97 protein-coding genes and 2 pseudogenes (1 of these 99 running past the window's edge) are annotated in these 84424 nt (G+C 29.0%); 61 read left to right on the top strand and 38 right to left on the bottom strand.

What is annotated here, in order from left to right; genetic code table 11:
* Positions 1 to 159: 159 nt before the first annotated feature.
* Positions 160 to 723 (bottom strand): class I SAM-dependent methyltransferase, encoded by a 564-nt coding sequence (locus tag RSA29_RS14955; protein WP_346944592.1) that lies wholly within the window; start codon positions 721 to 723, stop codon positions 160 to 162.
* Positions 724 to 1249: 526 nt separating this feature from the next.
* On the opposite strand from RSA29_RS14955, the gene RSA29_RS14950 reads away from it, so the two are divergent.
* Positions 1250 to 1909 carry a UDP-N-acetylglucosamine pyrophosphorylase gene (locus RSA29_RS14950; protein WP_346944591.1) on the top strand — a complete coding sequence of 220 codons (660 nt, stop codon included), beginning with the start codon at positions 1250 to 1252 and terminating at the stop codon, positions 1907 to 1909.
* Positions 1910 to 2053: 144 nt separating this feature from the next.
* On the opposite strand, the gene RSA29_RS14945 is transcribed toward RSA29_RS14950, so the two are convergent.
* The 4 genes from RSA29_RS14945 to RSA29_RS14930 form a co-directional block, all read right to left on the bottom strand.
* On the bottom strand, positions 2054 to 2182 hold the full coding sequence (locus tag RSA29_RS14945) for a hypothetical protein (protein ID WP_346944590.1): 129 nt from the start codon (positions 2180 to 2182) through the stop codon (positions 2054 to 2056).
* A gap of 23 nt (positions 2183 to 2205) precedes the next feature.
* A complete protein-coding gene (locus RSA29_RS14940) occupies positions 2206 to 2328 on the bottom strand; it encodes a hypothetical protein (RefSeq protein WP_346944589.1) in 123 nt (40 codons plus the stop codon).
* A 529-nt stretch (positions 2329 to 2857) separates the two neighbouring features.
* Entirely contained in the window at positions 2858 to 5104 is a 2247-nt protein-coding gene (locus tag RSA29_RS14935) for an EAL domain-containing protein (RefSeq protein WP_346944588.1), read from the bottom strand.
* Between the two features lie 158 nt (positions 5105 to 5262).
* Positions 5263 to 7167 (bottom strand): diguanylate cyclase, encoded by a 1905-nt coding sequence (locus RSA29_RS14930; protein ID WP_346944587.1) that lies wholly within the window; start codon positions 7165 to 7167, stop codon positions 5263 to 5265.
* Between the two features lie 272 nt (positions 7168 to 7439).
* Between RSA29_RS14930 and RSA29_RS14925 the strand changes: the two genes are divergently transcribed.
* From RSA29_RS14925 to RSA29_RS14910, 4 genes are all read left to right on the top strand, one after another.
* A complete protein-coding gene (locus RSA29_RS14925) occupies positions 7440 to 8927 on the top strand; it encodes a hypothetical protein (protein WP_346944586.1) in 1488 nt (495 codons plus the stop codon).
* 477 nt (positions 8928 to 9404) lie between these two features.
* A complete protein-coding gene (locus RSA29_RS14920) occupies positions 9405 to 9947 on the top strand; it encodes a hypothetical protein (RefSeq protein ID WP_346944585.1) in 543 nt (180 codons plus the stop codon).
* Between the two features lie 124 nt (positions 9948 to 10071).
* On the top strand, positions 10072 to 10296 hold the full coding sequence (locus tag RSA29_RS14915; protein WP_332486965.1) for a DUF1659 domain-containing protein: 225 nt from the start codon (positions 10072 to 10074) through the stop codon (positions 10294 to 10296).
* 42 nt (positions 10297 to 10338) lie between these two features.
* On the top strand, positions 10339 to 10557 hold the full coding sequence (locus tag RSA29_RS14910; RefSeq protein WP_346944584.1) for a DUF2922 domain-containing protein: 219 nt from the start codon (positions 10339 to 10341) through the stop codon (positions 10555 to 10557).
* A gap of 125 nt (positions 10558 to 10682) precedes the next feature.
* On the opposite strand, the gene RSA29_RS14905 is transcribed toward RSA29_RS14910, so the two are convergent.
* Positions 10683 to 11189 carry a hypothetical protein gene (locus RSA29_RS14905; protein WP_346944583.1) on the bottom strand — a complete coding sequence of 169 codons (507 nt, stop codon included), beginning with the start codon at positions 11187 to 11189 and terminating at the stop codon, positions 10683 to 10685.
* Between the two features lie 154 nt (positions 11190 to 11343).
* Positions 11344 to 11637, bottom strand: coding sequence for a hypothetical protein (locus tag RSA29_RS14900; protein ID WP_346944582.1), 294 nt, complete (start codon positions 11635 to 11637; stop codon positions 11344 to 11346).
* A gap of 137 nt (positions 11638 to 11774) precedes the next feature.
* Here RSA29_RS14900 and RSA29_RS14895 point away from each other — a divergent pair, with 137 nt between their 5' ends.
* Positions 11775 to 12737: a WYL domain-containing protein gene (locus RSA29_RS14895; protein WP_346944581.1), complete on the top strand. Its 963-nt coding sequence runs from the start codon at positions 11775 to 11777 to the stop codon at positions 12735 to 12737.
* Between the two features lie 100 nt (positions 12738 to 12837).
* The gene (locus tag RSA29_RS14890) at positions 12838 to 13464 is read left to right on the top strand and encodes a type 1 glutamine amidotransferase family protein (protein WP_346944580.1); all 627 of its coding nucleotides are present in this window, start codon (positions 12838 to 12840) and stop codon (positions 13462 to 13464) included.
* 379 nt (positions 13465 to 13843) lie between these two features.
* Here RSA29_RS14890 and RSA29_RS14885 read toward each other — a convergent pair whose 3' ends face one another.
* Both RSA29_RS14885 and RSA29_RS14880 read right to left on the bottom strand, forming a co-directional pair.
* The gene (locus RSA29_RS14885; RefSeq protein ID WP_346944579.1) at positions 13844 to 14365 is read right to left on the bottom strand and encodes a GNAT family protein; all 522 of its coding nucleotides are present in this window, start codon (positions 14363 to 14365) and stop codon (positions 13844 to 13846) included.
* A gap of 160 nt (positions 14366 to 14525) precedes the next feature.
* Positions 14526 to 15023, bottom strand: a complete 498-nt coding sequence (locus RSA29_RS14880; protein WP_346944578.1) for a hypothetical protein — start codon at positions 15021 to 15023, stop codon at positions 14526 to 14528.
* Between the two features lie 450 nt (positions 15024 to 15473).
* On the opposite strand from RSA29_RS14880, the gene RSA29_RS14875 reads away from it, so the two are divergent.
* The 3 genes from RSA29_RS14875 (at position 15474) to RSA29_RS14865 (ending at position 17955) form a co-directional block, all read left to right on the top strand.
* Positions 15474 to 16679, top strand: a complete 1206-nt coding sequence (locus tag RSA29_RS14875; protein WP_346944577.1) for a hypothetical protein — start codon at positions 15474 to 15476, stop codon at positions 16677 to 16679.
* A gap of 428 nt (positions 16680 to 17107) precedes the next feature.
* Complete coding sequence (locus tag RSA29_RS14870) at positions 17108 to 17590, top strand: sigma-70 family RNA polymerase sigma factor (protein WP_346944576.1); 483 nt, start codon at positions 17108 to 17110, stop codon at positions 17588 to 17590.
* Positions 17584 to 17955: a zf-HC2 domain-containing protein gene (locus RSA29_RS14865; protein ID WP_346944575.1), complete on the top strand. Its 372-nt coding sequence runs from the start codon at positions 17584 to 17586 to the stop codon at positions 17953 to 17955. Before RSA29_RS14870 ends, RSA29_RS14865 begins: the two co-directional genes overlap by 7 nt.
* A 384-nt stretch (positions 17956 to 18339) precedes the next feature.
* On the opposite strand, the gene RSA29_RS14860 is transcribed toward RSA29_RS14865, so the two are convergent.
* Positions 18340 to 19203: a hypothetical protein gene (locus tag RSA29_RS14860; protein WP_346944574.1), complete on the bottom strand. Its 864-nt coding sequence runs from the start codon at positions 19201 to 19203 to the stop codon at positions 18340 to 18342.
* Between the two features lie 363 nt (positions 19204 to 19566).
* On the opposite strand from RSA29_RS14860, the gene RSA29_RS14855 reads away from it, so the two are divergent.
* The gene (locus RSA29_RS14855) at positions 19567 to 19866 is read left to right on the top strand and encodes a hypothetical protein (protein ID WP_346944573.1); all 300 of its coding nucleotides are present in this window, start codon (positions 19567 to 19569) and stop codon (positions 19864 to 19866) included.
* Between the two features lie 29 nt (positions 19867 to 19895).
* Complete coding sequence (locus RSA29_RS14850) at positions 19896 to 20027, top strand: hypothetical protein (RefSeq protein ID WP_346944572.1); 132 nt, start codon at positions 19896 to 19898, stop codon at positions 20025 to 20027.
* Positions 20028 to 20356: 329 nt separating this feature from the next.
* Here RSA29_RS14850 and RSA29_RS14845 read toward each other — a convergent pair whose 3' ends face one another.
* Positions 20357 to 21298 (bottom strand): Rpn family recombination-promoting nuclease/putative transposase, encoded by a 942-nt coding sequence (locus RSA29_RS14845; protein WP_346944571.1) that lies wholly within the window; start codon positions 21296 to 21298, stop codon positions 20357 to 20359.
* Between the two features lie 179 nt (positions 21299 to 21477).
* On the opposite strand from RSA29_RS14845, the gene RSA29_RS14840 reads away from it, so the two are divergent.
* The 5 genes from RSA29_RS14840 (at position 21478) to RSA29_RS14820 (ending at position 24578) form a co-directional block, all read left to right on the top strand.
* Positions 21478 to 21711 carry a hypothetical protein gene (locus RSA29_RS14840; protein ID WP_346944570.1) on the top strand — a complete coding sequence of 78 codons (234 nt, stop codon included), beginning with the start codon at positions 21478 to 21480 and terminating at the stop codon, positions 21709 to 21711.
* Between the two features lie 174 nt (positions 21712 to 21885).
* Positions 21886 to 22347 (top strand): hypothetical protein, encoded by a 462-nt coding sequence (locus RSA29_RS14835; RefSeq protein WP_346944569.1) that lies wholly within the window; start codon positions 21886 to 21888, stop codon positions 22345 to 22347.
* A gap of 467 nt (positions 22348 to 22814) precedes the next feature.
* On the top strand, positions 22815 to 23582 hold the full coding sequence (locus tag RSA29_RS14830; protein WP_346944568.1) for a HipA domain-containing protein: 768 nt from the start codon (positions 22815 to 22817) through the stop codon (positions 23580 to 23582).
* On the top strand, positions 23579 to 24046 hold the full coding sequence (locus RSA29_RS14825; protein WP_346944567.1) for a hypothetical protein: 468 nt from the start codon (positions 23579 to 23581) through the stop codon (positions 24044 to 24046). Before RSA29_RS14830 ends, RSA29_RS14825 begins: the two co-directional genes overlap by 4 nt.
* 214 nt (positions 24047 to 24260) lie before the next feature.
* Positions 24261 to 24578: a PD-(D/E)XK nuclease domain-containing protein gene (locus RSA29_RS14820; RefSeq protein ID WP_346944596.1), complete on the top strand. Its 318-nt coding sequence runs from the start codon at positions 24261 to 24263 to the stop codon at positions 24576 to 24578.
* Here the strand turns inward: RSA29_RS14820 and RSA29_RS14815 are convergent.
* Positions 24543 to 24821, bottom strand: a complete 279-nt coding sequence (locus RSA29_RS14815; RefSeq protein WP_346944566.1) for a GNAT family N-acetyltransferase — start codon at positions 24819 to 24821, stop codon at positions 24543 to 24545. The two genes, RSA29_RS14820 and RSA29_RS14815, sit on opposite strands and share 36 nt — an antisense overlap.
* Before the next feature lie 51 nt (positions 24822 to 24872).
* Positions 24873 to 25463, bottom strand: coding sequence for a hypothetical protein (locus RSA29_RS14810; RefSeq protein WP_346944565.1), 591 nt, complete (start codon positions 25461 to 25463; stop codon positions 24873 to 24875).
* A gap of 358 nt (positions 25464 to 25821) precedes the next feature.
* Here RSA29_RS14810 and RSA29_RS14805 point away from each other — a divergent pair, with 358 nt between their 5' ends.
* The 3 genes from RSA29_RS14805 to RSA29_RS14795 all read left to right on the top strand — a co-directional run bounded on the left by RSA29_RS14805 (position 25822) and on the right by RSA29_RS14795 (position 27325).
* Complete coding sequence (locus tag RSA29_RS14805; RefSeq protein ID WP_346944564.1) at positions 25822 to 25992, top strand: hypothetical protein; 171 nt, start codon at positions 25822 to 25824, stop codon at positions 25990 to 25992.
* A 166-nt stretch (positions 25993 to 26158) separates the two neighbouring features.
* A complete protein-coding gene (locus RSA29_RS14800) occupies positions 26159 to 26821 on the top strand; it encodes an HAD family hydrolase (protein ID WP_346944563.1) in 663 nt (220 codons plus the stop codon).
* A 288-nt stretch (positions 26822 to 27109) separates the two neighbouring features.
* Complete coding sequence (locus RSA29_RS14795) at positions 27110 to 27325, top strand: DUF3850 domain-containing protein (protein WP_346944562.1); 216 nt, start codon at positions 27110 to 27112, stop codon at positions 27323 to 27325.
* A gap of 519 nt (positions 27326 to 27844) precedes the next feature.
* Here the strand turns inward: RSA29_RS14795 and RSA29_RS14790 are convergent.
* The 4 genes and pseudogenes from RSA29_RS14790 to RSA29_RS14775 all read right to left on the bottom strand — a co-directional run bounded on the left by RSA29_RS14790 (position 27845) and on the right by RSA29_RS14775 (position 30057).
* Positions 27845 to 28165: a hypothetical protein gene (locus RSA29_RS14790; protein WP_346944561.1), complete on the bottom strand. Its 321-nt coding sequence runs from the start codon at positions 28163 to 28165 to the stop codon at positions 27845 to 27847.
* A gap of 188 nt (positions 28166 to 28353) precedes the next feature.
* Positions 28354 to 28541, bottom strand: a pseudogene (locus tag RSA29_RS14785) (BhlA/UviB family holin-like peptide).
* An 18-nt stretch (positions 28542 to 28559) separates the two neighbouring features.
* Entirely contained in the window at positions 28560 to 29081 is a 522-nt protein-coding gene (locus RSA29_RS14780; protein WP_346944560.1) for a helix-turn-helix domain-containing protein, read from the bottom strand.
* Positions 29082 to 29535: 454 nt separating this feature from the next.
* The gene (locus RSA29_RS14775) at positions 29536 to 30057 is read right to left on the bottom strand and encodes a hypothetical protein (protein WP_346944559.1); all 522 of its coding nucleotides are present in this window, start codon (positions 30055 to 30057) and stop codon (positions 29536 to 29538) included.
* 642 nt (positions 30058 to 30699) lie between these two features.
* Between RSA29_RS14775 and RSA29_RS14770 the strand changes: the two genes are divergently transcribed.
* The 9 genes from RSA29_RS14770 to RSA29_RS14730 all read left to right on the top strand — a co-directional run bounded on the left by RSA29_RS14770 (position 30700) and on the right by RSA29_RS14730 (position 37613).
* Positions 30700 to 31524 (top strand): hypothetical protein, encoded by an 825-nt coding sequence (locus RSA29_RS14770; protein WP_346944558.1) that lies wholly within the window; start codon positions 30700 to 30702, stop codon positions 31522 to 31524.
* A gap of 136 nt (positions 31525 to 31660) precedes the next feature.
* Positions 31661 to 32275: a hypothetical protein gene (locus RSA29_RS14765; protein WP_346944557.1), complete on the top strand. Its 615-nt coding sequence runs from the start codon at positions 31661 to 31663 to the stop codon at positions 32273 to 32275.
* Entirely contained in the window at positions 32268 to 33140 is an 873-nt protein-coding gene (locus RSA29_RS14760) for a hypothetical protein (RefSeq protein WP_346944556.1), read from the top strand. The genes RSA29_RS14765 and RSA29_RS14760 overlap by 8 nt, the downstream gene beginning before the upstream one ends.
* Before the next feature lie 31 nt (positions 33141 to 33171).
* Positions 33172 to 33846 carry an ATP-binding cassette domain-containing protein gene (locus RSA29_RS14755; RefSeq protein ID WP_346944555.1) on the top strand — a complete coding sequence of 225 codons (675 nt, stop codon included), beginning with the start codon at positions 33172 to 33174 and terminating at the stop codon, positions 33844 to 33846.
* The gene (locus RSA29_RS14750; protein ID WP_346944554.1) at positions 33830 to 34384 is read left to right on the top strand and encodes a hypothetical protein; all 555 of its coding nucleotides are present in this window, start codon (positions 33830 to 33832) and stop codon (positions 34382 to 34384) included. The genes RSA29_RS14755 and RSA29_RS14750 overlap by 17 nt, the downstream gene beginning before the upstream one ends.
* Before the next feature lie 56 nt (positions 34385 to 34440).
* Entirely contained in the window at positions 34441 to 35118 is a 678-nt protein-coding gene (locus tag RSA29_RS14745; RefSeq protein ID WP_346944553.1) for a hypothetical protein, read from the top strand.
* A gap of 27 nt (positions 35119 to 35145) precedes the next feature.
* A complete protein-coding gene (locus RSA29_RS14740) occupies positions 35146 to 35826 on the top strand; it encodes a hypothetical protein (protein WP_346944552.1) in 681 nt (226 codons plus the stop codon).
* A 572-nt stretch (positions 35827 to 36398) separates the two neighbouring features.
* Positions 36399 to 36653 carry a hypothetical protein gene (locus RSA29_RS14735; protein ID WP_346944551.1) on the top strand — a complete coding sequence of 85 codons (255 nt, stop codon included), beginning with the start codon at positions 36399 to 36401 and terminating at the stop codon, positions 36651 to 36653.
* 624 nt (positions 36654 to 37277) lie between these two features.
* On the top strand, positions 37278 to 37613 hold the full coding sequence (locus RSA29_RS14730) for a hypothetical protein (protein WP_346944550.1): 336 nt from the start codon (positions 37278 to 37280) through the stop codon (positions 37611 to 37613).
* A gap of 162 nt (positions 37614 to 37775) precedes the next feature.
* On the opposite strand, the gene RSA29_RS14725 is transcribed toward RSA29_RS14730, so the two are convergent.
* The 10 genes from RSA29_RS14725 to RSA29_RS14680 form a co-directional block, all read right to left on the bottom strand.
* Positions 37776 to 38303 (bottom strand): GNAT family N-acetyltransferase, encoded by a 528-nt coding sequence (locus RSA29_RS14725; RefSeq protein ID WP_346944549.1) that lies wholly within the window; start codon positions 38301 to 38303, stop codon positions 37776 to 37778.
* A 232-nt stretch (positions 38304 to 38535) separates the two neighbouring features.
* The gene (locus tag RSA29_RS14720) at positions 38536 to 39327 is read right to left on the bottom strand and encodes a helix-turn-helix domain-containing protein (RefSeq protein WP_346944548.1); all 792 of its coding nucleotides are present in this window, start codon (positions 39325 to 39327) and stop codon (positions 38536 to 38538) included.
* A gap of 280 nt (positions 39328 to 39607) precedes the next feature.
* Positions 39608 to 40069 (bottom strand): hypothetical protein, encoded by a 462-nt coding sequence (locus RSA29_RS14715; protein WP_346944547.1) that lies wholly within the window; start codon positions 40067 to 40069, stop codon positions 39608 to 39610.
* 75 nt (positions 40070 to 40144) lie between these two features.
* On the bottom strand, positions 40145 to 40438 hold the full coding sequence (locus RSA29_RS14710) for a hypothetical protein (protein ID WP_346944546.1): 294 nt from the start codon (positions 40436 to 40438) through the stop codon (positions 40145 to 40147).
* Between the two features lie 113 nt (positions 40439 to 40551).
* Positions 40552 to 41322, bottom strand: a complete 771-nt coding sequence (locus RSA29_RS14705; protein ID WP_346944545.1) for a GNAT family N-acetyltransferase — start codon at positions 41320 to 41322, stop codon at positions 40552 to 40554.
* Between the two features lie 1054 nt (positions 41323 to 42376).
* On the bottom strand, positions 42377 to 42796 hold the full coding sequence (locus RSA29_RS14700) for a GNAT family N-acetyltransferase (protein WP_346944544.1): 420 nt from the start codon (positions 42794 to 42796) through the stop codon (positions 42377 to 42379).
* Between the two features lie 303 nt (positions 42797 to 43099).
* Positions 43100 to 44569: a hypothetical protein gene (locus tag RSA29_RS14695; protein WP_346944543.1), complete on the bottom strand. Its 1470-nt coding sequence runs from the start codon at positions 44567 to 44569 to the stop codon at positions 43100 to 43102.
* Positions 44544 to 44675, bottom strand: coding sequence for a hypothetical protein (locus RSA29_RS14690; RefSeq protein ID WP_346944542.1), 132 nt, complete (start codon positions 44673 to 44675; stop codon positions 44544 to 44546). The genes RSA29_RS14695 and RSA29_RS14690 overlap by 26 nt, the downstream gene beginning before the upstream one ends.
* Before the next feature lie 114 nt (positions 44676 to 44789).
* Positions 44790 to 45236: a GNAT family N-acetyltransferase gene (locus RSA29_RS14685; protein ID WP_346944541.1), complete on the bottom strand. Its 447-nt coding sequence runs from the start codon at positions 45234 to 45236 to the stop codon at positions 44790 to 44792.
* Positions 45237 to 45688: 452 nt separating this feature from the next.
* Positions 45689 to 46438, bottom strand: coding sequence for a DUF5694 domain-containing protein (locus tag RSA29_RS14680; protein ID WP_346944540.1), 750 nt, complete (start codon positions 46436 to 46438; stop codon positions 45689 to 45691).
* A gap of 275 nt (positions 46439 to 46713) precedes the next feature.
* Here RSA29_RS14680 and RSA29_RS14675 point away from each other — a divergent pair, with 275 nt between their 5' ends.
* Positions 46714 to 48297 (top strand): AAA family ATPase, encoded by a 1584-nt coding sequence (locus RSA29_RS14675; RefSeq protein WP_346944539.1) that lies wholly within the window; start codon positions 46714 to 46716, stop codon positions 48295 to 48297.
* Positions 48298 to 48539: 242 nt separating this feature from the next.
* Here the strand turns inward: RSA29_RS14675 and RSA29_RS14670 are convergent, their stop codons facing one another.
* The 3 genes from RSA29_RS14670 to RSA29_RS14660 all read right to left on the bottom strand — a co-directional run bounded on the left by RSA29_RS14670 (position 48540) and on the right by RSA29_RS14660 (position 50532).
* Entirely contained in the window at positions 48540 to 48962 is a 423-nt protein-coding gene (locus RSA29_RS14670; protein ID WP_346944538.1) for a VOC family protein, read from the bottom strand.
* A gap of 116 nt (positions 48963 to 49078) precedes the next feature.
* Positions 49079 to 49594, bottom strand: coding sequence for a ClbS/DfsB family four-helix bundle protein (locus RSA29_RS14665; protein WP_346944537.1), 516 nt, complete (start codon positions 49592 to 49594; stop codon positions 49079 to 49081).
* A 2-nt stretch (positions 49595 to 49596) separates the two neighbouring features.
* Complete coding sequence (locus RSA29_RS14660; RefSeq protein ID WP_346944536.1) at positions 49597 to 50532, bottom strand: YafY family protein; 936 nt, start codon at positions 50530 to 50532, stop codon at positions 49597 to 49599.
* 120 nt (positions 50533 to 50652) lie between these two features.
* Here RSA29_RS14660 and RSA29_RS14655 point away from each other — a divergent pair, with 120 nt between their 5' ends.
* Positions 50653 to 51075, top strand: a complete 423-nt coding sequence (locus tag RSA29_RS14655; RefSeq protein WP_346944535.1) for a pyridoxamine 5'-phosphate oxidase family protein — start codon at positions 50653 to 50655, stop codon at positions 51073 to 51075.
* A gap of 527 nt (positions 51076 to 51602) precedes the next feature.
* Here RSA29_RS14655 and RSA29_RS14650 read toward each other — a convergent pair.
* From RSA29_RS14650 to RSA29_RS14640, 3 genes are all read right to left on the bottom strand, one after another.
* Positions 51603 to 51755 (bottom strand): hypothetical protein, encoded by a 153-nt coding sequence (locus RSA29_RS14650; protein WP_346944534.1) that lies wholly within the window; start codon positions 51753 to 51755, stop codon positions 51603 to 51605.
* A gap of 59 nt (positions 51756 to 51814) precedes the next feature.
* Positions 51815 to 52033 carry a hypothetical protein gene (locus tag RSA29_RS14645; RefSeq protein WP_346944533.1) on the bottom strand — a complete coding sequence of 73 codons (219 nt, stop codon included), beginning with the start codon at positions 52031 to 52033 and terminating at the stop codon, positions 51815 to 51817.
* A 278-nt stretch (positions 52034 to 52311) separates the two neighbouring features.
* Entirely contained in the window at positions 52312 to 53223 is a 912-nt protein-coding gene (locus tag RSA29_RS14640) for a transglutaminase-like domain-containing protein (RefSeq protein ID WP_346944532.1), read from the bottom strand.
* Positions 53224 to 54263: 1040 nt separating this feature from the next.
* Here RSA29_RS14640 and RSA29_RS14635 point away from each other — a divergent pair.
* Both RSA29_RS14635 and RSA29_RS14630 read left to right on the top strand, forming a co-directional pair.
* Positions 54264 to 55367: a hypothetical protein gene (locus RSA29_RS14635; RefSeq protein WP_346944531.1), complete on the top strand. Its 1104-nt coding sequence runs from the start codon at positions 54264 to 54266 to the stop codon at positions 55365 to 55367.
* A 619-nt stretch (positions 55368 to 55986) separates the two neighbouring features.
* Positions 55987 to 56277, top strand: coding sequence for a hypothetical protein (locus tag RSA29_RS14630; protein ID WP_346944530.1), 291 nt, complete (start codon positions 55987 to 55989; stop codon positions 56275 to 56277).
* 85 nt (positions 56278 to 56362) lie between these two features.
* Here RSA29_RS14630 and RSA29_RS14625 read toward each other — a convergent pair whose 3' ends face one another.
* The gene (locus tag RSA29_RS14625) at positions 56363 to 56839 is read right to left on the bottom strand and encodes a hypothetical protein (RefSeq protein ID WP_346944529.1); all 477 of its coding nucleotides are present in this window, start codon (positions 56837 to 56839) and stop codon (positions 56363 to 56365) included.
* Positions 56840 to 57216: 377 nt separating this feature from the next.
* On the bottom strand, positions 57217 to 57378 hold the full coding sequence (locus RSA29_RS14620; protein WP_346944528.1) for a hypothetical protein: 162 nt from the start codon (positions 57376 to 57378) through the stop codon (positions 57217 to 57219).
* Between the two features lie 289 nt (positions 57379 to 57667).
* On the opposite strand from RSA29_RS14620, the gene RSA29_RS14615 reads away from it, so the two are divergent.
* The 27 genes and pseudogenes from RSA29_RS14615 to RSA29_RS14485 all read left to right on the top strand — a co-directional run bounded on the left by RSA29_RS14615 (position 57668) and on the right by RSA29_RS14485 (position 81666).
* Complete coding sequence (locus tag RSA29_RS14615; RefSeq protein WP_346944527.1) at positions 57668 to 58420, top strand: AAA family ATPase; 753 nt, start codon at positions 57668 to 57670, stop codon at positions 58418 to 58420.
* Complete coding sequence (locus RSA29_RS14610; protein WP_346944526.1) at positions 58413 to 59048, top strand: hypothetical protein; 636 nt, start codon at positions 58413 to 58415, stop codon at positions 59046 to 59048. Before RSA29_RS14615 ends, RSA29_RS14610 begins: the two co-directional genes overlap by 8 nt.
* Positions 59049 to 59100: 52 nt before the next feature.
* Positions 59101 to 59298 carry a hypothetical protein gene (locus RSA29_RS14605; protein WP_346944525.1) on the top strand — a complete coding sequence of 66 codons (198 nt, stop codon included), beginning with the start codon at positions 59101 to 59103 and terminating at the stop codon, positions 59296 to 59298.
* Positions 59274 to 59741 carry a hypothetical protein gene (locus tag RSA29_RS14600; RefSeq protein ID WP_346944524.1) on the top strand — a complete coding sequence of 156 codons (468 nt, stop codon included), beginning with the start codon at positions 59274 to 59276 and terminating at the stop codon, positions 59739 to 59741. The genes RSA29_RS14605 and RSA29_RS14600 overlap by 25 nt, the downstream gene beginning before the upstream one ends.
* Before the next feature lie 692 nt (positions 59742 to 60433).
* Positions 60434 to 60871 carry a hypothetical protein gene (locus RSA29_RS14595; protein ID WP_346944523.1) on the top strand — a complete coding sequence of 146 codons (438 nt, stop codon included), beginning with the start codon at positions 60434 to 60436 and terminating at the stop codon, positions 60869 to 60871.
* A gap of 89 nt (positions 60872 to 60960) precedes the next feature.
* Entirely contained in the window at positions 60961 to 61776 is an 816-nt protein-coding gene (locus RSA29_RS14590; protein WP_346944522.1) for a hypothetical protein, read from the top strand.
* The gene (locus RSA29_RS14585) at positions 61763 to 62581 is read left to right on the top strand and encodes a hypothetical protein (RefSeq protein WP_346944521.1); all 819 of its coding nucleotides are present in this window, start codon (positions 61763 to 61765) and stop codon (positions 62579 to 62581) included. The genes RSA29_RS14590 and RSA29_RS14585 overlap by 14 nt, the downstream gene beginning before the upstream one ends.
* 131 nt (positions 62582 to 62712) lie before the next feature.
* Positions 62713 to 63378 (top strand): hypothetical protein, encoded by a 666-nt coding sequence (locus RSA29_RS14580; RefSeq protein WP_346944520.1) that lies wholly within the window; start codon positions 62713 to 62715, stop codon positions 63376 to 63378.
* Positions 63379 to 63391: 13 nt separating this feature from the next.
* Positions 63392 to 64057, top strand: coding sequence for an ATP-binding cassette domain-containing protein (locus tag RSA29_RS14575; protein WP_346944519.1), 666 nt, complete (start codon positions 63392 to 63394; stop codon positions 64055 to 64057).
* Positions 64047 to 64589: a hypothetical protein gene (locus tag RSA29_RS14570; protein WP_346944518.1), complete on the top strand. Its 543-nt coding sequence runs from the start codon at positions 64047 to 64049 to the stop codon at positions 64587 to 64589. The genes RSA29_RS14575 and RSA29_RS14570 overlap by 11 nt, the downstream gene beginning before the upstream one ends.
* Positions 64586 to 65539, top strand: coding sequence for a hypothetical protein (locus RSA29_RS14565; RefSeq protein ID WP_346944517.1), 954 nt, complete (start codon positions 64586 to 64588; stop codon positions 65537 to 65539). The genes RSA29_RS14570 and RSA29_RS14565 overlap by 4 nt, the downstream gene beginning before the upstream one ends.
* A 656-nt stretch (positions 65540 to 66195) precedes the next feature.
* On the top strand, positions 66196 to 66324 hold the full coding sequence (locus RSA29_RS14560) for a hypothetical protein (protein WP_346944516.1): 129 nt from the start codon (positions 66196 to 66198) through the stop codon (positions 66322 to 66324).
* A 389-nt stretch (positions 66325 to 66713) separates the two neighbouring features.
* Positions 66714 to 67310, top strand: coding sequence for a GNAT family N-acetyltransferase (locus RSA29_RS14555; RefSeq protein WP_346944515.1), 597 nt, complete (start codon positions 66714 to 66716; stop codon positions 67308 to 67310).
* 458 nt (positions 67311 to 67768) lie between these two features.
* Positions 67769 to 68062, top strand: coding sequence for a hypothetical protein (locus tag RSA29_RS14550; protein WP_346944514.1), 294 nt, complete (start codon positions 67769 to 67771; stop codon positions 68060 to 68062).
* 1088 nt (positions 68063 to 69150) lie between these two features.
* A complete protein-coding gene (locus RSA29_RS14545) occupies positions 69151 to 70302 on the top strand; it encodes an HNH endonuclease signature motif containing protein (protein ID WP_346944513.1) in 1152 nt (383 codons plus the stop codon).
* A complete protein-coding gene (locus RSA29_RS14540) occupies positions 70268 to 70585 on the top strand; it encodes a nucleotidyltransferase domain-containing protein (RefSeq protein WP_346944512.1) in 318 nt (105 codons plus the stop codon). Before RSA29_RS14545 ends, RSA29_RS14540 begins: the two co-directional genes overlap by 35 nt.
* A gap of 210 nt (positions 70586 to 70795) precedes the next feature.
* Positions 70796 to 70969 (top strand): transposase, encoded by a 174-nt coding sequence (locus RSA29_RS14535; RefSeq protein WP_346944511.1) that lies wholly within the window; start codon positions 70796 to 70798, stop codon positions 70967 to 70969.
* A gap of 339 nt (positions 70970 to 71308) precedes the next feature.
* Complete coding sequence (locus tag RSA29_RS14530) at positions 71309 to 71830, top strand: IS3 family transposase (RefSeq protein ID WP_346944510.1); 522 nt, start codon at positions 71309 to 71311, stop codon at positions 71828 to 71830.
* A 390-nt stretch (positions 71831 to 72220) separates the two neighbouring features.
* Positions 72221 to 73285, top strand: a complete 1065-nt coding sequence (locus RSA29_RS14525; RefSeq protein ID WP_346944509.1) for a hypothetical protein — start codon at positions 72221 to 72223, stop codon at positions 73283 to 73285.
* 247 nt (positions 73286 to 73532) lie between these two features.
* Positions 73533 to 73949, top strand: a pseudogene (locus tag RSA29_RS14520) (DUF6530 family protein).
* Between the two features lie 30 nt (positions 73950 to 73979).
* Positions 73980 to 74444 (top strand): hypothetical protein, encoded by a 465-nt coding sequence (locus tag RSA29_RS14515; RefSeq protein ID WP_346944508.1) that lies wholly within the window; start codon positions 73980 to 73982, stop codon positions 74442 to 74444.
* 69 nt (positions 74445 to 74513) lie between these two features.
* A complete protein-coding gene (locus RSA29_RS14510) occupies positions 74514 to 75197 on the top strand; it encodes an HNH endonuclease signature motif containing protein (protein ID WP_346944507.1) in 684 nt (227 codons plus the stop codon).
* A gap of 431 nt (positions 75198 to 75628) precedes the next feature.
* On the top strand, positions 75629 to 76672 hold the full coding sequence (locus RSA29_RS14505) for a Fic family protein (protein WP_346944506.1): 1044 nt from the start codon (positions 75629 to 75631) through the stop codon (positions 76670 to 76672).
* An 891-nt stretch (positions 76673 to 77563) separates the two neighbouring features.
* Positions 77564 to 78115 carry a hypothetical protein gene (locus RSA29_RS14500; protein WP_346944505.1) on the top strand — a complete coding sequence of 184 codons (552 nt, stop codon included), beginning with the start codon at positions 77564 to 77566 and terminating at the stop codon, positions 78113 to 78115.
* A gap of 349 nt (positions 78116 to 78464) precedes the next feature.
* Entirely contained in the window at positions 78465 to 79721 is a 1257-nt protein-coding gene (locus RSA29_RS14495) for an MFS transporter (RefSeq protein ID WP_346944504.1), read from the top strand.
* A 916-nt stretch (positions 79722 to 80637) separates the two neighbouring features.
* Positions 80638 to 80967, top strand: a complete 330-nt coding sequence (locus tag RSA29_RS14490) for a PadR family transcriptional regulator (protein ID WP_346944503.1) — start codon at positions 80638 to 80640, stop codon at positions 80965 to 80967.
* Positions 80968 to 81666, top strand: coding sequence for a DUF1048 domain-containing protein (locus tag RSA29_RS14485; RefSeq protein WP_346944502.1), 699 nt, complete (start codon positions 80968 to 80970; stop codon positions 81664 to 81666).
* 622 nt (positions 81667 to 82288) lie between these two features.
* On the opposite strand, the gene RSA29_RS14480 is transcribed toward RSA29_RS14485, so the two are convergent.
* The 3 genes from RSA29_RS14480 to RSA29_RS14470 form a co-directional block, all read right to left on the bottom strand.
* Complete coding sequence (locus RSA29_RS14480; protein WP_346944501.1) at positions 82289 to 82537, bottom strand: hypothetical protein; 249 nt, start codon at positions 82535 to 82537, stop codon at positions 82289 to 82291.
* Positions 82538 to 82597: 60 nt separating this feature from the next.
* Positions 82598 to 83059 (bottom strand): N-acetyltransferase, encoded by a 462-nt coding sequence (locus RSA29_RS14475; RefSeq protein WP_346944500.1) that lies wholly within the window; start codon positions 83057 to 83059, stop codon positions 82598 to 82600.
* Positions 83060 to 83365: 306 nt separating this feature from the next.
* Positions 83366 to 83803: a VOC family protein gene (locus RSA29_RS14470; protein WP_346943955.1), complete on the bottom strand. Its 438-nt coding sequence runs from the start codon at positions 83801 to 83803 to the stop codon at positions 83366 to 83368.
* Between the two features lie 274 nt (positions 83804 to 84077).
* On the opposite strand from RSA29_RS14470, the gene RSA29_RS14465 reads away from it, so the two are divergent.
* Positions 84078 to 84424, top strand: the 5' end (the start) of a protein-coding gene (locus RSA29_RS14465; RefSeq protein WP_346944499.1) for an AAA-like domain-containing protein. Its footprint extends 1246 nt past the window's final position; the window shows 347 of its 1593 coding nt (coding positions 1–347); its start codon is at positions 84078 to 84080; its stop codon lies off the right edge, out of view.

The following is an 84424-nucleotide window of genomic DNA, read 5'->3' as shown; positions in this document are numbered from 1 at the left end:
CCTATAAACTAGACACTTTTTTTATATGTGTCCGGTCTATAGGTACCATTTTATTACTCTTTATCTTTATTTTCTATTTCAATAATAGTCATGATAGAGTAATTGGCTAAATCTAATAGTGTATCTATAATGCTCTCGTCTTTTACTTCCGCATCCTCTTTATACCTTCCTTGCTAATATTCCTGCTGTATGATGATAATGAGGTTCGCCGTGTCCATTGTCTAAAATATTATCTTCAAAATACTTAATTTCTTCCCAATCTTCAAATAGCATTCTTAATTCATTATTCTTAAACCCTGTTACCCATGTACCTAACTTGCTAGAATAATATGTATCATCCTGTTTTGTCTCTGCAAGTTCACATTGATGCTTAAATGCACTGTCATTAATTGTGAATACTGTAATATACATATATCCACCTTCATGAACATTATCTTTTAGCCTTTGAATAACTTGAATTGAAGCCGCTTTGGTTAAAAAATTAAGTGCTCCACCTGTAGAAAGAACTAAATCATATTTGTTGCTATCATAATAGTCAAATACTGAAATAACCTCTGTCTCAATGTTCAAACCAATACTTGCAGCATTTTTACTTAAAAGTTTTAAACCTTCTTTTGATATATCTATAGCCTTTACGCTTATTCCTTCATTAGCAAGAAATATTGAATGCCTCCCGTTACCTGCTCCTACATCAAGACCTGTTTTAATTTTATGTTCTCTCACTAGGCTTATGATTGCTTCATCCTATTTCTCTAAATACCCATAAGTATCCGAATAAATTTTATTCCAAACATTCATTTTAATATCACCCATAAATATCCCCCCACAATGTTCAATTCACCATATAATACCATTATGACCAGTTATAACATATTTTGAAAATGCGTACCGTTTAAAATATGTTATAATTGGTTTATAATGTCATAGAGTTGCCACCTATAGAAGGATTTCAGAATAATAAGTATAGATGGGGATGTGTAATTTAGTTAAACCAGATAGTTGTTTTAAAGAAAAATTTATAAATATGAGTATTGATAACATGTGATCTTTATAATACAGGTTCAAAGAAAATCATTGAAAACAATGGAGGAAAATTAGAAAATACTATAATTTCTAAATAGACAGGTAAAAAAGTTTTAAGGTACTGGATAGAATTATAGCGGTTTGAAATTTCTACATCATCAAGAGTAAATTTGAAAACTGATGAAGAATTGTATTAAATGAAGAAATAAATTAGAGGAGGATTATAATGAAAATTTCTGTAAATGAACTATTAAACATTGAAGAATTAGATGCAAGAGCCATATTTAAAGGGGTTAAGTACCCTTGGGAAGCCCTTACAAAAATCAGGAATTTCATTTTTGAATACGCAAAAAGTCTGCCAAGCGATTTTGAAAGAATAGAGGAATTTGTATGGGTTGGCAAAGGCACTACTATAGAAAAAAATGTTCTTATAAAAGGTCCAGCGATTATAGGTTATAATTGCGAAATCAGGCATTCTGCTTATATTAGAGACAATGTTATCATTGGTAATGATGTTATAGTTGGAAACTCAACTGAAATTAAAAATTCAATCCTCTTTAACAAAGTGCAGGTTCCCCATTACAATTATGTTGGTGATTCAATATTAGGGTATAAATCCCATTTGGGGGCAGGTGCAATAACATCCAATTTAAAGTCCGATGGAACATTAGTAAAAGTAAAATACGGTACAGATATTGTTGAAACTGGTTTAAGAAAATTTGGTGCAATTGTAGGCGATTTAGCGGAAGTAGGCTGTAACTCAGTTTTAAACCCAGGGACAATAATAGGAAAAGATAGTATTGTTTATCCATTAAGTTCTATAAGGGGTTATATTCCAGAGAAGAGTATTTTGAAAAATAATGGTGAAATTGTAGAAAGAAAATAAAGTCAGGGAATCAGAATATCGTATTACTTCAGAAGTGATTTTAATGTGTTTTAATTCGTATTTTCCTTGAATTGCGAAGCAAAAATACCGCATATTCACTTTTGAATAGTACGGTATTTTAATTAATTCAATATTTAATTTTATCTACATAATATTATAATATTGCGTTACTTTCTTTTCTCTATGCTGATTTTCATAACAAGAGGTAAAAACTCTTATGCCAGCAAATACTAAAAGTCCAATAGCAATTGCTATAATAATTTTCTTCTTCATAAAACCTCCTCATATATCAAATATTAATTCCATCCAGTAATTCTATGCAATTGTGCTTCAAGTCCTGGACATAAATTCAGAATTACACCTGCTAATATCATTAAAATTACTACTAAAAATATTATCTTCACTATTTTATTCTTCATTTTTCTTCTCCTATTACATTAACTTCTAACATCAAAAATTTTAAATTATACTATATAATAATTCAAATAAAACACTTTCTAAATAATTATTTTGAATTAAATACAATTACGAGTAATTATAACATATTTTATAAATACCGTACTATTCAATTTTCAAAGATCAAATATTATTAATTGTTTCGCTTTACCTACAAATTAAATCTTAAGCTATAAACTAAATTTTATATTTGCCATTTAAAATTATCCGAATTTCTGTGTTTTTATGTTTTTATGTTTTTATGTTCTTACCTCCATGTAGCCTTAGAGCCAACAAGGTTTGAGTCCTCTAGGTAAAATGCTAATTTTAGGGCTATTTTTTATTTGAAATTTGTAACACCGCTTTCTTAAATCTTATTATGCTAGATTCTTCGAACCAGTGTTACAACTTTAATTTACCTGGTCAAGGAAATTTGTAACACTTAGGTTGATTAATTTTATAAATACCTGTTTTCAAAGGGCGTGAGCCACCTAATGAGCTATGAGCCTTTTATCATGGTAATACTTTATATGTAAAGTTCTCAAAGTCTTTCAATGGCATTGGCTTTGCAAAAATATAGCCTTGTCCATAGTCACAATGTAAGCATTTTAACATTTTTAACTGTTCATCCGTTTCAACGCCTTCACAAACAGTTTTTAACCCAAGATCTCTGCATAGGCTTATTACACTTTTTAATATTTTAAAGCTTTCTGGAATAACTGTGGCATGATCTATAAACGACTTGTCCAGCTTGATGATGTCAACTTTAAAATTTTGCAAAGTGCTAAGGGATGAATATCCAGTTCCAAAATCATCAATGGAAATCCCAATACCAAGTGCTCTAATTCTTTGGACAACAGTATAAATTGTTTCATAATCATTTACTGCCGTTGATTCTGTTATTTCAAGCTCTAGAATGTTGTAATCTATGTGGTATTTTTCTACTGTAGCAATTATAAAATCAATTAAATCCGTTTGATAAAGCTCAAATTTTGAAATATTAACAGCTACGGGAACAGGCTCATAACCTCTATCTATTAATTCCGCTAAGTCACTACAAGCCTTATCAAATACGAATCTACCAACCTGCAAAATTTGTTGGGTTTTTTCTGCAATAGATATAAATGTATCAGGGCTTACAAAGCCCATTTCATGGTGTTTCCATCGTACTAATGCTTCACAGGACACTACCTTTAAGTTATCTATATCAAATTTCGGCTGATAATATATCTCCAAATCCTTATTGCTGATAGCCTTTTTTAATTCATCAGCAATATATATTTCTTTTACTGAATTTGTCCATAGGCTGTCATTATAAATAGCATAACGAGTATGTCTAAGTGATTTTACACTCTTTTTTGCTAAGCTAAGTTTGTCAAAAACATTTTCAAAGGATTCTGTATTATCTTCTGGAAAATATATTCCAATGGAGAGTATAATTTCTTTTTGTTCTGAATACTTTTCATCGATATGTTTTAGAAATTCCTCAATCTTGTTAATGGTTTCTTCTTGAGTATTATAAAAATAAAATCCACCAAATATATCTGCTTTAAACCTACATACTACTGTATCTTCTCCAAATACTTCTTTAAAAAGTTCGCATATGTATAGTAAAACTTGATTACCATATTCGTATCCCAACTCATTATTTATAGATTTAAAATTATCTATATCTAAATAAATTGAACAACAGCTTAACGGCTTACAGTATATATGATTTCGATAAAAGTTATGGAATCCATTTTCATTAAAAACGCCACATAATTTATCATAATAAGCAATTTTTTTTAATTTTTCTTTAGCTTTATTTTGAGAATATAAAATATAACCCACTATTATCATATATATAAAAGCTAAAACTATCATAAAATCAACCAATTGAGTTATTAAATTTTGAGCATGTCCAAAAGCTGTTTCATAATTTATCACACTGACAATATTAAGTTCTTCTTTACAATATGATGACACGATAGGTGAAAATATAGCAAATCGCTTAACATCACTTGGTGTATTATATACAATGCTACCTGTTTGATTCTTTTGGATACTACTTATAATTTCTTCTCGATATTCATCATCATGAACTTTCATATCCATAAATAAATTCGACTGTATTTCACCCTCATTAGAATGAATAAGTACACGGCCATCATTACCCATAATATACTGATATCCTTCACCATCAAATAGCTGCAATCGTAAGATTTCAGCTAACAAATCAAATCTATAGGCACCATACAACACATTGGTTACAACCCCATTTGTATAAACAGGAACCGAAAAAACTAGAACAAGTTGGTCTGAGCCGCTTACATCGATTAAAGGCTCACTAATGGCATTACTACCTAGAATAGATTGTTTGTAGTACCAGCTTTCAGACATATCAAATGTGATATTATCCGACGTTATGGTTTGTCCGCTTACTTGTGATAATCCTATTCTAGAAAAGTCACTTTTTTCACACCAGGATTGTAATACAACTACTTTTTCTTCATCACTTAAATTATTTAAATCTGGTGCGCTTATTGAGAAAGCCTCTAAAATTTTGAGATTATCTTTAAATTTTTGATTAATTCTAATTGACGTTTGCTTGTTAAGCTCTTTTAAATTTGATTCAGTTTCTGACAATAGTTTTTTATTTGTATTTTCAATATAAATATTGAAAAAAACGTTAAACAGCCCTAAAAATGCAACACATATAATAAGGATGATAATAGCTCTCTTTTTCATATTATTACTCCTATCCAAATCCTTCTCCATTTTTTTCTTCTTAGTATTTTACCACTGAGTTATTTACAATAATCAAAGGATAAAATTACACAAAACCTATACAATGCAAAATTAATTTCTTATTTATACTATTTTTAAATTTAAATTTTTATCCAATTCAATATGTCTGGGTAGCTTCTTCAAAAGATTCAGCGAAGAATTCCTACCCCAAAGTCATCAATTTCACTACCAAAAACTGAATATCCATTTCTACCATTTCCTTTCGCTTTATATAAGGCTTTATCAGCACTTTCATACAGGGTTTCATATGTATTGTTTTCAGAGCTTGAGAAGGCAATCCCCATACTAATAGATATATTCATTTCTTCACCATTGTCTTTATAGTAATAATTTAGTGTTTGAACCATTTCTCTCGCTTTAATCATAACTGTGGTTTCATCACTAATATTTTTCATAAATACAATAAATTCATCTCCACCAATTCTACTCAGAATATCATCTTCTCTACAAAGAGATTTTACTGTATCTGATATTTTCTTTAAAACTTTATCTCCAGAAACATGTCCAAATTTATCATTTACATTTTTAAAATAATCAATATCAAATATTATAAATGCACTTTTATATCCATTATTTGCACTGGTTTTTAAATAGTCTGTTACCATATCTTTAGCAGTTTCTCTATTATACATACCAGTTAATCCATCATGCTCAGCCTTATTTAACAATTCTAACTGATTCAATTTACGCTCATTTATATTTTCAGTATATCCGACTGCCATTATATTATCTGTATAAGTGTCTTTAAATGTTTTTAATTGCAGCTTTGTCCATACATAGGTTCCATTAGTTAATAAGCGTCGATATTCTATAGTTAAATTCAAAATTCCACTAGTAAATAGCTCTAGCAAACTACTATTTTTCAGACTATTAACAACCCCTTGCCTATCTTCTGGATGAATGGCATAACTGGAAATTTTTGAAATTATTTTATCGCAATCCATACCTAATTCAATGCCATACCCTTCAAGCCATTTAATATTTCCATGTTTAAGTATATTTTTACTAACATTAACTTTCCAAGTTAGATCTGTATCCGACTTGAGTAGTTCAGTTATTTCTTGTTCATTTTTCAATATATGAAGAGTAGTTACATCACTTACGACCCCAATAGCACGAATAGGTTTTCCATTATCTAAAATGCTAACAAGTTTTGTGCTCATTATCATTTCTTTTCCATTACTATGTGTTTGTTTTGTAATGGCTTCAGCAGTGTTCTCACCCTCATCTATTTTTCTATAACATTCTTCAAGTATACTTCTATATTCTAAATTTTCAGTCCAACTATTTATTGCCGATAAAAGAGGTTGTGTTTCCTTCAACTTTAAACCTTTATTTTCTTTAGAATTCTTATATACTGAAACTTCCTTTTTTAATACATCATACTCAAACATGGATAAGCCAAATATTTTAACTGCAACTTCATATAAGTCTTCTTTCACCATAAGTTCTCTTTCGAAGTCCTTTTGTTTTTGAATATCAAAAAAAACAGTTTGTAATTTTTTCTTGCCCTTTTCATTTTCAACGATACTTCCACGCTCTAAAACCCAAAGTAAATTCCCATCCTTTTTCTTTATTCTATATTCCATTTCATATTCATCAACATGGTTATTAGCAATTTTATATATTATACTATTGTATTTATCCCTATCCTTTTCATATACAAACTCATCACTATATTTAGATACAAATTCATCACTTGAATATCCTGTCAAGTTGCAGGCACCATCATTTACATATATTATTGGTAGTCCATCCTCTAATGAATTTACTATAACTCCACCTTGAATTTTACTTGTAATGAAATCTAGTTGATTTTTAGCTTCAGAAATTTTTTTTATTTTATCGTCTTTAGTTTTTATTACCCATACAATTAGTGCTAAAATTGCTAATTGTGACAATACCATTACTATTGCAATAATTGATTTAACTTCTTTTTCATATGAATTATTGAGTGAAATAATAACTAAATAAAATGACAATAAAGTTAATAAAATAACTAATATATGTGTTTTGTTATTTTTCTTTTTCATATTTTCAAACATTTATTTTCCCTTTCTCAAAGTACAAAATAGCATGAAATTATTTTACTCACACCAAACTTTCTTTAGATATTTAAATCCCATACGCAAATTGTATTTCAAAACATAAATTACTAATTATACGTTTAACGTTATAACATACCTAATTTTACTTTTCTTGACTTTGTGTTTTGAGTATACTATAGTAACTATAAAATGAAAATATAGTCACACCATATGTCACTTATCAATAGTGTGACATATAGTGACAAGGGAGTGTATCTATGAAACAGCATGGTATCGGATTCTTATTAGATCTATTAGAAGTTTCACCTACTCAACTTGCGCTGGCTTTAAATGTCCATAGAACTTTAATCAGCAAATGGAAAAGTGGTGTTAGAAAGGTAGATGTAAACAACGATTACTTTGAAAAATTGATTGACTATTTGATTAATCGTAATGATAATTTAGGTGTAAGTACCCTAGAAGATTTTTTCGAAACTATATATGATTCTAAAATTGATTATGTTAATTCACAAGATATTTTAAGAACCTATGTGAAAAAATTTATTATTGATAATGAAATTAATGAACGACAATTTAAAGAAAATAAGAAAGTTGATGGTTCTTTGTATACTGCACCTGTATCAATTTATGAAGGGGAGGCAGGCAAGCAGAAAGCGGTATTAAATTTACTTGATATAGCTGATCAACAAAGAACTCCAGGAGTGCTAACTTTTCTTTATTGTGGTGTTTTTGACATATTTATGGAGGATGGCAAATTTAGAACTATTTGGCTTGAAAGGATATTAAAACTACTAGATAAGGGGTTTAAATTGCAATTGATATATTCTTCTTATCGAAATGCTAAAATAGTGTTAAATTTTGCTCCTCTCATTTTTCATGATAACTGTGAAATTTTATGTTATTCTAGTCCTCCAACTTTAAACAATACATTTTCAATTCATGCACTTGATAAGAAAATGCTTATCTTTGGACTAAGACATCACTTTGAAGTTAATTCCTGTAATTACTGTTCTGTTTTCCAAGATTCTTTATCTATTAAAGCTTATAGTAACATTGTAGATAAAGTAGTCTCAAAATCAATACCTACTTTTACAACTATGAAGACATCGGCGCTTTTAACTAGAGAAAAAAAAATGAATTATTATATTAATATTGATAAATTAATGCCTACTTATAACACTGCATACTACTATAATTCTATACCAACATGTTCATTTATGAGCGATGATCTTTTTTATGAGATTTTATGTAATTCTCTGTTATCAGAAAAACAAATTCAAGTTGAGTTTAAAAGATTTAAATTAAGGAAAAAAGCATTCTTAAAAACTATTGAACTTTGTGATATAGTTCATTTTTATCCCATCAATAACTTAATGAAATTAGCAGAGCAAAAGACTATAATATATGCAAAAGAAAACTCAGTAATCTGCCCACCATTGATAGTATCACAAGAACAATTTAAAAGGCATATGCATGATTTGGCAGATGGTGTTTTAAAATATCCTAATTTCAACATATGTTTAAACTCAGATAATCTTATACCTTCAATGCCTTCTGTGTATTGTTGGTGCAAAAAAAATGAACTTATTTTCCTTTTTGATACAGAGAACCCTACAAAACATCAGTCATGTACAGATGTGTCATTTGTTAATTCTATTGCTGATTTGTTTGAACAACATTTTTTGTATACCTCTAATGAGCTTAAGTCCAAAGAGAGTGTTGCAAATATGCTAAGAAATTTATAAATGACGTAATGATTGTAAATCTTTTAAAATATACATTGAAATAGTTGCTCTAAAATAGATTTTATCAATAAATTCTGACTGGTAATTAATATCCAAAATTACAACTCTAAAAAACATATAACATAAAGGTGCAATGTGCTTTATAGCTCTAATTGCACCTTTATTGCGTTGAATTCCTTTATACTCTTAATTCCCATGGACTATATAAATTGAAAATAATTTTCACATAAGCGTATAACCCTGTATGAACTAAAACAAAAAATTAAAGATGAAATTTTTGAATATATATTAGTTGTAATTAAAAATCAAGAATTCAAAATTTAAAATTGGAGTTGAAGGATTAAAACCCTTAATTATTTTTTAAAAATTACGTAAAAAACCAACATTTCCCTAGGAGCCTTAACCCTTGTGGGCTCTAAGGCTATATGGGGCTAAGAACATAAAAACATAAAAACACGGAAAGGAGGAGAATTTAAAATGGCAAATACAAAAATTAATTTTGGAGCTATGGGTGAGGCTGAGGTGATAAATAATTATGAACTTACTCAGGAAGATTTAAAAAATTCTGAGGAAGTTGAAGAGGATCATCTTGAAGAGGAAGATGATGAAGCTGAGAAATATATGAGTATTGCTCAGCTTAAATCAAAGATGAAAAAGAACTCCAGTGATTCAAAGAATATATCAAAGATAAAAAACAAATCCAGTGATTCAAATAATAGATTAATGAACAGGGAAGATAAGCTAAGAGATAAATCAATGAATACAAAAGAGGGGCCAATAAACAAATCGATTAATATAAAAAATGGCCCGAGAAATGCTCCAATGAATAAGATAGAGGTTAATTCTCCTAGAGAAAATTCAGGTCATAGTAGATCTCCTAGTAAACTTAATAAAAAGATGGGAAGACAGGTTGCATCTATTAATTCAGCTGGCAATGAATCTTTAAGAAGAACCTATTTAATCGAGATAGCCAATATAAAGCGACTTGAAGAGATAAAGGTGTATTTGCAAATGAAGTAATTCAGTATACGGACATAGTAAATAAAGCCATAGAGCATTACTATAGCTGCATGAAGATAGGGGATGACAAAAAATAATAAAGTAGCATATATATATTTATTAAAGCAGAAAGGAGTTGATTTTAATGAGCGTAACAAATGTTTTGAACTCTAAAACTATGGCTATTTACTTTGAAGACGGGAAAAAAATAGATGGGACACCGAATATAGTTTCACAAAGGTTCTCATCAGTAAGTGGACAAGCATCCGATGCTGCTATATATAATATGGCTGTAGTAATCGGTGCTGTAAAAATTAGTGCACCTGTTGAGATTAAAAAGCTGGAAGATTACTCTTTAAACCAAGAATAGTTCAGAAAGTGATTTATCAAATTTAGAAAGGAGGTATAACCCATGGAAAGAAAATTAGTGCTTACATTTAAAGACTCTACTGAGGCAAGATTTAACTTAATTGTAACTAAGGTAAAGGATAATGTTACTTTAGCTCAGGTTAATGCAATCATGGATCTTGCTATATCATCACAAGTTTTCCAAAGTAAAAAAGGACAATTAGTTTCTAAGTTAGAAGCCGTTGTTATAGATACTACAGAAACACCATACATCCTAGCCTAATACCAAGGAGAGCTATTAATATAGCTCCCAATGAAATAAGGAGCGAAGCGACTGAGTTTACTAAGCTGACCCGTTAAAATCACGGGTCAGCTTTAGTTATTTTCTATAGTATACAAGGATATTTCTTATAAACCCATTAAATGTAGGGTTATAATTTCCTTGTACATTTCAACATATTCTGAATAAGCAGCAGAGTTATCATCCATGTACACTTTTTTGGGTCCCCAGAGTATATAGGTAGCCTGGTCAGTAAATTCATAAGTTATTTTATTATATTCGCTAATAGGTGGTGAGTTTTTTCTATCTCTTATAGTGAAAAGAATGTTAGTGTTAGAATTTTGTTCTCCATTTTCTAAATAGTAAACATCGATACAATCTTCTTTTTCTTCTACCCCAAATTTGCCAGACCAGCTTTTAGGAAAAACGATTGAATAATTTAAGGTTTTATTTTCATATAAAAAAGAATTGTCAAATAGCTTAACCATTTGCTCCTCCATAATTAAGTCATAGGTTGCAAAATTATGTTCATAATCATATTTCCCAATAAAGTGTGAGGCTGTTAATGATAAGAAGCCGATAATAATAAAGAATAGTAAATTTTTCAGTAAGTGCTTTCTATTTTCAATTGCCACGTCTTCAATAATTACCTGGGGATTAGCAGTTTTAAATAGGGATATAAACTCCTTTACATCAACAGGTAGAACTGATTTTGGGACAAGGATAAAGGCTTGTTGCCCATGGCAGATCGTTATTCCTTGTCTTAATAGTCTTATTTTATCAATGTTTTTAAGCGGAAATGGTTATGGTGGTTTCATTAAGTTTATTTAAGTTATCTTTTACTTCTTTATTACAATGAAATATTAAAGCGATACCTTCTAACAGGATAGTAATAGCTAATACGGATAAATACACTGTTCCATTGAATAGTTTATTTTTACTTAGAATTAAAAATAAAAACAAGAAAACAAATATATTAACTAATAGCAATATAAGTGAAACATAAATTAAAATTGATTTTTTAAGACGTTTTTTATAGTAGTTGCAAAACCATGGGGTTTTAACAGACTTATAAGTATACATTTAAAAACTCCTTTCTTCATGTTGACTATAATATATATTTTAACATATATTAGGTTTTAGTCACTCAAAATAGAAAGTAATGATATTATATTTCTAAACAATAAAATTTAATTATTAACTAGATTAGGGGGCGCATTATGGCAAAAAATGATAATATGCTAGCAATTTTATGGATGCTGAATTCAGGTGCAAAAATAACTGCAAAGCAAATATCCGAAAGGTTAGAAATAAACATACGATCAGTTTATCGTTATATGGATGCACTTTGTGTTAGTGGTGTGCCAATAATATCGGAGCCTGGTCATAACGGGGGATATAGTTTACTTAACAATTTTATTCAAACACCCTTGTTTTTTGATATTGAAGAGAAAAAATCACTTTTGCATGCTGCCATTTTTGCAGTGGAAGCAGGATACCCCTTTATGGAAGCTCTAAATAGTGCAACATCAAAGTTAAAGATGTATTCAAATCAAGACCAAGAAAAAGTTCTCAATCGTCATTTAGTGGGATTTGAAGTAGTGAGTCGTATTTGCGATCCAGTTATGAAACCTATATTAATGAAGCTCGAGGAAGCAGTTGCAAATGAATGCTCTGTAGAAATTGAATACTGTACAGGTTATGAAGGCCATCCTAAACACAGGGTTGTTGATCCCTATGGGATGCTTTACTGGAACAATAAATGGTACACTATTGCATTTTGCCATCTTAGGAATGAAATTCGTAACTTTAGGGTAGATAGAATAGTAAATATCATAAGCACTAAAAATAGGTTTAAGCGGCCTGAAGATTTTTCAGCACGTGAGTTTTTTACAGAAAGCTTATTATCAAATGGGGAAAGCAAAGCAGGACTTTGCACTTTAGTAATTGAAGGCAAACCTGAAGCATTAGATGACCTTTGTGCACATTGGTTTTTAGGATATCATCTTATAGAACGAACTGAATGCAGAGGGGATTTTTTAATGGACAAAGACTCAATCCTTACATATGTTCCACATATTTTACTTCCATATGGTAAATCATTAAAGGTACTTGAACCAGATAGTTTTAAAGTTGCTATGGCAGAAACTCTTAGAGATTTGATGACTCATCATCTTAACTGACTGAGTTTGTCAGTTAAGATAATATATAATAAATCAAGATGGAGTTTGAAACCATCCTGTAATATATAGTAACAATAAAATGAATGTGGAGGAATAGAAAATGAAAAATACAGTATATCTTTATGTATTTGATACAATGGCAGATTGGGAAATAGGTTATTTAAGCACTGAAATCAATTCTGGAAGATACTATAAAAAGGGATTAATGCCTCTAAAAATAGTAACTGTAGGAATTAATAAGAATCCTATTACTACAATGGGAGGTCTAGAAATATTGCCAGAAATTGAAATTAAGGAGTGTAGTATTGAAGAGACAGTTGCTTTGATTCTACCTGGTGGGAATACATGGACAGAAGCAATTCATGCTCCCATTATAAAAATGGCTGAAGAATATTTAGAGAAAGGTATTGTTGTAGGGGCAATTTGTGGTGCTACAATAAGACTTGCTATGGAAGGCGTATTGAATAAACGACCGCATACAAGCAATGACTTGGGATATCTAAAAATGGTCTGCCCAAGCTATGATGGAGAAAAATATTATAAGCAAGAATGCGCTGTAACTGATAGAAGTTTGATTACTGCCTCTGGAATAGCGCCTCTTGAATTTACTTTTCACATATTGAAAATTCTAGAGGTGTTTTCACCACAAACCTTAGATTCTTGGTACAATCTATATAAAACTCAAGATGCAAAATATTTCCTTGAGTTGATGAGCTCGATTCAATAATAGAAAACTGCTAGTGTTAACTAATGAAGAAATGTGTTAATAAGGATTTTAGTATTTTTCAGTAAAAATACCTGCAACCTAAAAACTCCATCCAATATATCTTGGATGGAGTTTTTAGCAAGCTCAAGTCCCAATGTCCTTTCGCATTACCCCTGTTGTGAAAATTCTTCCAGGGACAAGGTTTCCTTGGGACTGCAGTTTAGGAAGGGTTAATTTGCAAATTTTACATCCCAGGGTAACTTACGAAAGAACGAATTAAATGAGTTTGCTATCCTCTTTATTTGCTTTACTATCATGTTTATCCATGACGTTTGCTACCATATATTCACTGCACTATTTCTACATCTAATAACATATATACTTAATATAGCTTAAATCTTTATCTAATCTTCTTTCTCATTCGAAGAATTTTATGATTCTCGTTTGCAATTTCACCTTCACATATATGAAATGTTTCAAAATTTGCTTTTTCATATACCTTAATTGCTCTTTTGTTGAATGCTGCAACACCACATCTAACATATTCACCTTTATAGTCATACTTTTTTACTGCAAAATTAATACATTCTAAAACAAAACTTAAGCCGAGTCCTTTTCCACACAATTTTGGTTTTAAGCCCCACCCAATCCACATTTCATAAATGTCTTGTGGACTGTTTCTAACTATTCTAGGTTCAACACAATTATCATCTTCTTCTTTGAAAAAGGCTATTGTTAACTCTCCAACGAGGTTATTTTCTTCATTCAAAACTGCAAATTTTTCTTCACCCCAATTTTCTTCATCTAACAAAAGTTCCTCTTCATTTATATAATTATATATATGATATTTTTCCCCATACTTCCAATTATTAATCATTTCGTTTGCGTATTCTAAATTCATTGCAACAAATTTAAATTTCATAATATCCCTCCATGTTATTTACGGTATAGTCAAAAATTTTACAAAATATTATTTTCACGCCATTTAATTTTTTACTATTAAATTCAATTTAAGAAGCAAGCTCAAGTCCCAAGTGTATGAGGTTGCTTAAAGCACCATAACATATGCTTATTACTAAAACCTAATTTTTAAGCAATGATATTAATTTAGAGCCATCACTTAGATGTCCAGCATAAGCCCCATAATACTTAGGATATTTTATTGGTATTATGGTCATAATAAATTGAATAAAATTACAGAAAGCTGAAAATGTTAATATTGATTTTAAAAGTTCACTTTGAATTTTTTTTGTTAATGCGAATAAAATTATAGAAATAACTAATGAGAGTATAGGCCCTCCAATGGTTATTAATGCCTTTTGATTCTTTGATATATTGATATCAGACCAGGTTACTATTCCTATAAATGGATTTAATGTTCTAAGACTTATAGTTAACTTACCTATAACCAGTGATTTTATAGTATTACCTCTATCGACACCTAAACTAATATTAACTATATCTTTGCTAAATATAATAGCCGGTATAGCATGCCCTACCTCGTGCATAATAGTAGTTAACTGAAAAACTAATAACATCACCATAATATTACAAGCTATATTGAGAATGTCTATCACCATTGTATCTCTCCTCTACCATTTATTGTTATAATCTATAATGTAATCACTTATATCTATCATACTTTCATCATGTGATATTCTAGAAGACATCCTAGCCGATTTAAATTCTGATAAAATCAAACTTATTCATTAGTACAACTGCTTCATATTTAGACTGTACCATTATGTTATATTAAAAATTTTGATTTGTTAAATCTCAAATAACACCATATTGGCTACTCAGCAATTAAATACATGCAAACTATTGAAAAAAATATAGTTTTATGTAATATTAGTATATAACATACAGTTTTTTTGAAATTTGTGTCTATATTGAACATTTTTAAATTGGAACTTTTTATGAAAGGTATTTTTATGAAAAATATAATAGGATTAAAAATCAAAAATATACGGAAGTGTAAATGTCTAATTCAGGAGGATTTGATTTGTGATATCCTAAATAGGAGCACATTGAGTAAGATAGAAACAGGTAATAGACTACCATCACTTAATCAACTTATACACATATCGAAGGTATTAGAGACTCCTCTCAATGTACTTTTATGTGAAGAAAACTTTGCGAATGTGCCTTCATTAAATAATACATATCTAAAACTAAAGAAATTATATGAAAATAAAAAGTACTACAATATTATAGATGAAATTACTCCATATGACTTTATTACTACATACTATGTAGGATTAAGTTATTACAAATTAGATTTTAAAAAAGAAAGTGAGGTACTTCTATCTAAATGTGAAAATCTTTTTTCTATGTTAAGAGATGATATAAAACCTATATATGTAGAATATTTAGCTATTGCAATAACTACTTTAAGAAGATTAAAAATAACATCATTTTCTAGTATTTATAATTTAGAGTACCTTAAAAAAGCTCTGTTTTTTTTAGAAATGTATAATATGAAAAATTGCAAAACATATTTTATTATTATAAATAACATAGGTGCTTATTATTTATATACGGAAGAATATAATGCCGCAATAAATTACCTCGAAACATTTCTTGCTAATAATTTTGATATAGTAACACTAAATATACTTTCATATATTCACCTTAACTTGAACATATCATATTTTGCACTAAAGCAATATGATAAAGCAATTTTCCATATAAAAAAGGCTATATTTTTTTATGATTACATTGATAATACAACTCAGATATGCGAATGTTATTTAAATCATTTTAATGCTCTTATATATGAAAACAGAGTGGAAGAGGCCTATTCTGTAATCAATGAAGTTTTAGACAATTTTACAGAACGCGATATTATTAATGGATTTAAATGCTGTGAACTTATACTTCTTTATAACACTAACAATATAGATTTAATATTAACTAAAAAAAATTCTATTATACATAATATTTTAAGTGAAGATATTAAAATTGATTTTTACTATGTAGTTGCATATGCATACTTTAAAAAATCAAAATTTAATCATGCCTTGAAATATTATAACTATTGTATAGATTATTTGCTTACAAATAAAAGATATTTAGATGCATCGTTAGCTTATGAAAATATGTATGTCATTACTAACGATGACCAGTATAAACATAAATCTGCAGAATATAAAGTTTTAAATGACAAAGAAAAATATAACTTCATAAACTGCAATATAACCTCTCCATGTTACTTCTTATATTTAGATAAATAACAATCTCAAGTCCTAAGGTTCCTTCTACATCACCTACTTGTTTAAAATTCTTCCAAGGACAAGATTTCCATAGAACTGCAGTTTAGTATTCGAAATTACCCCTGTTGTGAAAATTCTTCCAAGGGCAAGGTTTCCTTTGAACTGCAGTTTAGGAAGGTGAAATCCCCAAATTTTACACCCAAGGGTAACTTACGAAAGATCGAAGGGAATGATTTTGCTAACTATGTGGTTTTTTTACTTGCAAAATATGTTATAACGAGTTTAGTAATAAATTTAGAGTGATAGGTAAATAGGAATTTTATAAAAAGTTTAGTTTTGAGTGCAAGAGATACTTCTCTCAGCTTTTATTTTAAAATTATTTTTACTGTGTAACGAAATACTCGTTTTTAGGATATATAAAGTAGAACTGATTGAAAGGAGGAGATGCTATGGGTGACCGAATTGAAGAGATATACAAAGAACATTCTAGGAGCGTGTACAAATTTCTGCTATCCCTGTCTCGTGACACGGATACTGCTGAAGAATTGACTCAGGAAACTTTTTATCGAGCCGTATATTCTATTGACAAATATGATGGTAGCTGTAAGATGTCAGTTTGGCTTTGTCAGATTGCTAAGCATGTCTGGTATCAGGAATTGAGGAAGCGAAAGCGACATGATACGCAGCAAATTACTGAAGATATACCCGACTCATCAACACCCGAACAATCGCTTCTGTTGACTAATGATAAGTTATCCTTGTATAAAGCAATCCATGATTTGAACGAACCAATGAGAGAAGTTGTCCATATGAGACTTTCAGGCGAGTTTACATTTTCGGAAATTGGCGAAGTTCTTGGTAAAAGTGAAAATTGGGCGAGGATTACATTTTATAGGGCAAAGCAAAAAATAATGGAGGTGATGTCATGCTGAAATGCTATATTGTCAAAGATTTATTGCCGAGTTATATCGACGAACTGCTCAGCAAAGAAACGACAGAGGAGGTTGAGCTTCATTTGAAGGAATGTGACAACTGTCAGTTAGACTATGAAAAAATGAAATCTCCCGTGAAGGCATCGTTGCCATCAACAACGGATAAGGAGGTTGATTTTTTGAAGAAAGTTAGGCGCAAGGCGTGGGGTACCTCTATCTTCATCTTTGCGGTCGGTGTATTTATTGGTGTTTTTGGCATTTACATTGGGGAAACCGATGATGCACCTGGGGCTGCACTAATTGGTATTTTCTTTATGTTGTGTCTGGTAGTGCTTGGAGTGAAAGTTGCTTGGCGTAGACGTTAATTGTAGAGGTCGAATTTATAGCAAAAGAAGGGAGGCAATATCTTTTGCAAGATAATACCTCTCTGTGTATTTGAGTACTACCAAATTAGTATTGATACTACTTAGAGTGACAAATTCCAATTTGTGGAGCAGTTGTTTATTAATATTTAAAAGATAAGGCAATAATATTAAAAGTATTATTGCCTTACCTTATAATGAATTATAGAAATAATAGCCATTTTTATTGAACTACTCCACAAAATACTTATACAGAAATTATAGCTTGTACTCCACAATAAATTCCCAATTTAGCAGTTAGATTTGATGAACAATTTAAAATTACTTCCTTGAAGTTGCATTAATCTATATTGCAAATTGGAATTTAACGCTCATAATAACTTAAGATTATTCGCCATTAAGAACCCTCTTTAGACTTGCATCTATAGCCTCGTAATCTCCAGGATATTCTATAAGCAATCTATTTGATTCCATGATAGCAGCAGATTCCGGGGTTTGTACTGATTGTTTTACTGTAGGATCATCAATAGAATTAATGTAATCTAGTTGTCTCTGCCAATCTTTTTTTATTATTATATAGTATTCATCTTCAGTTCCATCTTGTTTCGTGTCTTCTTGTATATCTGTTTTTATATTGTCACCCTCTGGTTCCTTTCCTGCTGAACTTTCAACAGAGGGATCTGTAGGTTTTATATCTTCTAAATGAAACTCATTACTAAAATCTTTTCCATTGATAGTTAAGATAATTTCTATTTTACCAGTGGCTTCTGTTTTAGGAACTTCAGCTACGTAATGAATTTGTCTTCTTTCCTGTGACTTTATTGAAGCATCTTTTTCTAAATCAGAACCATCATCACTTTCTGCTACAGAGAAACACGTATACTCATTACTGTTGATTTTTATCTTTGCAGTGAGTATGTCATCTGCCATTTTAGCTTCATTATTCAAATTTTTCACATCCATAATTACATCTATATAGATATTGCCATTACTTTTCACCTCATAGTGCGAATAGTTTCCAGTAATAGTTGAAGGCTCTATTCTTGGTGTAACTTCAAGTCCATTTAAATAATATTCACAAACTCCCTGTACTGTATTAAGTTCCACAACACTAAATATCTCATTTTTACTAGCAGTTCCAGAACTTTCTTTTGTACTATCTCCACCACAGGCTACTACAAATAGAGATATAGCAACCACTAATAATATAACGAAGAACTTCTTCATTTTAATCTCAATCAACCCCTTCATTAAATTTTATTCAATCGTATTGTAACACAATACTTCCCCACTTAAAATAATCTACCTGGAAAATCCTTAATTATTTTTTAAAAGTTAACGTAAAAAATCAACATTTCCCTAGCGGCCTTAAACCTTGTGGCTCTAAGGCTACATGGGGCTAAGAACATAAAAACATAAAAACATAAAACCACGGAAAGGAGGATAATTTTAAATGACAAATATAAAATTTAGTTTATAGTTTAAAGTCTAATTTGTAGATAAGGCGAAATTAGTATTTAAATTTGTTCTTTGAAAATTGAATAGTATAGTATTTATAAAATATGTTACAATCAATTCATAACAGTATTAAATTGTGATTAATAGGAGAGTTGTATGCAAAATAAAAAACTTGGGTTGTTACTTTACTTAAAAACAAACAATCTAAGCCCCAAATTATATGTTTTAGGTTTTTTTACTTACATTATTCCAATAATTATTATTGCATCCCTTGATTCACCTCCCACTTTTATATCTGCAAACCTTATTGTTGGTATACCAATGAGCTTATTTATATTAGGGAATTTGTTGTCATTTCTTAAAAAGGATAAAAATGATAAAAGTAGATATTTAAATATTGCCTTTGTATTAGGAATTTTTACTTCTCTTATATTAAGGTATTTAGAAAAAATCTAAAGATTGGTTAACCTCTCACTTTTAATATTGTGCGTACAAGTATATTAAGACGAAATAACAAAGATATATATGCGATAAGTGATGATGGGGCTATGTTGGTTGACAGAGAAACTAAGGAGTTTGAAATGTTTGGGAATGTAGAAAAAATCGCTATTAATTAAAGGTGGATTTTGAGAATAGTCAGTAGTCAAAGTAATACACAATCTTCTTATAACATCAAAAATGACAAAAATAATAACTTATAAAAATGCCGTATTATTCAAATGAATAAGCGGTATTTTTACATCCCCATTCAAGGATAAATACCCATAAAAAAGATTGTATACATCCCTATACATCAAAAGAGAACCGCCATCTCTGACGATTCTCTCTTATCTCATTTTATTCTCACAGCTTGTAACTGGAATAACTTACACACCAGTAATCATAGCGAAATGCCTTTGAACTTAAGTCTATTATTAAAATTTTTTAAGATTATAGCTATCAACTACTAAAGATCTTCAACCTCTGATTCAGTTAAGCCGGTTATCTCAATTATTGTTAAAATATCTATACCCTTTAATTTCATATTTTTAGCTATCTCAAGTTTTCCTTCAAGCTTACCTTCAAGTTTACCCTCAAGCTTTCCTTTTTTCTTAGCTTCTTCTTTCATGTCCTTTAACATTGTAGCATTACTTGCAACCATGGTTTCAACCTCCTCCTCCATTGCTGATAATATATTAATGGCTGTCTCTGCCATCTCTTCTTCTACTGTGTTTTTAATCCAATGCTTTATTAAAGTTTTATCCTTTTGAGTTAAATTGTTAAAAAATAAAGCTATGGCTTTTATCCTTTCTAGAAACTCACTTGGATCTATCTTCTGATCTAATAGGAATATAGCTGACGTCATATTATTATTTCTAATTAGTTCCTCTTTAGTATAGCTATTATTCACATCGAATAAATCATATTCAAAGTTTATTATACTGTCTCCAAAAAGTTCACTGCCGCTTATCATATCGGAGAATCTTACTTTTGCATCCCATTTTGAATTTCCATTATAGAGAACAATAGGAATAACCGCTGGAATTTTTATGTTCTTATCCCATTGCTTGTGATTTTCATTTTTACAATGCTCTCTAAGTAATTCACTAATATAAAAGAATAATCTAAGTGGCATTCTATAATCTACCGTAGATTGAAACTCTAGAAGCACATAAAAGATTACTTCTACTTCTCCTATTTTAGCCTTGTAAACTATATCTGATTCTTGCTCATCATAATCTGAAAGTACATAAGATTTATTAACTAAAATTAAATCCTCTACATTTAACTCCTTAGCCCAAGGTGCTTTTAACATTCCTTTTACTAAATCCAAAAACACTTCTTTGTTAGAATATAAATCCTTGTAACTCTTGTCATGAATATTATTAATATCCTTTTTAAAATTCATTAAAATACCTCTTGTTTTATCTTATCATTAGTTTGAGTATTAACTTCATGTATGTTCTTTATACTTATATTATATAATAGATGAAGTTAAATTTATACTGCAATTTAAAACCATGAATTTAGTTTAAAATTAAAAATTAGCAAGCTCAAGCCCCAATGGCCTTTCTCATTACCCATGAGGTGAAAATTCTTCCAGGGACAAGGTTTCATTGGGACTACAGTTTAGGAAGTGATGATGTTAATTTTCAAAGACATAATTATACCAGCATTTCTATCTCCGAGGAAAATATCAAAGAAATTATTCATACTTTAAATGATATCCCTGAAGTCATTGATTATAATAGATTAGAGAATGTTGTATATTCATTACAAGATTTTATTAAACTGAATATAGATAATTTATTTGTTAAATAATTTAAAAATACTGGCTACAGCAAGTAAATCTACAAAATGCCTATACCTTAGACTAGAAATCATTAACTAAATCTTTGAAACATTAAATATACAGGATTCATAGACTTCTTGTATTTAATTTCTTTTTATGGTAAATTATTGTTATACAAATTCATTTCAAAAGGAGGGTAATTTATGAAGAAACAAACTTTGGTCTATTCTTCAATTTTAGTGATTGTTATATTAATTTCTATTGTTGCTTTTTCTAAACATAATGATGAAGAAGTTCTTATCACTAAGTTTATAGAAAGTTATTTTACCAACGATGATGAAGATGTTAATTTATATGAAAATTACTTTACAAAAGAAGGCTTTGAAAACTTTAAAACAAATCGTCATTTAACATCAAGAACACCTCAGGGTAATTCAAATCATAAATTTAATACAGAAATAAAAGATTTAGATATTAAAAATGTAACTAAATCTGATTCTGATATGCATAGCTACGACATAACATTTACACTAATAAATAAAGATACAAATAAAGAGGTAATAGTAAATCATACTATTAATCTTTCCGAAGAGAACAAAAAATGGAAACTTAATTTTAATAGAATAGATCAATTAACTATACCTTTAACTTCAATATTACAGTGATTAATTATTATCAAGTAATTCCTATATTTAGCAAGCTAAAACCCCAAGGTCCTGCCACAATAACCACAGCATGAACTTACGAAGGGCGAAGTGAATGAGTATTTAAAGGTAAAGAAGTTCTTATAACACAGGCAACAACATATAAATAGATTTTTAACCCCCTTAGAGTTCATCTAAGGGGGTATTTGTATTAGATGAATATAAGCACAGAATCTTAAAGTCTAAATATAAGCCTTATGCCCATAGATTTTATGAGTAAAAAACATAAAAAATCATGAAAGTTATAGGACCTAATGGGGGAGAATAAGTATTATATGGAATTTGTTTATGGTAGAATTGAAGATATGAAATAGCAGCGAATACTTAGGCAGCTGAAAATAAATAATAAGTCAAAATAGTCTAGTAGACTGACTTATTTATTTTTTAAAGCTACCTTAAAGTATGATAATAATAAGGGAGGAAAATTAATGAGTATAGATAATTTAAGAGAAATAAGTTTAACTAGTACTTCTAAGGGTATGCTATATAAATGTATTGGAAATTCAGCAGGTAAAAAAGTATATATAAAAACGGGAACCAAGCTTAAAAATAGGTTTTCGAATTTAGAGCCTATCAGTGAGGCTATGGGTTATGAGATAATTAATAAATTCCACATTGATTGCGCCGTAAATTATATAGAAAAAATGAATATACCTAATATAGATACAGAAGTATTAGTAAGTGTTTCAGAGGATTTCTTAGAAGATGATGAAGCGCTATTAAGTATAAGAAGCATTTTAGGGAACGTTAGTAGAGAAAATCTTTATAGCACAATTACTACTATGCTTCCTAACTTCAAGGTAGATATAGATCGAATGATAGTCATGGATTTTTTAATAAATAATATAGACAGGCATTTAAGAAACTTTAGTGTTATTTCTAAAAATGGTGAAGTATCAAAGTTTTCACCTTTATATGATCACGGATTATCACTATATGCAGATATACAAGATTTTGAACTTTCTCAAGATGATAAAGAAACTTGGGAGATGATAGACGAGTGTAAACCCTTTGCGGAATCTCACTATAAACAGTTAGAGCTAATAGGGGAAGTAAATATTACCCGGGTTCCAATTGAAGAAATTTTAGAAGTTGTAAGGGGATATAAAGAGTATTTATCAGAGTATAGAATTCAGTGTATTAATCATTTATTAGAGGTCAGATACAACTATTTAGTTGAGAAGGGGATATTATGATAGATAAGTACGTTTTAATGTGTAAAGATACTCCTGTAGGTGATTTAACCTATGATACAGCAAAGAAGGAGTTTGTCTTTGAGAAATATAGTAATATTGATAATAGAAAATACCTACCTTTAGGAATGTATAGTTATATGAACTGGAACCTTGAGTATATTCCTACCAGTGATGATATTAAGTTTTGGATTCAGGAGAGAGTTGTCCCAGAAGAAAGGCAAAATATTGATGAAATATTAAAGGCAATTGGACTTATATATTATGATTCTTGGGAAATTTGCAGAAGAACTAGGGGCATGTGTATGGAGGATTATTTTTGGCTTAGTAAGGGTGAAAAGTATGAAGATGTGCATATGAGATACCTTTCAGAGCAAGGAAGAATAAAAGAAACTCCAATTCCTTTTTATGCGGAAAATTATCCACCAGAGTTTAAGATTGTTGGGGATAGGATAATTAGGAATTGAAAATTTAGGTTTTTAAATTAAAGATTTAGGTTTTTAAATTGGAGTTAGAGTTGCAAGACTAAAATTCTTAATTGATTTTTGAAAGAATGTTATACTTTATATAAATTTATTATCTAAGAATACTAAGACTACTGTGAATAATAATGGTTTAGATATGGTGGTAATTGAGATGAAAAACATAATGGCTTTGATGGATTTATAGAGAGTATGGGAAATCGTATTTCATCTCTTTGATATCTCTGGAGAAAATCCAGAAAGAGTATATCATGCATTTATATTAGGTATGCTTGTATCTCTAAATGATACTTATGAAGTAATATCAAATAGAGAGTCTGGCCTAGGGCGATATGATGTAAGCCTAATACCTAAGGATATTACAAAAATAGGATTAATTATGGAGTTTAAAAGTATAAGAGTAAATTCTAAGGATACCTTAGAAAGTGCTATGGATAAAGCTATTATACAAATAAATAAAAAGCTTTATGATACTAACGGTTTATTTCAAGTACATGTTAGTAAACTTAACTCCTGAAAAAAATCCCAATTTATTGTATAAATTTTCAGTCGAATTTCCAATAGTCACACATAATATTGTAGCTGGCGATATTTTCTTTAAGTTTGTTAAAGCTTGCTTTATCATCATTGAACCAATCCCAAAATTTCTATATATTAGTTTTACTGCCACTTCTCCAATTTCAGAAAAATTATTATCACAAAATCCGTTAATTCCAGCTATGCATGCTGCAATCAATTCATTTGTATTTTTATCAAACACAAGAGTTTAACCATCAAGAATACCGTTCTTTTGGTATATATTTAATACATATTAAGCATCTTTTATGGATTGTTCTACGGATTGTTGTCCGAAGACTTCATAATCTATACCGCCAGAATAACTTTCAAAAAACAATTTTCCTATTTGAGGAGCATCAGCAATAGTTGGTGTTTTTATTATAAAATCTTTACCCCAATCAATTTTATGAAATACTTCAGTTGGTCGAATCATAACTCTTCTTGCATGCTTTATACAATATCCTAGCTTTTTAAAATGTTCTATATCCTCAGGGATAACACCATATATTCTAATAGCATTCTCATCATCATTTCTCCATTGTAATAAAGCATCATTAAGAACACTTATAACTGTAAATCTATCATAACTATATGGTGCTTCCATAAAAAAAGAGCCCATCAAGTTATGACAAATATTAACTCCACCAATTCGTTTGTCATCCTTATATATCCAAAATAAATTATCAGTATCTATTTTATGTAGAGTTCTTTTCTCCCAACTGAATCTAAGTTCTAAATCCACGTTTGAATATATAGTTTCATGAATTCCAAACTCAAATTTATCAGCTTTTTTTAGCATAAAACCATTATTTAATATATATTTTTCAAATAACTTACTATTCAACTCTCAAAGAACAAATTCCATACTGTTTCCCTTTTCCTATAAATTAAATCTTAAACTATAAACTAAATTTTATATTTGTCATTTAAAATTATCCAGATTTCTGTGTTTTTATGTTTTTATGTTCTTAGCCCTATGTAGCCTTAGAGACCACAAGGTTTAAGGCCTCTAGGGAAATACTGTTTTTTTACATGATTTTTTAAAAAAACTAAGGATTTTAATCCTCCAACTCCAATTTTAAATTTTGAATTCTTAATTTTAAATTACAACTAGTATACATTGAAAAATTTCATATTTAATTTTTTGTTTTAGTCATATCAGGTTATACGCTTATGTGAAAATTATTTTCAATTTATATCTTATGGATAGCAACAGTAATGTACTAATATTTTTAAAGGTTGTGATACGGATACAACCTTCGAAAATATTGGAAGAAGAGATTCAAGAATTTAAAAATGAGATTATTAATATAGTCAATAAATCTAATGAAGAATTTGTAGGTAATACGAAACAACTATTGATATTTCAATAGTATGATGCTTTAAAATTATCAAGAGTTCTATACATCTATGTAAATATATAGTCAATATGGTATAATTTTTATATTAATTAAGTCGGAATTATAAAATAATGTGAATCGCTTGGAAATTGTGGACTAGATATTGTTAATATTGATTATAAATAAGGGAGTAAAGCATATGATTTTTGATACAATACTTTTTGACTTGGATGATACAATACATGATAGAAACAGGTCATTATCTAAGTTTGTAGACCTTTTTAAACTAAAATACTCTGAAGTATTGGACTATGATAGTATGGGAATCATTAAAAATATTTTTTTTGAAATTGATAAACAAGGATATAAACCAAGAGAAGAAATGTTTAAAGAATTACAAGACAGAGTTTTATGGAGATATAAACCTGACTTAAAGGAATTAATTGATTTTTGGAATCTGGAGTTCCCCAAATGTGCTGAACCCATGCCTAATTTATATAATGTTTTAGATTATTTTATAGATAGGAATATAAAAATGGGGATTATAACAAATGGGAATTCTGATTTTCAAAATACAAAAATTGATAAATTAGATTTTAGAAAGTATATGAAAACTATCATTATTTCTGAAGAAATTGATATTAGAAAGCCTGATCCTAAAATATTTCATCTTGCGTTATCTAAAATCAATTCAAAGAATGAAACTACCCTATTTGTTGGAGACAATCCTATAATTGATATAAAAGGAGCAATTGATTCTGGTTTAACATCTGTTTGGTTAAGTCATGGACAAGTATGGAATTTAAAGCAATATACACCTAAATACATTATTAATAATATATCTGAACTTATGAAAATATGAGTAAAACAGTTCATTTAACCTATTATATTAATTTAATGTAAGGTGCTATTATGTCAAAGTATAATTAAATAATTTATTCATAATACCTTATTATTCAGTAATGAATTCTACTAGTTGCAAGAATATCAAGTATACTCACAATAAGTTATAAGAAATACTCAATAAGAAATAAGGCACATAGCAAACATTTCTCGAATATTGGTATAAAAATAAAGTATTGTCCTATTTGTGGGTATAAGTTAAATGATGAATAATTCAAGGAAATGATAATGAGGGAGAGGTTTTAAAATGATACATGAATTAAAAACTGAAAGTAAATATTTCAATGCAGTATGTGAATGTAAGAAGAAATTTGAAGTAAGAAAAGATGATAGACCATTTAATGTGGAAGATACTTTAAATTTAGTTGAATATAAAGAGGGTCGTTTACAGTATGCCGAGTGTAATGTAAGTATAACTTATATTTTAGGACGTAATGAAGATGAAAAGGAATATGTACCATAGGGTTATGTACCATAGGGTTATGTGATTTTAGGGATTAAGCAATTCATAATTCAATGATAAATACCCATAAAAAAGATTGTATACGTCCCTATACATCAAAAAAGAACCGCCATCTCTGACGATTTTCTCTTATATCATTTTATTCTCACAGCTTGTAACTGGAAGAACTTACACACTAGGTATCATAGCGAAATGCCTTTGAACTTAAGTCTATTATTAAAATTTTTTAAATTTAAGGTGATTTATCAACACCGACCTTTTTTCTTTCGTAGTTCAATTGGTGGTCAAATGTCTTATGATATATATATTTCTGTACTAAATATAGCAATAGAGTATCAAGGCAAACAGCACTTTGAGCCTATTGAATACTTCAGTACATCTAAGGGGGTATTGGTATGAATTTTACACCTCATGGGTAACTTACGAAAGAGCTAAGTGAATGAGTTTGCTACTCATCATAATATTTCTTTAATAGAAACAGATAGTATTCCATTTACATATCTTTTACTTAGATTGCTATTAATTAAGATTACTATCATTATTGTTTTTAACATATTTATTAATTTTAACCCATCTATTAGGGGTCATCAAAACTGCCGCTACAAATCCACTAGAGCCTGCTGTTATAAATATTAGAGAAAGTTGATAATAAATATCATTTATATCCTTAGTTGTAGATCGTAGCAGAAATATACAAGCTAGTAGAATAAGAGGAATATTATACACTAAAATTTCTATGAAAAAGAACTTGAATTTACCACCTTTAATCTTCTTTTCATATGACTTGAGTTTTTTTAATTCTTTATTATAAATGATAACACCTCCAATAGTAATATACAAAATATAACATGTGATAAAACAAAATGTCCATAACTATATAAATTATGAACATTTTATTTTACATATTGTTTTATCTGATGTCTAACGCTTTAATATATCTTCTTATAAGTTGGAATTAAGAGCCGCCACGACCCTGGATTAGTTCGGCTAAATTGAGTGGGAGGTTTAAACCTCCTACTCAATAAGTCTCACTTTATGTCTTCTACATTCTTTTCATTTCTTCAACTATTATCAATTTATCTGTTATTTTTGATATTATATCTTGGTAAGTTTTTTCTCTTTTCTCTTGAGCTTTTAATATATATAATAGCAAGAATACACTGAGTCCTGCCCACACGCCTTGGGATAGGGCTGCTGTTAGAATTTCAGTTTCCACATCGCCACCCCCTTCATTTTAGTTCAAATATTCTTTTAAATGCTTAATTGCAACTTTGTGAATTTTACTTACTGCTTGTCTACTTATACAAAGGTCAGTTGCTATTTCTTGATCTGTATACTCATCATAATATTTCTTTAATAGTACACATTTTTGTTTTTCATTTATAACCTTTCCAACTACAAGTTCATTCAAAAACATTTCATGTTCAATATCTTTATATTCATTACAATCTACTTTAAAAGTATCAGTTAATTCAACTTCTATAATTGAGTTTGTTTTATTAAGTCTATAATATTCTCTATATAATGATTGTTGTATATAAGTCACTAGTGCTCCATCTGATGAATTGATCATATTTATTAATTTAATTCTATAGACTAGTTTTATAAAAAATATAGTTAAGTCAGTTCTTCCACATTCGTCCTTTATTTTCCAAGATAAGCTATTGATTATAGGTTCAAACTTAATTAATAGTAATTTCATACTCTCCTTATCTCCGGATTTAGCTCTTTTTATTAAGCTACATATTGATACCACTACACATTCCCCCTAAAAGCTTATTTGTATTATTAATGAGGTATATAATTACATTAAATGCAACTTGTGTAACTTAACTCTTTAATATTAATGTTACACTACACTACTAATACAAAAGGATATATGCATATGGAGATACTTATTGTAAAAAAAGCCCAATATATTTATAAAAATTATAAATATATTGCACTTTTTAAAATATGAAATTCTAATTTAGGGAACTATCCTTGAAAAGTAGGTATATTTAGTGTTAATGTATTACATAAATTCAATTATCCCGCTACACCCCTTATTGAACAATTCCTTGAATTACGAAACAAAAATACCGCATATTCATTCTGAATAATACGGCATTTAATGAACTTATATAATTTTATAATTGTTGAATGTTATAAGAAGATTGTACATATAATCTCGATTACAAATTGGAATTCATCATCGTTTCGTATTATCTTCATAGTAGTTGACTCACAGTTTCAACAGCATTTCCATTTATATCAATAAAAGTAATACTTCCAATATTTTTAGGTAATACAAATACAAAGGGTTTACTGCTATCAATTTTTATCATTTGAGTTGAATTGCCATCATTTATTTCCAGTCTTTCTACTTGCTGATTATTGAGTGAAATAAATGCCCGTTCGTTATATCCTTCAATAGAGAATTCTACAATATATCTTTCTACTTCTGCAATATTACCGCCGCCTCTAAAAAAATATCCGAATGATATCCCTAGGCGATTAACATAAATGGAAAATGTATAGTCATATTTGTCTTCTGGATAGAAAATCATAGCAGACATGGTATCGGATGTATCTTTTGCCACTTGCCAATCCTTCACGATTTTTTGAGATTTACGGGCATCACTTTCAATGGATGATTGGCTTATACCTATATCGTTGTTAAAATACAAAAAAAGAACAGAAACTAATATTACAGCAAGTACTACACCCGTCAATTTAATAATTTTTTTCACATTGTCACACCTCCTAATATAAATAACCTATAGTGAAACATTTAATACAATTCTCCATCAATTTTAAAATTTACTCTTGATAATGCAGAGATTTCAAACCCCTATAATTCTATCCAGTACCTTAAAACTTTTTTACCTGTCTATTTAGAAATTATAGTATTTTCTAATTTTCCTCCATTGCTTTCAATGATTTTCTTTGAACCTATATTATCAAGATCACATGTTATCAATACTTTTTCAAATTCAAGTTCTCTTGCTTTGTCTAATGCTAATTTTAAATTTATGTTTATTATTCTGAAATCATTCTATACGTCGTAATAATATACAACTACATTCAAATCAATTTGTCTTGTCCACATTATAACATATTTTGTAAATAACTTACTATTTAATATTCAAAGAACAAATTTTAATACTGTTTCGCTTTACCTGCAAATTAAATCTTAAACTACTTTTTCCTTAGTATTCATCTACACTTGTATTGTTGAAACTATAAATGTTTTTAAATCAACATAAATTAATACCCATAAAATACAAAATTTTATATTTAGTGAAATATATGATAATATAGTAAGTAATAGTATAAGCCTCATCGATTGAAGCTTATAAAGCGATTAATCTATTAGAATTGAAGGTGAAATTTTGAAAAATAAACTTATAAAAATTGAATTGACTAGAGCAATTAAAAGTAAAACTATGATTCTTGTACTTTCTTTAGGATTATTAATTACAGTATCACAAATTTTTACATATGTTATCCCAATATCTAATTTTAGTGAAAGGGTTGTGGCAGATAATTATCCAATGACATGTCCTACTACCGCATTTCAGGCCTGGATTGGGAATGTTAATATACTTCCACAGAGTTATATTTTTTTTGCATTATTGCCATTATTAGCAGCAATACCATTTGCAGATACCTTTTTTACTGACAGAAAGAGTGGATATATAAAAAATGTCCTTTTTAGAACAAAAAAGAAGGATTATTTTTTAGCAAAATATATAGCTACTTTCATTTCAGGTGGACTAGCTATAACAATACCATTACTTACTAATCTACTTATTACTGCTATGTTTTTACCCTCATTTGTACCTCAAGTAACTCAAAGCTTTGGAATAGGGCCAGCACATTTGTGGAGTACATTATTTTTTACCCATCCTTATTTGTACTTAATTGGATTTTTAATGATAGATTTTATTTTTAGTGGATTGATAGCTACTATTGGATTATCAGTGACCTTCTTCATTGAATATAGATTTATGGCGTTAATTACACCATTTATAGTATATATGTTTGTTTACACGGTAATAGGTTCTTTTAATTTAGTTAAATATATACCATTTTATTTTTTGCAGCCAGGATTTGAAGTGTGTAATGGATACATAGTTTTAGGAGAAATTATTGTATTATCAATTATTACATTTGGTGTATTTTTCTTCAAGGGAGTGAAAGACGATATATACTAATTTAAAACATTGGACAAAAGAGTTTTTAAGAAACATAAAATGTAACTATTTAATAATCATAGGATATATGATGATTTTAGCCATTATAATTTTATTTCATATTAGAAGTGGAGTATTTACTCATAATATTCAAAGTGTGGCAGATGCATTTATATATGTATCGGCATATTGGTTTTTTGGAATTGAAATTATGATTTTAGCAAATTTTATGCTTTTTAGCATTATTAAAGATGACTTAAGGATAAATAGTATTTTAAAACAAAAGAGTAGGACTTTATTATGGATAAAGCAGGTATATAAGATAGGCTTATTATCTATATTTTCTTCAATATGGATTTCCCTTTGCACTTATTTCTTTGGTGGATTAATGACTAGATACTTTATAAACTGGAATAGTGTCAATAGCATTTACTTTAAAATAAATAACACTGTATGTAACTCTATAAGTTTAAACTATGTAATTACAATGTTTTTATTATGTTCCTTTATCAGAATTATTCTAATATTAACTATTTCATTATTAATATATTGGATAACAAACAAGAAGATTATAAGCTGGCTATTCGTTGTAATTTTGGGATTTTTAGAAATTTCAGTGCCAGTTATATATAAAGTGATAACTGTTGATTACACAGCAATTAATAGTACCTACAGATTAATTGTCGGTTTTTCATATGGCATAGTTCTTATATTAATAGCAATAATATTAGGAGTTATTCTGGGAAAAAGAAAGGAATTTTATTATGAATAATATAAAACTTGGTGATGAGAAGAAAAAAGGAAGTTTCTTTTTACAGATTAAACATGATTTTTATAAAGGTACCATAGAGGGATGGAAAAGATATGTTGTAGCCCTATTCATATTTATATTTTTGTGTTTTGTATTTCAAATAAGAGCTGAAAAAATTATACAATTTAATAATCTTAATAAAGAAATATCCTTTTCAGATTTTATATTATTTATGTTTAGAGGAATAAATGTTATTGGTGGAAATGCAGTTGAATTACAAGATAAATTGCCTCAATGGTTTTTAGTAAATATATATTTAAGTATTATCATTGGATATTTTCCATTGAAGGATTTAAGCGAATCAGGAATTCAGGTGTTAATTAGAACTAAAGGCAGAGTTTCATGGTGGCTTGGCAAGTGTTTATGGGTCACATATAATGTTCTAATCTATTATACAATTTCTATCATTGTCATAACAGTTTTTTCACTTTTCCATGGAGGATTATCACTGGAACCATCAAAGGAGCTAAATCTGATATTATCAAACCTAGATATTTCAAAGTTTAATTTCAAAGGAATACTAATAGTTGGAATAATACTTCCAGTTATTACGTCTATTACTTTTTCATTAATACAATTATTAATTTCACTCTTTACTAATTCAATTATAAGTAACATGTTTATCATTACTGTTTTAACTCTAACACCTTTTTATTGTAATTCATTTTTTATAGGTAATTATTTAATGATATTACGTAGTAAGTTAAACATTGGAGACAGTGGAGTAAGTATAGTATATGGAATAGTTATATGTGTAGTATTATCAATCGCAACCATATTTATAGGAGCAAATAAAATTAAAAGGTATGATATTTTAGAAAAGTAATCATTAAAATGAAAAAGTAAGGAGCATGAATATGGATATAGAAGTAAGAAACTTAACAAAAAAAATTTCAGGTAATTTAATTCTTGATAATATAAATATGAAAATTAACAGTGGTAAAATATATGGCTTAAAAGGGAAAAATGGTTCAGGGAAAACTATGTTAATGCGAGCTATTTGTGGTCTTATTTTACCAACTGAAGGTGAAGTTATAATTGATGGACAAGTTCTTGGAAAGGATATTTCTTTCCCAAATAGTTTGGGAGCCTTAATTGAAAGTCCAGGTTTCATTGCTAATTATTCCGGATTTAAAAATCTTAAAATCTTATCAGAAATACAAGATAAGATAGATGACAATAAAATTAATGAAGTATTAACTATGGTTGGACTTGATCCAAAGGAAAAAAAGAAGTTTAAAAAGTATTCATTAGGTATGAAACAAAAGCTAGGAATAGCAGCTGCAATAATGGAAGAGCCTGAGATAATTATTCTAGATGAACCAACTAATGCTCTTGATGAAAGTAGTGTAATATCATTAAGAAAAATATTACAAAAATATCGAGATGCAGGAGCATTAATAATTATTTCATGTCATGATAGTGAGGAACTAGAATTTTTATCTGATGAAATTTTCTTTATGGAAAATGGAAGGTTAAAACCATATAATAAACGCCAAAAGGAAGGTGATAGTTATGAAGAAGAAAAGTAAAGTAATATTACTGACTATTATTTTTATTTTGGTTGTAATAATTGGGCTAAGGTTTAATTATATAAACAATAAATATCCTAAGGCACCTGTAGAAGCTTATAACCTAGGGGATACCATTGAATATAGAGGTATTAAAGTAAAGGTAGAAAAAGCTAAATTTATATCTGACAATGAAATAAAAAATATGAATCTAGAAGAATCTACTTTTTTTGAGAATGCTGAAAGAAAAGCTATTGTAGCAACAGTTAATTTCAAGAATACAAGCAATGAAAATCAAAGTATAGAATGTGATTTTTTTGAAGCAGAATCTATTGATTGGCATAATGGTTTAAATTATGAAATGTTTACTGTAATGAATGGAAAAGAAGCAAGCCCAAGCTTAACTTTAGCTCCAAATGAAGAAATTACATTAGACTTACCCTATGAAATGTTTGATTTTCAATATAATAGTAGTGGTTGGAAAAAAATTGAGGAAGTACAATTTAGTTTAACATTAGATATATATCCAGTAAAAAAGTGTGTTAAACTTCAGATTTAGAATATGTACTTTTATATATTCAATATTATATTAGTGTTGTGTTGGGAGATTAAAAAATGAAAGAAAAAATCGGGAAATTGATTACCCAAATTACTATAGCAGCCATGTTTATTTGCAGTGTCTATATACTTATAGTTAAAGGTATACCTCTTTCAGGAGAAAATGTTTGGAATAATGAAGAAATTGCAGAGGAAAATGTGGATAGCGGTGAGAAACAGAAAAAAGAAGAAAGTGAATTGAGGTTATATCAAATAGGAGAAGCGGTTACATTTGGACCCTATACATATAAGGTGAATTCAGCAATGGAATCAAAAGAAAAAGGAAACTTTCCTGCACCTACAAATTGGAGTGAACGATATACATTTGATGAAAGTGGCAACATAACTGGAGATAATTCTTATGTAGTAGTTAATTTAACTATTGTGAATAATACAAAAGAAGTTAAGGTACTCTACTTAAATAGCATGGGATTAGTAGTATATAAAAATAATACTACTACTGAATGTGATTATAGTGAGTGTGTCTCTTCAAGTAAACTGGAAGGTTATGGGAGAAAAGATTATTTTAAAACAGAGTTTGAACCATCAGTAGAATATACCTATGATCTTGTATTTATAATTCCAGATGAATCATTAAAAACCAATGAAGGGCAGCTTGGAATAAGAAGACAAGACCCCACAACCAGAAAAGAAGATGAAGATAAGATGAGATGTGTAGAAGTAAAATTCCATTAAATAGATATTAACATAAGGAGGTAAAAAGTGGGAGGAAAAATAGGAAAAGTGATTTACAAAATCATTATAGCAGCCATGTTTATTTGTAGTGTCTATTTACTCATAGTTAAAGGTATAACATTTCCAGGAGAAAATGTTTGGAATAAGAAAGAAATAGCCCAAGAAGATGTAGGTAATGTTGAAAAGGAACAAGAAAAAGAAGAAATTGAAAAAAAGGTTTTTCAAGTAGGAGAAGAGTTTACATTTGGACCCTATACATATAGGGTAAATTCAGCAATGGAATCAAAAGAAAAAGGAAACTTTCCTGCACCTACAAATTGGAGTGAACGATATACATTTGATGAAAGTGGCAACATAACTGGAGATAATTCTTATGTAGTAGTTAATTTAACTATTGTGAATAATACAAAAGAAGTTAAGGTACTCTACTTAAATAGCATGGGATTAGTAGTATATAAAAATAATACTACTACTGAATGTGATTATAGTGAGTGTGTCTCTTCAAGTAAACTGGAAGGTTATGGGAGAAAAGATTATTTTAAAACAGAGTTTGAACCATCAGTAGAATATACCTATGATCTTGTATTTATAATTCCAGATGAATCATTAAAAACTAATAAAGGGCGGCTTGTAATTGAAAGGCAAGATGCCACAACCAGAAAAGAAGACGACGATAAGACAAGACTTGTAGAAGTAAAATTCCATTAAATAGATATTAAGAGCAAGCTCAAGTCCCAAGGTCCTTTTGCAATTACCCTTTGGGTTAAAATTACAACTATCCAAATTTCTGCGTTTTTATGTTTTTATGTTTTTATGTTTTTATGTTCTTAGCCCCATGTAGCCTTAGAGCTCACAAGGTTTAAGGCCTCTAGGTAAATACTGTTTTTTTACATGATTTTTTTAAAAAATCAAGGATTTTAATCCTCCAACTCCAATTTTAAATTTTGAATTCTTAATTTTAAATTACAACTAGTATATATTAAAAAATTTCATACTTAATTTTTTGTTTTAGTCATATCAGGTTATACGCTTATTTGAAAATTATTTTCAATTTATATCTTATGGATAGCAACAGTAACGTACCAATATTTTAAAGGTTGTGATATGGACACAACCTTCAAAATATTGGAAGAAGAGATTTAAGAATTTAAAAATGAATTTGTAGGTAAAGCGATTTAGTTAAGAAAAGATGTTCTTTGAAAATTGAATAGCGTGATATGTACAATCTGTGTTATAATTAATAGTAAAATACGACTTAATTGTGAGAGGGTTGGTAATCCATGTCTAAATTTTGGAAATTAGATTATAAAGGGCATAAAATAACGGTTGAAAACACGTGGTTTAATGGGGAACGACTTTATGTTGATGATGAACTTCAAGATGAACAAGTAGGATTAAGTAGTAGATCCAGATTGTTTGGTATAATTAAATTTGGAGACGGTTCAGGCGAATCAATCAAAGTATCACTAGGTGGAGTGTGGGTTATTAATTGCAGAATATTTATTGATAACAAATTGGTAACGTCAAATAGGTAAGTAATAGGGATAACCATATTGATTACGAATAATACTCCTTATTTTCCCAAAATAAAAAAGGATTAATTCTGTTAATTCATAAAAATAAATAATAGACTTAAATATCGCATTATTCATTACTGAATAATGCGATATTTTTTCGTTCTCAATTCAACAAAAATACCCATTAAAAAAAGATAAAAGTACTGAAAATTTAAGTTTTGAGTTTTATATTTTAAAAATTTATTGCATTTTATCTTGTAAAACTTATTGTAAATTTAATTATAAAAACTAATGTATAAGATCTGAAAATATGTTCATAATTAAGACATCCTAAATATTAGTGAGTAAGTACATAACTAAAGATAAATTACAAAGAGGAGCATTTTGCAATGCTCCTCTTTAATCATCTATGTTCATCTCACTTCTCTCTGCTCTGTTATACCTTTGTATCACTTTCGTATAATTTATTATTTCTTACCCTCATAGCTATGATCCCATTATAGTTTTTCTTCTTTATCCCACCCATTATAAAAAATATGAAACTACTTATAGGCTTTCCACCTACTCGGCGCGTATGAAAGTCATATAACCACTAATATTATTAGACTTATTTAGGCATAATGTAAATGAAAGGGGTGTGTGATGAAGAAATTTACTGGTTTATTTTTAATTTTTTTATTTTTAACATTTATTGCAATTGGATTAAAACCTGCATTTGCTGCTACTAATAATTTTAAGGAAGGTGTTTATAAATTATCTGATTTTATTCCTTCAAGAAATAATGTCTATGTGTTTTCAAACATTTCTTCAACCGATAAGATCCAGATGATTATTGTAGACGAAAATCAAACTATACATCAGTCTATAATACTATCACCAAATTCAGAAAAACACATTACATTGCCTATACTTCCTAATTACACAGTTACATTCCTTGGCAAAGGAGAGATGTACTTTTATCCTGCTGAATCTAAATAGTAATTTCATTATGAATTAGGATAGTAAGTCTAAGTTACCTTATTATTCAGTAAAAATGATATGCTGCCCTTTCCAGTAACAGATTTTTATTTTTAATCTGTCTACCTCAAGGGGAGCATATCATTATGCGTATTTCTGGGTTTTGTACCTTCTCTCCTAAGATTATTTACTTAAGTAATCATCTCTAGTAATTACTAATTTAGCAATTCCATTCACTTCATCAATTATATTAAAACCAACCGCCTTATGTATTTCAATAGCAGACTTTCTCGTAGTTTCAAAATCATTATGAACTTCTAATGCATCATAAGTCTCAAAAGCAACCTTCATCAGTTTTTTTAGTGCTTCAAGTGAGTATCCCGCGCCTCGATACTTTGCCTCAAGAACAATCCCCATATCATAATACTTATCCTTATCACTTAAATTAAGATTTACCTCTCCAATAAAAGAATTATCATCCTCTCTTGTGATATAGGCATAAAAATATTCTGGCTTTTTATCAACTCTATTAGAATGCCAATTTCTCCACTTATTTTCTGGAAAATCTATACATCCTGTATCTTTATGATATCCTTCATAAGAAATATCATATCCCTTATTGTAATCCATGGTGTCTGGTTGACTCATTATTTTTTTACGATACGCTAACTCTTCAAATTTTGGAACATGAAAATATACTTTATTCTCCATTGTACCCCCTATAAACCTTATATTTTAAAATAATTTTATTTCGTATTTTAATACCATTGCTCATATATCGTATATTTGCGATATATGAGCAATTTAATAATATTGTTCATCAATTTTTTTAAAACCCAAAAGTAGTTTCTTTTACGTCAGGTAAAATACTATAAATAGACTTCCCCATTCTTTCCTCAAAATATCTTTGTATGTCAAATGTTGCTTATTAGTGAGGTGATTATTAATCTAACTGAAAGAATCTCATGATACTACCATCAATTGTTGTTACATTGCACTCTTTGCCTCCCCAATGCTGAGTTTTAACTTCTGTTATTTGATCCCAACCATTTTTCTTCACAAATGAATATAGTTGTTCTACACCTTCAACACACATGAAAGCAACAGTTTGTTTTGAAGGTTCGCCAAAAAACATGTGAATGCCATTAAATGTAGTTATTTTCATATTAACTAATTCCCCAGGTATTGGCAATGCACACCCATAGGTTCCCATTCCATCTTTATTTCTTTCATCAATATTTGCGTACCAACCTAAAACAGTTTCAAACCATTTTGCAGTTTTATCCATGTTCTGTGTGTAATAGACAGGACCATTTTCTTTAACGGAATACCCTCTTTGTTTCAAATCTTGCATAGTTTGTTTTCCTCCTAAAATAGATTGAACAGATATTTTGGCGAATAAATTGATATTCTCGATATGACTGCGCGCTATCATAGGAGAAACTCCATGGAAACGGTTAAAAGCACGTGAAAAACTTTCTGGTGACTTATATCCATATTTGAAAGCAATGTCAATTATCTTTGCCTTGGATGATGATACCTCGATTCCTGCCAGTGCTAATCTTCGATTGCGAATATAATCACCAAGTGAAATACCACACACGATAGAAAAAACACGTTGAAATTGAAAACTTGACATATATGCCTGACTTGCAATGACTTCTGCTTTTAAATCATCAAGGATATTATCCTCGATAAAGTCAATTGCTCTTTGAATGCAACTTACCGTATCCACTTACTCACCCCCTCTGTGTATTTTATAGTATAAAGAAAAACTCCATAGACTTCATGATATTTTTTGCTTGTTTCGGCTAATATAAATAATATTTACCTCGCCATATAATGATTATCAAGAGTAATTTTAAAAAACTTAATAAAATAACACTATAAAATATATTATACATGTATAGTATGTTTTAACCTAAATTTAAAGTCCAGTAAATTAATTACTGGACTTTATCTCGTAATATATTAAATTTGTTCAGCTTATCTAAAAGACAAATTGTGGTTTTATATCAAATATTAGAATGAATATAAAATAATGTGGCTGATTCAGTATCATAAAAATAAATAGTATAATTATCAAATTTTTTATATTTTGAATCTCCAATTGATTTCCCTTCTTTTGTTTTAATATAAATATAATCCCCTTCAGAAATGCAAGAGTCATCAAAATCATATTCATCAGTTCTATCTCCAGCATCCATCCACGATTTAAAATTAGTAAAATATGAGCGGATATTTTCTATGCCTTCCTCTTTGACTAATGAATAAATGTCATTTTTCAGAAAAATATTATTAGATTCCTTATAGTAATACTTGCCATAGTCTGTGTAATCCTGAGCGCCATCTTTATCAAAATATTCATCTTTATCTATATAACCTTTCAAAACTGCTTTATCCGAAAAAGAAGAACAGCCGTTTATAAAAATAATCATCCCAATTATCAGAATTGCTGAATATACGATTTTTTTCATTGTCTTTACCTCGCTTTCAAATTCCTATTTATCTATATGATATGAAAAATACCACTACTTCGTATTATAATACGATTATTCATCACTTAATTTCATATTTTTATTAATCATAATTTCTACTAATCTTAAAATTTTATATAAACACTCACATACTAATTTAAATAGCCATATTCCCAATATTGGTTTTGTCAAAGTGTTAATCCAATACATAATATAATTAAAATTTACTTTTGGTGACGTTACTGGAGTGCCCGGAACTAAAATCCATTGATTTAAAATTCCTAATAATCGTATAGCTACATAAATTAATCCAATAGTTAACATTCCATTTGCAATGCTTTTAGCATTCATTTTCCCTAATTTTAACATAATAAAGCCCCACCTTTTTATTATTAATAGTGAAAAATTTAATACAGTTGTGTCGCAAGATATGAAAAATGTGAAGCAATTAATTAAATACATAATTGCTTTAATCTACAAATTTAATAAATTGAATATACCTCATATTCTTTTTCAAAATGATACCCTAATTTCTCTGCAAGGGATACAGACTCTAAATTTGGCGCATCCCAACGAGGATAAATATTTTTGTCCAGACAGTCTAATATTAACTTGGAGGCGCAAGCCAGTGCTAATCCTCTTTGTCCATATTCTTTTTTTGTTCCAATGGTAATATCAATACTACCCTTGCAATAACTATATGAAGATGCTCCTGAAATTATCTCGCCATCATAGATAATCACATATCCAATTCCATTCTTCAAAAATTCTTCCAAGGATGAATAATTTGAACAGCAGTCTGCCATAAATTCATCTTCTAATACCTTGTTATAGTTAGATTCATCTATTTTCTCTATGTGAAACTTAGGTTCAATAGCCTCGATAAAATTTTTAAGTCTATCCCTTTGAAATACATCTGGTTCTTTTTTTATTGCATATCTACTATATTTTTTATGATTATTGGAAAAGTATTTTTCGATGACCGAAACCCCATAATCACTATATGATACAATAATTTTCCGCTTAAATTGCTCAAGTAATTCTTTTATAGCAATTTTATCACTCATATCTTCAGTGCATCCCAATAAAAAACAGAAATCTGCCACGACAACCATTGCAATGGAAGGCTTGCCCTTCATATCAACCCAAGCCCTTCCCATATTTCCCTCAACACATGACCAAAGTGCAATATCCAACTGTCCCTCACACAGCCGACAAAGACAGTACATTTCATCTTTTGATAGCTCTATCATAATAATACCCCCTAAAAATGAATAGTAAATTTAATAACAAATCGAACTGTGTAATCTTATTTCAGATAAACAAATTATTACGGTGCAATAAAATACAACTCTCCACCACTTATATGTTTTATAATACCATTTTTGTAATAATATCTAAAGCAACCTTTACATATAAAATTAGAATAGTGTCAAAGTACTATAGTACTTTAACCCTAAGACGCTAAAGTTTTAACTATATATTTTTGTTGTGATCTAGTATTTCATTCTTTAAAAACAACAAAAGTGCAGTGAACATTTATAAAATATTCACTACACCTTATTAATTAACCTAAGTATCTTCACCGCTCTTAATTGCATGGAATATTAAAGCTACCCTTATTAATCCCACCCTAAAAGTTTATTTTCTAAATCTCCAAAATCATAATTTCGTTGCTTAAAATCATTGAATTTATTCTTTTTAAAAGTCTTCTTAGACTCCACATATTCTCTGGCTTCACCACAATCATCTCAGGAGTGAAAATTATAAATATCCTCTTATACATTAGTATAACATTTGTATAACTTATACTTTCGTTATACCAGCGTATAATTTATGTTCATCTCACTTCTAGCTACATGTTATACCTTTGTATCACCTTCGTATAACTCCTTATTTCTTTACCCTCATAGATATAGCTCCCAGTGTAGATTTTTCTCTTTATCCCACCCATTATAAAGAATATGAAACTACTGATAGGCTTTCCACCTACGCGGTGCGTAACGTGTCTACAGAGTGCTAATGCTCCCCCTACTCCTTGGTTGTATAAGATTTTAGAATATAATTGCCATCCCCCTAAATTATAAAATATAAATATAGGAATAGTAACTACTAGGAGGGTTTTATATATGTCAAAGGGAACTTTTTAAAAACAAAGTATCTAGATTAGAAATTTAGGCTAAGGCATATATACTACAGATAAATGAATAAGGCTATATGTATAATTTTCACTAAAATTACAATGAAATTACGCAAACAAAATAATATTAATTACTCTATCTTACACTTAACTACTTGCTTTATACGTTAATCTTTTATAACTTTTCTTAAACCTGCTCCACAATATTGATGAGGTAATCTACGGAACCCTAGCTTTTCATAAAACTCTTCTTTACCAGGTTCAGCCGCCAAAGCAATACTTACTCTTTCTCCTTGAGTTCTATTTTTTTCAATATAATTTATAAGTTCATTAATGATATTGGTACCTATCTTTTGACCCTGATATTCTTTCCTAACAACAACATCATAAATTTGATAATACAATGCACCGTCACCAAGTAATCGTCCCATTCCAACCGGTATATCATCGTTATAAGCTACAACGCTAACCAAAGTATTATTTATAGCCCTTATTGCTTGTGTTTCTGGTGGACAAGACCAATTCACGCTTTGCCTTAATATTTTGTATGTATTAAAATCCAAGGTATTTTTTTTATAAATTATCAATTTGCCACCCCCTTTTAATTCATAATTATCTAGCACGATATGATACAATTATACATTTCTATAGTACCATTTTTAGAATAATATTCCAAATTATCTTAACATATAAAATCATAATAATTTCTCAGTGTTATAACACTATAACCCTAAAGTATCAAACAAGGGTTTTGATTATGAGATAATATTTCATTCCTCCTTAAGACCCACAAAGGGGCAATGAACATTTCATTACACTTTTTCCTTAGTTTAAAATACTTCCATGCAAATATTAAAAGACTAAGGTTTAAAATCAAACCTTAGTCTTCTTTATTTTAAGCTCATGATACTGCCATCCAAGCTTACTCCATTACTTTTTAAAATATGTTTATCACTTTCGTTTAGATTTAAAAACTCGATTGTAAGCATTTGAGTTTTCTTATCATAACTGTAATCTGATACTATATGATTTTTAGTCCTCATTTCCTCTAGAGCGTCCACTACACGCTTTCTCTTTCTATCAATACGACTGCCCCTCCAATAGATTCCAAAGGTTGTGCTAGCCAAATTACAGCTTGTTTCAAGGAATTCATTGTTAATGAAAGACCTATATCTTCTCATTTGAAGCCAGGTTGATATTTGCTTGGCATCCTTACTAAAGGCGTTATAAAGATCCTTACTATATTCAAAGGCACTTCTCTTCATTACCATTTCCTTTAAAAGGCCTCCCAGCTTAACCTTAACCATCTTAATTTTATTTTCCTCATAGATTACACACTCTAAAAGGGACCCATTTATAGAGAACTTCTCATCACCAATCCCTGAAATTGTACCCTTTAAATTCGAGCTACTTAGTTTTATATGAGCCTCGATAAGATCGTTATGAGATTTCTCACTGTGAGATAACCCCATCTCCTCAGCCACTGCATAAACACTTGTAACTATTTCCTCATCATTTACTATATTTCTAAAGTTATAGTAATAAACACAAAGAGCCACATCAATGGAATTCATATATCTTAAGGCCTTAATAAGAGCAAGCTCTGTAGCAAAGTTAATAGCCTCTATAGGGTTGCCGTTCTTAAGCTCCAGATAGGACTTTTGCTCTAACTCTAAAATTACCTTATCTATAGCCTCAGGTTCTGCCATTATCTCCATCTCAATAGGTTTTATAGCGCTTATATCCGTATACTTCTCAAGAGTCTTTAAATCCCCCTTGGAGTAAATAGTAGCTCTATTAGTGGTATCTACTAAAATATTAGAAAATATAGTAGGCACCTTCGTTAAATCATTCTTCTCCTCATAACCACATATGTATTTATGAAATATAATTAAAATATCATTCTTATAAGCAGCCTTTAAGGATCTCTTAGGAATCACCTGAAGGTATGGAAAATCGCTAAGTAAACAATTTTGATTTTCCTTCCAGGAAGCTATACTATCTTCCATCCTATTTTTATACTCATTAGGATCATTAACCCCAAAATAAGATTTAAAATCCTTCTCATTTCTATCTCCACTAAGGACTCTATTATACTCATGGAAAACACTGTGAATTTCAGCCTTCATTGCTTCACCATAGGCACCATCTAAAGACTTTATCCATCTTTTCCTAGTATCTATACATCTACGCTTTATATTTATCATCTTCTCTTCACGCTGATACTCATTAGTCATTTCATACAAATCATCAGTTAAATTCTTTAGCATCCCACTAAACTTTTCGCCTACATTTTTTTCATACTTAGTTATAAACTTAGTCCCAATAAAAGCTTTAAACTCCACCATCATAGCATTCAATGATCTCACCACCTTGTATCTTCATCTTTTTTGTAGCAAGGATACTCCCACTTCTAAAAGTAGGGGAGGGATTTCCACTTTGCTTTAACCCACTATCTCTCACCACATTCACATCATATCCTTAATTATAACCTAATTTACCCAATAGGTGAACATAATCCTTATGCCACACTTCAAACCTAATTTAAGATTACGAATCACCCTAACGATAAATTGGAATTTATCTCTCCATTTTAACAATATATTCAGTCGTATCTTCTTCAAATTTCTTTTCACTTGTTAAATGAAATCCATGTCTTTTATAAAAAGAAATTGCCCTGGTGTTTTTTTCTAATGCCCATAAATTATCTGCATGTAGTTCATTAATCGCATATTCTATCAATTCTTTACCAATGCCTTCACTTTGAAAAAATGTATCTACATATAGTTTGCAAATTTCTTTTTCATTCATTTGAATAAAGCCCTTTATTAACCCATTATCAAACACATATGTATTTGAAATTATTTCAGCCTTTTTGAAATAATTATCTACCAAAGAAACGACTTGTAATTCACTAAATGAAAATTTCTCATCTTTAAAAATAGGAAAATAATTTACTCTATTATTAAAAACATATATTTCAGCTATTCTTGATAAATCATTTATTTTTGATTTTCTAACATTCATTGTTTATCTCCCTTACAAATTCCTATTTATCGCTGATAATCTAATACCATCCCCACCAACCTACACCTAAACTATACCCTAATAAAATCATATTTTCAATAATTACCCAATTCGCTTTTATCAATAGATCTTCACCTGCCCTTTAACACATCTCCATTTCAATAGTAACTGTTAGTTTACCCTCGTCACATCTGACATCCTTAAAAATATGCCCCTCGCTATAAGTGGCATTCTTAAAATAACACCCTTGTCACATCTTACATTCCTTGAATATGACCCTTTCTATAAGTGGAATTCTTTAAAATATTAGCAAACTAAGGTTCCAAAATCCTTTCACCATTACCTCCGTGATGAAAATTTTAGAATAAAACTAAAACTTAAAGGACCTCCACCATAGATTATGGGGGAGATCCTATTTGGTTCTCTATTATTAAGTTTATGAATTAAGTAATTTACAGATAATCTAGTGGATCGATAAACTCAAACTCACCATATTCTTTTATAAAACTTCTAAGTATTTTGCAGTGACCAGCTCCATATAAAACCAAAATTCTATCTCCTGATTTAGCTATGTCCTGTAGATTTGCAAAAATGTAAAGATTTCTTCTATACCATTCTGTTAGTGAGTTTACTCCATAATACGTACTCCCTGCACCTACTTGATTTAAGAATAAGTACAAATCACTATGGTCTACTTCAATTATGGTAGGATCATTTAAGTGTCTTAATATTTCATTAACTGTATGTTCTTGCATAAATTCATTTTCAGATAAACCACACTTATTTATACGGTTAGTAAATTTCTCATATATCATTGGACAATTTTTTTCAGCATATTCATAAACATCTTCAGGTAAATCTACTGGAACATCTACTGGATATATTTTATTATGATTCAGTTTATTGGCCAATTTGAAGGCTATTTGAACAATCTCATTTCTATGACCTATTACCTCATTGGATTTAATAGAATTATCTATACAAAATTCAGAATATATTTCATTTAGTTCTTTTTCTTTTTCTCGCTTTGCCTCAACTGCAATTTTATTTGGTTTAAATTTCATAATTTTTTCTAATAATTCATTAATTTCATCTTGTCTTTTATCTGTAGTAATGTCTCCAGAATCCAAATCAATTAAATGACCTCCACCTTTGTCAAAGTGATAAGTTCCCAATAAAAGTATCTTTGCCTTTTCTTCCATAATACCCTCCACCATTTCTTAATTAGTTCATCATATAATACCTGTGTTCATTTCTATACCTAATTAAACTTCTATATTTATATTAGTTAATATAAATATCTTCATATTAATTATACCAATTATACCATATTATTGAACAATTTCAATAAAACTACTATAACCCACCCTTGGGGTAATCTCCAAACCCCTTGCCACTTGAGCCTTATAATCACCAATGATTTATGTTTAAATAAGTCCTAAATATGATAGAATAACATATAGGATGGTGATAAATCTTGGAGAAGGAATTTAATATAACTGGAACGTGTATTCCACATATGCATTATATGGTGGACACATCTAATAAATTAAAAGAAACTATGAAATTTATAGCAAAAGGAAAGTATTTCATAATAAATAGACCAAGACAATATGGTAAAACCACTACTTTCTTTTTACTTAATAATAGACTTAAAGAATCAGAGGATTATTTACCTATAAAGATTAGTTTTGAAGGGGTAGGGGATTTGATCTTTGAAAATGAGAAGATATTTTCAAGAGAATTTTTGCAAATATTGGCTGACAATGTTATGTACTCTAATAGTGAGCTAGCTGATTTTTTAGAATTACAAAAAAGTTCTGTAGCCAATTTTAGAGATTTATCAAGGGCTTTAACTAAATTTGTTTTAAAGTCCAATAAAAAAGTAGTTTTACTTATAGATGAAGTGGATAAAAGCAGCAATAATCAGCTATTTCTAAGCTTTCTAGGCATGCTTAGAAATAAGTATTTACTTAGAAATGAGGGCCAAGATTTTACTTTTCATAGTGTAGTTTTAGCGGGGGTTCATGACATTAAGACGCTGAAGGTGAAGCTAAGACCTGACGAAGAGCAGAAGTATAATAGTCCTTGGAATATAGCAACTGATTTCAATGTGGATATGAGTTTCTCAAAGGATGAGATAATGACAATGCTGGATGATTACACAGAAAATAAAGCGGTAACCCTTGATAAGGAATACTTTGCTGAAAAGCTCTATTTCTATACCTCTGGATACCCATTCCTGGTGAGTAAACTTTGTAAGATCATAGATGAAACTATAATGGATGAGGATAACTTAGTATGGGAAAAAGAGTACATGGATCTTGCTGTAAAACAGCTCTTAAGGGAGGGTAACACTAACTTTGATAGCCTTATAAAAAATATAGAGAATAATACACAGCTAAGAAACCTTATAAAACGAATTATCTTAGACAATGATTATATTACCTTTGCAGCTGATAATCCAATAATAAATCTTGGTATGATTTATGGTATTTTTAAAAATCATCATGGAACAGTTAAAATTAATAATAGAATATATGAACAGCGAATTTATAATTATATGAGTTCTCTTATCGAAACATCTATTAGTACAGGGTCTTACAATGAGCGAAGCGCTTATATAAACGAAGACGGCAACCTAGATATAAGAAAAATCCTTGTAAAGTTCTCTGAATTCATGAAGCACGAGTATTCAGAGAAGCGAGAAGCATTCTTAGACGCAGATGGAAGACTATTATTTCTAGCGTTTATAAGTCCCATAATAAATGGAACAGGCTTTGCCTTTAAAGAGGTACAAGGTGGCGATGAGAAAAGATTTGATATTGTTATAACCTATAATAAAAAGATGTATATACTAGAGCTGAAAAGATGGAGTGGTGAATCCTATCATCAGAAGGGATTAATTCAGCTAGGAGAATACCTGGATCAGTATGGGCTTGATAGGGGTTATCTTCTAATCTTTGACTTTAGAAAGATCAGTGGGGAAGTCGGAAATCAGAAAGATACGGTTATTAATGTAGGTGAAAAAGAAAAGAGGATTGTTGAAGTTTATTGCTAATATAGCCACACTTCAAAACTAACGTATATTTGAATAAGTTATTTTCACATTAGAACTTAGCTATATCTCAGTTCTAATATGTATTTACCCTTAAAATAAGTGTTAAAGTTATTACTTATTTTAAGGTGGATGTGGACCTACACACTTTTAGAACCTACAAAACCCAGAAATATAGTAGCATATTTCTGGGTTTTGTAGGTTCTAATTTAAGATTACGAATCACCCCAAGGATAAATTGGAATTTATTTAATTCTCTTGAACATTGGATGCTTTTTATTAAACTCAACTAAATCCCATAAGTTACCGTATAAATCTTTAAATACTGCAACCGTTCCATAGTCCTGCTCTTTAGGTTCCCTAATAAACTCTATTCCTACATTCTTCATTTCATTATAATCACGCCAAAAATCATCAGTTCCTAAGAAAAGAAAAACTCTTCCACCTGCTTGATTTCCTATGAAAGGCTCTTGTTCTTCCTTAGATGCTCTTGCTAGTAGTATTGTTGTTCCATTTGACCCAGGTGGAGATACTACTACCCATCTTTTATCTTGATCTGGTTGATATGTATCTTCTACTAATTCAAAATGAAGTTTATTTGTATAGAAATCAATTGCTTCATCGTAATCTTTTACTACTAAAGCAATATGTACAATTGATTGAATCATTAATTTTCATCCTTTCTCTATTCTTATAATCTCCCCGACAAATTCCTATTTATCTAGTTCTTTAAACATTAATATTGGCTACTTAATCCTGTCGATAAACTTGAGTTTGTTGTTGTTTATTTCTGTTTCAATTTTTTCCACTTTCGTATTTTTGTTCTAAATGACTTGAATGGTGCAACAGTATTTATATGAATCCACTTCCATATTGCCCAATTAAAAGGCGTTGATGATGACCACTTTCTTCCTCCTTGTTGAAATAATTCAATATCTGTATATGTATTTATTAATTCAATAATTTTATCTTCTGTTTCTACAAACATAATGCTTAACTCTTTTAAGCTATATTCATCATATTGCTTATAAAAACTTTCATATAAACCACCAAGGTTATTCCACTTATAGTTTGGAGCTGGTGTTATAACATTCTGTCCTTTTTTCTCTTGATTCTCCCAATCAAGAATAAGATTTATCCATCCCAATTGATAAGCAATCATTTGAGCTGGAGTTCTATCCACCCCATCAACTAATTTTTCTTTATCCTTTTCATCAATATCATCAAATTCATGAATGAATAATTTTGAACGATTAGAAATCTCTAAAATTAATTCTTCTCTATTTTTATATTCTTGCAATTTTACACCTCTTTATAAACATTCAATAATTTTTCTATACGTTTAATAAGCTCTATGCGTATATTGTCTGGAGCTAAGCATTCACATTTATCTCCAAATCCCATTAAAGTATTATATCCTAAATCATCAGCTACAAAAGGAAAATCAACTAAAAACCTCTCATCTCCATAAGCCTGTACATTATCTTCTCCACATCTTTCAACCATTTGCTCTCTTAAAGACCAATGTACTGACAGCTTAATTGTAATAAGTCTTTTATCTATCCATCCATTTCCGTCTAATGATTTTTCTTCAAACTCCCTTGGTACAAACTCTTCTTCTAATATTTCTAGATTTGAAATTCTAGATAATTTAAACACCCTAAAATCCTCTTTTAAAGTACAATACCCTTGTATATACCAATTGTTCTCCTTCAATATTAACTTATATGGTTCTATAACGCGTTTATTCTTATTTCCACTAGCCCCATAATATTCAAATTGTAAATACTTATTACAATTTAAAGCTCGTTTTACTTTCTCAATATTGTATTGAAAGCTCTTATTTCCCATCCAAGTTGTTAAGTCAATTGTAATTTGATTTGCTCTTAACTCTATGTCTTTAACCTTTTCTTTAGGAAGTAAACTTTTAACCTTTTCTAATGTCCCTATAACATCTTTATTTGATAAAGTTGTTGAAACACTTGATAATCCCATAAGGATAGTTGAAATATCTGATGTGGTAAAAAGCTTATTATCAACCTTGTACTCTTCCATTATGCTAATACCACCATTAGCTCCATTATACGTTGTTATAGGGATTCCAGCTAAAGATATTGTCTCTATATCTCTGTATATAGTTCTTGTACTAACTTCAAACATTTTGGCTAATTCTATTGCACTAACTCTTTCATTATTTAGTAAAACCATAATAATGGATATCAATCTATCTATCTTCAATAATATCTCTCCTTAAAATTACCAATATATTTTTTTCTAACCTTGACATAATGCTGTCAAATTTCGTGTGATATATTTAATTTGTTAGTAACAATATATAAAATACGGAGGGGACTGTAAATGGATTTTTTTAAAGAATTTAATAGAATAATGCTACATCAAAAGGAACTAGCTCTAGCAACTAGCGTGGATAATATTCCAAATGTTAGAATCGTAAACTTTTACTACAACATTTCAAAGAAAGGAGTTATATATTTTTCAACCTTCTCTGATAACTTAAAGGTTGAAGAGTTTGCAAAAAATAACATATTAGCATTTACTACTATACCAGCTAGTGAAACTGAACATATTAGAGTTAACAAGGCAAATATTCAAAAAAGTGATTTAACCATATTTGATTTAAGGGATGAATTTATAAAAAAAATCCCTGATTATGAAACTACAATAATTGAAGCTGGTGAATACTTATCTCTCTACGAGATTCACTTTAATATGGCTACTGTTACATTAGATTACACACACAGTGAAACTATAACGTTATAGCATTTTAATAAATAATCCAAAGATAAGTAAAATATCTTTGGATTATTTGATGTTAGGTGACTTATATACGGTTACTTATTCTATAACATAAGTAATTAGGTAAACTTCTATTTAGCTCTCACAATCTAATACTACTCCCGCCAACCTATACCTAAACTATACCCTAACAAAGTCATATTTTAAATAATTACCCAATTAGTTTTTATCAATAGATCCTCACCAGCCCTTTAACACATATCCATTCTAATAGTAACTGTTAATTTACCATCGCCATATCTGACATTTCTAAAGTAACATCCTCGTCATATCTGGCGTTCCTTAAATATAACCCTAGCTATAAGTGGCATTCTTTAAAATATTAGTAACCTAAGGTTCCAAGATCCTTTCGCCATTACCTCAGTGATGAAAATCTTAGAATGATACTAAAACTTAAAGGACCTAACCCTTCAATTATGGGTTAAGTCCTATTGGTTCTCTATTTCCTAATAGTATTCATTCCATCTTACCTACAAATTGGAATTTATAGCTTACTTTAATAAGTTAACCCCGTTATATTCATCTTGTGTCATGGAATAATATAATTCTCCATCATAACCACTATAATTTAAATCATCAATATCATCTATACAATAAGGCTTAATAATCAAATTTTCTGTATTAATATTTATATATTTAAACATAAATTTTCTTTAGTCAGAATGTGTATTCCTAAGTATCCGCCTCTCACTAAATCCTCCACTCATCTTTTATCAAAATAGAATATTTCTTTATCTGGATAAAAGCAGTGAACAACACCAAAACCACCCCAACCAATAAATTTATTGTTATCCTTTGCCAAATTCTTTTTAATGTATAGTGCCTTATAAAAATTCAAATTTACAATTACAAACAATATTATATAGGCCAAAAATACAAGCTCAAAATGGGACATCACGTCATTTAAAGTACTACCCACCATTTTTTACCTCCTTGCACAATTATTCATCTTTCTTATGCTAATTTTAAATTTGTAGTATAATATTAATGTCACCCTAACGCTTTTTGTATGCAAGTCGCTATTTTGAGGATGGTCGCATATAACTTATATCACTCAATTATGCAAGATTAGGTCACTGGCAAAACACTATTTCGTGAGTGCAAATGTTCGTTTAAAACTGAATATATGTAGTTGCAACAAGAAAGCTTTGTTGCGTAAAATATTCAAGCACTTGCAATAAAATGTATTCCCGAGGTAGTTCAATCAAGGACAATATATGATTTAGGAACATTAAGACTCTTATTTGAGACATAATACTCATTTATCACACTTAAGTTATTATCTATATCATTAGTGAGTTCAGCTATATAATCAAGGATTTCTAATTCCTCTGTAGATATGTCTTCATGGTCTTTACTAATAAGTTCCCATAAATCCCAATTAAGACCTCTCTCAACCCTGTTTAAATAAGGAACTGTTTCAATTTTATTTAAGGAAGCAAAATCGCGTAATAACTGTCCTCTTACAAACCATGATCCGTGCAAGTCTTCAATACCACATATTTCAGGAGATATAACCCCTGCTTTGCATAAATTCCAAGCTCTTCCCGCCGTAATAAAATCATTTTCTGTTAAATTACGTGGATTTGGGTTTGGAGTTTCACTTTGTATACTAATTTTATTAAATCCCCATTTTTGTAGCATACCTAATTGGAAAGGATCAATTTGTGGGTCATTCATAATCCACTTAGCACCGTCCCAATACTCTACTACCCAGTGATCCTCTAAAGATCCTTCCCATCCAAGATAAACAGCAAATCCGCAGCGGCTTCGAGCTGGTATACCTTTAAATCGTAATATAGCACATGCTAAGGTAGCAAACTCTCTACAACTAGCTATAACACGTTTTTCAAGTGTTCGTGGAATCATAAGGGGCTTATCATCAATGGAAATAATTTTATCCAGTAAGTCTGACATACTAACTTTATCAAAATTCTTTTCAGGGCAATCTTCAACGCCATAAAATTTACACCATGCACCATGGACCATTAACCCTTGTACAATTTGACATATATACTCCGGATTATCAGTGAGCTCATTAATAATTTCTCCATGCTTATATATATCTGTAAGGTATTCCGCTTTTCTATAATATTCTTTTTCATCTATCATTATCTTAACCTCTCCCTATTTTAATGGTCTTCCATCTAGATATTTACCCACATTTAGCTTCCAACTCTATACCCGGCATGGTTATATCATCTCATAAAATTACAGTAGAAATAATACCACTCTTTAAACCTTATAAAATGCTGATTCCCAAAATTGGTAAGGGAAAATAAGTATTTAGTAATAGTTTACTAATTTTTCATTTAACTGTAAACACATATTCCATTAAATCTCATTGTTTTTTCCATCTCTCTGTTTCAATGTTTTATCTAATGGTTCAAAATATTTTTTACACCTTTGACTTGTTATTTACTTCAAGAAACCTTAACTATAATTGTTAATTCACCCTCGCTATAAGTGACATTTCTAAAATAACACCCTCGTCATATCTGACATTCCTTGAATATGACCCTCGCTATAAGTGACATTCCTAAAATCACATACTCTCGTCACATCTGGCATTTTACAGGGACACTCTCGTCATAAGTGGCATATTTTTAAAATCTTTCACGAAATTATTCAAAATATTGGTAAATAACCTAGATCCGTTTCCATTTATTTGAATATTTTTCCTTTTATAACCTAAATCCACGCTTTTCAATTGTAAACTTTTTATGAACACCCATTTCCTTTTTATGTCAAATCGTGAGTTAGGTATCGTCATATCTGACATAACTGAAGAATTTCTTCTTAAAAAAGCTGAAATCGTAAGAAAAGTATCGTCATATCTGGCATAAAAAAAATAAAAATCGTGAATTCCTGTAATGACTAAGAAGTCAAACCGCTGAAACCTAGTGATACCAAGGCTTAACAAAAATCGTAGGCAAATCCTCGTCATATCTGACATAAAACCTCGTAACCCGCATTCTACCGTAAATTTTTTCGCGAAATCGTAAGTTAGGTATCGTCATATCTGACATTTTGGGTGATTTTGCAATGTGCTGTAAAATAATTTACAATGTTAGTAGTTATACAAGGCTGGACTAGAACTGTTGTAAAATCTAGCTTTGAGATATTTTCTAGAAGGAGGTGAAGAAGAAGAAATGGCTACTAAATTATATAACTCTCATTTATCTACATTACTATTTCAGTGCAATGAGTACTATATTCTTGATACTTATATTTCCCTTGTCCATATAGCAAGTGAAGTTAACTCAAAGTACTTAATACAAACCTATAGCGATTCTAAGGCAAACCTTATAGCTTTAGTACGGAAACATGTTAATGCTAGTTATAAGACTGTATATAACTGCCTAGACACCTTAATGGCTAAAGATATACTAGCCTATGATGAGGGGTTAAACAGCTGGATTTTAGTTGATATGGAGAATATGACTAAGGCTAAGGGGGATACTGCTACTGATGTGGACTCTTTATATAAGTTAACTGGTTATACCCATATTAGAAACTTCTTCTTCACACCGGAATTTGGAGCTATGAAAGCTAGGGAAAAGCGACTTGTTATATATATGACTCAATTAACGGATTCTAAGGCTTCAAACTTTCATGAAAGCTTTTCTATGAACCTACTAAAGCCAGGTAGCTCTTGGCTAAAGGTTTTGAAAACTAAGTGTAAGTATTATGCCAAGTACACCATAGAAAAGATGTTAGATAAGTACCTGGATTTATTTAATGATACCTCCGAGGATCTTAGATCAAGTGATCTATCTCCTGTGCAAAACAAAAGGTTTAAATTCGCATTTTCCTGTCCTTCTATAAGTGATAAGAAGAACTTAGAAAATCAAGCTATAGACTTAGTTATTGATAATAATAAAAATGAGTACAACCTAATCCTAAATAAAGCCAAATTTGCAGATGTAACCTTAAGTAAAAAGCTTATAATGCACCTTATAAGAGCCATCTCCAACCTTCGTGAGTGGTTTTTAAAGGAAAGGGTAGTACAACTAATAATTAATAAATATAGAGCAATCCAAATCCATAAGAGTAGGGAAAACATTAAATCCCTACCAGCCTATGCTGCAGCCGTAGTTAAAAGTGTTATAACAGAGTACACAGACTTTAAAACTAACATTATACCAAAGGGCATCTCCACCTATGAAGTTGGAGAATACTTCTTTGAACACGCAGATGCCGCCATGGAGGATTTACTTGCCCTAACAAAACATAATTTATCTCTATTTCACTAAGACCCATTGATTTAAAAATAAAAATCAATAGGTCTATTAGTGTTTCGGTATATCCAAATTTCATAGCCAAAAGAAGATAGGAAGTATTTGCTTCCTATCTTCTTTTGCTGTGAAGTGATAATTCTAAGGTAATATCTTAATTAATTATTGGTTACTGCCTCCATCCACAGTGGTTTTATCCATTATTCTATAAAAACTTTTATAAGCCTAAATTAAAGTCATATATATCATTAAAAATAAGATAACCTTTTTAAAACTAGTAACCTTTTATTAGATTTTACTTGTTTTAAAGCCGAACTTATCTTGTGTTACATGGGCTAGATATGCGATAAACTAAAATTTATGTAAAGTTATAAAATTTAATTTTAAACTTATCAAAGTTTAAAGTATTTTTATAAATAAATATGTACTTTTCATTTAACTTTAAAATAGGCCTAAGCCCATATATATCAATGGCTTTAGGAGATATTATTATCACCATAAATTGTATGTATATAATATTAACTGTTAGTATATATAATTAATCGTAGGATAAGAAATAAACTAGATTAGGTTTGCTTTTGGGTGATGGTGATTTTAAAAGATTATAGAAGGAATAAAAAATAGGTACATTACATGTATGCCTTATGATCAGAATGATTGTGAATGCCATGTTGTATGTGAGGTGTATGTTGAGGAACTTAAGAAGTTTATTTTTATTGACCCATCAAGCCAGGTTTATTTTATTAAGGATAATAAAATTTTAAATTTACTAGAATTAAGAGAATGCATTCAAAATAATGAAAGCGTTACTTACTACCAAGCAGCCTCACATAATGGTGAACCATTTGACTTATTAACTTATTTAGGGTACTTTACTAAAAACATATTTTACTTTGTAAAAAGTATAGATAACTGTGAGGATAAATAATCATTACTACCAGCTCTACTTGGTCTTGTATGATCCTAACTAAATATATTATAGTATCTAACCATTGGAACAAAGTAATACGTACCTATTGACTAGATACCTTTAATCCTAAATCATTTTTCTGAATGATATAAGAATATATATCTTCTTCATTTTTAATTCTTCCTAGATTAAAAATTGATAAATCTATTAAACCCTCAAGTAATGTAGAAGTTTTAATATTCCACTCAATGTTATCAAATATAATAGGGAAATCATTGTGTGGGTTTTTAGTATGAAAGTATAAGGCATCATTATGACCTTCATTACCATTTAAATGTATCCAAGTTTGAAAATCTCTTTGACTTGTGGTTGATAGCTTATCTATTTTTTCAAGCATTTTAAGATAATACTGTATGTGGATTTTCCTATGCTTTTGACTTAGATCAGTAACCCCATCAAAATCTAAATGGAGGTGCCAAAAGCTATACCATGATTCTTCAGACAAATCTATATCAAAATCTCTTAATTCACTTTTAACACCCCTATAATGCTTCTTTAAATATCTGGTCTTTTTATTCATGCAATCACCACCTTCATATATGTTAACTATAATTATTTAAAGTTAATTAGACATAATCTAATCCATTGTTTCTTACCATACATTAACTATATACCAATAAAAGTGAATTTGTAAGAGCTTCATCATGTATTTAAACTTTAGATACAGCTGTGATTTTAACATAATTTACAACACACTAAATGGTAAAAATAATGCATCATAAACTGCACAAAATTTGTAACAAAAATGTTTCAAAATTTGTGCAGTTTTATATGAATAACTATACTATAAAGCGAAACTAAGGTCTTATATACTAAGGTTTGAAATATAAAGCCTCAACAATATTTTCTTATTTTGGTGTTTAGAATTATAATTTAAATTCAATGGATTCAGTGATTTTAGTCTTTAGTATTTCTTTTATTATCTAGGGTAATACCAAGAGCAACCCCTAAACATAACCCTATTGCTAACTGGTCGAATATAACACCAAAGGCAAGACCTATGCCTGTACATATTGGGAAATAATAGTTGTATTTCTTTTTATCCTTATTTTCATACATATAATTCACCTCCATAAATATATATTAATTCAATAAAAAATCAATTGTATTTTTGCAATAATTATTTATTAGTTTACCTTATTCTATTATACATAATTAATAGAATATAATTCCAGTGAGAATATGAATTAAATAAAATAGAAACTTGGATATACATTTTGAAATCCAAGTTTCTATTTTTGATTCATGTTATAACACATGAATTGTTAAAAGGAATGTGTTATAATGTGTACATAGTTTGTAACAAGAATGTTTCAAGTAGTGTTAAATATACAGGAGGTACGAGAAGATGAAGGTAATAAGTATTACTAATAATAAGGGTGGAGTAGCGAAGACTACAACTACACTGAATCTGGCAGTGGCGCTTACTAAGCTGGGGAATAAGGTGCTGATGATTGATTTAGATCCTCAGGCTAGCTTAAGTGTTAACTTTGGAATAGATCCTTTAGAAAAGACTTTGAATATAAATAATGTTTTAACGGATGATACAAAGATAGAGGAAACTATATGTGGTACTCATATAGAGAATCTATGGATAGTAACAAGCAGCATAGAATTATCTAGAGCTGAGTTTATTATAATTAATAAAATGGGTAGAGAGTACATTTTAAGAAATAAGATTAAAGAACTAGGGGAAGAGTATGATTACATAATAATAGATAATTCACCTAGCCTTGGTATCCTAACAATAAATAGTTTAATGGCTGCGGATTATGTAATTGCTCCAACGGATCCTACATTCTTTGCCCTTAAGGGATTAGAGATATTAACGGCTACATTAGAGGAAGTTAAAGAGTGGAATAAGGACCTTGAATTCCTAGGGGTGGTAGTTACCATGTACGATGGTAGAACTAAACATCATAATGAGGTACTGGCAGCCTTAAAGGAAAGATACCCTGTGTTTGATAGCTTGATTAAAAGAAGTATTAAGTTCCCGGATGCATGTTTAGATATGAGTAGCATTTTTGAAACAGCAGGAGATACCTTCGAGGGAGCAATAGCATATATGGATATAGCAAAGGAGATTGTGAAAAATGGCTAAAAGAGGAAGTCTTGATAAAAGAGAGAAAGAAAATCCAAAGGTTATGAGAGGCGTTATGAGTGCTTTTGTATCAAGTTCAAGCACTGATGAAGTTACTAGAAATGAAGCAAAGAAAGAAACAATAAATGATACAAGTGATGTTAATAAAATTGATACAGATAGTGTAACTGTTAACGTACAAAATAAAGAACAAAATAGTTCAAATAATATTACAAATAGTAACACAGTTAGTGATACGAATAGTAACACAAATATTGATACAATAAATAACACAGATAATATAACAAATAATGAAACAATAAGTAATACAAATATTGATTCAAATAGTAACACAAACAATGAAACAATATTTGTAGCAGAAAATGTTACAAATATTGTTGCAAAAACCGTAACAAATAAAGTGCCAAAAATAACCCATGTTAAAACTATAAGAATAGGAAATAAAAGCCTTGAAAGCATATATGATAGTAATGAAACAACTACTAGATGTGCCTATCATTTAAGAAAAGATACCATAGATAAAATAGAAGAATGTTCAAGATTATCTGGCATGAAAAAAGCTGAATTTGTTGACTTAGTTTTAAACAGTACACTTACGGATATACTTAATAAAGCTAGTAAAAAATAATCTATATAATTAAGTAAGTATATAGATATTATTGAGTAGGAGGGTAATTGATATGAAAGAAAATAATATAAGAAATTTTATTAATAGCTCCTCTCTTGGAGTGTATACAAAATATATAGAAATAACAGATGGACAGAAATATTTAGTTAAGTCAGGTAGGGGTGATGGGAAAAGTAAATCATCTATACTAGAAATACTTAAACAAAGAATTCAGGAGGTGAAGAGATGCTCATTCCAAAATCAAAACTAGAAATTGTAGAATTAATGAAGGAAGAACATTACTTAGGAGACATAGCATACGATTTAGTAAGTGAACATTATAGCTTTAAGAGAAATGAAAATATTGAGGATCTCGGTCTATATCCTGCTGAATTTTATGGGTTATTTAAAAGAAAAGTTAAAGAAGTTTCAAGTGATGTAATAAGAGAGTTTATAGTTGATAGAATAATACCCTACAATAGAATGAATCTAGATTGTTATTTAGAGTATTATAATTTAGAATACTTTGATGAGTGGGAAATATTTTTAGCCGCAAAGGGAATGTGCTTTTTAGATACATTCTGGATAAGAAAAAGCAAGAGTGACAGTTATAAAAATCACATTAGATTTACAAATTCAGTGAGGGATGACCTCCTTACTGAAGAGTATTTTATACGTAAAAAGTTTTCTAAGGTAAAAGATAACACACAATAGTTAAAGTAACATTACAAATAGTAACACTAAAAATGAAACAAAAACATTACAATAAATGATTCAAAATATGAAACAAGTAACAACACAAGATTTGTTACAAAAATAGTTACAAAAATAGTAACAAAAACAGAAACAAATAAAGAAACATATAAAGAACCCAAAATAACTCATGTTAAATCTATGAATGTAGGCAGTAAAAGCCTTAAAAGCACCTATAATAGTTGTAAAACAACTATTATAGGTGCTTATTATTTACGTAAGATGCTATAAATAAGATATAATAATATTCAAGGTTATCATAGATTAAAAAGTTGAATTTATTGACTTAATTTTAAACAGTAAACTTACGGAAATACTTAATAAAGTTAGAAGAAATATATTTAATTCTTAAAGTTAATACCTTCTCATTATATAATCGCTATTACAATTACCATTAAAAATAATTTTATTATTAGGTTGCCATTATTACTATTAAATTACTTTTTACCTGATATTATCAACTTCTTTTACCGCTCTCTCAAGGTATAGATACCGCGATTTACCCATAGTACAGGGTAAAACTAACTGCTAAAATGCTATATATTACAAGAAATGTTGTAATTTTGATGTATATAAATTAAAATACATATTAGGCGGTTGAATTGTTATTAAATTTAATAACAATTTATAGAATATAAAATGAGATGTTTGAAATGAAGCAAAGTAAAAAAACTTGTCTAGTCTTATCAGGCGCAATATTATTATCAAGTATTGGCATATCAACAATCTTTGCTAATGAGTCTAGTGATACTGCTTGGTCTGTCCCATGGTCTTATACCAATAGTTCCGATGAATTAACACTCCCAAGACCAAAGACTGATTCCACATCAGGGTATGGCAGAATTATAGATGGTAACATAGACCCAAACTGGGGAATGTCCATGCAGCTTAAACAATCTAATGGGAACGATTTAACAGGAACATATCGAGTACTACCAAGCGTATCTTTTGTAGGTAATGAAGAGCATTATGTTCCAAGTAATGCCTATGAAAATGGGTATACGGACGTTTCAATGTATATTTATAAATGTAGGGGCTATGCACCTGGATGTGGTCCTGCAAATGGAGTATGGAGTCCAGATTCTTATTAAATCAATATGTACAAGCAGTATGAGAATTTTCCTCATACTGTTTGTACATATACTGCATGTGCTATAGTCTATTTAAGAAGGAGATTATTATGTTAAAGCTTGAACTTAAAAGGGGATTGAAAAGAAAATCATTTATTATAGCATTATTAGTTACATTTATTTTTTGCGTTATTAATATTATTAAAAATGATTATTATCTTCTTTCCATGCCTTACGTAACATATCCATATTTTTTAGAAGACTTTATTAAGTCTGGAATAATTTCTTCGTGTGAAAATTTTATTATGTTTAGATTTACAGATGTATCTAATATATTATTTTGCATTATGCCTATCATAGTATCTATGGCCTATGGAGATTCATATTTGGAAGATTTAAACAGTGGATTTTTAAAGAGTATTCTTTCAAGATGTAGTAAAAATAAATACTTTATAAATAAATTTGTTGCCAACTTTATTATTGCTGGAATAGCTTTTACATTACCACTACTAATAAATTTCTTAATCAATATTTGCTTTGGAGCAACTCTTCAGCCAGAAATCTTAAATCCAAATAATCTTAGAATAGGAAATCTTAACATGAATTTGTATGTGAATCATCCTATGATGTATACGACTCTATGGTTATTTATATACTTTATATTCTCTGGTGCTATTGCTAGTATATCATTGGCAATTAGTATTATAACTAGAAATAAGTTTATTGTTTTAGTTATTCCGTTTATACTTATGCAACTTATATCCATATTTTTTAGATCTATTAATATGAACTCATATAGTCCTATGAGTTTTTTATATTTAAGTAATAATATAGATATAAAAAGTATGATAATCTCTTTCATTGTAATGGTTTCATCCACTTTTATGATTTTATATTGGGGAGGAAAACATAATGAGGCATTATAATAACCTAGTTTGCGTTAAAAAGAGCCAGTTTAAATCTATTATTGCAGTGGGGTTGCTAATATGGGGAATATCTTCTGTTTACTATATTAGCAATATTGAACATGTAGTGAAGAGTCTACATGGATATTCTCTATGCAATATTGATTTTATTTTTTCATTTGACATTAGTTCGATACTTCAGGATACTAACTTTACATATATGATTAACCCATTATTCTGCGCCTGTGCTTTATACCTGATTACAATTAATTCCCGTGTAGTAAGCGTAATCAGGTACAGTTCAAAAGGCGATTTATGGAACAATAATTTTCTTTTAATTATATTGCTTTCATTTGTTATCAGTGTTTTATTAGTATTTGGAACCTACCTTATCGGTGGCATAGTTCTTGGTAATTTTAGTAACACATGGCATACTAATACAGGGTATTTCCATAAGGTATATGGGAATACCAACATATGGTCAACTTTGAGTGAAACTCTCACAACAACGAAAATACTTTTTATTATTTTCGTTTCCACATTTATACGTCTTTCTATGTTTGGAAGTATTATAAATATACTTAGCATTTTCATAAAACAATCTTATGTTTTTATAGTTATGATATCATTAGTTTTTATTGATTACACTAATGTATGTGCATTTTCCCCATTAAAATCTCAAATTCTTAAGGTAGATGATATTATTAACATAAATAACCTAATTATCAAAAACTTATGTTGTGTGTTTGTAATAGGGTCTATATATATATTGGGTAAATTTTTCAGGATAAAAAAGGATCAGTTTATTGAAAAGAATAACTTATAGAAGGTGATTAATCTTTGAATGATATTAAAAAACTACTGTTGAGAGATATAAAAATAACTATTAAATCTGTACTATTCAAGCTGAGCATTTTTTTTATTTTTTATTTCTTATTAAACTTGGCGGAAATCCAGTTGCTAAAATCTTATCAATTCATTGATGCTAAAAGTATTATTCTTGAAAATTTCAAGGGTTGTGAGTTTATAGAAAATTTCTCTGATAATTTTATTTTTCCTACAAAATGGCTATTAATCAACACATATATTCTTTATGTAATTGGAGATTATTTTTATAGGGAAATGGAAGTTAATGGTAAATATTTGCTTATAAGAGACAAAAAGTTATGGCAGGTTTATATTTCTAAAATAATATGGGCTTTTATTGTTATTCTGATTTACTACAGTATGCTGCTTTTGATAAGCATAGTATCAGGTGTAGTTTGCTATTCGCCTCATAATGTTATGACTCCATATTATTATGAAATGAACATTAGTACTTTAGCTATCACTGTATTGATACTATATTCATTAACTTCATTAACTTTATGTATTATTTTATACACACTGTCATTTAAATTAAAGCCTACATATTGCTTTCTTATAGTAATGACGATATGTATATCCTCTATATTCTTTAAAATGAAGTTTCTACCGGGACAACAGAATTTACTGGTAAGACATACTCCTTTTGACACTATTCATAATTTAACTATTGGGTATTCTATTTTATACGATATAATTCTGGGTTTTATTTTTTTATTAACAGGAGTATTTATAGCTAGAAAAAAAGAAATATTTTAGAAGGAGAGATTTTATGAATTCATATATACACATAGAAAATGTCACAAAGAAAATAAATGGGAATATTATACTTGATAATATAAATTTATCTTTAGATAGGGGAAAAGTTTATGGTATAAAGGGTAAAAATGGTTCAGGTAAAACTATGCTATTTAGGGCTATTTGTGGGTTTATTAAAACAGAAGGGACAATAACTGTTGGTGGTGAGCCTGTGGGCATGGATGGTACATATGCTAAAAATGTAGGAGTTTTATTAGAAAACCCAGGCTTTTTACCTAGTTACTCTGGCTTTAAGAATTTGAAATATCTAGCAGAAATAAACAATAAAATTGATGATAAACAGATTAAAGGGACTATGACTGCATTAGGACTTAATCCTGAGGAAAAGAAATCTTTCAAAAAGTATTCTTTGGGAATGAAGCAAAAATTAGGTATTGTACAAGCTATAATGGAAAACCCTGAGGTTATAATACTGGATGAACCCATCAATGCTTTGGATGAAGATTCTGTAAAAAAAGTAAACACTATTATAAGAGAATTAAAGAGTCAGGATAAATTAATATTAATATCAAATCACAATAATGAAGAATTAGAAGGAATATGTGATGAAATCTACACTATAGATAATGGAAAGATATGCAGCAAAAAAGTTATGAAAGGAATTTCAGATGAAGATTAAGCATGAAACTAAGATTAAAATTGTTATTTCACTATGCATAGGATGTATTTTATTATTATTTATCTGCTATAGATATCATAAAATGAATCTTGGAATTCCACAGAAATTTAAAAATGAAGTATTCAGGATGGACGATCAGGTAAAACTGGATAGTATAGATATTAAAATAACTGATTTTAAGCTTATAAATGATAAAAACAACAATATCATTAGTGTTAATATTTTGATTGATAATACTAATGTTGAAGATATTAACATTAAGAGCCTTATCTATAATAGTAAAATCCTATATAAAAATACCTTGATTGACGTTCCATGCAGTGTTGAGGGAAATGAAGATAACATTGTTAGCGGTAATAATGAAAAAAATATTACCATTAGTTATAGATTTCCATATGACAGTATAGAGGATAATATAAAATTTTATCCAAGTAAACAGTTATACGAACAGCAGATAAAAGGGTATATTGAAAATCATCTTTTAATGTATGAAAAAGCTATTGAAGTAGACTGTATGGGGGTTACACCATGAAAAAAATATTAAACAAAAATCTAATTTTAAGTGTAGTAATAGGTCTTTTCGCTATGGTATTATTTCTGCATAAAATATACCCTCAACTTCTAAATGCTGATACCTACAATGCAAATGTAACACCTGCAAAAGATGAAACATCCAGTGTGTCTACTGTGTCAGATGTTGAAATTGATGAAATTTTTTTCAGCTCAATGGATGAGAAGGAATTAATTCATTATAAGATTTTAAACTCTATAGATTTTTTTTCTTCAGTAGAGGGACAGTTTAACACCTTTAATATCTTCTTTAGTGATGCCACTGTAACTTATGCTATAGATATAAAAAATAAAAAAAGTCATGTAACTACCAACGAAGAAGGTAAAGATTTAGATTATACTTATAATAATGGTAAGGCGGTAGAACTTAATAACTTGGAAAAAAACTATAGAGAGATTAAATGTAATTATAATGAAAATGCTCTGTCAAATATTAATGCACAGCGAAATAACATTACTGAAAAAGATGATATAACAGCTAATATACAGATTAAGGATTTAAATAGGCTAAAGCCACGTCAACGGTATGACTTTACTGGGGTACTTTTAGGCAGAAGTTACGAACTATTTTCGGGTACTGGAATCAGTATATTATCTCAAGGGATAATGGTATGTAGCATGAATGACTATAGCAAATGGGATATTGAAGGAGAAGAAACTTTCTTAGACAGAGTATGTACTAAAATATCTGGTAATTTGAACGTCATTGATAAACGTAGTAAAAGTGAAAAATTTATAGCTTGGGTAGATACAGAAACGGGTGTAGTAGTAAAATACTACGAAGAGGATGGTAATGGAAAACAGACCTCGGGATTTGAAACTATATATATAAAATATAATAATGCTTTGGATGAAAATTTGTTTACCTTGGATTTTGATAAATATCCTGAAAAGGTTTTTCCGGGAAGATAGATGGGAAATAGAGAAAGGACATTGGGACTTGAGCTTAATATAAATTAGGGGAAATACTAACGATTTAGATAAGGGTGGATAGTGTTTTATCTAAAAGCAATGAAAGGAGCCAATTTATAACTCAGATATTGTACAATAAATAATTCAGATAGTGATACAGATAGTAACACTAAAAATGAAATAAAAACATTACAATAAATGATTCAAAATATTGAACAGTTAATGACACAAATAACAACACAAGATTTGTTACAAAAATAGTAACAAATAAGGGTCCAAAAATAACCCGTGTTAAATCTATAAATGTAGGCAGTAAAAGCCTTTAAAGCACCTATAATAGTGGTAAAACAACTATTATAGGTGCTTATTATTTACGTAAGATACTATAAATAACATATAAGAATATTCAAGGTTATCATAGATGAAAAAATTGGATTTGTTGACTTAATTTTAAACAGTAAGCTTACATAAATACTTAATAAAGCTAGAAAAAATATATTTAATTTTTGAAGTTAATACCTTCTCATTATATAATCGTTATTACAATTACCATTAAAAATAATTTTATTATTAGGTTGCCATTATTACTATTAAATTACTCTTTAATAGTAAATGAACCTCTTGTGGTAGGTGTAAATATTATTACTGTAGTGGGTATGGGTTATAGGGAGTTTGCTATAGAAGTGGGTCACAAATTAAATTTTGATTGCGATGAAGGATGGTTTAGTGGAATAAAAAAAACTATTAAATCAGAAGATTATACATTTTGGGGGCATGCACAGTGATTTTAGGATAATGAAGGATGAACTGTATCATAAGTAAATGAGGTTTTTACTAAAATTGGATGAAGGCATAGTGGTAAAGTAAACATCGCCTCCGACATGAAAATGTCGATTAATTATCAGTTATTTTTTTCTTATGCATAAGCTTAGAATTATTTATAATACTTATGGATGCTTTTTCGGCTACATCCAAGTGAAATATCCTTTCAAGTACATTTATTAAATTAGAATAATATTACTAACTTAATAAATTTAGGATAATATGTCATTGAACCTATTATAACCTAAATTGATATAGTATAATAGTTAATAATAAGAGGAGGTGGTTACATGGAAAGTGATATTAGCGATATTATCAACGATACAATAATTAAGAAGCGGGGGAAATTATTATGGGTAACCACCAAAATAGTGAGGGTTCTAATGAACTTTACAGAAAAGAGTACTTATTAAACGAGGGTCAACAACTTATTATACGAATTCCAGAACCAGGTGATGCACAAGGTTTAATAAATCAAATGCAAACTGTTGATGGTGAAACTAAATTCTTGGCACGTGAATCTGATGAATTTAATTTCACAGTGGAACAAGAAAGAGAATTTATTAAGAATTGTACGAATGATGAGAATATACGTTTTCTAATTGCAGAATTAGACGGTAGAATTATAGCGAATTGTTCAGTTGGATTAATTCAAAATAAAAAAAGGTATCTTCACAGAGCAGCGATGGGTATTGCAGTGATGAAGGATTATTGGAACAAAGGAATTGGGAAGAAAATGATGCAGGAATGTATTAATTGGTGTAAAGAAAAGGGTGTTGAACAACTTGAGCTTGAAGTTGTTGCTGAAAATAATCGTGCTGTTTCGATGTATAAAAGTTTAGGCTTTGAGATTTATGGTACAAAGAAACATGCATTGAAATATGGTGATGGAACTTATGCTGATGAATACTATATGATTTTATTCTTGAACAGTAGAAGAGCTGAGTAAAGATTTTGTTCATACACTTATATTTATACTTATTGAATTGGAGATGGACTGAAAATTCCACAGGTTTCCTTGTATGACAGCGGGTTGGCATCATGGCTAGAATTATTGAATAATGACACACGTTGTGAATAGCGAAACCTTGCAACATAAGGCGCATAAGTGTATGCGTCTTTTTTTATACAAAGATTTAGTTATTGTAAAGTAGTAATAAAAGAAAAAATCTCATTTGATAGCGATACGCTGAACCGTACCATAAGTAAATAATGTTTTAGCCTTAGGCATTGAAATAACTTGCCTAAGGCTGTTTTCATGTCTAAAAATACCATAGCATAAGTAATATTATAATTACAAAATATGTTATAATAAAATGACAAATGAGTTTTAAGTGAAAGAGGACATTGAGACTTGGCTTGCTAATAATAGATTGACTAAGATTTAATATGTATTGGGGGTATACAATGAATACTATAGAAAAACTAATTAGATTTCGGAAGATTTCTTTAATATGTTTATTTTTATCAATACCATTATGCATCGTAGGTGGATTAATTTTGAAGAATGTCTATACTTTATCTATACCAGCAATGATTACGTCTATAACAGGAATGCTTTTATTTATAATATATATAACAATCTCTTTTATAATATGGAAGTGTCCATATTGTAAAGTAAGATTACCAATGAAGTTTAATAAAGATAGTGATATAGATTTTGTATATTGTTGTTCTCACTGTAATAAGAAATTTAGCTAAATACAGTAATAAATAGAATATAACATTTTACATTTATTTTTATCATATCAACAATTTAATCTAATAGAGCTAATTTTAAAAGTTGCTGCATTGGTGTGATTCAAAGAAAAATGTAATGAAGTGTAAGAGTTTTTACAGTTAAAAAAATCGAAAAATATCAGAAAAAATCAAGTTTTCCCTAGAGGGCTTAAACCCTGTAAGCTCTAAGGCTACATGGTGCTAAGAACATAAAAGCATAAAAACATGGAAAATTAGGAATTAAAAATTAAAAATTAGAAATTGAAAGTTAAAGGTTAGAGGTGATGGTAAAGAGTTTATAATGATACAAAAAATAACATAAATATTGAAACAATAAATAATACAAATATTAACACGAATAGTGAAACATAAATATTACATTAAATGATTCAAAATATTAAACAGTTAATGACACAAATAAAACACAAGATTTGTTACAAAAATAGTAACAAAAATACCTCGTGCTAAATCTGTAAAGATAGGCAGTTAAAGCATTTAAAGCACCTATAATAGTAGTAAAACAACTATTATAGGTGCTTATTATTTACGTAAGATATTATAGATAAAATATAATAATATTCAAGGTTATCATGGATTAAAAAATATGAATTTGTTGACTTAATTTTAAACAGTAAACTTACATAAATACTTAATAAAGCTAGAAAAAATATATTTAATTTTTGAAGTTAATACCTTCTCATTATATAATCGTTATTACAATTACCATTAAAAATAATTTTATTATTAGGTTGCCATTATTACTATTAAATTACTCTTTAATAGTAAATGAACCTCTTGTGGTAGGTGTAAATATTATTACTGCAGTGGGTATGGGTTATAAGGAGTTTGATATAGACATGGGTCATAAATTAAATTTTGATCGTAATTAAGGATGGTTTAGTGGAATAAAAAAACCTATTAAATCAGAAGATTATACATTTTGGGGGCATGTACAGTGATTTTAGGATAATGAAGGATGAACTGTATCATAAGTAAATGATACAGTTTTTGTAATATGGTATACTTATGTAAAGATGTATTAAAGTTAAGCTTTTAAAGGAGATTAAGGGATGAGAAGAAGTATAAATGCTAATGTTGAAAGAAGAATATATGCTGAATCTATGGGAAGATGCATGAACCCAGAATGTAAAGTAGAATTATTTAAAGAGGGTGGCGACGTAATGGAAAAGGCACATATAATTCCTTATTGCGATACAAAAGACAACTCATTTGAAAATCTGATTATTTTATGTCCCAATTGTCATACAAACTTTGATAAAAACAATGTATTTAGCGTTGATGAGGTTAAACAATGGAAAAAAATGCGCAAAGATGAGTTTGAAAGATTTTTTAGTAAAGAGTATGATAACTTTGAAGATTTAAAGATCAAAGTAGTTCCATTATTATTAGAAAATAAAGCTATTTTTGAAAATTACTATTTAAAGGGTGAGAAGAAATTATGGGATAAGTTTGAAGGGCAAATTTTGTCTAATAATAGCATTATAAGATGTATTTTAAAAAACAATACTAAGCTAATTCAAGATTATAGAGAAAAAAATTTATCAAATTTAGCAATAGTACAAGATTTTTTCCTTCATATTGATGAGTTTGAAGCTACACGATTAAGTGAAGAAAAAGTAAGAGGTGTTCTATTCCCAGTTGAAATTAACTCATTGTTTGGAATAGAACCTTTAGAAGGTAAATTTCTACCATCTGTAGAGTCTGTGGAGTGTTTAATAGAAGCGTTGCAAAATAAGGGAGAATTTGAAAATATTGTTTTAGGTGAAGATAAGCCATATATACAGATTAAAAAGAAAAGTGATATTGAAAAAATCTACCTTAATGATACTCCTAAATTGAGACAAATGTATTATGATAATAAATGTTTTAGAACAACTGATGTTCGTTTTGAAAGTTTAAATTATGCTCTAAAAGTTATAAAATCAAGAGGACTAAAATTTGATTTTTTAGATATTAAGAATTTAAAAGAAATTATAGTAAATGGTAAAAAGATAGTTTTTATTTATAAGTATTATTTAAGTAAAACTGAACTATTAGAACTATGTCCAGAGGAAGAATGTATAATTTTAAACTTACATAATTGGAATGGACATAGTAGTATTTCGTCAGAAGCATATGAATTAGCAAAAGAAATTAAAGTTACACTACTAATAATGGATGAATTCTATGTATATATCAACCGAATTAAAAATAAAAGATAGTATTATTCAAAAAATCTTATATCATATAGATATATTTCAATCATTTGAGAATATTTATCTATTTGGATCGGTACTTGATGAGAAAAAAAATCCAAATGATATAGATTTATTACTAATATACAAAGATTTTTCTAGTAGTATTTTAATAGAGTTGTACAAGATAAGAAATACTTTTAAGGAATTATATGGGTTTTATTTTGATTTAACTGTATTAAGTAAAAATGAGGCAGAAGAATCGAATTTTATAATTAGATTAAATTCAAAATACTTAAAACTAAAATGATGAATGTTTATATTTATAAAATAAATCATAATTTAATATAATATTGGTGTATATATTCCAATGGATGAACATAATGTATGGAAATTTAAAATAGCAAAAGATAAGAAAGTATAGGATATGAAATAGATTTAAATTTGACGTGATATATTAAAGTTGTAACACTGGTTCGAACAATCTAGTATAATAAGATTTAAGAAAGTGGTGTTACAAATGTCAAATAAAAAATATGATAAGGAATTTAAAGAAAAAGTAGCTAGACTAATCTTAGAAGATGGAAGAACTTTAGCAAGTATCTCAAAGGAATATAATATTGAAAAATCAACCATTAATGGATGGACTAAGGCTTTTGAGCAAGACTGTATCGAATGTGATGATAAGATATAACCTAGTGTACATGAAGATATTAAGCGATTAAAGAAACTTACGGCCGATCTTGAAAAGGAAAATGCCTTCCTAAAAAAGGCGGCAGCCTTCTTCGCCAAGGAAATAGACAATTAGTTTATAAATTCATTGATTCAAATCAAGCCGAGTTTGGTGTTAGATGGCTTCTAAGACATTTTAAAATCTGTCCGAATGCTTATTATAACTATTTAAAGCAGCGTAAAAAGCCCTTTTATGAGAAGAAGCAGTTAGTACAGAATCACATTAAGGAAATCTTCCATAGTGAAAATGGTAAGATGGGTTACAGAATGATAAAGCTCTGGTTAGAGACAAGAAATTAATTTGAGTCTATTAACTGTACACAAATATATGAAAGAGCTAAACCTTAAGTCTGTTGCATTTAGAAAAAAACCAAACTATGTAAAGGGTACATCCCACAAAGTATTTGAAAACCTACTAAACAGAGATTTTTCAGCACCTAAAAAGAATCTAAAATGGTGTACAGATTTTACATATATCAGATTGTCTTCTGGAAAGATGCTATATAATTGCTGCATACTAGATTTACATGACAGAAGTATTATGGCAAGTAAAATTTCTACAAATATAACTGCAGACTTAGCTATAGAAACTCTACAAGATGCAATAGATACTCACAAACCATCCGCAGGATTAATTATACATAGCGACCAAGGATCTCAGTATACATCTAAAGCTTTTAATGACTTTTGCGGCTCTAATAAAATTAAACAGTCTATGAGCAAAGCTGGTTGTCCTTATGACAATGCTCCTAGGTCGTCTTTTTATGGAAAGCTTAAAATTGAACACCTTAATCACTATAATGTAAAAAGTATTTCCATCTAACTGAGTTAATTAATGATTATGTGTTTAGGTATTACCATCATAAAAGGCCTCATAGTTCATTACGTGGGCTCACGCCCTTTGAAAAGAGGTATTTATAAAATTAATCGAACTAAGTGTTACAATTTTGCTTGACCAGGTCAGAATTTAATATACGATATTTTAGATGTCTTAAAATCAATAATAAGGTATGAAAAGCATATAATAAATATCCACCAGCTAAGCTGGTGGATATTTATTAACGAGCAAAATTTGTATTACCCCCAATTAAGAGTTAAGATACTTAAAAATAATTAATTGAGTATTTTCTCTTAGAGGTATAGAATTAGTATGTATGAATATAAAGGTGGGTTCTGATATCTTTTATGTATGGGGAAATGGGGGAGATGAATATTGAAAAAGATAGCTATTATAAATATAAACAATGAAATTACAGTAAGAAATCAATATGATAATGAGTTTATTGAAAAAACCGAAAAGTGTTTACAAGATATCAATTGTATAATTAGTTTTACAGATAAATTCTCTACATTTAATAAGGCTTTTGAAGAATTTGATAAGTTTCTAAAGAAATTTGAAAGTAACCAAGTTTCTAATAATGAGTTTATAAGTGAAATAGAACTCAAGATAAACAATGTATTAAGTTCTGGATATAAATACATTGAAAATGTAAAAACGTATTTTTCAAGAAAGCTTGGGGCAGGGTCAGTAGAATTCTATACCTTTCAACTGAGTAAGATGTATGAAAAAAGCTTTTCTTATAGATTGATATATAATATTAGGAATTATACTCAACATTGTGGGAAGCCATTTCACAACTTAGAAAAATCCACAGACGAGTACAAACTTGTTTTATTTAAAGATATTTTTTTAGAGGAACACAAGAGTATTCAGCCAAGCTTTAAAAAAGAGCTTCATGCCTTAAATGAGAATATATATGATATAAAAAATCACCTATACAACTATTTCTTGAATTTAGCTGAATTTGATAAAATATGTGTAGACTACTGTTCAGAAATTAATTTTAAAGAGAATATAAAATCTGCATTTTTTATTACAGATAATTTTAAATTGCTGGATGATAAATATAATTACTTTATAATTAACAATCTTCCAAATGGACAACAAGATAAGTTGAATTTGAAACTACAATATGTAAATTATAAAGGTAGTTTATATATATTAAATAAATATATTCGTGAGTTTAGGCAACATGGATATGCCTTTCCTTGTTTTAATGAGTCATTCCCTCAAGTGATAAACGTAGATACACTTGCCGAGATTCCCCAAATAATTGAGGGGTCAGATATAGTTTTTGAAAAAAATATAATGTGGAAATGCATTAGAAAAACTGTGCCTTTTGCTTTAGGAAACTATTATTCAGTTTATATTAATAACTATATCAAAGAGGAGCTAAAACAGATTTTAAATCAAATTATTAAAGATAGAACTATTTAATTGTAAAAAATACTTTTGATTATGTGTTATATAAACGACTAAAGGGCAATGAAGTAGTAGGTTAGTTATTATGTACTTGGTAAAATTCTAGTAAAGAGAAAGATAGGTAAATTATAGAGCCTATCTTTTCTTTATTTTAAATAATTCCCCAAAATATAGTTGACAGTTACTAAAACACTTAATAGAATAGTTGTTAATATAGTAAGTAAATATTTTAGTAAACAATTAATTGAAATGGGTAATAAATATGAGAGTTCCTGAACATTTACAGCATAAACCAATAATTGGAGTTGATAATTATGATAGGTTCGATGGGATGCACTCTAACGTTACTGATGCAAAAGCACTATCAATAGGTAAATCTCAGTAGAATGATGCTGAAATGGCAGCAAAAGTATGGAGGCATACAACTGGAGACGATACTGGAAAATGGAGTAGACAAAGTGAAGAATTACCACTTCACAGAATTCTTGATTTAGCTATTTTGATTACCTCACTATATAGTATGGATGATGTTAATGGAGAATCTATAACATCATTGAATGAAGTAATTATAAATAAGTCTGAATTTAACAAATTAAAACACTTTTTAAAGGAAAATCAAAGACATATAGAATCTAGATTGAATGAATTAAAAAAATTATTGGGAAAGATTGATTTATAAGACTTTTAAATTCATAAAGGGAGTATTTCTATGGCAGGTAAAATTTTAACACCTTTGGAGTGGTACAATAGAAAATTAAATGATTATCCATCATTAAAAAATAATCAAACAGAATTAGTTGTATTAAAAGATTTTGTTGATTTTTTACAAAATAATGATTTATATATGAGTGTAGTTGGTGAGGGTAGAGATACAAAAAAATCTTCCATTTACACTAACAATTCTACAGATAAGGCATATTGGTTATGTGATATTAAGTTCTTTGATGGAACTGCATATGCAAATGATGTGGACGTTGTAGGAAAGGAAAAGATGAATATAGTTAATGATATTTATGAAAATCAAGAGTTTTCAAAAGTTTTAGAAGTATTAACAGGAAAAAGTATGCAATTGGGTACTTATTCAACTATAAAAGAACAGATTACAATTAGTGGATTTAAGAATGCTTTAAGTACGGTGAAAAAAGCAATAAAAATTTATAAAGTATTTAGATAAAATTATGGGTACAATGCTCTATCATACAAATTAAGGTGTAGAATAGGGGAGAATTGAGGAGGATTATAAATGAGTTTTCCAGATGTGGTCAGAACTAATGTGCTTCTAAAATGCAAAAGGCATTGCTGTCTTTGCGGGAATTATTCAGGAATTTATATGGAATTACATCATATAAAACAGAAAGCTGATGGGGGGAAGGATACAGAAGATAACTGTATACCATTATGTTTTAAATGTCATGCAGATGTAAGAAGTTATAATCCGCACCATCCTAAAGGGCTTAAATATGGGGATAAAGAATTAATAGCAAGATGTGATGAGGTATACAATGATGTAAAGAATAAAATCATAGATGTTTATAGCATAGAGGATATTAGTAAAGCGAAAAAACTAATGGATAATTATTATATGGGTTTGGAAGCTCTTATTCAGACAGATCCTTGTGGTCAACGAATTAATGGTTGCTTAGTTGATTTCGCATATAGGATATCTAATGAATTACAAACATATGAATATATTTTTGAGAATGTTGGATTAGATCAAGAGAAATGTGAACTTATTGAGGCTGTTATACAATGGTGTAGTATTTTGGATAATAATAAGTATTTTCATGAAATAGATGATGGTCGTGGAATATGTTTTAATAGTAATACAGTAAATGAATATCGTGAAATTATAAAGAGCTTGAGAATTAGCATACAGACTTCTTATTGGAAGTTCAGAACAGCATCAGCAATGACAGCTTCTATATAAATTCAAAATTAATTATAGGAGGCATAAATATTTAATATACCTCCTTTTAGGTTATCCGTTTATATACTTACGGTGAACCGTACCATAAATAAGTGAACTTTATAGCATTAGGCATTGATATAACTTGTCTAATGCTATTTTCATGTCTGAAAATACCGTATCATAAGTAATATTATAATTACAAAACATGTTATGATAAACTGGTAAATAAGTTTTAAGTGAAAGAGGAATTCAGGTGGTAATTTAATAAAGTGAAATTTTATAATAATTTTACTTTAAAAATAAACCTTATCTTTTATAGTTTAATGATAAGGTTTATTTTATTATAATATATTATTTTAAGAAAAAATATAATCATTTTAATTCAAATGAGTATATTTATGATAAAATGATAATAATAAAAATATAATATGAATGAGGGAGAATATATAATGATTTCTTTTGAAAATAATAAGTTGAACAACTTAGCATTACCAATGAGTATAGTGAGAATGTTAACTACTATAAATGAATATAAGGGGAAGCAAGATTTATATAAAAAACAATCCTCTCAAATATTAGGCACACTTAAAGATGTAGCAATTATACAAAGTGTAGAATCATCTAACAGAATAGAAGGTATTTATACGTCAAATAAAAGATTGCATGAAATAATGGATAACAAAATAGAACCAAGGGATAGAAGTGAAAGTGAGATAGCGGGGTATAGAGATGTATTAAATACTATTCATAGTGCTTTTGAGGCTATACCTGTAAAATCATCTGTATTATTACAATTACATAGAGATTTATACAAATTTTCATCAGTTAAGGGTGGAAACTATAAAAATACTGATAATGTGATTGAAGAAATATTGCCTAATGGAACTAAATATATAAGATTTAAGCCTGTAGATGCTTTTGGTACTCCAGGCTATATGGAGAGACTTTGCGTGGAATATAGAAAGGAGATTGCAAAAGAAGAGATAGAGCCATTAGTTTTAATAGCTGCATTTATATTAGATTTTCTTTGCATCCATCCTTTTAATGATGGAAATGGAAGAATGTCTAGATTATTAACACTTTTACTTTTGTATCAAAGTGGGTTTGAGGTTGGAAGATTTATTAGTTTAGAAAAAATTACTGAGGATAGCAAAGAAACTTATTATGAAGCACTGAATAAATCATCAATGTTATGGCATGATGGGAAAAATAATTTATATATATGGCTTGAATATTTTCTTGGAGTTATTATAAAAGCATATAAGGAATTAGAGGATAGAGTAGGCTGCATTGAAAATACTAAGGGCAGTAAGAGTGAAAGAATAGAAATGGCTATAGAAGGCAAGTTAGGGTATTTTACTAAGAATGAAATAAGAACTATATGTCCTGATGTGGGAGAAGCCACTATAAATAGGGTGTTTGAAAAACTTAAAGTTGAAGGAAGGATAGAAGTTGTAGGTAAGGGAAGAAATTCTAAGTGGAAAAAACTATAGTGAGAAGATGTATATAATTAAAAATGTAATGAATTATAAGATTTTTTACAGTTAAAAAAATCGAAAAATATTAGTAAAAATCAAGTTTTCCCTAGAGGGCTTAAACCCTGTGAGATCTAAGGCTACATGGGGCTAAAAACATAAAAACATAAAAACATGGAAAATTAAGAATTAAGAATTAAGAATTAAGAATTAAAGATTAGAAATTAGAAATTGAAAATTAAAGATTAGAGGTTATGGTAAAGGGTTTATAATAATACAAAAGGTAACACAAATGGTGAAACAATAAATAATACAAATATTAACACGGATAGTGAAACACAAATATTACATTAAATGATTCAAAATATTGAACAGTTAATAACACAAATAACAACACAAGATTTGTTACAAAAATAGCAACAAAAACAGTAACAAATAAGGCAACAAAAATAACTCGTGCTAAATCTGTAAAGATAGGCAGTAAAAGCCTTGAAAGCACCTATAATAGTGGTAAAACAACTATTATAGGTGCTTATTATTTAAGGTAAGATACTATAAATAACATATAAGAATATTCAAGGTTATCATAGATGAAAAAAATGGATTTGTTGACTTAATTTTAAACAGTAAGCTTACATAAATACTTAATAAAGTTAGAAGAAATATATTTAATTCTTAAAGTTAATACCTTCTCATTATATAATCGCTATTACAATTACCATTAAAAATAATTTTATTATTAGGTTGCCATTATTACTATTAAATTACTCTTTAATAGTAAAGTAGCTTTTAGAATTAATGCTTCTATAAATAGAGTTATTGACATAGAGTTTTATTAATCATATAATAAAATAAAACTTATTAATAAATTTTATTTTATTGATAAAATAAATACTAAAGGTGATATATATGGAAAAAAGTAAAAGATTGATCTCAGCAGATGAAATAAGGATATTTTCTAATCATTTCAGAATGAAAATTCTCTCTCTTTTTGATTGTAATTATACTTCTATGACCATTAAGCAGATGGCAGATAAGCTTGGGGAAGTACCTTCAAAGGTTCACTACCACGTGAAGGCTTTAGAGAAGATAAAGGTAATGGAAATAGTGGAAAAAAGAGAAAAGTCAGGTATTATAGAAAAATATTATTTGCCTACTGCCGAGAATTTCTATATAGATAATGTTGTAAAGACCCCAGGAAGCAAAATATATGAAGATAATCAAGATGATATATTTAGTAATATTATGAAAGAGGTCTATGAAAGCATTGATAGCTTCAAAAAAAATGCAAATCCTAATGATGATTCTGGAAGATTATTTAGTCAGCTCAATGTATATTTAACTCCTGCAGAAACTAGAGAACTACATGAGATTTGTATAAATTATATAAAGAGCAAGGAGAAAAAACAAGATTCAATGCCATTCAGCTTTACTCTTTTAACAATTAAAAAATATGACTAAAGCTTACTTTACCCATAAATCTAAATCTCTCCACTGAGTTATAAAAAAATATATTTATTCTTAGTTATGTAAAGTACTAATCAGTTAAGATTAGTACTTTTTTTTAGTGCGCCCACCATGGGCGCAATCTAACGGGTGAAAGTCACGAGTATGGGCTCTTACATATAAAAGTATTGAAATTATTAAACCAAACCTAATATGAAGGTAAAACTGCTAATTAAAAGTTTATTGACATAAAGTTCCAAAGAAGATATAATAAAATAAAGTTTATCAATAAAATTTATTTTAATGATAAAATTTATTTTTAAAGTCTTTATTTGACGATAAACTATAAGTAAGGTGGGGTAAAATGAAAAAGTTATTAAAAAATAAGAATGCCTTAATTTTTGTTTTAGCGAGGTCGCTATCAAGGTTTGGAGATTCGCTTGAAAGTTTAGCACTTATGTATCTTGTATATGATCTTACAGGATCAGCACTAGCGATGGGAACTGTTATGTTGTTTAGTATGATACCAAATTTCTTAATAAGTCCAGTCGCTGGAGTAATAGCTGACAGATACAATAAAAAGCGAATAATGTTCATTGCTGAAATGGTTAGAGCAGGAGCAATTATGTTAATACCAGTTCTAATGTTCACTGGAATGATTCAACTATGGCACATTTATAGCATGGCAGTATTCGTATCTATTGCAGAAAGTTTCTTTGAGCCTTGTTCAAACATTGTATTTGTATCAATAGTAGAGAAAGAAGAATTACATTTAATAAATTCAGTTGCAACCGTTATTGGACGTATTTCAGGAATATTAGGATATTCATTGGCAGGGGTGCTGATTGTATTTTTAAACAAAGAAATATTATTTATGATTGATAGTATAACTTTCTTGTTATCAGGAATTGCTGTACTGATAATTACATTACCTAAAACTGAGGAGAGAAAAATAGGAAAAGCATTAGAAATTGTATCTGATTTCAAAGATGGAATAAAATATATATTTACCACTAAATTAATGCCTGTGCTATTTCTAGGAATACTTATTTTAAGTGCGTTATTGGTACCAGTAGAACGATTTGTGCCAATAGCAGTAGAAGAAATATTTAATTTAAGTCCTACTTGGGCGGGAATATTCATGACAACATTGACAATAGGAAGTATTGTGGGAGGGATAATCTATCCAATCCTAGTAAATAAAAATATAAAACTAAAAAATGCATATCTATATAATCTTGTGTTACTGGGTGGGGTAATACTCATTTCGTGCTATATAAAATCACAATATATATTGTTTGTTATGTTCTTCTCTACAGGAGCAATTTCATCCATAATTGGATCATGGAGTTTTACTGAAATACAGAAGACTTGTGATGAAAAGTATTTAGGTAGAGTAGGTTCCGTTGCTACTATGGTTATGCTTGCAGCAGCACCATTAGCATCGTTCTTAAGTGGAGTATTCATTGAAGTCTTTTCACTAATAAATGTATGGAAATTAGTTGGAGCTCTTTTCATAATAATAGGTTTATATATGTATGTGAAAATCAGCAAATTACTTGAGGTTAATAGTGAAATTAGTGAAGTAGTAAAAATTAGTGAGCCACTTGGTGATAATTAATAATTAGAATATTTAATAGATAAGGAAGAAAAAGATATATTCATCAATAGTCCAAGGGGGATAAAATGTTTAAAACCCACGTAGCCATCCACTACGGAATTTCTAAATAATACTTTAGAATTATACCATAATAGTGTTTTGATAAGAATAATAGTAATTATTATTTATTTAGTATAATTTTTTAAAAAAGTAATAATACTATTTCGTTTAATTTTAAAAGTTGCTGCATTGGTGTGATTCAAAGAAAAAAATGTAATGAATTATAAGATTTTTTACAGTTAAAAAAATCGAGAAATATCAGCAAAAATCAAGTTTTCCCTAGAGGGCTTAAAGCCTGTTAGCTCTAAGGCTACATGGGGCTAAGAACATAAAAACATAAAAACATGGAAAATTAGAAATTGAAAATAAAAAATTAAAGATTAGAGGTAATGGTAAAGGATTTATAATGATACAAAAATAACATAAATGTTGAAACAATAAATAATACAAATATTAATACAAATAGTGAAACAAAAATTATACAAATTATGATTCAAAAACAATACATTAAGTGATACAAATATAAACACAAAATTTGTTGCAAAATTTGTAACAAAAACTGAAATTCTAAGAATTTTTGTTTAGGTTTTATAAGTTCAAGTCCCAAGGCATTTCGACTTATACTAAGGGGTATAGGGAAAGGTCTTGGGACTTGGACTTTCTAGAATTAATAGGATTTTTGGTGCATAAGCACATAGTCGACCTCTCCCAATGAATTAAACATTGCTAATGTCATAAGAAAATCTTCATATAAAAGAAAAGGTGGGCTATTAGGCTGAGATTAAACTTTCTAATGTCACAAGAAAACCTAGACAAAACTGACTACTTGGTGGTACTATGTAGTCAAGGTACTATGTGGAACAAGGTAGGTGAGTAAATGTTTGATAAATCGCAGCTTATGAGAGGAACTTTAGAGGGATCCATTCTTAAAATTATAAGCTTAGAGGTGACCTATGGTTACGGGATAATGGAGAGGCTCAGAGAATATGGGTTTGAGGATATTAAAGAGGGAACAATCTATCCGCTGTTAATACGTCTGGAGAAGAAGGGGTTAATTTCATCGGAGTTTAAAGAGTCACCCTTAGGGCCAAGTAGAAAGTATTATACAATTACAGCGGAGGGAATAGAAACCTTGAAACTATTTGAAGAGTATTGGTGGAAGATTTCAAAGACCGTTAATAATGTTTTAAGTGGGGGGGAAGTTTAAATGTCTAATGCATTAAGTAAACTTAGAAAAGAAAATAATAAGGTAGATAAAGAATTAAGAGACTATGACAATGTAGTACTCACAGATATAATAGTATATTTGCATTCATCAAGTTTGCATGAGTATGATATTGAGGTTATGCGGAAAGAACTTATTGGGATGGCCTTAGAGGCGCAAATTAGAGGGGAAAAGCTCAGTGATATCATAGGTGAAGATTATAAGTCATTTTGTGATGAGTTAATGAAGAGTGGTAGTACAAGAACACGGTATGATATGATTTTAGAAAGTATGTATATAATAATTTCGGGTATCATTATTTTATTTGTAATAGAGATGATTTTTTCACCAAGTATTATAAATATGGTTACTAAGGGGAATTTTGATATGCCTATTAGCTTAGGGTTTCTAGTGTCAACAGCAGCTATAGTAGGTGGAGCCTATGGAATCTTATGGTATATAACCAAGAATTCTTTTGAACTTACAGGGAAAACATCCTTAAAACTTAAGGTGAGTTTTGTTATAGTTTATGCTGCTATTTTTGCTGCAGTAGTATTTTGCAAGGTAAAGCTAAATGATAATGTAATATTTACAGTAAACGGATTATATACATTGGCATTTTTAATTGTAGGATTCCTTATGGTTAATATACTGACAAATAAAAGTATAAATAATTATGCTAAATCCCGAGATGTTCAGTAATTCATGAGTGCACCTGTGGTGTAAATTTGGGGAATACAGCACTTGCAAAGTTGGAGTCCAGGGGAAACCTTGTCTCTAGAAGAATTTTCACTACTGGGGACATGTGAAAGGATCTTGCTAAATATAGTAAAAATTCAACTAAATACATCATGGATAAAAAGATAATATAAGAGGCTACGTAAAAATAAAATTACGTAGCTTTTATTCTTAAAAAAATAATAGAATAAAGCCTGTTAGGTAGCTTTTTATGTTTTTATGTTTTTAGAGGGTTAAACCCTTAGAGGTTACAGGGTTTGAGGCTCCTAGAGAAAATAGGTATTTGTGTGATGAAATATAAAAATTTTTTCTAAAGTTTATACATTCTCATTCAATACTTTCCATTAAAATTATATTTAAAAATTGTTTTAAAATAATTTTATTATTAGGTTGCCATTACTATTATTGAATTACTCTTTACTATGTAATATTAGTACCATGATACTAAAGCACTATAAAGTTAAAATAATAAGGTATCAGAGCATGACTAGTTTATGTTTTCATTATAAAAAATTATAATGAAAACTGAAAAAACCCAGAAATAGCAATATGCATATTTCTGGGTTCTGTAGAGTCTATAAGAAGACTACTTACTAGTTTGCTTTCCTTTTAAACAATAAATAATTAATATCAAAAACAAGACTAAACATATCATATCAACTAACAACCTTATTGTAGGACTAAAAGATCTATATATGTTATATTTTCCACCAGAAATCATTGAACTAAATGCAATAAATACACCAAATAAGTAAAACTTCTTTTTAGTTTTTATAAACAGCCTTAAAAAGTATATTAATATTATTAAACAGACGAAGATACGTCCTATATCCATGTTTACCCCTCCTATATATAATCAATACTTTTTAACATATACATAATTACTTAATATCACCTATATGTCTTTCACCATCAAATTTTCATTAACACCATCTTTATAAAAGTTTGGGATGACACCAATATAGTTATATCCAATTTTTCTATATAACTCTTTGGCTCTAACATTAAAATCTGTAACTAAAAGAAATACCTTTGAGGATGTTTGAACTGAAATTTCTTCAAAGTATTGCAATAATGATTTTCCAACACCATAATTGCGATACTCTTTTTTAACAACTATCATATGCAAATATGGATATTTATTAAATGCACCATCCAGAGTAAACCATATAAACCCTATACATTTATGCTCTTTATCTATAGAAACAAATATTTCTTTTTTAGAAATTGCATTATTCAAAACTCTAATAATCTTATTTTCTTCTGTGAAATATACTCGCCCTAATTCTGATTCTTGTAAGGAAATTTTACAATCAATGAGATGTTTAGGTTCTGCTTGTATAATATTTATCTTCATCACTCTGCACCTCCTTGTCCTTTACTAAGTTACCCTGGGTGTAAAATTAGGAAGTTTTCACTTCCTAAACTGTAGTCTCAAGGAAACCTTACACCAAGACACTAAAGTACTATAGTGTCTTGGTGTTTAAGTGTTAGAGCATAACCAGTTTGTGTTTTAATCATAAAAAATTACAATAAATCCTAAAAGAAACCTAGAAATAGCATTATGCATATTTATGGATTCTGTACGTTCTATAAGAAGATTGTGTCTAAAAATCCACTGTCAGTCCATTATTGCTATGATTTTAAATAAGAATAGGATGAATTAATCCAAATAATTTGAGTCTTTAAAGTATATTTGATTACTATAAATAAGTCCTATCCCAATCAATCTTCCATCAATATCTTCAATAACAAATTCATAACTGCCATAATCTGTTTTATGGGGATTGGATACTATGTGGACACCTTTGGAAACAAACTCTTCATAAATAATATCAACACCACTAACTGTATCGGTGTCAATATAAGCGTCATACCCTGAACCATATCTTTTAGTGTTTGATTGTATTTGCCCAAACTTTAATTGTACAATTACAAACTCAATAGAATCCCTGTATATTGTTGCAAAGTTATCAATCTTATCATAATGTGCTGCAAATTTAAATCCAAGTTTTTCAACATAGAAATCCACAGTTTTTTTTACATCTTCAGATATAAAAACTGGACATACATTTATTAGTTTAACCTTACTATTTTGCATGATATATCACTCCAATCTATATTGAATTAATTTTGAGGTGCAGTATTCTACATGTGTTCAGTTCTCGACCTGATAACCTTCTATTTTATCTTAGTAAGATAAAAATCTTTAAGCTAATTATACCATATTATTAAACTATTGTAATAAAATTACTTTGAGTTCGCTCTTGAGCTAATGCTGAAAAGACATTGGGACTTGAGCCTTATAATCACCAATGATTATGTTTAAATAAGTCCTGAATATGATAGAATAACATATAGGATGGTGATAGATTTTGGAGAAGAAGTTTAATATAACTGGAACATGTATTCCAAATAGACACTACATGGTAGATACTTCAAATAAAATAGAAAAAGTAATGAAATTAGTTAATGCTGAGGAGTATTTTATAATAAATAGACCAAGACAATACGGTAAAACCACTACTTTATTTTTGCTTAATAATAGACTGGAAAAATCAGAGGACTATTTACCTATAAGCATAAGTTTTGAAGGTTTAGGGGATTATATTTTTGAGAATGAAGGAAGATTTAGTAAAGGCTTCTTAAGATTATTACAACATATGCTTGAATTTGATAATCCTGATCTGGCTGACTTCGTAGGTAACTTTAAAGATGATAT

Source organism: Clostridium sp., assembly GCF_036660475.1.
GTDB lineage: Bacteria > Bacillota > Clostridia > Clostridiales > Clostridiaceae > Clostridium_J.
The sequence above is the reverse complement of the archived record's forward strand: the minus strand, read 5'-3'. Positions and strand labels throughout refer to the sequence as shown.

Coding starts and splice junctions, on each gene's coding strand:
- RSA29_RS14515 (WP_346944508.1), top strand. CDS start 73,980: ATGGCAGGTAAAATTTTAACACCTTTGGAGTGGTACAATAGAAAATTA.
- RSA29_RS14470 (WP_346943955.1), bottom strand. CDS start 83,803: ATGCAAAATAGTAAGGTTAAACTAATAAATGTATGTCCAGTTTTTATA.
- RSA29_RS14945 (WP_346944590.1), bottom strand. CDS start 2,182: ATGAAGAAGAAAATTATTATAGCAATTGCTATTGGACTTTTAGTATTT.
- RSA29_RS14545 (WP_346944513.1), top strand. CDS start 69,151: ATGAGAAGAAGTATAAATGCTAATGTTGAAAGAAGAATATATGCTGAA.
- RSA29_RS14485 (WP_346944502.1), top strand. CDS start 80,968: ATGTCTAATGCATTAAGTAAACTTAGAAAAGAAAATAATAAGGTAGAT.
- RSA29_RS14760 (WP_346944556.1), top strand. CDS start 32,268: ATGAATAATATAAAACTTGGTGATGAGAAGAAAAAAGGAAGTTTCTTT.
- RSA29_RS14725 (WP_346944549.1), bottom strand. CDS start 38,303: ATGGAGAATAAAGTATATTTTCATGTTCCAAAATTTGAAGAGTTAGCG.
- RSA29_RS14595 (WP_346944523.1), top strand. CDS start 60,434: ATGAAGCAAAGTAAAAAAACTTGTCTAGTCTTATCAGGCGCAATATTA.
- RSA29_RS14800 (WP_346944563.1), top strand. CDS start 26,159: ATGATTTTTGATACAATACTTTTTGACTTGGATGATACAATACATGAT.
- RSA29_RS14950 (WP_346944591.1), top strand. CDS start 1,250: ATGAAAATTTCTGTAAATGAACTATTAAACATTGAAGAATTAGATGCA.
- RSA29_RS14475 (WP_346944500.1), bottom strand. CDS start 83,059: ATGAAGATAAATATTATACAAGCAGAACCTAAACATCTCATTGATTGT.
- RSA29_RS14645 (WP_346944533.1), bottom strand. CDS start 52,033: ATGGTGGGTAGTACTTTAAATGACGTGATGTCCCATTTTGAGCTTGTA.
- RSA29_RS14610 (WP_346944526.1), top strand. CDS start 58,413: ATGGCTAAAAGAGGAAGTCTTGATAAAAGAGAGAAAGAAAATCCAAAG.
- RSA29_RS14535 (WP_346944511.1), top strand. CDS start 70,796: ATGTCAAATAAAAAATATGATAAGGAATTTAAAGAAAAAGTAGCTAGA.
- RSA29_RS14755 (WP_346944555.1), top strand. CDS start 33,172: ATGGATATAGAAGTAAGAAACTTAACAAAAAAAATTTCAGGTAATTTA.
- RSA29_RS14855 (WP_346944573.1), top strand. CDS start 19,567: ATGCAAAATAAAAAACTTGGGTTGTTACTTTACTTAAAAACAAACAAT.
- RSA29_RS14795 (WP_346944562.1), top strand. CDS start 27,110: ATGATACATGAATTAAAAACTGAAAGTAAATATTTCAATGCAGTATGT.
- RSA29_RS14650 (WP_346944534.1), bottom strand. CDS start 51,755: ATGTTTAAATATATAAATATTAATACAGAAAATTTGATTATTAAGCCT.
- RSA29_RS14640 (WP_346944532.1), bottom strand. CDS start 53,223: ATGATAGATGAAAAAGAATATTATAGAAAAGCGGAATACCTTACAGAT.
- RSA29_RS14585 (WP_346944521.1), top strand. CDS start 61,763: ATGAGGCATTATAATAACCTAGTTTGCGTTAAAAAGAGCCAGTTTAAA.
- RSA29_RS14735 (WP_346944551.1), top strand. CDS start 36,399: ATGTCTAAATTTTGGAAATTAGATTATAAAGGGCATAAAATAACGGTT.
- RSA29_RS14565 (WP_346944517.1), top strand. CDS start 64,586: ATGAAAAAAATATTAAACAAAAATCTAATTTTAAGTGTAGTAATAGGT.
- RSA29_RS14845 (WP_346944571.1), bottom strand. CDS start 21,298: ATGAATTTTAAAAAGGATATTAATAATATTCATGACAAGAGTTACAAG.
- RSA29_RS14830 (WP_346944568.1), top strand. CDS start 22,815: ATGAGTATAGATAATTTAAGAGAAATAAGTTTAACTAGTACTTCTAAG.
- RSA29_RS14745 (WP_346944553.1), top strand. CDS start 34,441: ATGAAAGAAAAAATCGGGAAATTGATTACCCAAATTACTATAGCAGCC.
- RSA29_RS14825 (WP_346944567.1), top strand. CDS start 23,579: ATGATAGATAAGTACGTTTTAATGTGTAAAGATACTCCTGTAGGTGAT.
- RSA29_RS14625 (WP_346944529.1), bottom strand. CDS start 56,839: ATGAATAAAAAGACCAGATATTTAAAGAAGCATTATAGGGGTGTTAAA.
- RSA29_RS14935 (WP_346944588.1), bottom strand. CDS start 5,104: ATGGAGAAGGATTTGGATAGGAGTAATAATATGAAAAAGAGAGCTATT.
- RSA29_RS14750 (WP_346944554.1), top strand. CDS start 33,830: ATGAAGAAGAAAAGTAAAGTAATATTACTGACTATTATTTTTATTTTG.
- RSA29_RS14490 (WP_346944503.1), top strand. CDS start 80,638: ATGTTTGATAAATCGCAGCTTATGAGAGGAACTTTAGAGGGATCCATT.
- RSA29_RS14870 (WP_346944576.1), top strand. CDS start 17,108: ATGGGTGACCGAATTGAAGAGATATACAAAGAACATTCTAGGAGCGTG.
- RSA29_RS14480 (WP_346944501.1), bottom strand. CDS start 82,537: ATGGATATAGGACGTATCTTCGTCTGTTTAATAATATTAATATACTTT.
- RSA29_RS14500 (WP_346944505.1), top strand. CDS start 77,564: ATGGAAAAAAGTAAAAGATTGATCTCAGCAGATGAAATAAGGATATTT.
- RSA29_RS14890 (WP_346944580.1), top strand. CDS start 12,838: ATGAAAAATACAGTATATCTTTATGTATTTGATACAATGGCAGATTGG.
- RSA29_RS14550 (WP_346944514.1), top strand. CDS start 67,769: ATGAATACTATAGAAAAACTAATTAGATTTCGGAAGATTTCTTTAATA.
- RSA29_RS14865 (WP_346944575.1), top strand. CDS start 17,584: ATGCTGAAATGCTATATTGTCAAAGATTTATTGCCGAGTTATATCGAC.
- RSA29_RS14730 (WP_346944550.1), top strand. CDS start 37,278: ATGAAGAAATTTACTGGTTTATTTTTAATTTTTTTATTTTTAACATTT.
- RSA29_RS14920 (WP_346944585.1), top strand. CDS start 9,405: ATGGCAAATACAAAAATTAATTTTGGAGCTATGGGTGAGGCTGAGGTG.
- RSA29_RS14805 (WP_346944564.1), top strand. CDS start 25,822: ATGGATAGCAACAGTAATGTACTAATATTTTTAAAGGTTGTGATACGG.
- RSA29_RS14670 (WP_346944538.1), bottom strand. CDS start 48,962: ATGATTCAATCAATTGTACATATTGCTTTAGTAGTAAAAGATTACGAT.
- RSA29_RS14900 (WP_346944582.1), bottom strand. CDS start 11,637: ATGTATACTTATAAGTCTGTTAAAACCCCATGGTTTTGCAACTACTAT.
- RSA29_RS14860 (WP_346944574.1), bottom strand. CDS start 19,203: ATGAAGGGGTTGATTGAGATTAAAATGAAGAAGTTCTTCGTTATATTA.
- RSA29_RS14710 (WP_346944546.1), bottom strand. CDS start 40,438: ATGTTAAAATTAGGGAAAATGAATGCTAAAAGCATTGCAAATGGAATG.
- RSA29_RS14505 (WP_346944506.1), top strand. CDS start 75,629: ATGATTTCTTTTGAAAATAATAAGTTGAACAACTTAGCATTACCAATG.
- RSA29_RS14590 (WP_346944522.1), top strand. CDS start 60,961: ATGTTAAAGCTTGAACTTAAAAGGGGATTGAAAAGAAAATCATTTATT.
- RSA29_RS14600 (WP_346944524.1), top strand. CDS start 59,274: ATGCTCATTCCAAAATCAAAACTAGAAATTGTAGAATTAATGAAGGAA.
- RSA29_RS14835 (WP_346944569.1), top strand. CDS start 21,886: ATGAAGAAACAAACTTTGGTCTATTCTTCAATTTTAGTGATTGTTATA.
- RSA29_RS14575 (WP_346944519.1), top strand. CDS start 63,392: ATGAATTCATATATACACATAGAAAATGTCACAAAGAAAATAAATGGG.
- RSA29_RS14685 (WP_346944541.1), bottom strand. CDS start 45,236: ATGAATGTTAGAAAATCAAAAATAAATGATTTATCAAGAATAGCTGAA.
- RSA29_RS14540 (WP_346944512.1), top strand. CDS start 70,268: ATGTATATATCAACCGAATTAAAAATAAAAGATAGTATTATTCAAAAA.
- RSA29_RS14940 (WP_346944589.1), bottom strand. CDS start 2,328: ATGAAGAATAAAATAGTGAAGATAATATTTTTAGTAGTAATTTTAATG.
- RSA29_RS14910 (WP_346944584.1), top strand. CDS start 10,339: ATGGAAAGAAAATTAGTGCTTACATTTAAAGACTCTACTGAGGCAAGA.
- RSA29_RS14620 (WP_346944528.1), bottom strand. CDS start 57,378: ATGTATGAAAATAAGGATAAAAAGAAATACAACTATTATTTCCCAATA.
- RSA29_RS14715 (WP_346944547.1), bottom strand. CDS start 40,069: ATGAAAAAAATCGTATATTCAGCAATTCTGATAATTGGGATGATTATT.
- RSA29_RS14605 (WP_346944525.1), top strand. CDS start 59,101: ATGAAAGAAAATAATATAAGAAATTTTATTAATAGCTCCTCTCTTGGA.
- RSA29_RS14885 (WP_346944579.1), bottom strand. CDS start 14,365: ATGAAATTTAAATTTGTTGCAATGAATTTAGAATACGCAAACGAAATG.
- RSA29_RS14570 (WP_346944518.1), top strand. CDS start 64,047: ATGAAGATTAAGCATGAAACTAAGATTAAAATTGTTATTTCACTATGC.
- RSA29_RS14680 (WP_346944540.1), bottom strand. CDS start 46,438: ATGGAAGAAAAGGCAAAGATACTTTTATTGGGAACTTATCACTTTGAC.
- RSA29_RS14930 (WP_346944587.1), bottom strand. CDS start 7,167: ATGAAAAAGAAAAATAACAAAACACATATATTAGTTATTTTATTAACT.
- RSA29_RS14655 (WP_346944535.1), top strand. CDS start 50,653: ATGGATTTTTTTAAAGAATTTAATAGAATAATGCTACATCAAAAGGAA.
- RSA29_RS14560 (WP_346944516.1), top strand. CDS start 66,196: ATGGGTTATAGGGAGTTTGCTATAGAAGTGGGTCACAAATTAAATTTT.
- RSA29_RS14880 (WP_346944578.1), bottom strand. CDS start 15,023: ATGGTGATAGACATTCTCAATATAGCTTGTAATATTATGGTGATGTTA.
- RSA29_RS14615 (WP_346944527.1), top strand. CDS start 57,668: ATGAAGGTAATAAGTATTACTAATAATAAGGGTGGAGTAGCGAAGACT.
- RSA29_RS14635 (WP_346944531.1), top strand. CDS start 54,264: ATGGCTACTAAATTATATAACTCTCATTTATCTACATTACTATTTCAG.
- RSA29_RS14495 (WP_346944504.1), top strand. CDS start 78,465: ATGAAAAAGTTATTAAAAAATAAGAATGCCTTAATTTTTGTTTTAGCG.
- RSA29_RS14630 (WP_346944530.1), top strand. CDS start 55,987: ATGCCTTATGATCAGAATGATTGTGAATGCCATGTTGTATGTGAGGTG.
- RSA29_RS14705 (WP_346944545.1), bottom strand. CDS start 41,322: ATGATAGAGCTATCAAAAGATGAAATGTACTGTCTTTGTCGGCTGTGT.
- RSA29_RS14915 (WP_332486965.1), top strand. CDS start 10,072: ATGAGCGTAACAAATGTTTTGAACTCTAAAACTATGGCTATTTACTTT.
- RSA29_RS14895 (WP_346944581.1), top strand. CDS start 11,775: ATGGCAAAAAATGATAATATGCTAGCAATTTTATGGATGCTGAATTCA.
- RSA29_RS14555 (WP_346944515.1), top strand. CDS start 66,714: ATGGGTAACCACCAAAATAGTGAGGGTTCTAATGAACTTTACAGAAAA.
- RSA29_RS14925 (WP_346944586.1), top strand. CDS start 7,440: ATGAAACAGCATGGTATCGGATTCTTATTAGATCTATTAGAAGTTTCA.
- RSA29_RS14510 (WP_346944507.1), top strand. CDS start 74,514: ATGAGTTTTCCAGATGTGGTCAGAACTAATGTGCTTCTAAAATGCAAA.